The organism is Bacillus cereus group sp. TH152-1LC (assembly GCF_027710505.1).
GTDB classification, from domain to species: Bacteria; Bacillota; Bacilli; order Bacillales; family Bacillaceae_G; genus Bacillus_A; species Bacillus_A mobilis.
Genome location: NZ_JAQFNK010000012.1, coordinates 1 through 115,343 on the forward strand (window position 1 = coordinate 1; position 115,343 = coordinate 115,343).

Consider the following 115,343-nt stretch of genomic DNA (forward strand, 5'->3'; position numbering starts at 1 on the left):
GAAGTTGAAGAATCGAAAGAGGAAGTAAAAGAACCAACAAAAGAAGTTGAAGAATCGAAAGAGGAAGTAAAAGAACCAACAAAAGAAGTTGAAGAATCGAAAGAGGAAGTAAAAGAACCGACAAAAGAAGTTGAAGAATCGAAAGAGGAAGTAAAAGAACCGACAAAAGAAGTTGAAGAATCGAAAGAAGAAGTAAAAGAACCAACAAAAGAAGTTGAAGAATCGAAAGAGGAAGTAAAAGAACCGACAAAAGAAGTTGAAGAATCGAAAGAAGAAGTAAAAGAACCAGTAAAAGAAGTTGAAGGATCAAAAGAAGAAATAAAAGAACCAGCAAAAGAAGTTGAAGGTCCGAAAGAAGAAGTGAAAGAGCCAACAAAAGAAGTTGAAGGTCCGAAAGAAGAGGTGAAAGAGCCAGGAAAAGAAATTGAAGGTTCAAAAGACGCAGGAAATAAATCGGCTATTAATAAACAAGAAGAAAGTAAGAAATCACTAGGAGCAACAGGTGGACAAGAGAATACACCAACATTACTTTCAGGTGTAGCATTAGTTCTTTCAGCACTGAGTATGTTTGTATTTAGAAAGAGACTATTTAAGAAATAAAAACGTTTTATCTTATTATAACGAAAAATAGTTATATAATTTTTTGAGAAGACATTATTATGGCGATTTCATTTTGAAATATGCTTATGATAATGTCTTTTTTTTTGAAGGATATAAATGGAAAAAGTGTAAATGTATTAGAGAAGGAGGAGAGGTTATGTATGTTAGTACTATTTTAAAGGTTGAAGAGATTGCGTCATTTATTGCAACTGTAAATAAAGACGCTACTCATCATGTTGGTTATTGTGGAGACGAGAAAGAGGAGTTGTTACAGACAATTATCCATGATTTTTCGGATATAGGATGGGAACAATCTTTTGTTGCTACTTATGAGAATAATAATTTAATAGGTGTATTAGGATTTGATGTGGATGAAGTAAAAAAGTGTGCAGAAATTTGGGGACCGTTTATTCTTTCAGCAAATTGGGAAGAAGTTGCTTTACATATGTGGGAAGAGCTTATAGAAAAGATGCCTTTTTATATTGAAAAGTTTTATGGTTTTTATCATGTGGAAAATAATAATTGTGCCCGCTTAATGAAGGATTTACATGCAAAAGAACAAGATCGACATAGTATTTTTAGTTTAAGCCATAATACTGTGGAAGAACGTAGTATATGTAATGTAGAAGAAGCTTTACCAAAAGTATTTGAGAAGTTTATCTCTTTACACAATAATGTTTTTCCTAATACGTATTATGAAGGAAATGAAATTATCGAACGTTTAAGTGATACGAATAAATTATTTGTAAGTATGAAGAATGATAAGTTAGAAGGTTACGTATATGTTGAAGTAAATGCGGAGTTTCAAGAAGCGAATATCGAATTTATTGCAACTGCTGAAAATAGTAGAAGAAAAGGTGTCGGAGAGCGCTTATTACAATCGGCAATTCAGTATATTTTCTCCTTCCAAGGGATGAGAGAGATAGAACTATGTTTGAATACGAATAATGATCGTGCGATGAAATTGTACAAGAAAGTAGGTTTTGAGGAGAAAGCATGTTTACAACACTATATAATAGAGTAAAAACCCATTCGTATGAAGATTATAATTCATACGAATGGGTTTTATTTAATTTACTTTGCCGCCCTCAGTAATAATGGATTCGGGTGCTAATCTTTACATAACTTTTTTTATTTTTTTCGGAACTTCTTTCGTTTGCGAATTAACATCTTCTTTTCGCAGCTCTTTAAAGAGCGAAGTAACCATAAGAACGACTACGATAGAAAATGGTAGTGCTGCGATTATAGCTGCAATTTGTAGTGCATTTAATCCTCCAGCTTGTAATAAAAGAGCTGCAATGATCGCGATTGTTAATCCCCATATAAGTTTTAAACTATTTTTCGGTGATAAGCTTCCGTTACTCGTTTGCATTGAAACAACAAACGTTGCCGAGTCGGCAGAAGTAACGAAAAATGTGGCTACTAAAATTAACCCGATAACCGTTAAAAATGTAGAGAATGGTAGGTGTGAAATAACAGCAAATAATCCAATCTCTGTACCGTTTTTTGCGATTTCATCAGCTATTCCAAGCGATTGGAACATTTCCATATGGATAGCGGTACCGCCAAATACTGCAAACCAAAATGTACAGATAAGAGTTGGGACTAATACAACTCCAATAATAAATTCTTTTATTGTGCGCCCTTTAGAAATACGAGCGATGAATGTACCGACGAATGGAGACCAAGAGATCCACCATCCCCAATAGAAAATAGTCCAGTTTTCAATCCAAGAAGAAGATTTTTCATTAAATGCTCCTAAATTTAATCCCATACTAGGTAAAGATCCGATATAAGAACCGAGTGTAGATGTGAAATATTTCATAATAAATACAGTTGGTCCTAAAAGTAAAAAGGAGATGAGTAATATACCTGCAAGAGAGAAATTCAAGTTACTCAAATATTTAATCCCACGATCTAAGCCCGTTTGTGCGCTTGTTAAATATAAAACAGCGAAGATGGCGATAAGTACGAGCTGTGTAAGTAAAGTGTTATGAATAGAAGGGAATAAATAGCTTAATCCTCCGGCGATTTGTTGAGCACCAATCCCAACAGATGGCACAATACCGAATACTGTGGCTAAAACAGCTAAAATATCGACTGTTTTTCCGATAGGAGAATTTTTCGATCGATTAAATAATGGAGTAACTGTAGCCCCAATTGTGCTACCTTTTTGTTTGCGGAATGTGAAATATGCAATTGTTAAAGCAACCATTGCGTATAGTGACCATGGAAAGAGACCCCAGTGGAAAAATGAATATTGCATAGCGAGCTTGGCGCTTTCCTCTGTACCTGCTTTTCCTGTTAATGGATCTGTAAAATGTGAAATTGGTTCAGCGATTCCATAAAAGAGGAGTCCAATTCCCATTCCTGCTCCAAACAACATAGATAGCCAAGATGGATAACTATACTTTGGTTTTTCTTCATCTTTACCAAGACGAATAGAACCGTACTTAGAAAATGCTAAATAAGTGGCTAAAATAATCATTGCGGTCATAAGTAGAGAGTAAAACCATCCAAATTTATTGAGGATAAATGAATTTAAGGAAGATGTAACACTTTGTAAATCATAGCCTTGTATCCAACTTGCCGGGGTAATTCCCCATATGATGAATAATGTTGTTAGCAAGATGGAGATATAAAATACACTGTTCTCTTTTTTTATCATAGAATCCCACCCTTGTTTAATAAAGTTAACAATTATATTAATCATAACAATTAAAAGTTTAATTGTCAAAATATTCCCTTTTTAATGCATGAAAAAGGACTGTTTAATCGCTATAGATTCATACCTATTGGAGGTTAGATAAAGGAGAGGTTGTTCACGATATGTACAAAATGTAAGAAGAAATAATATGAAATATTGCATTTAATATTTTTATATCTAGATTTTATGTTAAATTCTTGGATGGAATATTTAAATAGGGGGCAAGGATATGAACAAGAAATCAAAAATTAATAAAATAATGCTTAGCATTAGTACAATGGCTCTATCACTGGGGGCAATTCAAACTCATGTATCAGCAGAAGAAAAGGTGCCATATAATGTATTGCATTCGAAACCGGTTGGAATTGAAAAGCCAGTAGATGAGATTGGGCACGTTTCTAAAGCAGAGGAGACATTATCGTTTAAAGAACGGTTACAAGTAGGAGACTTCTCGCAGCGACCAGCATCTATTATGAAGAGCTCAGAAGTAAAGCAAATGAAAGAAAGCTATTCAATGGCTGATTTAAATAAAATGAATGATCAAGAATTAGTTGAAACACTAGGAAGTATTAAGTGGAATCAAATTACAGACTTATTCCAGTTCAATGAAGATGCAAAGGCTTTTTATAAAGATAAAGGAAAAATGCAAGTAGTTATAGATGAATTAGCTCATCGAGGTAGTACATTTACGAAAGATGATTCAAAAGGAATTCAAACGTTTACGGAAGTGTTACGTTCAGCTTTTTATCTTGCATTTTACAATAATGAATTAAGTGATTTAAATGAGAGAAGCTTCCAGGATAAATGTTTACCAGCTTTAAAAGCAATCGCAGCAAATCCAAACTTTAAGCTCGGTACATATGAGCAAGATTCAGTCGTATCGGCATACGGTAAATTAATCAGTAATGCTTCAAGTGATGTAGAAACGGTTCAATACGCAGCTAATATTTTAAAACAATACAATGATAATCTTCGTACGTATGTAGACGATCGTATGAAAGGACAAGCTGTATACGATCTTATGCAAGGTATTGATTATGATATGCAATCTTATTTATTTGAAACTCGTAAAGAGGCAAAAGATACAATGTGGTATGGGAAAGTAGATCGGTTTATTAATGAAATAAATCGTATCGCTCTTTTAAATGAAGTAACACCGGAAAATAAGTGGCTCGTTAATAATGGAATTTATTTCGCTAGTCGTTTAGGGAAGTTTCATAGTAATCCAAATAAAGGATTAGAGGTTGTTACACAAGCAATGCATATGTACCCGCGTTTAAGTGAGCCGTATTTTGTTGCAGTAGAACAAATTACAACAAATTATAACGGGAAAGATTATAGCGGGAATACAGTAGATTTAGAGAAAATACGTAAAGAAGGAAAAGAACAGTACTTACCAAAAACGTACACATTCGACGATGGATCTATTGTGTTTAAAACAGGGGATAAAGTATCAGAAGAAAAAATTAAGAGACTATACTGGGCTGCGAAGGAAGTAAAAGCGCAGTATCATCGTGTAATTGGGAATGACAAAGCATTAGAGCCAGGTAATGCGGACGACGTATTGACGATAGTAATCTATAATACTCCAGACGAATATCAGTTAAACAGACAATTGTATGGGTATGAAACAAACAACGGTGGAATTTATATTGAAGAAACAGGAACATTCTTTACATATGAGCGTACGCCAGAACAAAGTATTTATAGTTTAGAAGAGCTGTTCCGTCATGAGTTTACTCATTATCTTCAAGGGAGATTTGAAGTGCCAGGTTTATTTGGAAGAGGAGATATGTATCAAAATGAGAGATTAACTTGGTTCCAAGAAGGAAATGCAGAATTTTTCGCAGGATCTACTCGTACAAATAATGTAGTACCGAGAAAGAGTATCATTAGTGGATTATCATCTGATCCTGCAAGCCGTTATACAGCAGAGCGCACATTATTTGCTAAATATGGTTCTTGGGATTTCTATAATTACTCGTTTGCATTGCAATCTTATTTATATACACATCAATTTGAAACGTTTGATAAAATTCAAGATTTAATTCGTGCAAATGACGTGAAAAATTATGATGCCTATCGTGAGAATTTAAGTAAAGATTCTAAACTAAATAAAGAGTATCAAGAGTATATGCAGCAGCTAATTGATAATCAAGATAAATATAGTGTGCCGGAAGTAGCAAATGATTATTTAGCTGAACATGCACCGAAATCACTAACAGCAGTAGAGAAAGAAATTAGTGATACGCTGCCTATGAAAGATGAAAAAATGACAAAACATAGCTCACAATTCTTTAATACATTTACTTTAGAAGGTACGTATACAGGTAGTGTAACAAAAGGTGAGTCAGAAGATTGGAATGCAATGAGTAAGAAAGTAAATGAAACGCTAGAACAACTGGCACAAAAAGAATGGAGTGGCTACAAAACGGTTACAGCATACTTTGTCAATTACCGTGTGAATAGCTCAAAGCAATTTGAATATGATGTAGTCTTCCACGGTATCGCAAAAGATGATAGAGAAAATAAAGCTCCAACAGTTAATATAAATGGACCTTATAATGGGCTTGTAAAAGAAGGTATTCAATTTAAAAGTGATGGCTCAAATGATGAAGATGGAAAAATCGTTTCTTATTTATGGGAATTTGGAGATGGAAGCACAAGTGCAGAAGTTAATCCAGTACATGCGTATGAAAGAGAAGGAACTTATAAGGTAGCGTTAAGAGTAAAAGATGATAAAGGTAAAGAGAGCAGAAGCGAAACAACTGTTACGATTAAAGATGGAAGTTTAACAGAATCAGAACCAAATAATCGTCCAGAGGAAGCAAATCGTATTGGGCTAAACACTACTATAAAAGGTAGCCTTATCGGCGGAGATCACACTGATGTTTATACATTTAATGTAGCATCAGCGAAAGATATCGATATTTCCGTTTTAAATAAGTATGGAATTGGGATGACATGGGTACTTCACCATGAATCAGATATGCAAAATTATGCAGCTTACGGTCAAGCGAACGGAAATCATATAGAAGCAAAATTTGGTGCAAAACCAGGTAAGTATTATTTGTATGTATATAAATATGATAATGGCGATGGAACGTACGAATTATCAGTAAAATAAGTACTTTTCCAATGTATGTTTAACTTTACTTTTTGTGGAAAATAGTATATTATATAGATATATAATATATCGGTTATTTTCTAGGAGGAGCCTGTCACAATAGGTTTCTCCTGTTCTTTTTTAGAGGCCTGTCTTACAGGCTATTCTTTAAAAAGTAAATAACTGAAAATTAAGAACAATAATCTTTGAAAGAGGTGGGGCATACACATAACAAAAAAGGATTGTTTAAGAGAGGGGGATAAGAAATGGATTTGTTTGGTTATCCACTTGAAACAATTTATTTATACGGATTTATTATTGCTACTATACTCACTGTTATTTATATCTTTTTTGGAGATATATTTGAATCCATATTTAGTTTTGGAGGCGGATCTGTATCCGTTGTTACTTTATTACTTAGTTTTTTCGCCATGTTATGTGGACTTAGTTATATAGGAGAATATTTATTTTCCTTTAATAGTATTCTTATTTTCGGGGCTGCATTTGCTATATCCTTTATTGGTGTTTTCATAATGAAAATATTAATTTTAAAGCCGATTGCAGAAGCAGAACAAAACACTGTGCAGCGTATGGATGAATTCATTGGCTGTAAGGGAGAGGTCATTACGACTATTCCTACAGAAGGGTTTGGTGAAGTATTAATTTCCTCCCAATTTGGAAACAATGCAATCCTAGCTAAAACAGTTGGGAAGAAAGATATTTCACAAGGAACTGAAGTTATTATCGAGGGAGTCCAAGATGGTGTTTTGCTTGTACAGAACATCGCTTATTCTTTAAAGAAACCAAAATTATAAGGGGGAATTTACATGACGATTCCATTAATTATCGGTGGAGTATTACTCGCAATTTTAATTCTACTCATTTTAGTATTCATTACAAAATATCGAACAGTTGGACCAGATGAAGCATTAATTGTTACTGGAAACTGGCTTGGTGGCGGGAAAAATGTAGTTACCACTGATGATGGAAAGAAGATTAAGATTATTCGTGGAGGCGGTACTTTCGTAGTTCCGATTATGCAAAGAGCAGAGCCTTTAAGTCTATTAAACTACAAATTAGAAGTGGGAACACGTGATACGTATACGAAACAAGGTGTACCGATTACAGTAAACGGTGTTTCTATTATTAAAGTAGGATCTACCATTGAAGAGGTTTCTACAGCTGCTGAACAATATTTAGGAAAAGAAACAGAAGAGTTAAAAATAGAAGCAAAAGAGGTTTTAGAAGGGCATCTACGTGCTATCTTATCTTCTATGACAGTAGAAGATGCGTATAGTAATAGAGAGCAATTTGCTCAAAAGGTACATGAAGTAGCTTCTACAGATTTAAAGAAGATGGGACTTCGCATCGTTTCCTTTACAATTAAAGAAATCATGGATAAGAACGGTTACTTAGATGCACTTGGTCAGCCACAAATTGCAATGGTTAAGCGTGATGCAACAGTTGCAAATGCAGAGCGTGAAAAAGAGGCGCGAATTGAAAAAGCTCGTGCTGAGAAAGAAGCGAAAGAAGCTGAGTATCAACGTGATGCACAAATCGCTGAAGCTGAAAAACATAAAGAGTTAAAAGTACAATCTTATAAGAGAGACCAAGAACAAGCTCGCGCAGATGCAGATCTTTCCTATGAATTACAACAAGCAAAAGCGCAACAAGGTGTTACAGAAGAGCAAATGCGAGTTAAAATTATTGAGCGTGAAAAGCAAATTGAATTAGAAGAAAAAGAGATTGCGCGTCGTGAAAAGCAATATGATGCAGAAGTAAAGAAAAAGGCAGATGCGGATCGCTATGCTGTTGAACAATCAGCAGAAGCGGAAAAAGTAAAACAAATGAAAAAAGCAGATGCGGATCAATATAAGATTGAAGCTGAAGCGAGAGCTCGTGCAGAAGAAGTACGTGTAGAAGGTTTAGCGAAAGCGGAAATCGAAAAAGCGCAAGGTCAAGCAAAAGCAGAAGTACAAAAAGCACAAGGTACAGCGGAAGCAGATGTTATTAGGTTAAAAGGTTTAGCAGAAGCAGAAGCGAAACAAAAAATTGCAGAGGCATTTGAGTTATATGGCCAAGCGGCAATTATGGATATGGTTCTTAACATGCTTCCAAGTTATGCGAAGGAAGTTGCAAGCCCACTTAGCAACATTGATAAAATTACAGTTGTCGATACAGGCGGCGGTGGTAAAAATAGCGGCGCCGGAAAAGTTGCAGGTTATGCGACTGATTTAATGGCAACGATGCAAGAAACATTAAAAGCTTCTTCTGGCATTGACTTAAAAGAGTTATTAGAAGGATTTGCTGGAAAAGGAGCAGTACAACAATTATCAAACGATAAACCTGTTGTATCTGTAGTAGAAGATGAGAAAAAAGAAGTAGCAAAAGATAAAGAATAGCAAAGTGAGGAACCTCTAGTAAGTGAGATACTAGAGGTTCTTCTGTGAATTATAATATTTAAAACAATATACATTTTTATATATTGTTTTAATTATATAAATTATATAGAATGAAAAAGGTATGTATCAACTCTTCAATAGAGAAAGATATAGAGAGTCACATTGATACATTTTAATTGTAAGATTTATATAAAGAAATTAAATGTAAGGCAATTACATTTAAAACGATATGGAGGGGTAGAAACATGTTTCAAGGAAAATTAAGGAGTAGTAGCTTAAAAGCAAAGTTACTTGTATCATTTGTTATCATTTTAATTCTTCCAAGTATTGTAATTGGTTGGACGTCTTATCAACAAGCGAAGACAAATTTTAATGAAACGATTTCACAATCGGCGAAAGACAATATAAAAATTTTGGATAATGTAATTAATAAAGAATTGGATAGTAAAAAAGTAGATGCAGTTTATTTTACGAAGTTATTTACACAATCGAGTTACCAAGCGGATCAAATACAAAATATCCAAAATAAACTAGAAGAATATAATAAGTTACATCCAGAACTGGAAGCCATCTATACTGGAACCAGCAATGGGCAGTTTATTCAATCACCGTCTATTCAAATGCCAGAAGGATATAATCCTACAGAAAGAGATTGGTATAAAGAGGCAGCGAAAAAAAGTGGAGAAGTAATTATTACAGCTCCATATAAATCAAAAACGACAGGAAATATTGTTATTACAATAGCAAAACAAAATGATGATAAGAGCGGTGTTCTCGGTATTGATTTAATTATTAATGATATCGTAAACACTTCGAAGATGGTTAATATCGGTAAAAGTGGATATGTAGCAATTTTTGATCAAGATAAAAATGTAGTAGCGCATCCAACGATGAAGCCAGGGGATAAGGTAGAAGAGAAGCTTGAAAAAAAGTTGTATAAACAAGAAATAGGTGATTTTAATTTCACATTAGATGGTGAAGAGCGCCATATCACTTTTAAAACAAATAAAATAACTGGATGGAAAATAGCAGGAATTATGCCTTCAAAAGAAATTATTGAAGCAGCTGAACCTATTTTCTATAAAACGATAACTGTTATTGGCATTTCATTAATAATTGGTGGGATTTTAATTTACTTCATCATTGCTTCTATTATTAATCCGTTAAAACAACTTGTTATATCATCGAAAAAAATTAGTGAAGGCGATTTAACAGAATCCATTACAGTTCATTCTAGGGATGAAATTGGACAGCTAGGAGAAAGTTTTAACGAGATGGCAGCATCATTACAGAAGGTTATTTCCAACATAAATACTTCAGCAAGTCATGTAGCGGCATCTTCAGAAGAATTAACAGCTAGTATGAAGCAGACGAGTGAAGCGACGGAACAAATTACACAAGCGATAGAGCAAGTGTCGAGTGGAGCGGAAATACAAACGAAAGAAGTTGAAGAAGGCGCAACGTTATTAGAAGAAGTTACAGAAGGAATTCAGCGTGTTGCAGATAGTTCTTCATTAGTATCCACAGCATCTATGTATACGAAGAAAAAGGCTGAAGATGGTGGGAAGTTAGTTGCACAAACTGTGAATCAAATGCAATTAATCCATGAGTCTGTTTCACAATCAGATAAAGTTATTGTGTTGTTAGATGATAAATCGAAACAAATTGGAGCGATTCTTGAGGTGATTCAACATATTGCAGAGCAGACAAATTTACTAGCATTAAATGCTGCAATTGAGGCTGCGAGAGCTGGAGAGCAAGGAAGAGGATTTGCAATTGTAGCAGATGAAGTGCGAAAGTTAGCAGAACAATCAGGACAGTCTTCTACGGAAATTGGAAAACTAGTAAAAGAGATACAATTTGACATAAAAGAGACAGTAAGCTCTATGAAGCAAGTTGGAACAGAAGTACAATCAGGACTTGTAGTTGCAAATGAAACGAAGCAAAGCTTTGCTGAAATATTGAAGTCTACAGATGATACAGTTGTACAAATTGATAGTATGGTAGAAGTAGCGAAACAAATGACAGTAGATGCAAAACAAGTTAGTGCATCTATTAATGAAATTGCAGCTACGATTGAAGAAAATGCAGCAAGCGTTCAAAATATTGCTGGTTCTTCAGAAGAACAATTAGCTTCAGTAGATGAAATCAATGCAGCAGCAGTTCATTTATCGCAAATGGCAGAAGAATTACAAGAGATGATTGGAAAATTTAAAGTGTAATAAAAAATGTTAAGAAACGAGGTATTAATTGTACTTCGTTTCTTTTTTTATGAAGATAAAAATAAAGAAATATAGAGTAATCGTGTTATGATTAGGTGTAATTATAAAAGACTGTAAATTCTTTAAATTCCATCTTTAATTATGTTAGGGGAATGGTTTTGAAATTTAAAAAGTTAAAACTACAACCGAGAATTACATTAACAATTAGTACACTTATTCTAGTCGTACTTCTACTAACAAGTTATTTATTTTATTACATATTGTCTGAAACGGTGGAAGAGCAAATTGGTAAACGGGCTTTGCATGTTGCGAAAACAGTTGCTGCTATACCTGAAATAACGGAAGCCTTTCAAAAAGAAAATCCAGCTTCTATTATTCAGCCAATTGCAGAAAAAATTCGAATTGATACAGATGCTGATTTTATTGTAGTTGGAAACAAAGAGGGGATTCGATATGCACATCCTAAGCGAGATAAAATAGGAGAAGAAATGGTTGGTGGAGATAACGAAGGGGTTCTATTAGAAGGGAAATCGTATGTTTCGAGAGCAACTGGATCATTAGGCCCTTCATTACGTGGAAAAGTTCCAATCCGTAATCAGGAAAATGAAATTATTGGCGTGGTGTCTGTTGGATTTTCAATGGATGATATTCATGGAGCCGTAGAAGTGTATGGAAAGCGCGTATTTTGGATTACAATAATTGGTCTTTTAATTGGAATAATTGGCTCTATATATTTAGCGGGAAGTATAAAAAGAATGATGTTTGGGATGGAGCCAGAAGAAATTTCATCTTTATACGAAGAGCATAGTACAGTGATTCAATCTGTACGTGAAGGGATTATTGTTATTGATCAAAATGGCATGATTAGTTTAGTCAATCAAGCGGCTTATGATATTCTTTCGCTAGATAAACAACGAAATATTATTGGAGAATTTATTTTAAATGTAATTCCTAATTCAACAATACTAGATGTATTTCAAACTGGTGAAGAACAGTTTGATCGTCAATTAAATATAAAAGGGCAGGCTGTGATTGCGAACCGTCTACCTATTAAAGTAAAGAATAAAGTAACTGGCGTTGTATCGAGCTTACGTTTGAAATCTGAAATGGATCAATTAACAGCAGAATTATCTCAGACGAAGCAATATACAGAGGCATTACGAGCGCAAACACATGAATATAACAATTTATTGTATACGCTTTCAGGTCTTATTCAGTTGGAATCATATGAGGATGCTTTAGAGCTTATTCATAAGGAAACAGCGGTATATCAAGATTTTGTTCAATTTATTATGAAGCGAATTCAAAATCCGTGGTTAGGTGGGATTTTAATTGGATTCTATAATAGAGCGCGAGAGTTAAAGATTGATTTCATGCTAGATCGAGAAAGTAGCTTAGATAAATTAAGTCCGCACATTGAGAGTAATTATGTCGTTTCTATTTTAGGAAATTTAATTACGAATGCATTTGAAGCAATTGAAAGAAATGAAGAGAATGATAAGAAGGTAAGAATGTTTGTAACTGATATTGGAGAAGAAATAGTAATTGAAGTGGAAGATTCAGGACAAGGGATTCATGATGAAGTCATTACTAGTATATTCTATAAAGGCTTCTCGACGAAAGAAGGCGGGAAGCGAGGTTATGGATTAGCAAAAGTGAAAGAGCTAGTAGAAGATTTAAATGGAAGTATTGCAATCGAAAAAGGGGATTTAGGTGGTGCATTATTTATTATCGCATTACCAAAAGAGAGAGGCGAATTGTAATGGGTGAGGAGATTGAAGTATTGATTGTAGAAGATGATATTCGAATTGCGGACATTCATCGTCGTTTTACTGAAAAGGTTGGGGGCTTTAAAGTAATTGGAACAGCAACGACTGGAGAACAAGCGAAAGAATGGCTAGATCTTGTGAAGCCGCAGCTCGTTTTATTAGATGTGTATTTACCTGATATGCAAGGAACGGAACTTGTCACATATATTAGGCATAATTTACATGATACAGATATTATTATGATTACAGCTGCATCGGAAACAGATGTAGTGAGGCACGCTTTACGAGGCGGAGTAACAGATTATATCGTAAAGCCACTTATGTTTGATCGATTTAAGGCGAGTTTGGAAAGTTATCAAAAAAAGATTGTGCAGTTGAAGAAAAATAATCAATTATCTACAGAACAAATAGAACATTTATGGTCTCAAAGAGGCGTAAAAGGAACTGAAATAGAATATGCGCCGAAAGGGATCGATCCTTTAACTTTAGCAAAAATAAAAAAGCATATGTTAATAGTGAATGAAGAAGGAATTACAGCAGAAGTGTTAAGTACAATGGTAGGAGTAAGCAGGTCAACAGCGAGGCGTTATTTAGAGTATTTAATATCTGGAAAGAGAGTTTATGCGGAGCTTACATATGGGAGTGTAGGGAGACCGGAGAGACGGTATTTTCTTGTTTCTTCATAATAGAAAAAGAGTAGAGGATATATGTCCTCTACTCTTTTTTATCTTATATTGGAATAATCCCAATTACAATTCCAGTAATCAACATCACCATTGTTGTTCCAACTGCCCATAATAAAGTGAAGCGTTGATGTTCACCAAAATCAACTTTGGCCATTCCGACTAATAAATAAGTGGATGCGACAAGAGGGCTTAATAAGTGAACAGGTTGACCAAGTAAAGAAGCACGTCCCATTTCGGCTGCACTAATTCCGTAAGCAGCGGCAGCTTTCGTTAAAATAGGTAATACGCCGAAGTAAAATGCATCATTAGACATGAAAAATGTGAACGGCATACTAAGAAGAGCTGTAATAATTGGTAGTTGTGGTCCAAGAGCGTCTGGTATAAGAGTGACTACACTTTGAGCCATTGCATCTACCATTTTTGTTCCTGATAAAATACCAGTGAAAATTCCAGCGGCAAATACGAGAGAAACAACCGCTAATACGTTTCCTGCGTGAGAAGCAATACGTTCTTTCTGTTGTTCTAAGTTCGGATAGTTAAGCATAACAGCAATCGCGAAAGCAATTGTAAATAAAACAGGTAACGGCATAACTTCTAGTATAAGGAAAACAAGTAAGGTAACAGTTAATAAAAAGTTAATCCATAGAAGCTTAGGGCGTTTATGAACGGCAGCTTCTACTGTGGCAGCTTGCTCATCCATCGTTTGCATTTGTTTTAAATATTGTACATCCATAATGCCTAAACGTTTTCTTTCTTTTTTGCCAAGATAGTAAGCAACGAAAACGACCCAAATTGCACCAGCGATCATTCCTGGTATAAGTGGTGTAAAGAGTTCTGATGCGTCTAGTCCAAGAGCACTCATAACCCGAGCTGTCGGTCCGCCCCACGGTGTAAGATTTGTTACTCCTGCCCCTAACATAACAACCCCAGCTAATATAAGTGGATTCATTCCAAGGCGTTTATATAGTGGGTACATTGCAGAAACAGTAATCATATACGTTGTTGTTCCATCCCCATCTAATGAAACGATAATAGTAAGAATTGCTGTACCAACAACAATTTTTAAAGGATCTCCTTTTACAAATTTTAAAATCCTACTAATGACAGGATCGAATAAACCACTATCAATCATAATTCCAAAATACAAAATAGCAAACATAAGCATAATACCAGTAGGCGCTAGTTTTTGAATCCCTTCTAACATCATAGGTCCCATATTTGCATAAAAACCGCCAATTAATGCGAAAGTAATTGGAATTAATATTAATGCTACTAGTGCCGACATACGTTTCGTCATAATTAAAAACATAAAGACAAATACCATCGCAAATCCAAGTAGTGCTAACATGTAATCTCCCCCTCCAAAATGATTGCGCTTTCAAAATGTAATGAAAATTCAGAAAAAACGTTTTTTGTTTATCATAAAATCAATCATTCAAATGGTAAATAATTTGAAAAATAACATCATTAGAAGCATAATTTTTATTTTGGTCATTTTGTTCACGGGAGTTAATTTGAATTTTTAAAAAGTAAGCTGCTCTCCGTAAGAATGGTAGAATAAGATGAAAATATTGAAGTGTGAAATAGGGAGTAGATTTTATATGAAAACGAGAATGGAAGAGATTTATAGTTCTTATGAAGGAAAAGTAGAAGAGATTTTTGTTAAAGAATCTTCTTACGTATATGAGTGGGAAAAATTAATGATGATCCGAAAAAATAACGGTGAACTTGAAAAAGTTGCGATCGGTATCAGTGGAAATATAAGGTTAGTAAATGTAGTTGTTGGACAGCAAATTAATACAGATACATTATTAGTTAAGTTAGAAGATGATTTATTAATTACAGGTTGTGAATGATGAGAGATGTGTAGATATGACTACACATCTTTTTTGTTCCATATATTACAAAAAGAACATTGTTTTTTCACAAATCTCACACAAGTTTTTGATATTCTCCTAGTGGAAGATACGGTTAGGGAGGAAATGAAATGAGAACAAAGTATGTGATGTTTGTTATATGCTTATTTTTTGTCTTTACAATAGTAGGATGTGGTAAGAAACAAGTAGAGGCTGTGGCAATTGATGAGAAACATGATAAATGTGATATTTGCCAAATTGGGGTAATGGATAATCAATTTGCAACAGAAGTTATTTTAGAAAATGGAAAAGCGTTAAAGTTTGATGATATCGGTTGTATGTATAAATGGATGGAGATTAATCCAGGTGAAAAGACGAAAGAAAAATTTGTTCGCGATTATGATTTGAAAGAATGGATTCCATTAGAAGATGCGACTTACGTATATGATAAAACAATAACGACACCGATGGCTTATAATGTCATTTCATTTGAAAATAAAAAGGATGCAGAGAATTTTGTGTCTAACTATAAAGGGAAAGTTCTTTCATATAAAGAGCTAGCAGAGCATAAATGGGAAATGAATAAAGAGATGATGGGGAAACCGAAAACGGGAAATCACGGTGGGCATCATTAATACTAAAAAAAGACAACTATATAGTTGTCTTTTTTTAGTATTACTCAAGTGCAAATATAGAAAAGGTGTAAAATTTTTAGAAGAACGGTTACAATGGAATATAGTAACCTAAAGCAATCATGTATGTACTTTGTAGAAATGTATACAAATGCGGTAAAATCGTGCTAAACTAATTGCTGCGCTAATATAGGTTGAGAAACTTAGGTATAAGTTTGGATAATCCGATTAAAGAAGGAATATAAAGGGCTTATGGATAAATGTACTCAAGAAGAGTTATTGTATGTGATGGAGGAATGGTTAAGAAAACATTATCTTTCATAGGAGCTGTAGTTGTGAGAAAACAAAAAATTTTATTATGTATGTTATTAGGACTTTTAATGACGGTAGTGGCTTGCGATAAGCAAGAGGAGCCAGAATCGAAACCGGTTCATGTGAAAAACGAAAAGAAAAAAGAAAAGCATAAAGAACAGGAAGAACCTAAAGAAGAAAAAAGTATAAATTTAATGGACAAACAGTTGCTACTTTCTGCGACGCTTGGAGACACAGAAACAGCTATGAAGCTGATTCAAGATGGAGCCAATATAAACGTAGAAGGTGACAACGGAGAAACGCCTATCCTTGCAGCAACGTATCAAAATCATGTAGAGACAGTTAAAGCATTAATTGGTGCGGGGGCTAATATTGAAAGTAAAGATGAGAAACAAAGTAATCCATTTCTTTATGCCAGTAGAGAAGGTTATACAGACATTGTAAAGCTATTAATTAATGCAGGGGTTAATACGAAAGAAATTACTAAATCGGGTGGAACAGCACTCATTTCTGCATCTGAACGTGGCCACGTAGAGGTCGTAAAAGAGTTATTAGAGCATACGGATATTGATGTGAATTATAGAAATGATCGTGGTGGAACAGCTTTAGTAGAAGCAATCGTATTAGGAAATGGTAGTGAAAGCCATAAGAAAGTAATTCAAATGCTTATTGACCACGGGGCAGATGTAAATATGGCCAATAAGGAAAATATTACGCCACTGCAATATGCTGAAAAAAGAGGTTTTAAAGATATTGCAAATATGTTGAGGGTAGCTGGAGCGAATGAAGTCGTACAGCCACAACCACAACCGGTGGAATAATAAGTATGAAATAATCCCATTTAGATAGACAGGATGAAGAAGTCATTTCGTATGATGGATTCAGTAATGTGTATTTGAATGGGATTTTTATTTTGGGCATGAAAAATAGATTATGAATGGTATATGGAGTAACTAAGGAGGATATAAATGAGGCTCTCAGAACTTGATTTAATAGCAACTCAGGTAGAGGTTTTATTTGTTCATAATCAAGTAGGAAAAATGAAATATGTAAATGAACAAGGAAATCCAAAAGCACCACGCTTTTTTCTTGGCGGAACTCGTGAAGGTAGTATAACGAGATATCATTGTGATCTGGATGATGAAACGGTAGGGCAGATTGAGAAATTAATTCGAGAACCTTCAAATCATATAGAATTAGCTAAGATCATTGATGTATTAAATGAAGAAAGAACAGTAAAAAATATTTGGATGGGCCCTGCTTTCATGTTCTCTAATAATTTACATAAGCCAACTAGAACAATACAGATAACAGAGAAGAATAAAGAGCTTTTGCGAGAAAATTTTCCTAATCTAATAGAACAGATGGAGTGGAGGCAACCTTACTTTGCAATTGTAAAAAATGAAACGGTAGTTTCTATATGTTGCAGTGCTAGGAGTACGCCTGTAGCTGCTGAGGCGAGTGTGGAAACTTTAGCGGAGTTTCAAGGGAATGGATATGGTGCTGATGTTGTTACAGCCTGGGCGATATCAATACAAGAAGAAAAACGCATTCCACTTTATAGTACTTCTTGGGATAATTATGCTTCACAAGCAGTTGCGAGAAAACTAAAACTGATTAACTATGGAATGAATTTGCATATCACTTAAATTTTAAAAATAGTTGTTTGCTGCTGGGATTCATTCGTATATTTAGATTATTGTTAAAAAAATATGGTGAATATTAACATTCGATTAACACCTAATTAACAATCTATCAAAACTGACTTAATAAATGCGTAATATAGTAAAGGTAACAGAATAACTAGGGTAGAGAACATTTGAGAACACCCGCTTACATATAACGTGCCACTTTCTTAGGTGTGCTCTATTTCCTAGAGTTCAAATAAGGAGAAAGGTGTTCTATGTAAGTAGGTGTTTTTAGTTTGGATAAAAATAGAAAAGCTAGGTGGAACGAATGTTTAAAGAGCCTTATATTGCAATGATAAAAGATTGGAAAGGGTACAAAACATACAAAAAATTACCGAAAACAGTTTTTCTTATGACTGGTTCAATGCTGGAGTTACCAGAGCGTGTATATGAATTACAGAAGCATGGACATGATGTATTTCTTCATTGTGATTTTATACAAGGTTTAAATACAAATACAGAGGAAGCTCTTTTGTATATTCAAGATGTTATCGGGGCGCAAGGTATTATTTCGACAAAAGGTTCGACAATTCGGAATGCTAATAAAGTTGGATTAAAAACGATTCAACGCATCTTTATTGTTGATACTTTATCTCTTACAAAATCAATTGAGAATTGTAAAACGACTAAACCGAATGCGGTAGAGATTATGCCTGGTATTATGCCTTCCATTATTAAGCAGTTAGCAGAGGAAATAGAATTTCCTATTATTGCAGGCGGACTGATTCAAACACGAGAAGATGCGGAAATTGCTATTCGTGCAGGAGCAAGTGCGATTTCAACGAGTCATTATGAAGTATGGATACAAGAAGAAAAAAGGAGTGCAACCTTGTGATTGAATTGAACAATGTTTCAAAGGTGTATAAAAATGCGGAAGAGACAGCGGTTAAAGGTGTATCGGTTCACATTAAAAAGGGCGAGTTTTTTGTTTTAGTTGGACCTTCAGGATGTGGGAAAAGTACACTATTACGAATGATTGCTGGTTTAGAAGAGATTTCTTCGGGAGATTTAATTATTAATGAACATGTTGCAAATGATTTAGAGCCGAAAGACCGTAATCTATCAATGGTATTTCAAAATTATGCACTATATCCACACTTATCTGTAGAAGAAAACATTGTATTCGGACTTAAGGTAAGAAAAGTACAAAAAGAAGAGCGACAAAAGCGATTAATGGAAGCAATTGAAATGGTAGGACTGAAAGAGTATGTGAAAATGAAGCCAGGACAGTTATCAGGGGGACAAAGACAGCGTGTTGCACTTGCTAGGGCGATCGTTAGTCAAGCGCCGATCTGTTTAATGGATGAACCACTTTCAAATTTAGATGCGAAATTACGTGCGCAAATGAGGATTGAAATTAGAGAAATTCAGCAACGTCTAGGAATTACAATGATTTATGTTACTCACGATCAAATAGAAGCGATGACTATGGGAGATCGTATCATGGTCTTAAATAAAGGAAGCATACAGCAAGTTGGAACACCGCTTGATATATATAATGAACCAGCGAATGAATTTGTTGCAAGCTTTATAGGGTCTCCTTCGATGAATATAAATGATGGAGAAGTGGACAAAGAAAAAGGCGTATTACATATAGGACATTTGCAAATTCCATTATCTAATGGACGATTAAAGCAACTACCAGAAGGAACAATTCGAATAGGTATGCGACCTGAACATATTGAACTGTCTGAGGGAGGGCAAGAAGTTACGCTACAATCTGTAGAAGTATTAGGGAATGAATCTATATTAAATTTCGTGGTAAATGGAACAACTTGGAGTGCGAAAGTCATTGGACAGCTACTCCTGAACAAAGGTGACAAAGTAAAATTATTATTCTCGCAAGAAAAGTTATGCTTCTTTCATCAAAATACGAATGAACGGTTAAAAGTGGTAGCTGAAGAAGAGTTGAAAGTGGTGGCGAAATAATGATTGAAGTAGGCAAGTTACCAGCCCAAGTAAAAGTGGCAAAAAAGAAGAATTTATGGAGTAGAACGAAAGATTTAAGAATAGGATTATTGTTTTTGGCACCATCTATTTTACTGTTTTCGATTTTTCTGTTTTATCCATTATTTAGGACGATTTACTATAGCTTTTATTTAACGGATATACATGGAGAAGCTAATCTTTTTGTTGGCTTAGAAAATTATCAATACTTATTTTCTGATCCTGCTTTCTACAAAAGCATAAAGTCAACTTTATTATTTGTTGTATATACAGTGCCTACGAGTATTATACTCGCTTTACTTCTTGCATTGATTGCAAATGGAAAAGTAAGAGGTATTGGGTTATTCCGTGTATTATTTTCTTCCACTATGGGAATATCAGTAGCTGCTAGTGCAGTGATTTGGCTATTTTTGTTTCATCCAAGTGTCGGGTTATTTAATAATATATTAGCCTCTATGAATCTACCTGCAATCGCATGGTTAACGAGTCCAGATTGGGCATTGTTCTCTGTATCGGTTACAACGGTTTGGGTGAATACAGGATTTGCATTTTTAGTTATATTAGGTGGTTTACAAAATATTGATACGTCTTTATATGAGAGTGCATCTATAGATGGTGCTAGCTATTTACATAAGCTTCGCCGTGTTACATTACCGATGTTATCACCTACTTTATTCTTTATCGTAACAGTAACGCTAATTAGTGCGTTCCAAAGCTTTGGACAAATTGATATTTTAACGCACGGCGGGCCAAATGATGCAACGAATTTAATTGTATATTCGATTTATAAAGAGGCATTTGTGAATCATCAATTTGGAACAGCAAGTGCACAAGCGATGGTATTATTTATTTTCATTTTCATTGCTACATTACTTCAATTCAAGTTTGCTGAGAGAAAGGTGCATTATAAATGATCGCTAAACAGTGGAAACAAAATTTTCTATTATACATGCTGCTCATTATTAGTGCAGTAATGGTGTTTTTTCCTGTACTCTATGCATTTTTAATAAGCTTTATGACACCAGATGATATTCAAATGAGAAGGTTATTTCCGACTCAATTTACTTTTGATAATTTTATTAATATTTTTCAAAAAGTACCGCTTTTTACATACCTATATAACAGTTTAATCGTATCAACAGTCGTTATGATTGGACAACTTATTGTATCAAGTTTAGCGGCTTATGCTTTCGTCTTTCTTCAGTTTAAAGGAAGAAATCTTATTTTCTTCCTGTTTATTTCAACGATGCTTATTCCGTGGGAAGCGACGATGGTACCTAACTTTTTAACGATTCAAAACTTTGGTTGGATCAATAGTTTTGCGGGGATGACAGTGCCGTTTTTTGCAACAGCTTTCGGTATTTTCTTACTACGTCAACATTTTATGACGCTTCCGAATGAACTGAAAGAAGCTGCTTTTATTGAAGGAATTGGAAATGTAAAGTTTTTATTTAGCGTCGTAATTCCATATTGTAAAACGAGTTTTATTACGCTTGGAGTATATAGCTTTTTAACCACATGGAATATGTACTTATGGCCACTCTTAGTGACCACCGATGAAAAAGTGAGAACAGTCCAAATTGGTATAAAGCAGCTTCAGTCTCAAGAAGTTGCAACTGATTGGGGAAGTGTAATGGCCGGTGTTACGGTTATTGTAATTCCAACATTGATTTTACTATTTGTAGGGCAAAAGCAATTACAACAAGGGTTAACAAAAGGTGCAATTAAATAACGAAGAGAAGGTGAATGTAAAATGAATTTAGTTAAAAAAGGTGCTGTTCTATTAATGGCAGCAACAATGGCATTATCTAGTGCCGCTTGTTCAAATAGTAAAACGGAGGGGAAAGCTGAAGCACAGGCAAAGGTAGCACCAGTTGAAAAAAATGGTGATAAAACTGTAATTCGTTTCTGGCACGCGATGGGTGGAAAAACACAAGGTGTATTAGAGGGGCTTGTTGCAGACTATAATAAGTCACAAAATAAATACGAGATAAAGCCAGAGTTCCAAGGGACATATGAAGAGTCTTTAACGAAATTTAGAACGATGTCTGCTACTAAAGAAGCGCCAGCTCTTGTTCAGTCGAGTGAAATTACAACAAAATATATGATTGATAGCAAAAAGGTTACACCAATTGATAGTTGGATAAAAAAAGATAAGTATGATACTTCAAAATTGGAAAAAGCAATTACAAATTATTATTCAGTTGATGGAAAAATGTATTCTATGCCATTTAATTCATCTACACCAGTATTAATTTATAATAAAGATGCTTTTGCAAAGGCGGGCTTAGATCCAGAGAAGGCTCCGAAAACGTATGCGGAATTACAAGAAGCAGCGAAAAAGTTAACGATTAAAGAGGGCGGAAATGTAAAACAATATGGATTCTCAATGCTGAATTATGGTTGGTTTTTTGAAGAATTGTTAGCGACACAAGGCGCTTTATATGTAGATAATGAAAATGGTCGTAAAGATGCTGCAAAGAAAGCGGTATTTAACGGTAAAGAAGGACAAAAAGTATTTGGAATGTTAGATGAATTGAATAAAGCTGGTGCACTTGGAAAGTATGGAGCAAGTTGGGATGATATTCGTGCCGCGTTCCAGTCCGGACAAGTTGCTATGTATTTAGATTCTTCAGCTGGTGTTCGCGACTTAATTGATGCATCTAAGTTTAATGTAGGCGTGTCGTATATTCCGTATCCAGAGGATTCGAAACAAAATGGTGTTGTTATTGGTGGAGCATCATTATGGATGACGAATATGGTTTCAGAAGAAACACAACAAGGTGCTTGGGACTTCATGAAATATTTAACGAAGCCAGATGTACAAGCAAAATGGCATACTGCAACAGGCTATTTCTCTATTAATCCAGATGCATACAATGAACCGTTAGTAAAAGAGCAATATGAAAAATATCCACAGTTAAAAGTAACGGTGGAACAATTACAAGCGACTAAGCAATCTCCAGCAACTCAAGGAGCATTAATTAGTGTATTCCCAGAATCACGAGATGCAGTTGTAAAAGCACTAGAAGCAATGTATGACGGAAAGAATAGTAAAGAAGCGTTAGATGAAGCTGCAAAAGCAACAGATAGAGCAATTAGTATTTCAACTCGTACGAGTCAAAAATAAGAAAAAGCCGTATCCGAAAAAGGATACGGCTTTTTTCAAGGAGATAAGGGATCAAAAAAATGAAGAAGTCTTATCTCTTTTATATGAGTAAAGGGTCTAGAGTGAATTTTGTCCTTTTCATTATTTGTTTAACTCCATTGCAACTTGTTTGCCATTTACGAAAACCTCTGCCACTGCTACTACAACTTCTATCACTTTTTTCATTTCTCATCTCTCCTTGTTCTTTGTTTCATTTCTTACTTTTAGTATAAGGAAATATTACACTTGCAACTATCGAATTGGATGACAAGAGACTTACATTGTTGTAAGGATAAGCGTTTTATTTGTAATGAAGTTGAGTTCAGAAATCTTTGTTGTTTTGAACTATAATTAGAAAGAGAGTGCCTTAGAAAGAAGGGGATAATATGAAAAGAATTCTTGTTATTAGTGATATTCATGGAGAAATAGAAAAGTTTGAACAGTTATTAGAAGAAGCTCAATACGATGCAAGACAGGATCAATTAATTTTATTAGGTGATTATGTAGATCGTGGTCAAAATGCGCGTGCTGTAATTGAAAAGGTAAAAGATTTAAAAGAAGAAGGTGCCTTTGTTTTAAAAGGAAATCATGAAGATATGATGATTAAGGCGTTAACGACTGATGAGGAACGTTCATGGAATCATTGGGTAAAAAGGAATGGTGGAGATAAGACTTTATATAGCTATGGCTTTGTAGAAGAAGATATTATGGTTAATGAGGGAGATTTTCAAAAACCGATTTTACAATCTCGTGTATTAGATGAACATGTAAAGTTTATTCAAGAATTAGATCATTACATTGAAACAGAAGAATATATATTTGTACATGCTGGTGTTGAGCCAATGAAACGAGTTTCTGAATCTGAACCATACACGTTAATGTGGATCCGTAATGAATTTCATAATGGATATAGCGGGGAAAAGGTTGTTGTATTTGGTCATACGGAAACAAAAACGCTTCATGGTAGTGAGGATTGCGGAGTATATTTTGGTAGTAATCGTATTATTGGAATTGATGGTGGAGCTGTGTATGGTGGTCAGCTAAATTGTTTGGAGTTGCCGAGTAAAAAGGTATATGTAATAAAAAATTGAAAGAGATAAGAGGAATCTTATTTCTTTCAATTTTTTATTAAGCTAAATTTAAGACAAAGCTTTTATAATAAAACTTTATATAAAGCAAAACTTCAGAAGGAAATAGTTAAAAATGAAATTACATAATGTGACTACATTCTTTTGTTATGAAGTAAATAGAATTGAACCCTATGGTGGAAGGTGAGAATATGCGCTTACTCGTAGTAGAAGATAATGCTTCGTTATTAGAGTCTATTGTCCAAATATTACGCGATGAATTTGAAGTAGATACAGCATTGAATGGAGAAGAGGGATTATTTCTAGCGTTACAAAATATATATGATGCCATTTTGCTTGATGTGATGATGCCAGAAATGGATGGTTTTGAAGTAATTCAAAAAATACGTGATGAAAAGATTGAAACACCTGTCTTATTTTTGACAGCGAGAGATTCTTTAGAGGATCGAGTGAAAGGGTTAGATTTTGGTGGGGATGACTATATCGTTAAGCCGTTTCAGGCCCCAGAATTAAAGGCGAGAATTCGCGCTTTGTTACGACGAAGCGGTAGTCTAACAACAAAGCAGACCATTCGATATAAAGGGATTGAACTGTTCGGAAAAGATAAAGATGTTCAAGTAGATGGGCAAGGTATTAAGCTAACATTAAAACAATATGAGCTTCTCGAGTACCTTGTTCAAAATAGCGGTAAAATTTTAATGCGTGAACAAATTTTTGATCGTGTTTGGGGATTTGATTCAGATACGACAGTAGCAATTGTAGAAGTATATGTCCATCATTTACGTAAAAAATTAGAGCCATTCGGTTATCAGAAAGATATTCAAACCGTTCGAGGTATTGGGTATATATTAAAAGAACAATGAAAAAGGGAAGTATGTTTCAGAAGACGCGCATTCGATTGACTATATTGAATTCATTAGTATTTATCATTTTGATAGGTGTATTAGGTAGTATTATTTATTCGTACACATATAAGCGTATTTATAATGAAATGGATCAATCTATAAAAATGATGGCTCAGTTTGGAAAAAAATTAGATGCTAAAATATTACCAAGAAAACGTATGGAGAACATTAAAATTGGAGATCCACGGGTAACTAAAATAACTTGGAATGGGAAAGTAGTAGAGATAGAGGGAGATAACCATAAATTTCGTTCTAGCTTTGAAGGGAATTTAGATCAGTTTTTTCCAAAGAAGTTAGGGGATTTGCAAGATATTGAAGTGCAAGGACGATATTTTAGAACCTTTGCGTTTAAAGAAGATGGGAAAATAGTTCAAATTGTACGTGATACAACAGCGGAAGAAGAGATGCTAAATACTTTATTTTTAATTCTTGTTATAGGTTGTAGTGTAGGAAGCTTATTTGCAATAGGAATCGGCTTTTTCTTAGCTGGTAGGGCACTCGTACCTATTCAAAATTCGTGGGAAAAACAGCAGCAATTCGTTTCGGACGCATCGCATGAATTAAGGACACCGCTTGCGGTTATTCAATCCAAAACAGATATATTATTTCAGTCACCATCTGCGACAATAGAAGAAAAAGCGATGGATATTTCTACGATTTCAAAGGAGTGTAGACGGTTATCTAAGCTTGTAGCTAATTTATTATTGTTAGCACGTTCGGATTCTAATCAAATTGAGATGGATAAGAAAACATTTGAAATGGATACATTGTTAGAAGAAATAGTAGATCCATATAAGGAGATTGCTTCTTATCAAGAAAAAGAGATGATATTAAAAGTAGAGCATGGTATATCATTTATGGGTGATAGAGAGAGAATTCATCAAATGATGGTCATATTGTTAGACAATGCGATGAAGTATACGAATGAAGGTGGTCATATTCAAATCGATTGTACGCAAACGAACAGTTCGATTCGTATACGAGTGAAAGATGATGGGATAGGAGTGAAAGATGAGGATATCCCCAAACTCTTTAATCGTTTTTATCAAGGGGATAAAGCGAGAAGTGCGTCAGAAGGAGCTGGATTAGGCCTTTCAATCGCGAATTGGATTGTAGACAAGCATTATGGGAAAATATTAGTAGAGAGCAAATGGGAAGAGGGTACTTGTTTTGAAGTGATTCTTCCTAAAAATCAAAGAATATAAGTGAGAAGACGATCTTGTTTTTACAAGGTCGTCTTTTTTTAAGGGAAAGTTAAGAAACTATTTATAACATGTATGATATACAGAAAGTTCGCCGTATGAATAAGCAATTATAAAAAGGTATTTGAGCAGATTATATCAATCATAACGTTATTTCGATTATGTATAGGGAATGATGTAAAAGAAAGTGTAAGAGGGAGGAATTAATTTTGAAAAAGAAAATGATGACGGTATTCACTATTGGAGTAATGAGTTTAAGTATATTAGGCGGTGCCTCTCCTTCTGAAACATCAAAAGGAAAGACAGACTACAAGCAGCGCAGCAAAGAACAATTAAATAATGGAAAGATACATGCGGTACATACAGAAGAAAAGGCAGAGAATTTAGGGATTGAAACGGAAGGGAAAGAACAAATCACGCTAGAAAAAGAAATCCATGAGACGGAAGTAGGAAGGGAAGCAGAACAGTTAGGAATTTCGATTGAAGGAAAAGACGTTGGAACTCTTTCTGAAGAAATCTATGAAACAAAAATAAAGCAAGAAGCGTTAAAGCTAGGCATATCTATAGAGAATAAAACGATTGTAAATTTAATTAATCAAATTAATACGATTAAAATTAACAATGAAGCGGATAAATTAGGCATTTCGGCAAATGGAAAAGAAATAGAGGACATTGAGGAAGAAATCTATGGAACGAAAGTAAGAGAGGAAGCAGGGAAGTTAGGTATTTCCCAAAAAGGAAAAGAGATAGAAACGTTAGCACAAGAAGTGTATGAACAAAAAGTACAGGAAGAAGCAAAAAAATATCATATTGATTTGTATGGTAAAGATATATATCAAGTATTAAAAGAAATTAATGAGCAAAAAGTATTACAAATGGCAGATGAGCTTAATATGGATAAAACGAATATGAACGTTCAAGAATTAGCCGAAAAAATAAAAAAAGATCAGCCTGAAAAAGGAAAAGAACTAAATTTTGTACCGGTGATTCGCACGGATGCTGACGCGTTTTATTCTTATTTAACGAACTAAAAAGGGCGTGAGAGTGATACGGAGATGGAAGTGGTATTTATGTATGGCCTTACTCGGTATAGCAGTATGGAACGTATATACAAATGGAATTACAAAGTATGTGGAGAAGTTAACATTCTTCCATATACGAAGCGGAAAAGAAGCAGAGTTTAGTAATAATGGTGAAAAGGTCATCTTATCAAATGTACCTTTAATTCAGCAATTACCAGAGCTAGATAGAGGCTGTGAAGTAACAAGTTTAGCGATGCTATTACAATACGCAGGTGTTTCAGTAGATAAGATGCAATTGGCAAGTGAAATCAAAAAGGTTAATTTTTTAGATGACGGTGTAAGAGGGAATCCGAATGAAGGATTTGTAGGAAATATTTATACTTTTTCTGAATCTGGATATGGTGTATATCATGAACCACTTTTTCAATTAGCAAAAAAGTATTTACCTAATAAAGCTGTAGACTTAACAGGGAAGAGTATAGAAGAAATGTATAAGAGTGTAAAATCAGGACAACCGGTAGTTATGATTACGAATGCAACATTTGCACCATTAGATGAGGATGAATTTACTACATGGGAAACAAATAGCGGAGATGTTTCTATTACGTATAATGAGCATTGTGTTGTGCTTGTTGGATATGATAAGGAATTTGTATATATTCGAGATCCTCTCAGTGAAAGTTTGGATGTAAAAGTACCGAGAGATCGTTTTGAAGAGGCATGGATGCAAATGGGGAGTCAGGCGATTAGTTATGTGAAAAGCAATTAGTAAGGAAAGGGATGTAAGGAATTATAAGAGGAGTTTTTGTGGGTGTATTTTGTTAAGAAATAAGAGAACTTCAGCTTATTATATAAGCTGAAGTTCTCTTATTTTTTATGATTAAATCTTTAGAAGTAGTGAATATGTAAAAATGCATAATTGACGAAAAAATTACATGTTATCATTATATATTGTTTTATACATGTTTATTGTATAAAATTACACAAGTATTCGCATTACATAAAGGAGGCTTATTATGCAAAAAATATTTAACTGGGTTAAATGTATGAGTATCAAGAAAAAATTAATCATTTCATTCTTTCTTATTTTAACTATACCAGGACTTATTATCGGTGGTGTTTCATATCAAACTGCCAAAACAAATTTTGAACAACAAATCACAGGTAAAGCAAAGGAAAACATTTCGATTTTAAATACTGTTATTTCTCAAAATATAGAAGAGAAATTTGTTGATGCAGCATACTTTGCAGACATCTTAACAGAGGATACATATCCAAACGGGCAAGAAGAAATAGTAAGAACGAAGTTAGCACAATATATAAAACTTCATCCAGAGGTAGAAGGCATTTATATTGGAACGCAGACGGGAAAGTTTATAAGAGAACCATTTATCCAAATGGCTGATGGGTATAATCCAACAGATAGATCTTGGTATAAAGAAGCGCATGGAAATAAAGGGAAAGTCATTGTTACTGCACCATATCAATCAGCATCTACCAAAAATATGGTAGTGACAATTGCTAAAGAAGTAAAAGATGGTAAAGGTGTTATAGGAATTAACTTAAATTTAGATAACATCTTAAAAATTTCCAAAATGATTAATATTGGTGAAAAAGGTTATGCAGTTATTTTAGATCAAAATAAGCAAATTGTTAGTCATCCATCTAGAAAACCAGGTGCAAAAGTTACTGATCCTTGGATTAAACCAATTTATGAAGAAAAACAAGGAAATGTTTCTTATACAGAACAAGATGATAAAAAGAATTTAATCTTTGCAACAAATGAGCAAACGGGCTGGAAAGTAGTTGGAGTTATGTTCGATGAAGAAATTACCCAAGCTGCCAGTCCAATGTTTTATAAGACTTTTATTGTCATAGCTATCGCTATTGTATTTGGTAGTGTATTAATTTATTTCATTACAAAGTCTATTACAAGACCATTAAGAAGAATAGCTGACTCGGCACATAAAATTAGTAAGGGAGATTTGACAGAGAAAATTACAATCCATTCCAAGGATGACATAGGGAAATTAGGGGATTCCTTCAATGAAATGTCTGCCTCTTTACAAGATGTGATTACTCAAATTAGTTTTTCAGCAGAACATGTCGCTGCATCGGCTGAAGAGTTAACAGCGAGCGTACAGCAAGCGAATGATGCGACAGATCAAATTACAATTGCAATGGAACAAGTATCAGGTGGGGCTGAATCACAAAGTCAAGGTGTTGAAGAAGGTGCGGCTACATTACAACAAGTAAATACAGCAATTCAAGATGTAAATGGAAGCGCGGAATCAATTTCTATCTCCTCATTACATGCGAGAGAAAGAGCTGAAGAAGGGGAAGAATTGGTTGAACAAACAGCAAAACAAATGCAGTCTATTTCTAAATCGGTATCCGAGTCAGATGCTATTATTAAACTTCTTGATGAGAAATCAAAACAGGTAGGAGCTATTTCTGAAGCAATTCAAAACATTGCTACCCAAACGAACTTATTAGCTTTAAATGCGGCTATTGAAGCAGCAAGAGCAGGTGAACAGGGCCGAGGGTTTGCTATTGTAGCAGATGAGGTTAGAAAATTAGCGGAGCAATCAGGAGAATCATCTGGAGAGATTGCAAATTTAATTGCAGAAATTAAGTCTGATATTGAACATACTGTTAAGGCGATGGATAATGTGAATGGAGAAGTTCAACAAGGCCTTGATGTTGTAACAAAAACGAAAGTAAGTTTTACGGAAATTTTAAGTTCTACTACACATATTGTTTCTCAAGTAAATCAAATGGTAGAAACAACGAAGAGAATTGCTGGAGATGCAAATGAAGCGACAAATGCTATTGATGAAATTGCAGCGGCTGCAGAAGAAAATACAGCTAGTATGCAAAGTGTTGCTGCTTCAACAGAGGAACAAATGAATTCAATGGAAGAAATTAGTTCAGCTTCGCAAAATTTAGCTGAGATGGCCGAAGAACTACAAGCGATGACTAGTAAATTTAAAGTATAATAACAGCAGATAAGTAAGGTGAAAATAATATCACCTTACTTATTTTTCTATTTAGCAATTAGGGGAGTCATTAACGGGATGAAAAAAAGAAAAAGACTATGGAATTTATGGAAAACGATTACATTGCTAGTTTGTACAGTTGTAATTTTTTCTTTACTTGTGACAGATATATTAATTAGTCATAATGTAGAACGGATGACGGAGGATAGCCAAGCAGAGAAAGCAAGAACAATTGCACACATTGTGGCGAATGATTCGATTGTAATCGATGGTTTGACTGGGAAAGCAGATACTTCTGCAATCCAAACGTATACAAATAGAATATTAAAAAACACAGGTGTTCAATTTATTGTAGTTATGGACATGAATGGAATAAGAAAATCACATCCAAATCCTCAAAAAATAGGTCATCATTTTATTGGGGGAGATGAAGGGCCTGCATTGAAAGGAAAGGAACATGTATCGCTGGCAGAAGGAACGTTAGGTATTTCAATGCGAGTGTTTGTACCTGTATTTTCTGAAACAGGTGAACAACTTGGAGCGGTGGCCGTTGGTATTTCAGCAGATAATGTAAAAGAGAGAGTTAAGGAAAGTAGACATATCATTTATATTGGAGTTGGAGTACTAGTCGGAATTATAGGAGCAATATTACTAGCTAGACATATAAAGAAAAGTTTATTTGGTCTTGAACCTCACAGGATAGCAAAAATTCTTGAAGAAAGAAATACGATGCTACAATCTGTAAAGGAAGGTATTATTGCTGTAGATAAAGAGGCCAATGTAACTTTAATAAATAATGAGGCAAAACGATTGTTTAAGAAAAGTGGTCTTGAAGAAGATTTTATTGGTAAAGATGTTGAGTTGTATATGCCTAATTCACGTATAAAAGAAGTATTACAAACGGGAGAGGTACAATTAAACGAAGAACAAAATATTTATGGAATTACGATTGTGACGAATCGTGTTCCTTTATATGTAAAAGGAGAAATAGTTGGTGCGATTGCAACATTTCGTGATAAAACAGAGATTAGAAAATTAGCAGAAGAATTAACTGGTATTAGACTATATGCGGAAGCATTACGGGCACAATCGCATGAATTTATGAATAAAATGCATGTTGTATTAGGGCTTACACACATGAAGCAGTATGAAGAATTACAGAAGTATATAAGCGGTATGGTATCAGAGCATCAATATGAAATTGGTGGGGTTATGGAAAGAATAAAAAGTCCAGTATTTGCTGGTTTTTTACTTGGGAAACTTAGCTATGCTAGAGAGAAAAATATAAAATTAATCATAAGTGAAGATTCTTACATGCCGGAAATAGATGATGAAAGTATTATTCATGAACTAATTACGATTGTCGGAAATTTAATTGATAATGCATTAGAGGCAGTGACGAATTGTGAAAAGAAGCAAGTTGAACTTGAGATACAATATGGGGATACATTAACTATTACAGTACAAGATACAGGAAAAGGTATACCAGAAGAAGAAATAGGGGCATTATTTACGAAAGGTTATTCCACAAAGGGAGATAACCGTGGTTATGGCTTGTATCTTGTAAAAGAAAGTATACAGAGAATAAATGGGGAAATTCATATGCATTCATTAGTAGGAAAGGGCACAACGATAACAATTGAAATACCTAAAGGTAGGGATGAGAGGCAAATATGATTAAAGTTTTAATTGTAGAAGATGACCCGATGGTAGCAATGTTAAATACGCATTATTTAGAGCAAGTAGGAGGGTTTGAACTTGTTCAAGCAGTTAACTCCGTTAAAGAAGCGATAGAAGTATTAAAGGAATCACGAGTAGATTTAGTATTACTTGATATTTTTATGCCTGAAGAAACTGGATTTGAGCTTTTAATGTATATTCGGAACCAAGAAAAAGAAATCGATATTATGATGATTTCAGCTGTACATGATATGGGAAGTATTAAAAAAGCATTACAATATGGTGTAGTAGATTATTTAATTAAACCATTTACATTTGAACGATTTAAAAAGGCATTAACTATATATCGAGAAAAACTTACTTTCATGAAAGAACAACAAAAAATTAGTCAATCGGAATTAGATTCGTTAATTTTGCAAAAAGAAAAAAGAGAGCCTACTGTCACTCAAGAGCTTCCAAAAGGATTAACGAAGCAAACGATGCGATTAATTTGGCAGAAGATCGAGTCGTTGAATGGACGAGCATTTACAACAGACGAAATGGCACAATTAGTAGGAGTTTCAAGAGTTTCTATTCGAAAGTATGTAATGTTTTTGACTGAAATTGGAGTATTAGAAAACGAAATGGTGTATCAACATGTGGGAAGACCAGTGAGTAAATTAAGATGTATTGACTAAAATAAAATAGAGTTTTACGTATAAGCGACTTATTATAAGTCGCTTATACTTTTTTTAATTACAAAATCAATTACAAAACTTACAAAAACTATTTTTACTATTGAAAGCGTTTTAATATTGTTATTAAGAAAACAAGGGGGTGCCATATGGGAATTCAAAAGAATGTGGAAGCGGTATCATTTCCTGAAGGAAATGAAGCACAAAGAGAATCGTTCGCTTCTAAAATTATGAATGTAAAAATCGGTGTTATACCTTTACCGTTATATGTAGTATTGGCTGCTATTATTTATGGGGCATCTGTATATAATAAATTGCCAGCAGATATGATTGGTGGATTTGCAGTTATTATGATTATGGGTATTTTCTTAGGCGACATTGGGATGAGAATTCCAATTTTGAAAAATATCGGTGGTCCAGCAATACTTTCGTTATTTATTCCATCATTACTTGTATTCTTTAACTGGATGAATCCAGCTTCAATGGAAGCTGCAACTATGTTAATGAAAAAATCGAACTTTTTATATTTATATATTTCTTGTTTAGTAGTCGGAAGTATTTTAGGAATGAACCGTAAAGTGTTAGTACAAGGTTTCGTTCGTATGTTTATTCCCTTAGTAGTAGGGACGTTAGCTTCTGTAGCAGTAGGATTATTGGTCGGTTCACTATTTGGATTTGAAATGAAGCAAACATTCTTCTTTATCATCGTACCAATTGTGAGTGGTGGTATCGGGGAAGGGATTTTACCATTGTCATTAGCTTATAGTGATATTTTAAATGAATCATCAGCAACGTTTGTATCGCAGCTTATTCCAGCGGCTATTATTGGAAATATGTTCGCAATCGTGAGTGCAGGGTATATGAAGCGTTTAGGTGAGAAGAAGCCGGAACTTAGTGGTAACGGTGTATTAGTGAAAACAGATAATCAAGCAGAGTTATTAAAAGAACAAAATACAGAGAAGCCAATTGACTTCTCATTAATGGGAGCAGGTTTATTAATTGCGTGTACGTTCTTCATCTTTGGAGGATTTGCTTCTAAGTTCATCGGTATTCCTGGAGCAATCATTATGATTTTTTCAGCAGCACTTGTGAAATATTTTAAATTAATGCCAGCAAAAATGGAGCAAGGAGCATTCCATTTATATAAATTTATTTCGAAGAATTTAACTTGGCCGTTAATGGTCGGATTAGGGTTGCTATATATTCCGCTAAAAGACGTAGCAGCAGTTCTTTCAGTAGGATATGTTGTTGTGTGCGCATCAGTTGTCCTTACAATGGTAGCATCAGGTTTTCTTGTAGGGAAAGTGATGAAAATGTATCCAGTTGAATCAGCAATTGTAACGGGATGTCATAGTGGTTTAGGTGGAACTGGAGATGTTGCTATTTTATCAGCTTCAAATCGTATGGAATTAATGCCGTTTGCGCAAATTTCAACACGTTTAGGCGGGGCAGCAATGGTTGTAACAGCGACAATTTTATTAAAAATATTTTCATGATCAAACAAGCTAGCTATATTCATATAGCTAGCTTGTCAAATTAAGGGGAGATTATAAGTATGTTAGAGAATCAAATTAATGAAAGATCATTGTTATTGCATAAAGAATTAGTAGGGAAAATTGAAATTACAAGTAAAGTAGAAGTAAATTCAGCGGATGATTTAAGCCTGACATATACACCAGGTGTAGCGGAGTCTTGCAAAGCAATTGCGGCGGATGAAGAAACAGTGTATGACTATACAGCACGCGGTAATATGGTGGCAGTTGTTTCAGATGGAACAGCGGTACTTGGTTTAGGGAATATTGGACCGAAAGCAGCTATGCCTGTTATGGAAGGGAAGAGTATTTTATTTAAGAAATTTGCGAATGTAGATGCTTTCCCGTTATGTTTAGGTACGACTGATGTGGATGAAATCGTTACCCTTGTGAAAAATTTAGAGCCTACGTTTGCAGGAATTAACTTAGAAGATATTGCGGCACCACGTTGTTTTGAAATTGAAAAGCGATTAAAAGCAGAAACAAATATTCCTGTGTTCCATGATGATCAACATGGAACCGCTATTGTCGTCTTGGCAGCTGTTATTAATGCATTAAAAGTTGTTAGCAAACAAATGGATAATGTGAAAATTGTTATTAACGGTGCGGGTTCGGCAGGAATTGCAATTGGAAAATTATTATTAAAGGCTGGTGCAAAGCGCATTACGTTAGTTAGCTTAGAAGGTATTGTTTGTGAAGGTGAATCATGGATGAACGAAGCACAAATTGAAGTTTCTAAAAAGACAAATCGAGAATATGTGCGTGGAACGTTAAAAGAAGCGATTCATCAAGCTGATATTTTTATTGGCGTATCTGCTCCTAACGTATTAACGAAAGAACTTGTACAAACGATGAATGAGAAAGCAATTGTGTTTGCTATGGCGAATCCAATTCCAGAAATCTTCCCAGAGGATGCATTAGAGGCTGGGGCAGCTGTAGTAGGAACCGGGCGCTCGGATTATGCGAATCAAGTAAATAATGTATTGGCGTTCCCAGGGATATTCCGTGGTGCGTTAGATGTGCGCGCGACGGATATTACAGAAGAGATGAAATTAGCGGCAGCATATGGGATCGCTAACATCATTACGGACGAAGAACGTAATACGAATTATGTAATCCCGAATCCGTTAGATAAAAGAGTTGTTCCAAGTGTTGCGGAAGCGGTAGCGAAGGCAGCTATTGATTCAGGCGTGGCGCAAATTACGACAATACCAAGTTATTAATAGCAAAAAGCAGTGCCTAAAAAGGCACTGCTTTTTTGAGATAAGAAATCAAAATAATGAAGAAGTGTAGAATTATTTATGTTTCTTCACTATTTATTTAATTCCATTGCAACTTGTTTACCATTTACTAAAACCTCAGTTACTGCTACGATCACTTCTATCACTTTTTTCATCTCTCATCTCTCCTCATTTCATTTCTTACTTTAAGTATAAGAGAAGAGAGATACTTCAACTATCGAAGTACATGACGTAGAAATTACATTGTTGTAAGAAAGTGGTTTATTTTTGTCACTTTACTTAGCGGTGATTACAAATTGCTCATAATATTTTTCATTTACATATATGTTTAATACCCATAATCCAGATGAAGGTAGTGACATAGTGAGTGGGAGTTCGGTTGTAGTAGAATCAATTGTATTTGAAGTAGTCCAAGTTGGTTTAGAATTTTCTTGTTGAAAGAGTACGGGTGTTGGGGTTACTGATCCTTGTTTTAGTGCAACAATAGATAGTTTTCCAGTTGGCATTTCAGGATCTAAAAAGTACCACATCATTTCATTGTGTTCATTTGCGATAATAGGTTTATCAGCCATTGCGACTTTTTCTTCGATGCCTTTTAAAGGTATTTTTTCTTGTATGAAGGAGGGTGTTTCTTCCCAATTTACATCTTTTAAAACGCTAAGATGAAAGAAGGAAGGTGCATTAACTTGAGTGGATGACGTTGCGATAGCTTCTTTTTTAGGTGCTTCTGAATCAGGCTGCGCTTGTGTGCATCCAGCGATGAGAAAGGAGAGAAGTAGCATAGTTCCAATTTTTTTCATGGTGTCACACTCCTAATTTTTATTGTTAGTGTAATTGTATTTGCTAGAAAGCGGGACAATTCCTTTAAAACGTCAAAAGAGGTCGTAAGTTTTGTACGACCTCTTTTGACATTTTCTATATTTGCTCAGTTGTAAAGGTTGGTTCTCGTTCTTTTTGCGGCATCGTTAAGAAAATAACAGAAAGAACGATACATACGCCGCCTAGTAATTGATAGGCTCCAAAGGATTCATTTAGCCAAGCGATTGAAACAATGGCAGCTACAAGTGGTTCAATGCTAGATAAAATGCTTGTTTCTGTTGCTGCTAAATATTTCAGACTACCGATATAGAGAAGGAAAGAAAGGGTGCCACTTATGATGATAAGAATAAGCATAGAAAAAGGTTTTGGTGTAAAAGTTTGTGAAAGCTGATTCCATTCAAACGAGCGATTACAAATAAGCAGGGCAATGCCACCGATTAACATCCCCCAGCCAATTACTACAGTTGTTCCGCATTCTTTAATAAGAGAAGCTGGATGAAGGGTATAAAATGCAAAGCCAATTGCTGTTAATAGACCAAAAATAATGGCTTCTTTTGATAAAACAATATTTTCAATTGAACCGTTTGTAATAATAAAGTACGTCCCTGTTAGTGCTGTTATAATTGCGAGTAGTTGCAGAGAAGCAGGGAATTTTCGTTGTTCAAATGCGACATAAATGGTAATAAGAACAGGACCTAGAAATTGAAATAATGTCGCTGTGACAGCATTACTAATATGAACTGTTTCGATAAAGGCATATTGGGCACCGAGCATGCCGAGAATAGAGAAAATAATAAGTTGTATAGAATGTCTAGGATGTTTCCAAATTTGAAATATTTTTTGTTTCTTTATAAGCAAGAAAGATAAAATAAATATTCCCGCAAGCAACAAGCGAATTGTTAAAAAATCAATTGAGGATACATTAGTATGCTGAAATAGCCACTGAATCATTGGACCAGATAATCCCCATAATGTAGCCCCTGTAATAATCATAATGAGTCCGATACGTCTACCATTGTTCATTATCATGTTTCTCCTCTCCGGTATTTGATTTTTTATGTGTGACATGATAAAAGGAATTATATATAACTTCTGGTACTGTAAAAAGTATCAGATATTAGTTTTATTAAGGGGTCAGATATTGTGTTAGAATTAACGCCTAATTTAAATACGAAAAGTAAAATAGCATTGTACGTGCAATTGTATGAGTATATAAAAAAAGAGATTAAAGATGGAACGATTCCGGCTTTAACAAAATTACCTGCGAAAAGAAAGCTGGCGAGCTATTTACAAGTGAGTAAGAATACAGTAGAAGCGGCTTACGAGCAATTACTTGCAGAAGGTTATATCGAATCGGTATCGAGAAAAGGTTATTTTGTATGTGAAATTGAACAAATGATTTATGTAGAAGGAAGCGAAGTGAAAGTAGAAGAAGTGCCGTTTCGGGAGGAGAACTATACATTTGATTTCACCCAAACAGGGGTTGATACGAATACGTTTCCGTTCACTATGTACCGTAAGCTTATAAATGATGTATGGCAGCCACATAATAATGAGTTGCTTTTTCTTGGACACCCTCAAGGAGAATTGAGCTTAAGGGAGGAAATTGCGAGCTATTTGTATGAATCTAGAGGTGTACGTTGTTCAGCTAGTCAAATTGTATTAGGAGCGGGAACGCAAATATTAGTGAAGCTACTTTTTCAATTGTTGAAGGGAAGTAATTATGCAGTTGAAAACCCAGGTTATCATAGGAAAATGGTCGTTTTTGAACAGGGAGAAAAGAAGGTTCAAATGTTGTCTTTAGATAGGGATGGAATTTGTATGGCGGATTTAGAGAATAGCGATGCAAATGTTGTATTTGTAACGCCTTCTCATCAATTCCCATATGGAATGATTATGCCTATTACGAGAAGGACGCAGCTTTTACAATGGGCAAAGAAAGAAGAAGATAGATATATTATTGAAGATGATTACGATAGTGAATTTCGCTATTCAGGGAAGCCAATTCCAGCACTACAAGGGTTAGATACAGATGGGAAAGTTATTTATATGGGGACGCTATCAAAAGCTTTATTGCCCTCATTACGAATGAGTTATATAGTATTACCGAAGAATTTAATTAACAAGTATCAAAAGGAATATTTGTTTTATACGCAAAGTGTTTCAAGAATGGACCAAGAAGTGATTAGAAAGTTTTTAAATGAAGGTTATTGGGAAAAACATATTCATAAAATGCGTGTCGTCTACCGGAAAAAGAGAGATCGACTTGTTTTTGAAATAGAAAAGTATTTCTCTAATCGTGTTGAAGTAATAGGAGAAGATTCTGGATTACACATTTTATTACAAGTGCATAATGGAATGCGAGAAGAAGAACTCATTAAAGAAGCTGCGAAATATAGTATTAAACTATATCCTGTTTCTACGTATTATAAAGAAGGTACTGCACCTGAAAATGTAGTTTTACTTGGATTTGCGATTTTATTAGAAGAAGAAATTGCGAAAGCGATTCAATTATTACATAAGGCATGGTATACAACAAAGTAAAAAAACATCCTCCAAGAATGAGGATGTTTTTTATTATTTATTTTCATCTAAGAATAAGACCATATGCTCTTCGTCCCAATATTGTCCGTTATATTTTAACGAACGTTCTTGCACACCAAATGTTTTAAATCCTAATGATTCATAAAGTTTTTTTGCTCCATCGTTGCCAACAACAACATCAAGCATAACTTGTTCTACTTCTAAAGATTTAGCAAGTTCAAGACATTCTTTAATAAGTGCTTTTCCTGCTCCAAGTCCGCGTGCTTTTGGAGACACATATACAGAACCGATTTTAGCTTTATGTTCTTGTTTTACATATGGTTTCGTTTCCAGTGTTGCAACCCCGATTAATTGTCCATCTTTAAATGCACCTAGCGTATAGTTTTCATCTTGTGCTAATTTTTGTGCTTTATATTCAATCGCACACTCTTTATTAATAATATCTTCATAAGAAGAGCTGAAAGCTTCAGGGTTTTGCTTTAATCCTTCTACACGAAGTTCTAAGTAAATTTCCGCTTCGTCTTTTGTTAATACATGGATATCCAATTATATCACCCTCCAAATCTTTGCAAATGTACCTTTATTTTATATTGAAATAAGAATAATTTCAAAAGCTTAGCTTATATGAGCTGATTTTATGAACAAAATAACACCAGTAGTGTTTACTACTACTGGTGTTTTCACACGCATCTTATTCAAAAGGTAGCTCAATTATAAAGTTTGTTCCTACTCCTAATTGGCTTGTTACTAGAATGGAACCGTTATGCAATTCTACAATTTCTTTTGCAACAGCTAGCCCAATACCTTTGCCGCCAGTAGCCCTCGTTCTGGATTTATCAACACGATAAAAACGATCAAAAATATGCGGGATATCTTCTTCAGGAATACCTTCTCCTTCATCGTCTACACTTATTGTAAAAGAATTTGTTTCCGTGAGTACACGTATTGTAATAGAGGTGTTTTCTGGCGAATGTTGATAAGCATTGTGTAATAAATTTAACATAACTTGTTCCATACGTCTTTCGTCTATGCAAACTTCTAAATTATCTTTGCAATATACATGGAGTTGCATTTGTTTATTTGTTAATGTTGTTTTTGTTTTTTCAACCATTCGTTCTAAAAATGGCCTAAGAATCACTTTTTGTTTTTTGATAACAAACTGGTGTTGTTCTAATTGCACCAGCATAAATAAATCTTGGACGAGATCAGTCACACTATCTGTTTCATCCTCAATGATTTGTAAGTATTCTTCACGCTCTTCTTTCGTTAAAGAGTCCCTTTTTGCTACCTTCGCATAACCTTTCATATAGGTCAATGGCGTTAATAGTTCATGGGCGACACTAGCAAGAAATTCATTGCGTTCTTTTTTCATATAAGTCAGTTCACTGGATAAATCTTCAATCGTCTTTGCTAAGCTTCCAAGTTCATCATTCCGTTTAATACCTAATTGAATTGGCTTATTTAATTTTGACATTTTTTCTGTTGCCCTCTTCATTTTTATAAGCGGTTCTGTAATAACACGAGAAAAAACAAAGACAGAAATAGTCGTTAAAATAATTGTCACAACACTAATGATAAGAAATTGGTTCATAAGTTTAAGTAACATATTTTCTAAGAAAGATGTTTTTAACAACATATATAACTTTCCTTGAAATTCTTCTGTGTTAAGTGGACTTACCGTTGTGATGAATTTTGATTTTTTCCAGTTCTTTTCGACGATCAATCCGCCTTTTGGAATAGGTTCTGTTTTACAAGTAAGTTGTTTTTGCATTGCCTTTGTTACGGGTTCTGAAGTGGAAATGATTTTGCCATTATTGTCAGTTATAATGATAGCTATATCAGAGTTAGCGATTGATTCTGATTCTACTAAGTGTTCAGCTTCATCCGCGATATCAAACTCTGGATACATAGGACGTTTAGGATTTTTATTGTATTCAGCGCGTTCGACGTGTTTCTTTTCTTTAGCAATTGCACTCCACTTTGTGCGATTTGTATTTTTGCTACTATAGCGATTGCCTTTTTCTAAAAGAGCAAGTGTTTCTTCCTCAATCCGCATTGTTGAAATACTTTTGTAAAAAGATACGAAAGCAATTGTTTCAATACATAAAGCTAATATTAAAAAGTATGTCCCAATTTTAAGTGAAAGTTTACTCATTTTCTCACCATACCTTATTTCATATAAAGGGTCAGTGATATACTATTGTCCACTGACCGAAGTAATTATTCACTTTTCCATTTATATCCGACTTTATAGACAGTTTCTAAGTAATTTTCAACTGGAAATCCTTTTTTGCGTAATTTATCACGGATATTGCGGATATGTGAATCGATTGTTCTATATTCAATGTCTGTTTCATAACCCCAAATTTTTTCGATTAAATCATCTCGGCTATAAGCACGGTTTGTATTTTGTAAAAATAGTCCAAGTAACGAAAACTCGATAGGCGTTAGTGAGATTTTTTCATCATATACTGTGACAGTATGTTTCGTTTTATCCCACTCGATACCATTGAAGCTAACGAATCCATCTTTCTTTGTACGGCGTAATATAGCCTCAATTCGTGCAACCAATACATGCTCATCAAATGGTTTTGTAATATAGTCATCCGCGCCCATAGTGAGGCCTTTCACCATATCGTAATTTTGATTACGAGCTGTTAGCATAATAATTGGAACGTTGGAAATTTGACGGATTTGATAGCAAGTATCCCATCCATCCATATTCGGCATCATAACATCTAACAAAATAATATCGAAGTCTTTTTGTTCTATTAACTTTAGTGCTTCAAGGCCAGAGGTAGCTTTCATACAAAAATAGCCACGAGGACTTAAGAACAGATCTAATAATCGTAACATGCGTTCTTCATCGTCTACTAATAAAATTTTTACCATAATCTTGTGCACCCCAAACTGTTCATTCTACTTGTATAGTTTACATGAAAATAATAAAAAACTCTTTTTATGTGATTGAGTGGAAGAGTTATTTGTCGCTCAGAGTAATTGACATAAAAAATGCACTAGTTTTGCACAACTATTTTTTATAATAGAAAACGTAGCGACACAAAATACCCTATGTTGCGACATAACGTCATGTCATTTTATTTATAAAATGACAATTCCATTCTATTGTGTATGTGAGATAGAGAGGGTTTTCGTATTCACCTCGCATCGGATAAGAAAAATTTCCTATCTCACACTTTTTTTAAAAGGAGATCATACACATGAATCCAAAAGAAGAAATTTCAAAAAAAGAAAAGCAAGATCGTAATACGGTTGTCATGTGCATTGCCGTATCTATGGTTATTATTATAAGTTGTGTAAATAAAATTTTGGGGATTTTATAATATAAAAAAGCTTATTGCTTCTTAAGAAGCAATAAGCTTTTTTCGTTGTTAGGGGGAGTGTTCATATAATAAACCAAGGTAAAATTGCTAACCCAGAAGTTACAATTGCTGTAGTAAATATTAAAAGCATAGCTCGTTTGTTTTGTTTCATGTCACATTCTCCTTCATATATCAATTGAATGCTATACGTTCATTTTATGATTGATGCCTCACTTTATACTTTTAGTATAATGAATGGAAAGGTTTGGTACGATCGATAAAGGTGACATGAAGATTACATTGTTGTAATGAAAAAAGCACCTTCCTTAATAAGAAGATGCTTTGAAAAAACTATATTGAAGTATTAATCATTTAAGAACAGAACCATATGTTCCTCGTCCCAGTATTGACCGTTATGCTTTAATGAACGCTCTTGTACGCCGTAAGTTTGGAAACCTAATGATTCATATAATTTTTTGGCACCAGCGTTACCAACTACAACATCGAGCATAAGTTGTTCTACATGTAATTTATCCGCGTTTTCAATAATTGCTTTAATTAGAGCTCGTCCTGCCCCAAGGCCACGCGCTTTAGGGGAAACAAAAACGGAACCGATTTTTGCTTTATGTTCTTGTTTAATGAAAGGCTTTGTTTCTAAAGTAGCAATGCCGATTAAATCGTTATCTTTGAAGACGCCTAGAGTATACTTATCCGGATTGCTTAATCGTTTTGCCATAGCAGCTACAGGATCCTCATGTTTCAGAACATCTTCATAAGAAGAGCTAAAAGCTTCCGGGTTTTTCGTTAAACCTTCCATACAAACTTTTAAATATATTTCTGCGTCCTCTGTCGTTAATAAGCGAATTTCCATAGTTGTAACCTCCTTGATCGATTTCAAATAAAATAAATCCATTACTTTTATAAGATTGTGTATGCGTATTGGTAGCAGTCTCTTTTAATTTGTAAAAGAATGAAAAGATATATGCTACAATGTTTTGTTTTTAATATGTAATGAAATTATATATTAACTTTATTAACTATTCAAGTCTTTAATATGTTACATTTTCATAACTAAAATAACTCCTCGGTTGAGGAGCTATTTTAGTTATGCGATTGATAGCCATCAATTCGATGTGGGTGTGTGTAAATATTGCAAGAGTCATTTCTAATAAATCCTACGATTGTAATGCCTAAATCATGAGCGAGTTGCAATGCTAGTTTTGTTGGAGCGGATTTAGATAGAACAATTTCACATCCGATTTTTGAAACTTTGAGTAAAATTTCGGATGAAATGCGCCCGCTAAATGCAATGATTTTTCCTTTAACGGATATATCGTTGCGCAAACAATGACCGTATATTTTATCTAATGCATTATGTCTTCCGATATCCATTCTTGATAGGAGGATCTTGTTTCGATCACATAGAGCGGTATTATGAACACCACCGGTTTGGCGAAATGTAGTGGAAGATCGTTGTAACGTATTCATTAAGTAAAAACATTCTTCAGGAGTAACTTTCACGTGTATATCATGTAAATCTTTTGCTTTTGCTGCATCGTTAACGAAAATAAAACCTTGTCTACCTTTTCCGCAGCAAGAAGTGATGTATCGCTTATTATATAAAGTTTGATAGAGCGGATTTACTTTTGATGATTTTACATGGACAATTCCGTTATCTTTTTGCATCCATAATTCTTCAACGTCTTTATAAGAAGAAATAATTCCCTCAGAAATTAAAAAACCAATTACCATATCTTCAATATAGGTTGGTGTGCATACGACTGTTACATATTCTTCACCATTCAATTTAATAGTAATAGGAGATTCTGTAACAATCTCATCAAGTTGTTTTGAAAATGTACCAGATTGATAGCGTACAATTGTATAAGTTTCTTGCGTAGGCTCCATATTAAATTCCCCTTTTATATGTATTTCTCTCCCATGTTTATCATAAAACAATGGAAAAAATAAAAATACCTATTAGGAAGAAGATCACAGATTATTTTGGTTATTATTGTATATGTACGATATAATAGAACTGTAGAATAGTGATATTTTCAAGCTTTCGTAGTTATACCTTATAACATCTAGAATCGACTTCATAAGAAAAGTATTCGGGCAGAGCGTTTCAAAAATATGTACAGTAATGCAGTTTTGAAAACGGATTCACAATTGTGTTGTACAGTTGGTTGTAAGGAGAGGGGAAACTATGGCAGAACAGACAGTCCGTGTAACCGTGGATGGTAAAGAATTTTCCACATCGGGTGAAAAGACGATACTACAATTATTTAACGAGAGTAATTTGGAACATCCTCAAATTTGTCATGTACCAGAAGTAGATCCAATTCAAACTTGTGATACGTGTATTGTAGAAGTAAATGGGAAGTTATTGCGTGCTTGTTCAACGAAGCTCGAGAACGGTATGCATATCGAAAGACAGTCCCAGCGTGCAAAAGAGGCACAGACTGAGGCAATGGATCGAATATTAGAGAACCATTTATTGTATTGTACCGTTTGTGATAACAATAATGGTAACTGTAAAGTCCATAACACAGTACATATGATGGGAATTGAAGAACAGAAATATCCGTATGAGCCGAAAGTAAGTGCTTGTGAAGTGGATATGTCACATCCGTTTTATCGGTATGATCCAAATCAATGTATTGCTTGTGGACAGTGTGTAGAAGTATGTCAAAACTTACAGGTTAATGAAACTATATCGATAGACTGGAACTTAGATCGTCCACGTGTTATATGGGATCATGGTGTAAGTATAAATGACTCATCTTGTGTAAGTTGTGGGCAATGTGTAACAGTATGTCCGTGTAATGCGTTAATGGAAAAATCAATGTTAGGTGAAGCCGGGTTCATGACAGGATTAAAACCAGATGTGTTAGATCCGATGATTGATTTTGTAAAGGATGTAGAGCCGGGATATAGTAGTATTTTAGCGGTTTCAGAAGTAGAGGCTGCGATGCGTAAGACGAAAGTTAATAAAACAAAAACAGTTTGTACATTTTGTGGTGTTGGTTGTTCCTTCGAAGTATGGACGAAAGATCGCCATATATTAAAAGTGCAACCTGTTTCAGATGCACCGGTTAATGGTATTTCCACATGTGTAAAAGGGAAATTTGGATGGGACTTTGTAAATAGTGAAGATCGCATTACGAAGCCATTAATTCGCCAAGGCGATATGTTTGTTGAAGCTACTTGGGAAGAAGCGTTAGAAGTTGTTGCTTCTAACATGCAGCATATTAAATCTGAATACGGCAGCGATGCATTTGGATTCATTTCTTCTTCGAAAGTAACAAATGAAGAGAATTACCTTATGCAAAAACTAGCTCGTCAAATATATGGAACGAATAATGTGGACAACTGCTCCCGTTATTGCCAATCTCCAGCGACAGACGGTTTATTTAAAACTGTCGGTATGGGCGGGGATGCTGGAACAGTGAAAGATATAGCGGAAGCAGGCCTTGTTATTATCGTTGGTGCGAATCCAACAGAAGGACATCCTGTACTTGCGACGAGAGTAAAACGTGCTCATAAATTACACGAGCAAAAACTAATTGTAGCAGACCTTCGTAAGCATGAAATGGCAGAGCGTGCGGATTTATTTATTCATCCGCGCCAAGGTACGGATTACGTATGGCTTGCTGGTATTACGAAATATATTATTGATCAAGATTGGCATGATAAAAAGTTTTTAGCTGAAAATGTGAAGAACTTTGATGAATATAGCAAAATGTTAGAAAAGTATACGCTTGATTATACAGAAGAAATTACGGGGATTTCGAAAGGAAATCTGAAAGACATGGCTCGTATGGTATATGAAGCAGATGGTACTTGTATACTTTGGGGAATGGGTGTAACGCAAAATACAGGAGGAAGTACGACATCAGCAGCAATTTCAAATTTACTACTTGTTACGGGTAACTATCGTCGTCCTGGTGCAGGTGCATACCCATTACGAGGACATAATAACGTACAAGGTGCTTGTGATATGGCAACATTACCAAACTGGCTTCCTGGTTATCAAGCAGTATCAGATGATACGCTTCGTGCGAAATTTGAAAAAGCATACGGTACAACTATTCCGAAAGCACCAGGATTAAATAATATTGCAATGTTACTTGCAGCGGAAGAAGGAAAACTACGCGGTATGTATGTGATGGGTGAAGAAATGGCTTTAGTCGATTCAAATGCGAACCATGTGCAACATATTTTATCGAATTTAGACTTCCTCGTTGTTCAAGATATGTTCTTATCAAAAACAGCTCGTTTCGCCGATGTTATTTTACCAGCGGCACCAAGCTTAGAAAAAGAAGGAACGTTTACGAATACAGAGCGCCGTATTCAAAGGTTATATGAAGTATTGAAACCGCTTGGTGATTCAAAACCAGACTGGTGGATTTTGCAAAAAGTTGCTCGTGCACTAGGCGGGGATTGGAATTACGAAAGTCCAAGTGAAATTATGGATGAAATCGCATCACTTGCACCGTTATACTCTCAAGCGACGTACGACCGTCTAGAAGGATGGAATAGTTTATGTTGGGGTAGTCATGATGGTAGCGATACACCGCTATTATATGTAGATGGATTTAACTTCCCAGATAAACTTGCTCGTTTATCATTAGATGAATGGGTGCCACCGGTTGTAGCGCCAGATGAGTATGATTTACTTTTAAATAATGGTCGTATGCTAGAACATTTCCATGAAGGGAACATGACGAATAAGTCGGCTGGTATTTTATCTAAAGTATCTGAAGTATTCGTTGAAATCTCACCTGAACTCGCTATAGAGCGCAATGTGAAAGATGGTGGTCTTGTGGAATTAGCATCACCATTTGGAAAAATTAAAGTACAGGCGCTTGTTACAGATCGTGTAACGGGGAAAGAGCTATATTTACCGATGCATGCAACGATAAATGAAGAAGCAATTAATATTTTAACTGGGACGGCAACAGACCTTTATACATGTACACCAGCATATAAACAAACTATGGTGAAAATGCGTGTATTACGTGAAAAAGGAAATCGTCCGTTACCATCTTCAAACCCGCGAGATAAAAAGCGTAATCCGCAAAATGGTGTTGAAATCGAGCAAAAGTGGCAAAGAAAACAATACGTATCACTTGTGGACTAGGGGGCGGAGATAGTGGCGAAAGAAATTACGTTAATTAAAAAGAAAGTTGTAACAGAGGAAGAACAGAAACAGCAAGTAGCAGATGAACTTTTAAATGAGCTATCTAATAATCGTGAAGCAGTAGAGGAAACGATGCAGCTGTTAGCACAGTTACAGAAGGCTGGGATATTAGATGCGGCGATTAGTTTACTTGCTGCGAAGGAAGATGTTTCAAAAATCGCTGTGGAGCAATTAAATCGTGAACCAGTTAAAAATGCACTCAACAATATGATGGGAGCGGGGGAAGCGCTATCCGCAGTTGACCCAGAAGTAACGAAGCAAATCACATCGAGTTTAGTTACTGGATTGCAATTTGCAACAGATGAATTAAATAATGGTAAAAAAACAAAAGTGATGGATTTCTTTAAAGTGTTAAAAGATCCAGATATCAATAGAGCCATTACATTCGGTTTTAGCTTCTTGAAAGCATTTGGGCAAGGGCTAGAGAAAAAATAGAGTAAATGAAAAAAGTGATGGGAAGTAGCCATCACTTTTTTCATTGTATGTATAAGAGTGTTCATGTTAGGCGGAATATATTATTATTAAAAAGATGGATTAGAAATGGAAATATGGAATCCATCTCAAATATCGTTTTAGAATGTGGAGGAATATATGCAACACCGTAAAAGACTATCTATACCAGGAGTAATGAGACATTCCTTTCAAACTGTTAGATTTGCTTTTTGGAATGTGTTAACATTCCAACTTGCTTATAAATTGTTAGCAGCGATTGTGTTTATCCCACTTTTCGGTATTATTTTCAATAAGTTGTTGTACTTTGGTGGGTATGCAAATGCAACAAATGATGAGTTATTAGCATTTTTGAAAACACCATACGGGATTTTGGCGATTGTAATTTTATCTATATTGGCATTGTTTCTTATCTTTACAGAGTTTGCAGTACTTATTATCATTTCGTACTTCGCTCATAAAAGGCAAAAGGTGAGATTACGTCCAATTTTGTATAAAACAGTAACGTATTTACCTTCCCTGTTTACATATTGCTTACCTGGATTTGTTTTGTATGCAGTTGTACTATTACCGCTATTAAGTATGGGGTATAAATCTGCATTGATTCCTGAAATTCAAATTCCTAATTTTATTACAGGTGAACTATTTAAGACAACAATGGGGCAAGTTGGGTATTATACTTTCTTCGCTGTAGTTGCCTATTTAAATCTTCGTTGGATTTTTGTTTTACCTATTATTGTTTTAGAGGAAAAGCCATTCCGCACGGCAGCACGCAAAAGCGCAAACTTAGTAAAAGAAAGCTTCTTTAAAGTATTGTTCTTTTTAGTAGGTTTTTTCATATCTGTAGGAATCGTCTTTCTTTTTTGTGTAGGAATTTATTTACTTTGTCTGTGGGGAGTATATGAATTTACAAACCCAGAAGGGACATTTGCGTTGCTAGCAGAGTCAACTATCTCAGTCTTCTTAACAAGTACATTGTATCTATTTAGCTTTATTATGACGCCGTTTTACATTATGGCGTTAACGAGATTGTATTTACAAAAGGTTCCGGTTGAAGATGTTTTATTAGAAGAAGGATTAGATTATTCAAAAACGAAAGCGGATAAATGTTTCTTCCAAAAACATCGTTGGAAATTTATTGGTGTATATATTGTAGGAATTATTACTGCAGGGATGGTAGTTGCCTTCATTGTGACCTTTATTACAAACACATATAAAGAACCAATTATTATGGCTCATCGTGGTTATATTTCAAAAGGTGTAGAGAATACGAAAGAAGCTGTACAGGGGGCTATTGATGCGAAAGCAGATTATGCTGAAATTGATGTACTGCAAACAAAAGACGGTGAACTAGCAGTTATACATGATTTGAAGCTGAAACGTCTTACTAATGCTAATGTTCATGTGTCAGATTTAACGATGGACGAGTTAAGACAGCTTACCCTTAGTCAAGATGGTTTTTCAGGACAAATCAGTACACTTGATGAAATCATTAAGCTGGCAAAGGGGAAAATCAAGCTTAATATTGAAGTGAAGCTTCATGGTGGCGAAAAAGATTTCGTAAACAAAGTATTAAAAGCGATTAAAGATAATGAATTTGAGAAGCAATGTGTCATTCAAACGTTACATTACCCGCTTATTAAAGAATTTAAGCGTGCAAATCCAGATATAAAAGTCGGATATATACTGTATGCAAGTAGAGCCAACTTAAAGAATGTGAAAGCTGATTTTTATGTAGCGGAAGAATATATGTTAAATAAGAAGTTAGTAAAAGAAGCAAGGAAGTTAAACAAGCCAATTTACGTATGGACAGTAAATGATATGGAAAGTTTAAAGGGATACTATAAGTTAAACGTAGATGGTATCATTACCGATTATCCTGAAGATGCACGTGAGACAATTAAGATGTTAAAAGAACAAGAAGCGGAAGAAAGTGATCTGTTCGATAAAATTAGTGAAACAACAGATGATTTATTTTCTAAGTTATTTATAAGTTACCCAGCTGCTGGCTAAATGCCCGCAGCTGTTTTTTTATGAAAAGAATATATCCCTAAAGTAATGTGCAAATTAATAACTGTATATGTATACGGCATCAATGGGGTTTCTTACATTGTTACATTATTGTCGAATAATAAATGATTGCTACTTATTTTTAAGGAGTATAATAAAAATAGAGTGATAGATAATGAGATGTAACGAAGAGCCTAATAGAATCAATGTTCCATATATTTACACTATTCTAAATATATAAACTTTAAAAAAATGATATGTTAGCGTTTTCATAATTTTTAAGTTATGCTAGAATAAGGACATAAGTTATTAATTATTACAAAAAGAAAAAAGACTTTCTTTTTTCTGTTAATTATAAGGGGGCATTTCATTATGCGTATTGGGGTACCAGCAGAAATTAAAAACAACGAAAACCGTGTGGCAATGACACCAGCAGGTGTTGTACATTTAATTCGTAACAATCACGAAGTATTCATTCAAAAGGGTGCAGGTTTAGGATCTGGTTTCACAGATGCTCAGTATGTTGAAGCGGGAGCGAAAATCGTTGATACAGCTGAAGAAGCTTGGAACATGGAAATGGTTATGAAAGTTAAGGAACCAGTTGAAAGCGAATACAAACACTTCAGCGAAGGTTTAATCTTATTCACATACTTACACTTAGCTCCAGAGCCAGAATTAACAAAAGCGTTAATCGAGAAGAAAGTTGTTGCAATTGCATACGAAACAGTACAATTAGAAAATCGTTCTCTACCATTACTTGCACCTATGAGTGAAGTAGCTGGTCGTATGGCTGCACAAATTGGTGCACAATTCCTTGAGAAAAACAAAGGCGGTAAAGGTATCTTACTTGCAGGTGTTCCAGGGGTTAAACGTGGTAAAGTAACAATTATCGGTGGTGGGCAAGCTGGTACAAATGCTGCTAAAATTGCAGTTGGACTAGGTGCGGATGTAACAATCATCGACTTAAGTGCAGAACGTCTTCGTCAATTAGATGACATTTTCGGAAACCAAGTAAAAACTTTAATGTCTAATCCTTACAATATTGCAGAAGCTGTAAAAGAGTCTGATCTTGTAATCGGTGCAGTATTAATCCCAGGTGCAAAAGCGCCAAAACTTGTAACAGAAGAAATGATTAAATCAATGGAACCAGGTTCTGTTGTTGTAGATATCGCGATTGACCAAGGTGGTATTTTCGAAACAACTGACCGTATTACAACTCATGATAACCCAACTTACGAAAAACACGGCGTTGTTCATTATGCAGTTGCAAACATGCCAGGTGCGGTTCCACGTACATCAACTCTTGCATTAACAAACGTAACAGTACCATATGCAGTACAAATTGCGAACAAAGGCTACAAAGAAGCTTGCCTAGGCAACTCTGCATTACTAAAAGGTATTAACACATTAGATGGTTATGTAACATTCGAAGCAGTTGCAGAAGCTCACGGTGTAGAATACAAAGGTGCTAAAGAATTATTAGAAGCAGAAACAGTATCTTGCTAATAGAAGCATTATACAAAACAAAATCGAACAATATATAAAACAACATGATAAGAGCTAAGAGTGAATATCTCTTAGCTCTTCTTGGCAAAAGGGGGCATACATCGTGGCCAACCTATTTAAAAAGAAATCCGTTACGCAATTGTTAGGGGAAAGTAAAAGTAAAACTTTAACGAAAACGCTAGGGGCATTCGACCTAACAATGCTAGGGATTGGTGCGATAATCGGTACAGGAGTTCTAGTATTAACAGGATTAGTAGCAGCAAGAGATGCTGGTCCAGCAGTTATTTTTTCATTCATGATTGCAGCGATTGTTTGTGGATTTGCAGCGTTATGTTATGCAGAAGTTGCATCTACACTGCCGGTTTCAGGTAGTGTCTACACATACTCATATGCGACAATTGGTGAGTTTATTGCCCACTTAATGGGATGGACATTACTATCCGTATATGTCGTAACAACTGCCGCAGTAGCTGGTGGATGGACAGGTTATTTTAATAACTTAGTGAGTGGATTTGGATTACACATTCCAACAGAGCTGTTAAAGATTCCATCACAAGGTGGTATCGTGAATTTACCAGCAATTATCATTACATTAGTTTTAACTTGGTTACTATCAAGAGGTACGAAAGAAAGTAAGCGCGTGAATAACATAATGGTATTAATTAAAATTGGTATTGTTGTTTTATTCATTGCGGTTGGTGCGTTTTACGTACAACCAGAAAACTGGACACCATTTATGCCGTACGGTGTTAGTGGAGTCTTTGCCGGAGGGGCAGCAGTATTCTTTGCTTTCTTAGGATTTGATGCATTAGCAACTTCTGCTGAAGAAGTGAAAAATCCGCAACGTGATTTACCGATTGGTATTATTGCTTCGTTAATTATTTGTACAATCATTTATGTTGTAGTTTGTCTTGTTATGACAGGTATGGTTTCTTATAAAGAATTAGATGTACCAGAAGCTATGGCATATGTGTTAGAAGTTGTAGGTCAAGATAAAGTAGCGGGTGTAATCGCAGTTGGAGCTGTAATTGGTATTATGGCTGTAATTTTTGCTTACATTTATGCAACGACACGTGTATTCTTCGCGATGAGCCGTGATGGTTTATTACCAAAATCATTTGCGAAAATTAATAAGAAAACAGAAGCGCCAGTATTCTCAACTTGGTTAACAGGTATTGGTAGTGCTTTAATTGCTGGATTTGTCGATTTAAAAGAATTGTCGAATTTAGCGAATATTGGAGCATTGTTAACGTTTGCGATGGTTGGTGTGACGGTTATTATTCTTCGTAAAACACATCCGAATTTACAACGTGGATTTGTGGTACCACTTGTACCAACGCTACCTATTATTTCAATCGCATGTTGTCTATTCTTAATGTTTAACTTACCATTAACAACATGGATCTACTTCGGTGTTTGGTTAGCAATTGGAGTAGTTGTATACTTTGTTTATTCGAAAAAACATAGTCATTTAAAAGACGATGGAAGTTCGCAAGATAATTTAGAACAAGCTAATTAAAAGCTGAATTAAAAGGGATATAAGTATAGTAAGCCTTGTGCGTCTAGGGAACGCGCAAGGCTTTTTTCTTTTGTGTAAAATGTACATCTTTTTTGTATGAGAATGTAATGGATGCGGAAAAGATGGGTAGATCTTTTGTAAATGTGAACGAAACGTTCAAAAAAAATGTATGAGATTTCATTGACACATATGAATAGGCGCTCATATAATAAGAGTATAAGATATATGAATGATTGTTCATATGTTCAAATGAAGAGGTGAGCTATAATGGCTGGAAATAAAGTAGAAACACCACAAGAGACATGTTCTCAAACAGTAATTCATGAAGAAGTTGTTGATCAAGTAAAACAAACAATTCCAACTGATGAAAGTTTAAGTAAAGTAGCAGAACTATTTAAAGTATTAGGTGATCGTACACGTACGAGAATATTACATGCATTATTTGAAGCTGAAATGTGTGTTTGTGATTTAGCGTATTTATTAGGAATGACACAATCATCTATTTCACATCAGCTTCGTGTGTTAAAGCAAGCGAAACTTGTAAAGAATCGTAAAGAAGGCAAGGTCGTTTATTATTCGTTAGCTGACCAGCACGTAATTCATATCTTCGAGCAAGCGTTTGAACACGTAAACGAGGAAGAATAAAAAAGAACGCGAGGAGGGAGAACGATGGCTGAAGCATTAGTGAAAAAGAAACTGATGTTAGAAGGTTTAGATTGTGCGAACTGTGCAATGAAAATTGAAAAAGGTGTTGGGAATATAGAAGGAGTAAATTCTTGCTCTGTAAATTTTGCGACAAAAACAATGATTTTAGAAACAGCACAAAATAAAGAAAGCGAAGTTGTTACAGAAGCGAAACAACTCGTTACAAAATTAGAACCGCACATTAAAGTGGAAGAAGAAAAAAATACAAAAGTAGCAAAAGAAGTGTTCATATTAGAAGGTTTAGATTGCGCAAACTGTGCGATGAAGATTGAAAATAAAGTGAAAGAAATGCCGGCCGTTTCAGCAGCAACTGTTGATTTCGTATCAAAGAAATTACGAGTTGAAGTAGCGAATAAAAGAGAATTAGAAGCGACTGTAGCAAATATAACAAATGTCGTTCAAAAGTTAGAACCAGATGTGAAAGTGGTTCGTGAAGAAAACGGTGGCCATGACCACGGGCATAGTCACGACCATGGTGAAGCAAATGTGAAAAAGATGGTAGGACGATTAGTGGTCGGCGGAATTTTGACAGCAATTGCTGCATTAGCTGGTTTACCACAAATGATCACAATTCCGTTATTCGTCGTTGTGTATTTATTAATAGGTGGAGATATCGTTTGGAGAGCGGTAAGAAACATAACTCGTGGCCAAGTGTTCGATGAGAACTTCTTAATGGCAATTGCAACACTAGGAGCTTTTGCGATTCAACAATATTCAGAAGCTGTTGCGGTAATGCTATTCTATCAAGTGGGGGAACTATTCCAAAGTATTGCGGTCAATCGCTCCCGAAAATCAATTACTTCATTAATGGATATCCGTCCTGATTATGCGAATGTGAAGGTTGGAAATGAAACGAAACAAGTATCACCAGAAGATGTACAAATCGGCGATTATATTATCGTGAAGCCTGGTGAGAAAGTACCATTAGACGGAAAAGTGGTTGAAGGAACATCAATGGTAGATACTTCAGCGTTGACTGGTGAATCTGTGCCACGTGAAGTCGAAGTTGGAAATGATGTATTAAGTGGTTTTGTGAACCAAAATGGTGTATTAACAATTGAAGTTACAAAAGAATTTGGTGAATCAACTGTATCAAAAATTTTAGATTTAGTTCAAAATGCAAGCAGTAAAAAAGCGCCAACAGAAAACTTTATTACGAAGTTCGCGCGTTACTATACTCCAGTTGTAGTTATTACAGCAGCGATTATGGCGTTTATTCCACCACTTATTTTAGAAGGAGCTACATTCTCAGAATGGATTTATAGAGCTTTAGTGTTCTTAGTAATCTCTTGTCCATGTGCGTTAGTTGTATCTATTCCTCTTGGATTCTTTGGAGGAATTGGTGGTGCATCTAAAAGTGGTGTGTTAATAAAAGGAAGTAACTATTTAGAAGCTTTAAATGATGTGAAATATATTGTTTTTGATAAAACGGGAACATTAACAAAAGGTGTCTTCAAAGTTACAAAAATGGAACCAAGCGAAGGCATTAAAAATGAAGAATTATTAGAGTATGCAGCATTTGCTGAAGTGTATTCTAATCATCCAATTGCACAATCGATTCGAAAGGCATATGGAAAATCAATTGATGAAAAAATAATCGATGATTATAACGAAATTTCTGGTCACGGTACAGTCGTAAAAGTACAAGGAAAAGAAATTTTTGCAGGTAATGCTAAGTTAATGAGAAAAGAAAATATTACATTTAAGCAACCAGAAACTGTAGGTACATTAGTTCACGTTGCTGTAGATGGGGAATATGCAGGTTATATCGTTATCTCTGATGAGGTAAAAGAAGATTCAAAACAAGCAATTCAAAAATTAAAAGAACTAGGTATTAAGAAGACAGTCATGTTAACTGGTGATGCAAAAGCAGTTGGTGAAGCTGTCGGTAAGGAATTAGGTTTAGATGAAGTTCATGCAGAACTATTACCGCAACAAAAAGTAGAAGAAATCGAAAAAATTGATGCGGCGAAGAACGGAAAAGAAAAGGTTGCTTTCGTTGGTGATGGTATTAATGACACACCGGTATTAGCAAGAGCAGATGTTGGTATTGCGATGGGTGGTTTAGGATCAGATGCAGCGATTGAGGCAGCAGACATCGTTATTATGACTGATGAGCCTTCAAAAATTGCAACAGCCTTAAACATCGCAAAACGTACACGACGCATTGTATGGCAGAATATCATCTTTGCATTAGGGGTAAAAGGATTAGTTTTATTACTTGGTGCTTTTGGTATTGCAACAATGTGGGAAGCTGTCTTCTCAGATGTTGGTGTGACACTACTTGCAGTGCTAAATGCAATGCGTGTACTACGAGTGAAAGATTTATAAAAAAGAGGACGCAACCTGCGTCCTCTTTTTTAGGTTATTTGGTTGAAATTGACTCAATAAAATAATAGTAAATATTATTTTGTAAATAAATAACGTAATATTAAAATTTAAAAATAAAAAATATTTGTCTTATTATTTTAATATGTTTTCCGCAAAGGTATATATCGTATTGAAAAAACAGAGAAGGAGAAGCTTCTCTGTTTTATCCCGCTTTAATGGGCAGTAAGACCCCTATCTCAAAATTTAGCGAAAGCAAAGAATTTAGGTGGGGGGCGGGCTGCCCATTAAAGTCCGATTGGTGAGGGCTAATAATCAGTGGGGGATGAAGAAAAACCCCACTGATTAAAGTTTCACTTTATTTTTGTATATTTTTTCCAACTTGTTCTCGAACAGTTTGAATGTAATTCATTTTATGATCCCAACATTCTTGACTTAAATCAACAGGGTACTCTTCGGGATTTAAAGTTCGCATATACTCTTCCCAAAATAGTGCGAGACTCTGTTCATTATATTTTTGAATATCTAATATACCTGGTAGTTCATATGTTCTTTCGCCGTTAACGAAAATGTCTTTATGCAGTTCGCGAGCTTCAAAGTTTGTTACAAATTTACTTATATACGTGTGAACAGGGTGAAACATTTTTAAGCGTTCTTCTTTTCCAGGTTCTTCAGAATCTAATGCAATATAATCGCCTTCTGCATGATCATTAACTCGATTGATAATACGATAAATTCGTTTCAGTCCTGGAGTCGTAATTTTTTCAGGGTTAGATGAAATTTTAATTGTATCATTTAACTTTCCATCCGTATCTTCAATCGCTACTAGTTTATAAACAGCTCCTAATGCCGGTTGCTCAAAGGATGTAATTAATTTTGTTCCAACACCCCATACATCAATTTTTGCTCCTTGAGATTTCAAATGCATAATTGTGTATTCGTCTAAATCGCTAGAAGCAATAATTTTTGTATGTGTAAACCCAGCTTCATCTAGTAGTTTTCTTGCTTTTTTAGATAAATAAGCCATATCACCACTATCAAGGCGAATGCCATAAAAATCGATACGATCTCCAAACTCTTTCGCGACGCGAATCGCATTTGGAACACCTGATTTTAAAGTGTCGTATGTATCAACGAGAAAGACGCATTTTTTATGAGTTTCAGCGTATTTCTTAAACGCGACATATTCATCGCGATACGCTTGAACGAAAGAGTGAGCGTGTGTGCCGGCTACAGGTATCCCGAAGCGTTTTCCAGCACGAACGTTACTCGTAGACGAAAACCCACCAATAAAGGCAGCACGTGTGCCCCAAAGAGCAGCGTCAAACTCGTGAGCACGTCTTGTACCAAACTCTAAAAGTTCATCATTATTTGCAGCGTGCTTCATACGAGCAGCTTTTGTTGCAATTAATGTTTGGTAATTCACAATGTTTAACAGGGCAGTTTCAATAATTTGTGCTTCGCCGAGCGGTGCATCCACACGTAATAAAGGCTCGTTATTAAATACAACTTCACCTTCTTGCATACTTCGAATGGTCCCAGTGAATTTCATATTTTGTAAATACTGAAGGAATTCTTCTTCAAATTGTAATTCTGATAAATAAGCGATATCGCTTTCGGTAAAGCTGAAGTTTTCTATGTACTCTACAATCTTTTCAAGGCCAGCAAAAACAGCATAACCGTTCTCGAATGGAAGCTTTCGAAAGTATAAATCAAACACCGAGCGGCGATTATGAATACCATCTTTCCAATATGTATAAGCCATATTAATTTGATATAAATCTGTATGTAAGGCATAGCTATCGTCTTTATAATAAGTCATCGCGAAAACACCTCCATAATTTGGTTATAGTATACCAATTTTTCATCGCTCGTAGCAAAGAATGGATATGAAAGTATAGTCAAGAAAGAAAAAAATGAAATATTGCATATTTTTTAGAAAATTAACATTTATCAATTTATATTTCTCAAGATTTTATGTATTATTAGAGTAATGGGGGTAATGAGAATGGAGGAGGACAATGCAACAAACATTAGAAAAAATAGGCAAACAAGTCTTTTATAAACGGCTACAGCAAAAAATGACACAAGAAGAATTATGTCAGGGCATTTGTTCTGTCTCATACTTAAGTAAAATCGAAAATGGAAAGATCGAAGCATCAGAAGAAATTCTACAATTGCTCTGCACAAGGTTAGAAATTGCCGTGACGGATTTGAGAGATGTAGAAGAAGATGTGAAGGGGAAGCTCGATGAATGGTTAAATGCATTAATCCGTTTGGAAAAGGCACAAGTTGAGCGCATCTATAATGAATTGCAAGAAGATATGCAACACGTTTTAGATTTTGAAATTATAAATTATTATAAACTACTTAATATACGTTATTTACTGATGAAAAGAGACTTGCCGGTAATCGCAGAAGAATTAGAGCAGCTTAAGAAGGCATATAAGAAATTCTCGCCTTTTCAGAAGTTGTTGTATACGTATAGTAAAGGATTATTATGCTGTTTACAATATAAGTGGAAACAGGGATTAAGTCATTTATTAGAGACAGAAATTATGGCAAAAGAGCTAGGGTATCATGAGACAGGAATTTATTATAATATCGCTCTTACTTATAGTCATTTGGAAATCCAGCATCTTACGTTGCACTTTGCGAATATTGCACTAGAGGCATTTAGAAATGAGTATAAATTTCGGAACGTGATAAACTGTCAAATTCTTATTGCATTAAGTTATGCGGAACAAGGGCAATATGAAGAAGCTTTAGAAATGTATAAGAGCATACTGAGGGAATCAGAGGCTTTTGCGGATAAAGATGTTTTAATGGCTATTACTTTAAGTAATATTGGGAATATATATTATAAAAAGAAAAAATATAATCAAGCGAAAGATTATTATTTAGAGAGTTTACAACTTCAAAAACAAATAGATTTAAATTATATAGACACATTATATGAAATGGCATTAGCTTGTATTAAATTAGAACAGTTTGAAGAAGCGAGAGAATGGATTGATAAAGGTATTGTCGCTGCCAAACGTGAAGAGAGATTTAATACAAAATTATATTTACTGCTTATGCTTCGAAATAAGTATTTTGAAGAGGCACGAGAGTATAAACAATTTTTGGAATTAGAAGCTATTCCGTTTTATAAATCAGCAGGTAATAAAATAGAACTGAAGAAAGTATATGTGGAGCTTGCGGAATACTTTTCTAAATCACTGAACTTTGAACAAAGTAATCACTATTATAAGCTAGTTATTGAAATGTTAGAAAGTCATAAGGAGGATGAAAAATGAAAAAAGCATTAGCTGGAGTTTTAGCAGTTGCAGTAGTACTTACAATTGTCGGTGGAGTACAGTATACGAGTAAACCAGATACTTATGGATTAGATTTGAGTGTATCACAAACTGTAAATGTATAATGTTGAGAAACCCCTTTCCAATCGGAAAGGGGTTTTTTCAATATTTGTTCCTCAAAATTCTACAACACTTGAGAAAATAATTAATTGAATTTTTAGTATATTAATAGTGGAAACATAGTGCTACGATAAAACTACTCTTTTTCAAAAAATAATTTATTAGGGGGAAGGTTCATGAAAAAGAAAAGTTTAGCATTAGTGTTAGCGACAGGAATGGCAGTTACAACGTTTGGAGGGACAGGCTCTGCATTTGCGGATTCTAAAAATGTGCTCTCTACGAAGAAGTACAATGAGACGGTGCAGTCACCTGAGTTTATTTCTGGTGATTTAACTGGAGCGACTGGCAAGAAAGCAGAATCTGTTGTGTTTGATTACTTAAACGCAGCAAAAGGTGATTACAAGCTAGGGGAAAAGAGTGCGCAAGATTCTTTCAAAGTGAAACAAGTGAAGAAAGATGCTGTAACTGATTCAACAGTAGTACGTTTGCAACAAGTTTACGAAGGAGTACCTGTATGGGGGTCTACTCAAGTAGCTCACGTAAGTAAAGATGGCTCTTTAAAAGTATTGTCTGGAACAGTTGCGCCTGATTTAGACAAAAAGGACAAGTTGAAAAATAAAAATAAGATCGAAGGCGCAAAAGCAATTGAAATCGCGCAAAAAGATTTAGGGGTTACACCTAAATATGAGGTAGAACCAAAAGCGGACTTATATGTATATCAAAACGGTGAAGAAACAACATATGCATACGTTGTAAACTTGAACTTCTTAGATCCAAGTCCAGGAAATTACTACTATTTCATTGAAGCAGACAGCGGTAAAGTGTTAAATAAATATAATACAATTGATCATGTGACGAATGATGATAAGTCTCCGGTTAAACAAGATGCTCCTAAGCAGGATGCAAAAGCGGTTATAAAGCCTGTAACAGGAACAAATAAAGTAGGAACTGGTAAAGGTGTATTAGGAGACACGAAGTCGCTTAATACAACATTATCTGGATCATCTTACTACTTACAAGACAATACTCGCGGAGCGACGATTTTCACATATAATGCGAAAAACCGTTCAACATTACCAGGGACATTATGGGCAGATGCAGATAATGTTTTCAATGCAGCGTATGATGCAGCGGCAGTAGATGCTCATTACTATGCAGGTAGAACATATGATTATTATAAAGCTACATTTAATAGAAACTCTATTAATGATGCAGGAGCACCGTTAAAATCAACTGTGCATTATGGAAGTAAGTATAATAATGCATTCTGGAACGGCTCACAAATGGTATACGGAGATGGTGATGGTGTAACATTCACTTCATTATCGGGTGGTATTGATGTAATTGGTCACGAATTAACGCATGCGGTTACGGAAAATAGCTCGAATTTAATTTATCAAAATGAATCGGGAGCGCTAAATGAAGCAATTTCTGATATCTTTGGTACTTTAGTAGAATTCTATGATAATCGTAATCCAGATTGGGAGATTGGTGAAGATATTTACACTCCTGGAAAAGCAGGAGATGCGCTTCGCTCTATGAGTGATCCAGCGAAATATGGTGACCCAGACCATTACTCTAAGCGTTACACTGGTTCAAGTGATAACGGTGGAGTTCATACGAACAGTGGTATCATTAACAAACAAGCTTATTTATTAGCGAATGGCGGTACGCATTCTGGTGTAACTGTAACTGGTATCGGTAAAGACAAGCTAGGTGCAATTTATTACCGTGCAAACACGCAATATTTCACTCAATCTACTACATTTAGCCAAGCTCGTGCTGGTGCAGTACAAGCTGCAGCTGATTTATATGGTGCGACTTCTGCGGAAGTAGCAGCAGTTAAGCAATCATTTAGTGCTGTTGGTATAAACTAAGGTTTTAAGAGATAGCTATTAATAAAATACCTCAAAAATAAAGAAGGAGCATAGGCTCCTTCTTTATTTTTTTCTCCATTTTTTCCACAAATAATACAATCCAATACAACCTGCGATTGTTACAATCCACTTTGCTTCGTTTGTACCGTTTATAACATGGTATGCAGAATATACTTCAATTAATAAGGACGGTATTTTACCTATTGTACTGGCAATACTGAAGGATAGTAATGACATTTTGCCTAGAGCGGCAAATAAAGTAACGATACTTGATGGAATGAAAGGTATGAATCGAAACGATAGAACGAGTAGAAAGGCCTCTCTACCTTCTACGTAAAGAAGACGTTCTACCTTAGGATACTTATTTACTTTATCGTGAGTGAACTTTTGAAGGCCTATACGATAAATATAAAACGAAATAATAGCCCCTAAGGCCTCACCTATGATCGAAATGATTGTGCCGTTTACTACGCCAAAGAGCTGTATGTTAATGGCGGTCAAAAAAATACTAGGGATGAAACCTAAAAGACTGATGATGATGTTGATTAAGATACTAAGTGGAATTGCGATTGAATAATAGTCTGTTAAGAAGTTTTGAATTGTTTCAGCCATTGTTTAAAATCCTTTATCTTTTTTTGCATTACACCATATTTCTATTGTGTAGGCAAGTGCAAATTTACATAATGTAGGAAAATGTTGATAAAACACCATCAATATACCTTATATGGGTATTAGGTGTATTGGAAAAGGGGTATATTTATTTTTTGGAAAATAACCAAAAAAAACTTTTTTAAAAGGGGTTATTTGGTTGTATTAGGGTTGAATTAACTCGGGAAATAATTAGAAAAACATTGGGGTATATTTACAGAAGGGTCGAAAATAGTGTTTTTATGAAAATCCGGTGGTAATATGGCAAAATTGATGAGGAATTTAAAAAATGTATATGTTTTTTCGTTGTGAAATTGACTTTTAGTGAAGTTACGATAATAATCATGGAAGAGGTGATATGATGAAACGAATAAGTAGTCTTTTCTTGAGTGGTTTATTGGCATTCATGCTGATCTTAAGTGGATGTGCAGGAAAAGAACAAAAAACAGAGAAACAAACAGGGAATCAATCGACATCAGTAGAAAAAATTAGTGATAATATTTTAGATGAAATGGAAGGACCACCTAAAAATGGTCATACGATTGAAAGACATGTTGGAAAATCAGAAGAGGATTTGAAGAATCGCTTGAAGACAGATAAAGTATCAGCGGCAAGTACATACTATGATAAGGAAACAGCGACGAAAGCTGTAAAAGATAGTTTGAAACAGCATGATAAGGAAATTCAAGATTGGTTAAAAAATTCTAAAGAGGCTCGTCTTGTATTAAATACAACTCATTCATTCCCGGTTGGAAAAACGGTCATAAAGAAAAATATGAATGTAAAAGACAAGCTAGTAAAAACTGTTACTGTTTTGGCGAGAGATAAGTCAGGAGATTTAGGATATAAGATCATTACTTCTTATCCATCTGACAAATAAGAAGGGGGAGTACATATGTATACGACATTACAATACTTTCTTAAATCGTACTGTACGTTAAGTGTTCATGAAGAGGAAATAGTAGGCGTGATGGAAGAGTTTATAGAGCAAGAGGATGAAGAACTTGTTTTGAAATTACGCGATGAATTATTATATATGAAGAAAAAGAATACTTGGGAAGAGGCGTGCGTATTAGCTGCGAAGCAAGGAAATCGCATGTGGTCTTTAGAAGAAACGAAAGACCATCTCGAAGCTTTTTTACTATTATTGCAAAAGAAAAAGGCGTGACTAAATCACGCCTTTTTCTTTTTGGAAATTTACCTGTTTATTAGCACCTCATTGTTTTGGAGCGCTTTTATATACGCTTTTTGAAATTTGTCCATTTGAGATTACTTCACCGTTTTGTGTTACTTTTTTGTACGTTACCGCTGTTATTTTGTCATTAGCTCTACTAATTACTTGAGAAGAAACTTCAACATTTTTACCAGTATTTGTGCCGAAAATACGAGTAGTAATACTACCTCCATTTGAAAATGCTTGAATATAAATATGATTGCCTGTATTGTTTTTAAATTTTAAATCCGGACCATAATCTGCCACTGCTGCATCTTGCCCAAGTGGTAAATAATTTACGGGCATGGAATGATTGCTTCGAGAAACAATTCCTAAATCTGCCCTTAAAGCGGCGCTATATAAAGTACTACTAACTTGGCAAACGCCTCCACCTGCACTTTGTATAACTTTACCTTCTGAAAATACTGCTGCGGATTTATAACCATGTGCAGCATCCGTTACGCCAACACGGCCATTAAAACTAAACGTTTCATCAGGTGCGACAATAACTCCACTTAAAGTATTAGCTGACTTATTTACGTTATAGGATTGGTTTCCATTACGACCAGCCATTGGAGTTGAATATTCAGCAATTACTTCTTTAATCCCCATTTTCTGTATATCTTCTGTAGAACGCTCAGGTTTTAAGAGTGTAACTGGTAACGTAACGTCTGATGTGCCAGAAGTAATGGCCTGTTTCGTTAAATCAGTTAACTTTCCTTTATCAATTTTTTCTCCATTTTGACTTTGGCTAATATTTACTGTAGAGCCTTCAACATTTAATTCGGCATTAACAGGAGTTTTTAATGTGTCATTATATTTATCCTTCATAAAGCTTTCATAAGCAGTTGTATTTAATTGAGCTGTTAATTTATAATCACGTTTTAATTCACCGTTTTCAGCCTGCTTCCGCATTTTGTAACGATTCATTGCATTTCCTTCTTGTTCTTTAAAGATTTTGTCGATAATATCTTTTTCTTTATAATTTATCCCTAAATCTTTCCATGTGTACGTTTGTTTATCATTTTGGAATATGTAGGTAAGAGATTTTTGGTCTAATTCAGTTACCTTTTGATTAATAATTGCTTGAATATCTTTTTTATTTTTTCCATCGAGAGAAATACCTTCAAATGTAGTATTTGGTAATGCAGTAGTATCTAATTGATTATTTAGTTTGGATACATATTGATATCCACCAACACCGCCGATACAAAGTAATATGCCTCCAGTAATTGCAGAACCGATCAGTATTTTACTTAGCTTCATTTATTTCCCCCCAGAAATTTTTGTATAAGTATATGTATTACATTTTTTGTATAAAAATGATGAAAATAACAGTATATACGTACTAGTATACTATTATTTCCACTATGTGTGTAATGATTTTATAAAAAATGTTACACTGTTGTAATAATTGTCTCTTTTTGTCACAATATGAACGAGAAATATGTTGAAAATTATAATAAAAAGGCTGTCTAGAAAGATCTAGCAGCCTTTTTATTATAATTTTTTATGTTCATTTTTATTCGTAACACCGAGATGTTCTTGTAGTGTTGTCGAAATAGTATTGACGCTTTTTTCATTTGGAACGTAATAATAAATACCACCTATATATTTATCAGTACCTTCTATTTGCATTTTGTCCATTTTTAAATTGGAATCCATTGAATTTTTTGCAATGGTCATCATATCGTCAAAGGTTAAATTTGTCTTTAAGTCTTTATCGACAGCGTCGAGTAGACCACCAATTTTATTAATAGAATTAAGAGATAGTGCTTTTTCAGCGATAGCTTCTAAAACAAGCTGTTGTCGTTGACCACGCATATAATCACTATCGATATGACGTGTTCTAGCTAGTGCTAATGCCTCTTCTCCATTTAAATGTTGACGTCCTTTTTTCAAATGAATAGCATCTGGTTCGTCTTTACTATTTTGTTCTGTGAATTCAACTGGAACATCGACAGTAATACCACCAAGGGAATCGACAATTTTAATAAATGATTTAAAGTTGAATTTTACATAGTAATCAACTGGAACATCTAAAAAGTTCTCTACGGTATCAATCGTGCTGTCTACACCACCGAATACGTGTGCGTGTGTAATTTTATCGTATTTGTCACGTGATTTAATGAAGACACGTGAGTCACGTGGAATACTGACAAGTTTAACAGATTTGTCGTTTTTATTAATTGTTGCAAGTAATAGCGCATCCGTGCGAGTTGCTTTTCCGTAATTCTTGTCCCTAATTTCACTTTCATCAACACCCATAATAAGTACGGAAATGTTGTCAGTCATAGGTTTCACGGCTTTTTCACGTTTGCTGGATTTATCCCCGCGGCCCAGTTCAGAATAGGCATTACTTAATACAGACTTTGCTTTACTGTATATATGGAAGGAATATCCTCCTGCTCCAAGTGCTATAATCAGTAATGGAATAAGAAGGAACCAAAGTAGTCGTTTTTTCTTTGAGAGTCCTTTTTTGGCTCGAGTATCTTTGTTCATATCGGATTTCATCATTTTTTCTCCTTTAAAGCTATCAAAGTGTATACATCTAGAAGCGCATTCAAACACATAAAAAATATTGTACGCTAAATAAAAGCGATTGTACATGTATAAAAAATAGATGTCTTGATTATTTATAAAGACATCTATTCGTTATTGTATACAAAAGATAGGGATAAGAAAATGATAAAATTTTACCTGATTACAACATAATGCTTACGATAATTGCAGATAAAATACTGACGAGAGTAGCTCCGTATAGTAATTTAAGGCCAAATCTGGCAACAACGTTTCCTTGTTCTTCGTTTAATCCTTTTACCGCACCTGAAATAATACCGATAGAAGAAAAGTTGGCAAAAGAAACGAGGAAAACAGAAATGATACCCACTGTACGAGGAGAAAGGCTATTAGAAATTTTACTAAGGTCCATCATTGCTACAAATTCATTTGTTACAAGCTTTGTTGCCATAATGCTACCAGCTGTGACAATTTCGGAACTTGGTACACCGATAAGGAATGCAACAGGTGCAAATACGTAGCCGATTAATTGCTGGAAAGTAATGCCGAATATAATGAGGAATAGGTCATTAATGCAGCTCATTAATGCGACGAATCCGATGAGCATAGCGCCGACAACAATAGCTACGCGAAAGCCATCTAGAATGTATTCTCCAAGCATTTCAAAAAAGCTTTGCTTTTCGCCTTTAATCTCTAAAATATCTTCGTCATCTTTAACGTCGTAAGGATTAATGATGAGCACGATAATAAAACCACTAAATAAATTGAGGACGAGTGCGGTTACTACATATTTAGGTTCGATCATTGTCATATAGGCACCTACGATAGACATAGATACGGTTGACATGGCAGAAGCACAAAGTGTATAAAGACGGTGTTTTGGAATTTGAGCTAATTGTTTTTTTACCGTAATAAAAACTTCTGATTGGCCGACAATGGCAGAGGCGATAGCATTGTAAGATTCTAATTTCCCAAGACCATTTATTTTACTAAGGAAGTAACCGATCCAATGAATAAAAAATGGTAGTATTTTGAAATGTTGTAGTATACCAATTAAGACAGAAATGAAGACAATTGGTAATAGTACAGTAAGGAAAAATGACATTTCACCTTTATTGGCAAGACCGCCAAATACGAAGTTTATACCATCAGCAGCATACTCGAGTAGCTTTGTAAACAGACTGGAAATGACCCGAATAAGTATGAGGCCGATTTCTGTATTTAATAATAAATAGGTTAAGATCAACTGTATAATAAGCATGATGAAAATTGGTTTAAATTTAATATGTTTCTTATTGTTGCTAGCAATATAAGCAAGGAAGAAAACAACGATAAGTCCCACGAAAAAAGTAATAAATTTCATAGTAAGCCCCCTAAAAGAGATATTCTGCTATATATGTTTTTCATTTCAAGGGAGAATATGCATCTTTGGTAAAGAAAGGAATAGAGAGAGCATGAATATATGTAGAGTGCACCACGTTGCAATTATTTGTTCAAATTATGAAGTGTCAAAGGATTTTTATACTCGGATATTAGGTTTTAAAGCGATAAATGAAGTATATAGAAAGGAACGAGATTCTTATAAGTTAGATTTATGTGTAGGGGAAGAGTATCAAATCGAATTATTTTCATTTCCAAGTCCGCCTGAGCGCCCAAGTTTCCCGGAAGCGGCTGGACTTAGACATTTAGCATTTGCTGTTACAAATATAGGAGAAGCTGTGAAACATTTAAATGAATGTGGTGTAGAGACTGAATCGATACGTATGGATGAAATAACCGGAAAAAAATTCGTCTTTTTCCAAGATCCTGATGGGCTACCTTTAGAATTGTATGAGGTTTGAAATTGGTGAATTTTATATAGGGTTGCTTTTGCGTAAATGAAGAAACTAAAGTGAAACTTCTTTTTTAAAGGAGGTGTAACTTTAGCTAAGAAAGCTAAAGGGCATATGTGGATATTTTAAAATTATTGATGGTAGTCATTCTTATTGCATTAACAGGTTTTTTTGTAGCTGTTGAGTTTGCAATTATTAAGGTGCGTAGCAGTCGTATTGATCAACTCGTTAGTGAAAAACGACGAGGAGCATTGGCAGCTAAAAAAGTAACTTCAAATTTAGATGAGTATTTATCAGCATGTCAGTTAGGTATTACAATTACTGCTTTAGGACTTGGGTGGTTAGGCGAGCCGACTATAAAACATTTACTCGAGCCGTTGTTTTTAAAACTACACTTATCTCCTGCAATTGCAAGTACAGTTTCGTTTATTATTGCCTTTGCAGTGATTACGTTTTTACACGTTGTCATTGGTGAACTTGCTCCGAAGACGCTCGCTATACAAAGGGCAGAGCAAGTTAGCTTATTATTATCGAAGCCAATTATTTACTTTTACCGAGTAATGTATCCGTTTATTTGGGCTTTAAATGGTTCAGCAAGGGTTGTGACAGGGTTATTCGGGTTACATCCGGCTTCTGAACATGAAGTTGCTCATTCGGAGGAAGAATTACGATTAATCTTATCTGAGAGTTATGAGAGCGGAGAGATTAATCAAAGGGAATTTAAATATGTAAATAATATTTTTGAATTTGATAATAGAGTTGCAAAGGAAATTATGGTACCTCGTACGGAAGTTGTAGGTTTATATGAGGATGAACCATTTGAAACACATATTAAAATAATCGCACAAGAAAAATATACGAGGTATCCCGTATTTGGTGAAGATAAAGATGAAATTATTGGGATGGTTAATGTAAAGGATTTATTTATTCGTTATATGGATGGTAATCGAGATGAGGAGTGCTCGATTACACCGTATACAAGGCCAGTTATTGAAGTACTAGAAAATATTCCTATACATGATTTACTATTACAAATGCAAAGAAAACGAATCCCATTAGCTGTATTATATGATGAATATGGTGGTACAGCGGGGATTGTTACATTAGAAGATATTTTAGAAGAAATTGTTGGAGAAATCCGAGATGAATACGATGAAGACGAGCACCCGCCTGTAGAGCATGTAAGTGAAGGGTGTAAAATCGTAGAGGGAAAAGTGCTTATTAGTGAAGTAAATGATTTATTTGGCATACACTTAATTGCTGAGGATGTAGATACAATTGGTGGCTGGATTATGGTACAAAAGCAAATTGTTGCTGAAGGAGATGTTATTGAAAAACACGGCTTTTCTTTTAAAGTTCTCGAAAAGGATATGCATCAAATTAAACGAGTGGAAATAAAGAAGGTAGAAGAATGATTTTCTATAAATTGTTATCCCGCTATATTTGTGGGCAGTAAGACCCCACCTCAAAATTCGGCGAAAGCGAAGAAGTTAGGTGGGGGATGAACAAAATCCCCACTGATTAAGGTGTCACTTTATAAAAGGTATATATAGAAAAATAAATGTTTGCGCTTTCAAAAGAGGTGCTATATAGTGAAGGTGGATACTGAAAAATTCTTCTGAATGATACTCGTATTTTTAGATGGCGAATTTTTTAGATAAGGATTTAGAATGAAAAGCATAGGTGATGAAAATGATAGCAACGAAGGATATACGTATAGAAAAAGATTTTTTAGGTGAAAAGGAAGTACCGAGTGTAGCTTATTATGGTGTACAAACATTACGTGCTGTTGAAAACTTCCCGATTACAGGATATCGCATTCATCCGTCACTCATTACGGCAATGGCAATTGTGAAAAAAGCGGCGGCACTTGCAAATATGGATACTGGTTACTTAGCTAAAGACATTGGACATGAAATTGCAGAAGCGGCGCAAGAAATTGTTGATGGAAAATTTCATGATCAATTTATCGTGGATCCAATCCAAGGCGGTGCTGGAACTTCTATTAATATGAATACAAATGAAGTAATCGCTAATCGAGCGTTAGAACGTATGGGATATGAAAAAGGTGAGTATGCGAAAATTAGTCCAAACACGCATGTGAACATGGCTCAATCGACGAATGATGCGTTTCCAACAGGAATTCATATTGCAACTCTTATGATGTTAGAAGAACTTCTTATTACAATGGAAGAACTTCATGCTGCTTTCCGTGCAAAAGCAAAAGAGTTTGATCACGTCATTAAAATGGGACGTACACATTTACAAGATGCTGTTCCGATTCGTCTTGGACAAGAATTTGAAGCGTATAGCCGCGTGCTTGAGCGTGATATAAAAAGAATTAAACAGTCTCGCCAACATTTATATGAAGTGAACATGGGGGCGACAGCTGTTGGTACGGGATTAAATGCAAACCCTACGTACATTGAACAAGTGGTTAAACACTTGCGAACATTTAGTGGATTCCCACTTGTTGGTGCAGAGCATTTAGTTGATGCAACGCAAAACACAGATGCATACACAGAAGTATCTGCAGCATTAAAAGTATGTATGATGAACATGTCTAAAATTGCGAATGACCTTCGTATTATGGCATCTGGTCCACGTGTTGGATTGGCGGAAATTCAATTACCAGCTCGTCAGCCAGGTTCATCTATTATGCCAGGTAAAGTAAATCCTGTTATGGCAGAAGTAATTAATCAAGTTGCTTTCCAAGTAATTGGTAATGATCATACAATTTGCTTAGCATCAGAAGCAGGACAATTAGAGTTAAACGTAATGGAGCCTGTACTCGTGTTTAATTTAATTCAATCTATTAGTATTATGAATAACGGATTCCGCGTATTCCGTGAATATTGTATTAAAGGAATTACAGCAAATGAAGAATTGCTCAAGCAATATGTGGAGAAGAGTGTTGGAATTATTACGGCAGTTAACCCTCATATTGGTTACGAAGCAGCATCTCGTATTGCACGTGAGGCAATTGAAACAGGAAAATCTGTTAGGGAGTTATGCTTAGAACATGGTGTACTGACAGAAGAAGAATTGGATATTATTTTGGATCCATTCGAAATGACGCATCCTGAAATTGCTGGTGCTTCTTTACTAAAGAATAAGAAGATGTAATGTAATGTGAAAAAACACCGATCCGTTTGGATCGGTGTTTTATTTTTAAAAGATGTTAAATACAGAATTTAATTGAAGTAAGCTAATGATAGCTAAGAAGATTAAACTGTATTTCATTGCTGTTTTAAATAGGACAGATTCTTTACCAACTAGTCCAACTGCTGCACAAGCAACTGCTACAGATTGTGGTGAAACCATTTTTGCCATTGTACCACCTACTACGTTTAATGCAACAAGAGTAGAAGGAACGATGTTTAATTGATCTGCAGTTACTGCTTGAAGCGGTGCAAATAATGAACCACTTGATACTACTGATCCTGTAATGAATACGCCAATCCATCCTAAGATCGGAGAAAGAACAGGGAATGCATTACCTGTAGAAGAGAATGCAAGTCCAAGTGTAGATGACATACCAGAGTAGTTCTCTACGTAAGCTAAAGCGATAACGCTACAAATTGTATATACTGGAGCTTTTAGTTCTTTCATTGTTTCAACCATTAATTCTTTAACCATTTTACCTTTTACGCGGTATACGATAAGTGAAACGATAATTGCTAATACGATTGCAGTAGTTGTAGATGAGAATACATCAAACTTGAAAACAGCTGCGAAAGGTGTATCAGCTTTTGTAATAGGTGTAGTTTTCATAACAGCATTATGAAGACCAGGGAATTGAATGTTAAATACTAAGTTTGCTAGTGCGCCATCCGGAGCAAATAAAGCTTTAATTGGTTTTAAATTAAAGATTGTTACGAATGCAGTTAAGAATACGAATGGAGACCAGGCATATAAAATTTGATTGAATGTATGAGATACTTTTTCTTCTTGTTTTTCTTCTTTAGTAGAAGATTTTGGCTGCCAAACACGTAAGAATAATGCAAGAGAGATCATGCTTACAACGGCTGCGAAAATATTAGTAAGTTCTGCACCTAAGAAGTAAGTTACAACGAACTGAGTAACCGCGAAAGAAACACCACTTACAAGAATACCTTGCCAAGTTTCTTTAATACCTTTAATTCCATCAACCATTGATACAAGTAAGAAAGGTAAAACAATACTAATGAAAGGTAAAATAAGAACAGTTTGACGACCGATAGTTAATGCATCTAGTTCAGTTAATTGTGCTGGTACTGTAACTGGGATACCCATAGCACCCATAGCACCACCAGCGATGTTTGCTACTAAACAAATACCTGCTGCTTTTAATGGGTTAAAGCCCATACCTACAAGTAATGCAGCTGTAATAGCAACTGGAACCCCTAGCCCAGCTGCGCCTTCTAAGAAAGCACCGAAAGAATAAGCGATTAATAATACTTGTAAACGTTGGTCATTTGTAATGCTTGAGATACTATCACGAATGACATTGAATTGCTCTGTTTTAACAGTTAATTTGTAAAGGAAAATTGCTGCGATAACGATAGTACAAATTGGATAAAATCCAGATAAAACACCGAATCCGGCAGATGCTACAGCTACAGTTGCTGGCATTTTATAAACGAATATAGCAAGAATAATAGCGACAATCACACTGTAAAGGCCAGCCATATAACTTTTCATTTTCAGTCCCATTAAACAAATGATGAAGCAGAAAATTGGAAGTGCTGCGATTAGTGCAGATAACCAAATATTGTTTAATGGGTCATAAATTTGTGTCCAAGTACTCATAATAATGACAACTCCTATCTATTTTATGTGAAGAAATTCACATTATTTGTGAAAATATTCACAATCAACTTACATGCTTAGTATATTCTCCTTCAACACTATTGTCAACGTAAAAAAGTATAATTATTCCATAATAGTGTTAAAAGAAATGCTTTGTTCATAAAGTAGACAAAAAGCCCACTCAAATAGGTTTGAGTGGGCTAGATGAATTATTTGCATATTATTTTCTTTTAGTTATTTATACATTATTGGTCCTAAAGCTCTATATTAGAGACCGTCATTATATTGAATGGTGTAGCTTGTCCCATTTGATCAAGTCAGAAAGGGGACAGTGAAATGCACTTAATAGGAAGTATTCCGTCACAGTTCAAGCTATTAAATACGAATTAAAAAGCAATAAGTTAATTTTTAATGTTACAGTATCTCTTTTTACTGAAAATTCCTTTTAGTGTAACAAATAGGTTAAGTATACTCCAACTACTTTACGAAAAGTTATCAATTATAGATGGTATTTTACGATATTATTACTGCACGTTGCAATGAGGTGAAAATATAACAAAAAGCTTGATAAAACAACGTTTACAAGCAAAGTATTTGCAGCCCGTTGTTTTGCTTTTTCGTTATATCATATAGTATAATATTCAAAATCAGCAAGGATTATTTCCTGAGTTCTTTGCTGGTTAAGATGGAAAAAAATTTCGGCTTTATAAGTTGATAAAGTTATGTCGTAACAGGAAATATAAGAACAGATATATAAATAAATAAAAAGAAAATAAAAACGAAAATGAGGGGAACTTTATGAGCCAAAATCAATTCGAATGTCGTATTTCAGAAGAAGATGTACAAATGTTAAGAGCGTTAGCGCATCCTTTACGTTTACGCCTAGTAATGGAACTAATGCAACGTGGAACTTGTAATGTAACACAATTACAGGAAGTATTAGAAATTCCACAATCAACGGTTTCGCAACATTTAACGAAATTAAAACAAAATAAAGTAGTGCGCTTTGAAAGACGAGGATTAGAAGTGTATTATCAAATTCATAATGATAAAGTAAGTGAAGTTGTAAAAACATTATTTTCTTAAAATTTGAATATTATGGAAAAAGACGTGTGAGATATACGTCTTTTTTTATTTGTCATAAAGGTAATAGGAAAGAAAATGTTAGCATGTAAGGAAGAAAAGGATATCAATTAACATGTTGCTATATGGAATATATTCTAAAGGGAAAAGAAAAGATAGAAAGGAGTGTAGCAAGTAAAAAGGAGGAATAGTAGTATGGATGTAAAACGTGTGAAACAAATTTTATCTTCTTCAAGTAGAATTGATGTTACATATGAGGGCGTACCAGTATGGATTGAGAGCTGTGACGAGCAGAGTGGGGTTGCGCAGGTGTATGATGTATCTAATCCTGGAGAAAGCGTTCACGTGAATGTGACGGCTTTAGAGGAGAAGTAATAGAAAAGACGCTTCTAAATGTTTAGAAGCGTCTTTTATTTCTTATTCCATCATATGTGCAATTTTCTTAGAGAACATAAGAAGTACTAATCCTAGCACGATTACGATAACACCGATGCTTGCGAATACTTCTAAATATCCTAAAGATTGAGTGAAAGCAGCTAATTGTCCTGCTAATAAGTTTGCGAAGCCAGTACCAGCTAACCATACACCCATTAATAATGATGCTAATTTAACAGGAGCGATTGCACTTACCATAGATAATCCGATTGGTGATAAGAATAATTCACCAATTGGATTATCTATGGTAAGTGAATACAATGAATAGTAAGTTTGCTTTCATTGTAATGTTACCTTCGTCGCTACCAGTTTTTAATACAGCTAAAGTTAGAACTAAATATCCAATCCCTAGTAAAATCATACCTAAAGCCATTTTTGTTGGGATTTTTAAATCACCATTTTTTGTTTTTGAAAGTTTAATCCATAATGCAGAAACCGGTAATGCTAGTAAGATAATGAATAGTGGGTTTACAGATTGGAACCAAGGTGTTGGAATTGTAAATCCACCAATTGTACGATCTACGAACTTATCTGTGTAAAGTGTTAAAGAACTACCAGCTTGTTCAAATCCTGCCCAGAAGAATACAACGAAACAAGTTAAAATTAAAATTGCAGTAGTACGTTTTTTCTCTTGTGTTGTTAAAGGCTTTTTCTCAATTGCTTTTGCATTTTTTTCTTTAGACTTTTTACCGACAACAGTTGTTCCAATAGACCCTAAGTAACGAGGTGCTAAGAAATTAAAGGCAAGCTGTCCAATAATCATACCGATACAAGCTGTTAAGAAACCGTATCTATAATCTGCGAAGTAACCGCAAATGAATGGAGCAATAAGAGCCCCTAAGTTAATTCCCATGTAGAAGATAGTGAAGGCACTATCACGACGAGAATCGTTTTCGCTATATAATTGACCTAATAAAGTCGAAATATTTGGTTTGAAGAATCCGTTACCAATAACTAATAATCCTAATCCTAAAAATAGTCCAGTTTTAGTGTTCATTGAAAATAGTACAAAGTTACCAATTGCCATAATGATACCACCAATAGTAATGGCATGGCGCTTCGTAATGAAATGGTCAGTTAACCAACCACCGATAATTGGTGTGAAGTATACTAACATTGTGAAAATACCGTAAATTTGAACTGCAACTGCTTTATCAAATCCTAAACCGCCGCTTACTAAACTCGTTGTTAAATAAAGAACTAATAAGCCACGCATTCCGTAATAACTAAATCTTTCCCATGCCTCTGTAAAGAACAACAAATATAATCCTGGTGGATGTTTTTTGGTGATTGTTGCTCTCCAGCTTTGTCTAATTTTAAAGCTGCATCCATGTTTGTTTCCCCCTAATCCTGTATAACGGATATTTATGTAATCATTTTAATTTACAAAATATTTAGAAGTCAATAGAATTATATGGAAATAGAAAGAAAATTCCTGAAAAAATTCTATTTTTCTTCAACCGTTACTGTATTTTGCCCTGAAAACGAGATGATAAGCGTTTTCAAATGTAATAATTGAATTCTAAAAGAAAATAAAATAGTGATTAATCAGAAAATTTAGATTAAAATATTTATTCTGATATAGAGAAAATATATTCTATTTACTTTTATAATATAACATATTGGGAATAAAAATACAAAATGAAATAATGTGACATTTAAGTGAATTGAAAAATAACCAGCTCCATAGAAGGGGAGCTGGTTAAGGAAATATTATTTAGCAAAGCGTTTTTCGATATCATCTAATAGTAGGTTAGCGGCCATTACACCACCAGCTGTATTCCAAATAACATCGTCAACTTTGTATGCTTTATTATTTTTCACTGCATTTAAGTTTTTAAATAGAGGATCATTAATATATTCTTTTTCTAATTCGGAACCTTTTTTCTCGTTTCCTTTATCGAATGTGAAGTAGAATAATACATCGCCATCCATTGCAGAAATACGTTCTTTAGATACGTTACGCTCCGCGAAGTCATCTTTATTTTGATCACCAGGACGTTTAAATCCAAGTTCTTTTAAAATTACACCAGAGAATGTATCACCGTGATAAATACGAACATCACCAGGCATGAAGCGAACCATAGAGATTTCTTGATTTACTTTATCGCCAAGTTTGGCTTTTAAATCTTTCATACTTTTATCGTAATCAGCTAAAACCTTTTGACCTTCTTTTTCTTTATTTAATGCTTTTGCATAAAATTTGAAGTTATCTTTCCATTCACCACGTAGCGTCTCAGAGAACACAGTAGGTGCAATTGCTGTTAGTTGCTCGTACACTTTTTCATGACGCATTTTGTTACCGATAATTAAGTCTGGTTTTAAAGAAGCGATTGTTTCCACGTTCACTTGTCCTTCATCACCAACAACTTTTACATCTTTCATTTTATCTTTAATATGTGGATACCATGGATCACCAGTCCAAGATTTTACAGCCCCAACTGGTTTCACACCTAATTCAAGTAAAGCTTCAGTTCCCTCATTTGTTAAAATAACTACACGTTTTGGAGTAGCAGGAACTTCTGTTTTACCCATTGCATGTTCAACCGTAATCATTTCTTTTTTCGTGTCTTCTTTTGTTTCCTCTTTCGTATTTGATTTTCCACAAGCACTTAAAAGTAATGAAAAGGCTAGTAAAAATACAAATACTGTAAACGACTTCTTTCGTGTTAAATTCATTATGTACCCCCTACATACTGAGAAGTTTTTTCAATAGCAAGCATGATAATAATACTTCATGGTCCAATTGTCAATGAAAATAATTCTCAATATCGTTGACAATGAGAATTAAGTTGAAATACACTTACAACGTATCATTATACATTGAAGGGGAAACGCTGCATGTTATTAAAAACAAATCAAGCAAAATGGATTGGATTATTTGTTGGAATCATTGCAGTCGTTATTTGTATTTGGGGAAGTATTATTTTCGGATATACAAATACGAGCTGGAAATTAGCGTTAGATGCTTTTTTTCATTTTAATGGTTCCAATGAACATATTATTATTCAAAATGTGCGTCTACCAAGGGCATTAATTGCAGCTAGTGTTGGTGCTAGTTTAGCCATTGCAGGTTGTCTTATGCAAACTTTAACGAAGAATCCACTTGCCTCTCCAGATTTTATTGGATTAAATTCAGGTGCTGCGTTTTTCATAGTTGTAGCAATTGTTATTTTTTCCGTGACATCATTATCGGCTTTCACGTGGATTGCCTTTTTAGGGGCAGCAGTTGCAGCTGTACTTGTATTTGCTTCTAGTTCTTTAGGAAAAGAAGGGACAACGCCTCTTAAGTTAACGTTAGCGGGGGTCGCAATTAGTGCGTTATTTTCATCATTAACACAAGGATTACTTGTGTTAAATGAAAAGGCGCTTGAAGAGGTATTATTTTGGCTTGCCGGATCTGTACAAGGAAGAAAGTTAGAAATTTTACAATCTGTATTCCCATATTTATTAGTAGGCTGGATTGCATCTCTTATGATGGCAGGAAAAGTAAATACATTAATGATGGGGGAAGACGTTGCAAAAGGACTTGGACAACGAACGATTTTAATGAAATCATTCGTACTATTTATTATTGTCCTGCTGTCTGGTGGTTCAGTTGCGGTCGCTGGTCCAATTGGATTTATTGGTATTGTTACTCCGCATTTTGCCAGATTTCTTGTTGGAGTAGATCACAGGTGGAGAGTACCGTATAGCGGGTTGTTAGGTGCAATACTATTAATCTTAGCTGATATAGCAGCAAGGTATGTCATTATGCCACAAGAAGTACCAGTAGGGGTTATGACAGCATTTATCGGAGCACCATTCTTTATTTATATTGCACGTAAGAGAGGGCTTAGCAAATGAAGAAGTATATTCCGTTTCGTATAGGAAAAGGCGGGCTCTCGTTTTTAATGTATAAACGAGCTTGTCTCGTCTTAGTCAGTTTACTAGTTGTTTTAATAGGATTATTTTTTGCGAGTGCAGGTATGGGAGACATGAAAATTGCTCCATATGATGTATGGCAAGCGATTACTGGAAATGGCGATGCGATGTCCAATATGGTTGTAAATAAGTTTCGTATGCCGCGTATTTTGATTGCCATCCTTGTAGGAATCGCACTTGCTGTAGCCGGATGTATTTTACAAGGTCTCGTTCGAAATCCACTGGCTTCTCCTGATATCATCGGGATTACAGGTGGTGCAAGTGTTGCAGTTGTATTATTTTTAGCCCTATTTAGTGATAAAAATAATGCGTTAACTGTAAGCATTCATTATATGCCGTTAGCAGCCTTTGCTGGGGCAACGATTGTAGCGCTTTTTGTATATTTATTTGCATGGAGAAATGACGGGTTATCACCAATTAGTCTTGTTTTAATTGGTGTTGGGTTTTGGGCATTAACGAAAGCGGCAACGACTTTGTTTATGTTGTTAGCGCCAATCTATCAAGCGAGTCAAGCGAATGTATGGATTACAGGTACTGTTTACGGTTCTTCATGGCAAAACGTTATGGTACTTGCGCCATGGGTTCTCATTTTAACGGTAATATCATTTATAGCTGCTAGACATTTAAATGCGCAAGAGCTAGGGGATGATATTGCGGTAGGACTTGGTGTGCCTTTAACGAAGTCACGCGTATTCATGTTATTACTTAGTACAGCTTTAATTGGTGGAGCAGTTGCCTTTGCCGGAGGAATTGGATTTGTCGGTTTAATGGCACCTCATATTTCACGAAGACTAGTTGGTTCTTTATATGGTGCATTACTCCCAGTTGCGGCGATTGTTGGTGCAATTTTAGTGCTCGCTGCAGATTTAATTGGGCGTACAGTTTTCACACCACTTGAAATTCCAGCAGGGGTATTTACATCAGCAATTGGTGCACCTTATTTTATTTACTTACTTTATAAAAGTCGGAATTCATAAAGGGAGATGAGTATGCAAAAAGCATTGGAGACGAAAAGTTTGACGTTGTCTTATGGTGAAGCAATTATTATTGATGAGCTGAATTTAGAAATTCCCAAAGGCGAAATTACAATCTTTATCGGTTCTAACGGTTGCGGGAAATCAACTTTATTACGTTCACTAGCTAGATTATTAAAGCCAACAACTGGTGATATTTTGTTAGATAATCAAGCGATTCAAAGTATGCAAACGAAGCAAATCGCTCGTCAAATGGCAATTTTACCGCAAGGACCGCAAGCACCAGAAGGGCTTACTGTATTACAACTTGTAAAGCAAGGACGTTATCCATATCAAACGTGGCTGAAGCAATGGTCAGAAAAAGATGAGGAAATGGTACAAAAAGCACTTGCAGCAACAGGTATGACAGAGTTTGCTGAGCGTGATGTGCATGCTCTTTCGGGTGGACAACGTCAACGTGCTTGGATTGCAATGACGCTTGCACAAGATACCGATATTATTTTACTGGATGAGCCTACTACATATTTAGATATGACTCACCAAATTGAAGTGCTAGATTTATTATTCGAATTAAATGAAACAGAACAAAGAACAATTGTTATGGTATTACACGATTTAAATTTAGCATGCCGCTATGCAGACAATATTGTAGCCATTCAAGATAAACAAATATATGCACAAGGTAAGCCGGAAGAAGTAGTAGATGAGAAGCTAGTACGTGATGTATTCCGGATGGAGTGTCAAATCAGTACGGATCCATTATTTGGGACGCCACTTTGTATCCCACATGGAAAAGGAAGACGTATACGTAAAGAGGTTGCTCAAATAATGAGATAATGAAAAAGACGATGAGGATTCATCGTCTTTTTCATTTTTCGCAAGAGAATAAGAGAAAGAGGGGAATTCGTAAACGTCGTTCATATTCTTCTTCGCTCTGAAAATAAGTTTGATTTGGTGTAGCCTCTTTTAAAGATGTAATGGTAAATCCGGCTTGTTGTAACAATGTAAAATATTCTTCTGTTGTACGATGATATTTAATAACTTCTTGGTCAATCCAAGGTTCAACGCGTTTTCCCATTTTAAAATAATCATCGACGAGCCAGCTCGTTCTTTTTCCGCTCGTTTGCAAGCTTTCAAATGAAGAAGTAATAATAGGGTGTTGAACGCTAAAAGTAAGGGTTCCATTTGTTTTTAAAGTTTTGTACACATTTTGAAAAATGATAGGAAGATGGTCAATATAATGTAAGGCGAGTCTAGATGTTACTAAATCAAAAGTAGCAGGAGGGTATGGGTAGTCTTTGAGGTTTAAAAAATGGACGGTCCCATTTTTATTTTCTAGTTGTTTTTTAGCTTTTTCATACATAAGTTCGGAGCCTTCAATACCAGTGTAAGAGTGGCAGCCTTTTTCTAATAACTCCTCACCGAATTTAGCGTCCCCACAGCCTAAATCAAGGATTTGCTTTCCTTTCACATCACCAATGAGTTGAAAGAAGGCTGGTTTTTCAAGTGATTCATTTGGGCTATTTTCTCGGTATCTTCGTTTCATATATTGTTTAAAAAATGCTTCGTTATTATATACATCAGATTCAGTAAATGCCATGATTGAAGCCCCCTTAAATATTTTTTTATTCTACCAAATATGAAAAGTAAATGATAGATTTCTTGTAATGAATCATATATAATCTAGAATTGTAAGCGGTTACTTTGAACTATTTTTCTATAATAAATTATGAAAACGTGTTAAGCTAGTAGAGGGATTATTGGAACTATTAAGACAATAATTCGCTTACATGAACGATGGGAGGCTTCACAATGTCTAGTAAAACACTTGCGAAATTTTTAGAAGAAAATTTAGAGGATTTAAAATCAAAGGGGCTTTATAACGTAATTGATCCGCTTGAGAGTCCAAATGGACCGATCATTACAATTGGCGGAAAAGAATATATTAACTTATCTTCAAACAACTATCTTGGATTAGCAACAGATAGCCGTTTGCAAGAAGCAGCAATTGGTGCTATTCATAAGTACGGCGTTGGAGCAGGAGCTGTTCGTACAATTAACGGTACTTTAGATTTGCATATTAAATTAGAAGAAACAATTGCAAAGTTTAAACATACAGAAGCAGCGATTGCTTACCAATCAGGATTTAACTGTAATATGGCAGCGATTTCAGCCGTTATGGATAAAAATGATGCGATTCTTTCAGATGAATTAAACCATGCTTCTATCATTGATGGTAGTCGTCTATCAAGAGCGAAAATCATCGTTTATAAGCATTCTGATATGGAAGATTTGCGCCAAAAAGCAATCGCGGCGAAAGAATCAGGTCTTTACAATAAATTAATGGTAATTACAGACGGTGTCTTCTCAATGGATGGAGATGTTGCAAAACTACCAGAAATTGTTGAGATTGCAGAAGAATTAGATTTAATGACATACGTAGATGATGCACACGGTTCAGGTGTACTTGGTAAAGGTGCAGGAACTGTAAAACACTTCGGTCTGTCTGATAAAGTTGATTTCCAAATTGGTACATTATCAAAAGCAATTGGGGTAATTGGTGGATATGTAGCAGGGAAACAAAACTTAATTGACTGGTTAAAAGTTCGTTCACGTCCATTCTTATTCTCTACAGCATTAACACCAGCTGATGCAGCAGCTTGCATGAGATCAATTGAAATCTTAATGGAAAGCACAGAGTTGCACGATCGTTTATGGGAAAATGGTCGCTATTTAAAACAAGGGTTAAAAGAACTTGGCTTTAATATCGGGGAAAGTGAAACGCCAATTACACCTTGTATTATTGGTGACGAAGTATTAACACAAGAATTTAGTAAACGTCTAAATGAAGAAGGCGTTTACGCAAAATCTATCGTGTTCCCAACTGTAGCAAAAGGAACAGGACGCGTTCGTAATATGCCTACAGCAGCTCATACGAAAGAAATGTTAGATGAAGCAATTCGTAAGTATGAAAAAGTAGGGAAAGAAATGGGCATCATTTAAGTAACGACATCTTTTGAATAGCTTGCAAATGAGGAGTGGGGAAAATGAAAAAAATTCTAGTAACCGGTTCTTTAGGGCAAATTGGTTCTGAACTAGTAATGAAACTTCGTGATGTATACGGTGCATCAAATGTTATTGCAACAGATATTCGTGAAACAGATAGTGAGGTAGTAACGTCTGGTCCATTTGAAACGTTAGATGTAACAGATGGACAAAAACTACATGATATTGCAAAGCGTAATGAAGTAGATACAATTATTCATTTAGCAGCTTTACTTTCAGCAACAGCAGAAAAAAATCCGCTATTTGCTTGGAATTTAAATATGGGTGGACTTGTAAATGCATTAGAAGCAGCTCGTGAATTAAACTGTAAGTTTTTCACGCCAAGTTCTATCGGTGCATTCGGTCCGTCAACGCCGAAAGATAATACGCCACAAGATACAATTCAGCGTCCTACTACGATGTATGGGGTAAACAAAGTAGCAGGAGAATTACTATGTGATTATTATCATCAAAAGTTTGGTGTTGATACGCGCGGTGTACGTTTCCCAGGTTTAATTTCTTACGTAGCTCCTCCAGGAGGCGGAACAACTGACTATGCAGTTGAAATTTATTATGAGGCGATTAAAAAAGGCACATACACCTCATACATTGCAGAAGGAACATACATGGATATGATGTATATGCCAGATGCTTTACAAGCGATCATTTCATTAATGGAAGCTGATCCAAGTAAACTTGTGCATAGAAACGCGTTCAATATTACAGCAATGAGCTTTGAGCCAGAGCAGATCGCAGCATCAATTCGTAAACACATCCCGACGTTTACAATGGATTACGCTGTAGATCCTGCTCGTCAAACAATCGCTGATAGCTGGCCAAACTCTATTGATGCAACAGCAGCAATGAAAGAGTGGGGCTTTAAAGCAGAGTACGATTTAGACAAAATGACAACGGACATGTTGGCTAAGTTAAAAAAAAAGCTCACAGCTGAGTTAGTGATGAATTAATAGGAAGGGTCGATTCTTAGGAATCGACCCTTTTATTTGTATTTTAGGAATATACAAACAATTATAAGCGTGATAGAATGAGTTAATTTGTGCATAAAGGGGAGAGATACAATGGAGAAATGGGAGTTAGCAAAGGAAATTTACAATACGTCACGTTTAACGGGAACATTTAAACTTCGATCAGGACAAGTATCAAATCAATATTTGGATAAGTACTTATTTGAATCTAATCCAGTACTGTTATTAGAAATTGCTAAACAATTGAAAGAGCTCATTCCTCCTGAGACAGAAGTACTCGCGGGTTTAGAAATGGGAGGAATTCCAGTAGCAACAGCATTATCTTTACAAACAGGTATACCAGTTGTATTTGTAAGAAAAGAAGCGAAGAAGTACGGTACATGTAAGTTAGCAGAAGGCGTTGATATTACTGGGAAAAATGTTTGTGTTGTTGAAGATGTTATTACGACAGGCGGTCAAATATTATTAAGCACGAAAGACTTAAGGGAACTGGGTGCGAAAGTCCACCATGTTCTAGGCGTGATTGAGCGAACGAAAGAGGGAAGAGAAAACTTATTAGAAGATGGCTTACAGCTACATTCGTTATTTACAATGGCTGAGTTAATTGAAGGAGAAAAGCAACGTGCAAAGAGTTGACGTCGTATATGCACTAATACATGATGAAGAAACAGATACAATATTAATGGTACATAATATAGAACAAAACGTTTGGTCACTGCCGGGTGGGGCTGTTGAAAAAGGTGAAATATTAGAGGAAGCACTAATAAGAGAAGTGAAAGAAGAGACAGGTTTAACTGCCGTGGCAGGTGGACTTGTTGCAATCAATGAAAAATTCTTTGAAGCATCAGGGAATCATGCAATACTTTTTATATTCCGAGCAAATGTAGTAAAAGGTGAACTGATTGTGGAAGATGAAGAAGAAATTTCTGCAATAGAGTGGGTGGATCGAACAATCGCAAATGAGCGATTCCCATTCTACGATGGAGGATTCGAGGCATTATTAGAAGTAGCCATTCCATACAAGTTTCAACCAGAAACAAAGTGATTGAAATAAAAAAACTGGAGCGCAAGGCTCCTGTTTTTTTATTCAATCGTCTTCAGTAATAACTTTTTCAAGAGTGGTTTAATCTTCAGACGTAAATCTTCAGCGTGATTTGCAACTAAGAAGTGATGGTTATAAATGTTCTTCATTAATTGATAAGTTGCTTCTTTCGCTTCGCCTTCTTCGATGAAGATTCCGATTACTTCCATACCACTTTTACGAGCAAGTTTGACAGCTTCATGCGTATCTAAAATACCGTCTTGTTGATAGTCTAGCGCAGAAGGTTCACCGTCTGTAAAGACAAGTAAGAATTTATGCTTTTCTGGTCTTTTCGCAAGCTTTTCAGAAACGATACGAATAATATATCCGTCGCGGTTATCTTCTTCTTCGCGAAGCTGCATAATTTCAGGACCAACGCCTGGTAACGTTGAGTTTTTATACGTTACAACTTCATGGATAACGTTTGGCTTATCTTCAGGTTTAGCACTAGAAGCATCTTCCCAAAATCCGCTAATAGCATGCGGGATTTTTAAAGATTTCAATGCTTCATGGAATAGGACCACACTCTTTTTCGTTTCTTCCATTTTGTTATACATAGAACCAGAGCAGTCCACTAGTAATTGGAATGCAACGTCGAGCTCTTGTGATTCTTGTCCTTTTTTATAAAACATACGCGGTTGCTTTTCAGTATAAATACGAAGGAATTTCTTACGAAGTCTTCCGTAATATTTATCACTATTTGCATTCGTTTTATTTTCAATCGTTTTTTCGATAATTTTCTTTAATTCTTTTACATCTTTATTAACGACTGATTTGATGGCTTGGTAATTTTTTTTCTCATCGGTATTTGCTTTGCGGGCTTCTTTAAATGTATGAGAAGCACCAACGTTATACTTACCGTATGCACCGTCGTTTTGGCCAGAAGCGTGTGAAGCTCTTGCTTCTTCTGTATCAGCACCATCAAAGTTAGATTGTGTACTCTTTTGAGAAGTACCTTGTACAGAGCCAAGTGCTTGGTCACCATCTTCTGATTCACGAGCAGTGTCACCCATCATATTTGTTTTTGTTCCGCTTTCTAATTCAAAGCGTAAAAAGTTCTCGTTTTCGTTATTTTTATTTTCACGATGCCATGTCGAGAAACTTTCATCCATTTTGTTTTTATTTTCATCGTCATCTATGAGCTGCGTATCATCATTTGCTAAATCTTCGACGCGACAGTTCTTTTCGTCTGCAATGACAGATAAATAAAGCGGAGCATGTCCGAAATAGTTGTTCAGCATATCACTTTCAAGGAGCTCTTCTAATCGATAACGAATTTTCTCAACGATATACATAATATCTTCCGTATTACGAGCTTGGAATGTTTCATGCAAAATGGCTTCAATTTGCTCGAAGTATTCATTATTAAACATCTCATATTTATCGCTCGTTAATGAAAGATAGCAGAGACAAAATAGACGATCACCGTGATAGTTACGAACACGATTGATTTCATTTTGTGAGCCGAAGTAATTGCGATACATTTCTTTTCTTCTTTTAAAAACATGCTTTGTGCCAGGGCGTAAGTTTTTTACGATTTCCTCAACACGTAAATCTTCTAATAGAACAAATAATTGCGTTAAAAACTTTTTCAAGGGTGATTCTTGTAATTCAATCGCATAAGAACGAATTAAAGTCATGTCCGAGTAATGTTTATTACCAAGTGCTTTTAAAAACACTTCGCTTTTTAATCCGATTACTGTATCCTCTTCTTTTCGATCATCCCAAAAGTGACTAATGACAACCTTTTTTTCAATTTCGTCGTAGTATGCTTTATAGCCATACTCAAGGTAGGCATCGTCTTCTTTTAGAAGAGCATACATTAAGTTTTCCATTTGTAGAAACAGCGACGCATCAATTTTTTTGTCACTAAAAATTTGTCTCATGAATTATCCCTCAAAGAAATAACTTTCTGCTAATTCACGGACAGTCATTTGTTCTGTTTCATCGTTTAATTTTGCGATAATACTACGTTCAATTGCACGCATAACAGGAATATATACACCTAAATCACATGCGTCGATAATGCCACGAATACTTGCTGCCTCTTCACTTACACGTCCATCACGAGCTAAAGGCATAAGGTCGCTTGCAAATGCAACGAACTTTTCAATTGTTGCAACATCATTTAATTTTGATTCAGCTAATAATAGTTCTTTTAATGTATCACCTTGAATGTAAGGAACTTCAATAATAACGAAACGGTTTTTTAATGCTTCGTTTAGTTCACTTGTACCAACGTAACCTTCATTAATTGCTGCGATTACGCGATATTCTTCATCACCGTATACACCTTCTTGTGTAAACGGGTTAGTAATCATTTTACGGTAATCTAATGCACCGTGAAGAAGTGGTAACGTTTCAGGTTTTGCCATATTGATTTCATCAATATATAGGAAATGACCGCTCTTCATTGCTTTCATAAGAGGACCGTTAACAAATGTAACTTCAGATGCACCATCTTTCGTTTGTAGTGTGTTGTATCCTAAAATACCTTCTACATCTAGATCAACGGAACAGTTAATGCTATGCATTGGTTTTTGGAATAAAGAAGAAAGAGTTTCAGCTAGTACTGTTTTACCACTACCAGTCGGCCCTTTTAATAGAATGTTTTTGCCAAGAAGAAGTGCTGTAATAGCATCTTCAATAATGCTGTTATCAGATGCTTTATATATTTTCTTACCAATTAAATGTGCATTTTCACCAGCTTCTTGCTTATTCTTTTCGTGAATGTTTGAGAGCTGTTGTTTTAAATCAGCATGTATATGAAATTGTTCTAACATGTATTTCCCACCTAACATTATTTTCATAAAGTAATACATCTTATGATAACTTGTTTTAATATGGTATGCAAAGAAAAGGGGAGAGGAGAAATACAAAAGAAAAAGCAATCAATATTACATTGACTGCTTACAGTAAAGGAGAAATGAGCCTCATAAAAGACTCTAATATTCGTTTTTTGATACTTCTTTTTTGGAATGCGTTCCATTTAATTTCAGTAGAATGCTTAAAGTCATCTTCAAAATCACGTTTAATATCATGAACGGTTTCTGATTCATATAGTACGCTAATAAGTTCGTAATTTAATTCAAAGCTACGTACGTCCATATTTGCCGTTCCAATTGTCGCGATTTTATCATCAACGAGTACAATTTTTGCATGCATAAAACCATCTTTATAACTATAAATGGAGGCACCGGCTTTTAAAAGTGGAGTGAAGTAGGATTGTGATGCTTGATCACTAATAATACTATCACTTTTACCAGGATATAAAATGCGTACATCTATGCCAGATATTGCACTTAAACGTAATAATGTTAAAGTTTCTTGATCTGGAATAAAGTATGGTGTAGCGATCCAAATCGATTTTTTTGCAGATCCCATAACGGCTAATAATGTATTGCGAATGCTTTTATCATCTGAGCTTGGTCCGCTTGCTACAATTTGCACAGCACCTTCTGCATTTGAAATTTCTTTACCTGGGAAGTATTGTCTATTCATAAATTGATCCCACGAATAAGTATTCAACCCACTAGATGCATAGAGCCAGTCCTCTAGAAAGATTGCTTGTAATTTATATAACGCTTTTCCTTCTATTTTTAAATGACTATCACGCCAAATGGGGAATTTTTTTGAACGGCCAAGATATTCATCACCGACGTTGAGTCCTCCGGTAAACCCGATTTCTCCATCTACAATGACGATTTTACGGTGGTTACGATAATTAACTGTTTCAAGTAACCAAGCTGAAAAAATAGGGTCAAATTCAACAATTTCAATCCCAGCTTCTTTCATAGGTTTTAAAAAGCGTCTTCTTAACGTATTACTTCCTAATCCATCATAAAGGAAGCGTACAATAACACCAGATTTTGCTTTTTTTATTAACGCATCCCGAACTTTTGTACCAATCTCATCAGATTTATAAATATAGTATTGAATATGTATGTGGTGTTTTGCTTGCTCGATAGCTTGCAAAATTTCTGAGAATGTTTGATCTCCGTTTGTTAAAAGTTTTGTAGTTGTTCTATCTGCGGCAGGTCCGCCTCCAAATTTTTGTATAACTTTTGTTAAATGTGTAGAACGCTCATGTAAGGGGACTGTGAGTGATAATTCTACTCGTCTTCCTTCTAATATTTCACGGAATAATTTTCTTTGTTCTTCTGAACGATGGAGATGTTTTTTTCTTCTCCAACGGCTACGCCCGAAAATAGAGTATAAAAGCACACCTACAACGGGAAGAAGTGCTAATACTAAAAACCATGCTAAGGTGCTTTGTGGAGATCTATTTTCGATAAAAATAACGAAAGATATTCCTATGATTGTAAGAGACCATAATACACCGAAAAAGGTATATAGTGAGAGGATAGGCGTATCTAAAAGTAAGAGTACGATAGATACAATTATAAATACCAATAATAATTGAACGATAGGTTTCTTCATTGCTATAAAATTCCTCTAATCTTTCTTAAATATAGAATTCTTATATAAAAAGGTACAATCCGACATTCTTATTATAAAGTGTTTTGTTTTTTTTACAAAATATAGACATTTTCCTCATGCTTTCCGCATTTGTCCTACATACAGTATATTGTTACGTTATTAGCCCGCTATTTGCTGGTTAATAAACAGTGTAGGAGGGACAAAATCCTTGCCCCTTATATAGGAAAGGGGATAACCATATTACGTGGATTCTTCCTATTATATAGGTTACCAACAAGGTCCGTACTATTCATACAATATCTATTAAGATGAGAAAATGGAAAAGGAGAGAGGGAACATGAATTATATAGAAAATAACGGATTGTATTATCGTCATACTCATGGCGGGCACCATCATAATGGAGGGCATAATCATCATGGTGGACACAATCATTATGATCATCATCATCATCACGGTGGTGGATGGGGCTGGGGTGGCGGCTCATGGGGCGGTGGATTTTTCCCTGGAAGTTTTGCTGGAGGCATGTTAGGCGGACTTACAGCTGGTGCATTAACGGGTGCAGCAGGTGGAGGCTACTATCCAGCACCGTACCCAGTAGCTTATCCAGCGCCATACCCAGCACCATATCCAACGCCATATCCGGGTTATCAGCAAATGCCATATCCGTATTAAACGAAGAAAAGAGGCTACCCTCTTTTTTTCGTTTAATAAAGTATTTATTTATAAAATACTTCCAAAATAAAGGTGGAAATATGTTAATATTTTGTTATTGTAATTCAAAAACATATATACGAATTTTAATTTCTATATTATTATTCGTGAATAGTTGTATAGTGTGATCATACTTCTATTTCGCTAGTAAAGTAAAGAGGTTAAATGTGAGCGGAATTAGTAGGGAACAGTGGTTGTATGGAGCTAGTTATAAAGGAATGTAAGAGAATGAATAAGGTATAATAAAGTAAGCTAATTATAACGGTCAGAAACTACTATTTATAATTGAAGCGGTATTATATTGCTTTTTATTACAAATAATATTATGTTATTTTAATCGGCATATTTCAAAATGTGATTTATGTAAAGGACGATTATTAGGAAATGAAATATCTCTATTTCTATGAAAAGAAACAAGTTGTGTCTTAGTCAGATAGGAAGCAAGGAGAGATGCGCATGCTAGAACAAAGAGGTCATGCATTATATGACTCTTCATTGCGAGATTTAAAGTTAGCATTAGATGAGTCTTCAATTGTTGCGATTACAGACCGAAATGGTCTTATTACATATGTAAATGATAAATTTTGTGAAATCTCCAAATATACACGAGAAGAGTTAATAGGGAAAGATCATCGTATTTTAAATTCAGGATATCACCCAAAATCATTTTTTCAAATTCTTTGGAAGCGCATTTTGAGCGGAAAAGTATGGAGAGGTGAGATTCGAAATCAAGCAAAAGATGGGACATATTATTGGGTTAAAACAACAATTGTTCCATTTTTAAATGAAAAAGGAGAGCCATATCAATTTATAGCAATCCGAAATGATATTAGTAGTAGGAAAGAAGCAGAACAGAGGCTACGGTTAAGTGAAAGTCGTTATAGGGAACTTGCGTATCATGATGCTTTAACGAGTTTACCGAACCGATTGCAGTTAATAACGACTGTAAACGAGATGATTGCAGGCAAAAAAGAATTTGGTATGATTTACTTTGATTTGGATCGTTTTAAATTAGTAAACGATACGCTAGGTCATATGATAGGGGATTTACTTTTGAGCGAAGTTGCTTCACGGTTGCATTATGTGCTAGGAGAGAAAGACGTCCTGGCTAGACTGGGTGGCGACGAATTTGTGTTGTTAACAAAAAAACATACGCAAGATGAAATGAGGCAGTTAGCGACATCAGTGTTGTCGTGTTTTCAGGCACCATTTATGCTTGAAGGTCATGAAGTATACATTTCAGCTAGTCTAGGGCTGTGCTCATATCCGCAAGATGGACAAGATGTAGAAACTTTATTGAAGAATTCGGATTTAGCTATGTATAGCGCGAAAGAACAGGGCAGAAATGCCGCGTGTTTCTTTACAGATGAGTTACGTGCGAAAATAAATCGTAGAATGAAAATTGAATTCGCTTTGCAAAAGGCAATTCGTGATGAAGAGTTAGATGTGGCACTGCAGCCTATTATTGATTTGAAAACGAAGAAATATACTGGTATTGAGGCTTTAGCACGTTGTTCGACAGAAGAAGGCCCTATTTCGCCAGACGAATTTATTCCAGTAGCTGAAGAATCTGGACTTATTATAAAATTAGGAGACTAGGTATTAGAAAAGTCATGTCGCTTGTTTAAAACATTGCCAGATTACGAAGAAGGACTAAAGTTATCTGTGAATTTATCCATACAACAATTAATGCAAAAGCGTTTTATTTTATCTGTACGTAGCATTTTAAGGAGAACTGGCTTTCCACCGAATCGTTTAATTTTAGAAATAACAGAAAGCATTGCTGTTCGTCATTTTGATTATATTATTGCTACATTACAAGAATTAAGAAATATGGGTATTTTAATTGCTTTAGATGACTTCGGAACGGGCTATTCTTCTTTATATTACCTAAAACAACTACCACTGGATATAGTAAAAATTGATCGTAACTTTATTCGTGAATTTCATTATGATCATGCACAGCCAGAGCGAACGATTGTAAAATCTGTTATTGAAATTGCTCATAGTTTAAATTTAGCAGTAGTTGCTGAAGGGGTAGAAACAGTAGAGCAAGAAAGTTTATTACAATCTATGGGCTGTGATTACGTACAAGGATTTTATTATGCGAAGCCTTTATCTGTAGGAGAGTTAAAAGAAAAGTTAATTACAGATTTTTAATAAAAAAAGAGAAGCTGGTAGCTTCTCTTTTTTTAATTCGTTTTTTGTGAGTTTTTCATTAGTACTGGATAAAGAATAAGACCTAATACGAACAATCCAATTCCTAAGAAGAACGTTTTTAAATCAGCAGTTCCGGTTTTGATAACCCAAATAGAGTATACAAATGCTAATGCAGTAATGATCCCATCCTTTATTCGAGAGCCTGGCATTACATCATACGTTTCTCCTGTAATAACCAATTTGAATTGGTACAGCGTAGAAACAAGGTATGGAATTAAATAAGCTAATGTTGCTACAACGATAGCGAAATTATAAGCTTCTGACACAGTGCCGGAAATCGTTGAGAATAAGAAAATTTGCGTCATCACATTTGTAATAAATAATGATTTTGAAGGACTACCTTTTTTATTTGTTTTCGCAAAAAACTTAGGGAAAAGTCCATTCTTTGCTGCCTGATAAGGTACTTCTGAACTAACAACGATCCATCCAACTGTAGATCCAAATAAAGATACAAGTGCAAGTAAAGCCATGATATATGCGCCTTTAGTACCAATTGCTAAATTTAACGCGTCTACTAATGGTTTTTGCGATTCTTTTAAAGCATCTTGCGAGAGTGCTCCCATTGTAAGTAGAGTAATTGACATGTAAATAAGAAGAGCGATAATTAATCCGAAAATGGTAGCCTTTTTTACATCGCGCTGAGATTTTGCACGATTAGAAAGCATTACAGCAGATTCAATACCGATAAATGCCCAAAGTGTTGCGATAGCAGCTGAGTTGATTTGTCCACCTAACGAAATGGATTGTCCCGCTTCATTCATAAATGTTTGACCGTCTCCGAAATTAGAGGCATTGAAAATGAATAATGTGATTACAATAAACATTGTAAATCCGATAATCTTTGCAATGGTAGCAAGAAGATTCATATTCCCAGCTCGGTCAATATTTTGAGAAAGAATATATTGAATTCCCCATAACATAAGGCTACATACGAGGAAAGTTAATCCTTTTCCGAGTTCTAGTGAAAATCCGTTCGTTGAAAAGAGAATTTGCTTACTTTGTAAAACTGGAAAGAATGTTGATAAATATCCAGCAAAGGAAATAATAACAGATGCGGTTGCAGCCCAGTTTGCAGCCCAATATCCCCATGCCATACTGTATCCTGCAACTTTACCCGCTTTTTTTGAAGGGAACATTGCTTGAGCATAACTTTGTGGTCCAGCTTTTAATTCTGGCTTTCGGATTGCTAAATTTCCAAATACGAGTGCAATCATAAATACGCCAAGTCCTGTAATACTCCACGCAAGTGTAGAACCCATTGGACCCGATACGTGTGCTAAATTTGCTGGGAGCATAAATACGCCACCGCCAACCATATTTCCGATCACAAAAGCTGTTAAAATCCATAATCCCCATTTTTTCGTTTCCATTTTTGTTAACTCCTTTGTAGTAAGTTTTGCGTAAACATCATTTTTTACTAGCTTTTTGGCAATAAAAAAAGAGCCATGTAGATAAAAAATACCTACATGGCTCTTCGCCTAACGTAGGTACAACGGGAATAACCCTTGTACCTACGCGTAATTTTCCCGCTAGGTTTCAAGGGTTACGTATGATGATGATGTTTTTGTGCAAATGTAACTACAATTGTTGTATAAGTAAGCATAGTTCTTTGCTCCCTTTCTCCTCTGATTTTGAAGTTAGTATACTACATGTTTTTTTGAATGAAAAGAAAAATATAAAAATTTTTATAAAAATACGTTTTAGAGATTAAATATTTACCTGTATTTTTCCTATACTGGAAAATAAGTGAGAGATTGGCAGAAGAGTGTAGCGTGGTATAATACATATAGAATTAGAAGGTGACAAGGGGCTATTGTAGATGATGAGCAAGTATGAACAAATTTATACAGAAATCAGCAAGTCAATTGATAATAAACAATTAAAAGAGGGATGCAAAATCCCATCAGAAACTGAATTAATGAAGCAGTATGAAGCAAGCCGAGGTACGGTAAGAAAAGCTGTAGATTTATTACAAGAGCGTGGATATGTTCAAAAAATACATGGAAAAGGTGTTTTTGTTTTAAAGCGAAAAAACATTGAATTCAACTTTGGTGGTATTGTAAGTTTCCAAGAAGAAAATGAACGTTTAGGACGTCATTGTATTACAGAAGTCGTGGAAATGGAGAGAGTAAAAGCGACAAAAGAGGTTGCAAAGCTATTAAATGTGAAAGAGAAAACAGAAATAGATCACATTAAACGCGTACGAAATATTGATGGAGAAAAAGTAATTTTGGATATCAATCATTTTGTATCGGAATATATTCCTGGATTAACGAGTGAAATTGCAGCGAAGTCTATTTATAAATACATTGAGAAAGAACTAGATCTTCATATTAGTTACTCACAGAGGGTAATTGAAGTGCAGCCATGTACAGAGGACGATAGAAAGTATTTAGATTTAAATGGAACAGACTATGTTGTCGTTGTGAAAAACTTTACGCATTTTTATGATGGAAGTCAGTTCGAATATACAGAATCACGCCATCGTTTAGATATTTTTCATTTTTCGGATGTGGCGCGGAGGAAGTAAAGAGATGGAACAAACTATTGTTTCATCTCTTTTTTTATAAAAAAATAAAAAACTCGTATATACGAGTGTTGACTAACTTATATATACGAGTTAATATGTAATTGTAAACGGTATCAAAAAAAGAAAAGAGGGACGGGAATATGGGGAAAGACTATCGTAAAACAGCAGAGGAAGTGTTGCAGTATATTGGTGGGAAAGACAATATTGAACAAGCTGCACACTGTGTAACGAGGCTCCGTATCGCTTTAAAAGATGAAAGTAAAATAGATAATGATAAATTGCAGTCTATTTCATTAGTGAAGGGAGCGTTTCATAACGCTGGGGTATTTCAAATTGTAATTGGTCCAGGAGATGTGGATCGAGTATATGCGGAATTGATAACGCTTGCAGGTATGAAGGAAGCGACAGTAGCTGACGTGAAAGACTCTGGAAACCAAAAGTTAAATCCAGCTCAAAAGTTTGTAAAAGTATTTTCAGATGTATTTATGCCGATATTACCAGCAATCGTAACAGCTGGTTTACTAATGGGAATTAACAATCTATTAGGGGCGAAGGACTTATTTTTTGAAGGTAAAAATTTATTAGATGTGTATCCAAACTTAAGTGGTCTTTGGGATTTAATTAATATGATGGCGAATACAGCATTCGTATTCTTACCAGCACTTGTCGGTTGGTCAGCAACGAAGCGTTTTGGTGGTAGTCCGATATTAGGGATTGTTATGGGATTAATGCTTGTGCATCCAGCCTTATTAAATGCGTGGGATTATGGTAAAGCAGCGACTGGTTTAGATGGACAAAAGATTGAGTACTTCGATATTTTAGGATTATTTCAAATTGAAAAGGTAGGGTATCAAGGTCAAATCTTACCGGTTTTAGTAGCAGCATTCGTATTAAGTAAAGTGGAAATTTTCTTGAAGAAACATGTACCAAATGCAATTCAATTATTAGTTGTACCCATTACAACGATTGTTGTAACAGGTGTGTTAGCATTAGGAATTATTGGTCCAGTTACACGTCATATTGGAGATTTATTAACAGCTGGATTAGTAGGTGTAGATGAAACAGTACCAGTAGTTGGAGCAGTATTGTTTGGAGCATTATATGCACCGCTTGTCATTACAGGTATGCATCATATGTTTATTGCTATCGACTTACAATTAATTGCACAGCACGGTGGTACATTCATTTGGCCAATGATTGCTCTTTCTAACATTGCGCAAGGTAGTGCGGCACTTGCGATGTTCTGGATTTCTAAAAATCAAAATGATAAAAGTATGGCATCTACATCAGCAATCTCAGCATATTTCGGTATTACCGAGCCAGCTATGTTTGGTGTAAACTTACGAAATAAATTCCCGTTCTATGCAGCGATTATAGGATCAGCTACTGCAGCTATATTTATTACGCTAAATGGTGTATTAGCACCTGCCATCGGAATTGGCGGATTACCAGCATTTATTTCTATCATTCCGAAATCGATTCCAATATTTATTGTCGGAATGATTATCGCGGTTGTAATCCCATTTACGTTAACGTGGTTATTTGCAAAACGAGCAAAACAGAAGTAGGAGGAAGTTAAACATGAAGGATTGGCATAAAAGTGTAGTTTATCAAATTTATCCGAAGAGCTTTAATAGCTATTACAATAAAGAAACCGGTGATATAAAAGGGGTTACAGAGAAACTAGATTATTTAAAAGAACTCGGAGTAGATTATATTTGGTTAACACCGATATACCAATCACCACAAAATGATAATGGATACGATGTAAGTGATTACTACAGCATTGATCCATCTTACGGAACGATGGAAGAGTTTGAAGAGCTTTTAGAAGAAGCAAAGGCACGTAATATTGAAATTATGCTTGATATCGTTGTAAATCATAGTTCGACGGAGCATAAGTGGTTTAAGGAAGCGAAGGAAGATAAAAATAGTCCATATCGTAATTATTACATTTGGCGTGATGAAAAAAATAATTGGCAATCTAAGTTTGGTGGGTCAGCTTGGAAATATGATGAGAAGACAGAGCAATATTTTTTACATCTATTTGATGAGACGCAAGCGGATTTAAATTGGGAAAATGAAAAACTTCGTGAAGAAGTATATGATATGATGCGTTTTTGGCTGGATAAAGGGGTAACTGGATTCCGATTAGATGTTATTAATTTAATTTCAAAAGATCAACAGTTTTTAAATGATGACGGAAGTAAGGCGACAAGCGATGGCCGTAAATATTATACAGATGGTCCGCGGGTTCATGAATATTTACAAGAGATGAACCGAAATGTTTTTGAAGGGAAAGATGTAATTACAGTTGGAGAAATGTCATCTACGACAATTGATAATTGTATTAAATATTCAAACCCTGAGCGCAGTGAATTAAGTATGACATTTAGTTTTCATCATTTAAAAGTAGATTATCCGAATGGAGACAAGTGGACGAAAGCAGATTTTGATTTTATTAAATTAAAAGAGATTATGTCTAATTGGCAAATTGAAATGCAAAAGGGCGGAGGATGGAATGCATTATTCTGGTGTAATCATGACCAGCCTCGTATTGTGTCACGCTTCGGTGATGATAGAAAGTACCGAAATGAATCTGCGAAAATGTTAGCAACAGCTATGCATATGTTGCAGGGCACACCTTACATTTATCAAGGCGAAGAAATCGGTATGACGAATCCTAAATTTGAATCCATTGAGCAATATCGCGATGTAGAATCATTAAACATATACGATATAAAGCGAGAAAAAGGATTATCAAAAGAAGAGATTATCGAGATTTTAAAACAAAAATCTCGTGATAACTCCCGTACTCCGATGCAGTGGAATGAAAAGGTAAACAGTGGTTTTACAACAAGTACACCTTGGATTTCAGTGGCAGAAAACTTTACAGAAATAAACGTAGAGAGGGCATTAGAAGATAAGGAATCTGTATTTTATCATTATAAAAAGTTAATAGAACTTAGAAAAACGTATGATGTTATTACAGAAGGAGAATATGCTATTTTAGATGGAAATCATCCTAAGATTTGGGCATACACACGTACTGTAAATGATGAAATATTACTTGTTATCAATAACTTCTATGGAGAAGAAATAACGTACGCTGTACCAGCACATGTTCAATTAGATGGAATGAAACAAGAAATACTACTGTCGAATTATAAAGATTCCAGCAAGAATATTACAAACCTTAACTTAAGACCATATGAATCCATTGTATATCGTTATACGAAATAGAAAGGTTGTATGCCCGCGTGGCATACAACCTTTTATTTTAAGACACCGCTATACAAAATGCTTACTTCTACCTCAGGCTTAAATTTTACTTTTGCATAATCTTTATTCCAATTTTTTTTCTTCCATAAGTCAGGATGATAAGCAATGAGATGTCTACCAATTCCGAAAGCATCACAATTTGCTTTTTGTAGTTTGTTTGTTATTTTTTTCGCTTCTTTCGTAAGTTGCTTTGATAATTCCTTATTTAGTTTTTTTCTTGCTTCCATTTTATAAATATTATCTCTTGGGGCTTCAAGTGCTATTACTTTTAGTTGGAGCTTAATGTGAGCATAAACATTTCCTTTTTTATCTGTTGTTATTTTTAAGTCTCGTTTTAACTTTCGATTGCTAATTTCCATTGTTAAATAATCAGATGTTTTCTCTGATTCATCGCTAGTAAGTTTTTGGGTTATACGGGCGCTTGTTCCCATTTTTCCGGTTAATAATACGAATAAAACAGATTGTTTCAAAGATAAATGCCCAGTTAATTTATCATTGTTAAATAAAGCTAACCCGTTTGTAATTACTTCTTTTCCTTTTATTTTTATAGAAGGGAGGGTAAAGTCTTTACCGGGATCTAACATTTTTGTAGCAGCTGTTTCTAAAGTTTCTTTTGGAAATACACTCATATCTTCTAAGCTTTTCACTTTTTTCTTTAGAAAATCTCCAATTAGTAAATTTCCTACTTTCTTTTTTTCCAGTATTTCGGACGTTTCACCATCTACTGCAATAAGTTTTACTAAAGCCGTTGGGTTTGTTGGGTCCCGAAAGCTGACATCTAAATAGGGTAGTATACCTTTTTTTAGAATTTTGGTTCCTAGTAATTGAACACCATATTTGAAATAGCGAATATTACCAGTCACATTTTTTTTTAAGGCATCGCTTGTATCCCTTACGTTATGCCCGTTTGCTGAAGTTTATTCTCTTCCGTAATATCATATCCAATACTATAAGCTAATCTCGCTTCTCTTAATGGTTCTTGATCCCAACAGCCAGAAAGGAGGGAACTAGTACATAATATAAAAAGTAATTTAACTCTTTTTTTGAACATACTGTTCTCCTTTCTTCTTTCTTATTACTGAATAAAGTAGAAATAAAAAAGGGAGGACAACGATGAAAATATAGGTGAACTTATCAGTGAAAGTTGAAATTACTTTTAATTCTTCAGGTGTATCTATAAATAAGGCTACACTAAAAGCAATAATACCAACGATTGGAACAGCCTTTTTATGATTAGCAAGATTGAAGATATGCCCGATTCCTATAGAGGCTGCACAGTAATAACTAGCAATAGAAGCTACAACAGTTATCATCCAAATTGGTATGAATAGTAAATCAGTTCGGTCTATAATCCCGATATGCAAGGAGCGTAATAAGTAAGCAACTGGTTCTGGAATAAGCTCAACTTGTTTTGGGCTAAATACGATAAAGCAAATCCAAACGGTAAAAGCATAAAAGAGAGTTACAAATCCATTAGCGATAGAAATTGCTTTTAGTTTTGCAACAGCAGTCCCATTTACTTTAGGAAATGCGATGAGAAAGATTTCAAAACCATACATAGCCGTAATTGTTTCTTTCGATGCTTGAATAATATTCCACCATCCAGCCTCTGTAATGGGAAAAATATAAGAAAAATCAGCCCGTGAGAGCCCAAGTCCAATTAAAAGCGCCATAGGTAAAATAAGAATAGAGGCCATGACATAAAATCGTACGATGACTTTAAACGTATTATAAGCTACATAACAACAAGCTATTGTAAATAGCATGAGAATGGCAGACCAAGGAGTGGCCTGTAATATCCAAACTTTAATGACATTACAAGCGCTTAACATAACTGTCATACCAATAAGAGTGAAATAAAAAACATAAAGAAAACCTAATAGTTTTCCAAATTTATTACCAAATAACATACAAACACTTTCGTACATATCAGCATCAGGAAATCGTTTTAAGAAAAGCCACATAAGTAAAATAATAAGCTGAATTGCAAGTCCAGCGATGAGAGCAGAAATCCACCCACCACCTTTCGCTATTGAGTGAAGACGGTTTGGGAGAGAAAGTATACCGACTCCGATTTGGCATTGAATAACGAAAAGGGTAAATTGAACTAGAGAAATTTTACTTTGCGTGTTTGTCACCGTCCTCATCCTCTCTCGTTACATGTTGGCGCTGCATTTTTTTCGGTTTTGGATCATGTGGTCTTTCCCAAAATGACCAAATTGGTAGCCTTACGAAAGAATCTTTCATATCCTTTATCCGCATTGGTGCAAGGGGAGAAAGATATGGTGTATGAAAAGAATGAAGCTGACATAAGTGAACGAAAGTTATAATTAGACCGAATGATATTCCTACATAACCGAATATGGCAGCAAGGAGCATTAATGGAAAACGGAGAATTCGAACAGCTGAACTCATATCGTTTGATGGAACGAGAAAAGATGAGATTGCAGTTAAAGCTACAACGATAATCATTGTGTAAGAAACGAGTCCCGCTTTTACAATTGCATCACCAATTACTAAACCACCTACAATACCGATTGTTTGTCCAACGCGGCTCGGTAGACGAATACCAGCTTCCCGTAATAACTCGAAAATTAACTCCATTAAGAGCGCTTCAAAAATAGGTGGGAGTGGTACTTTCTCTAATGAAGCTTTAATTGTGTACACAAGTTCGAGCGGCAACACATCAGGATGAAAAGCGACAGTTGCAATATATAAAGCTGGTAAGAGAAAAGCAATTAAAAAACTTACTAAACGAATCATTCGGACGAAAGAACCGACAATCCAGCGGTTATTATAATCATCTGGTGATTGATAGAAAGCGAATAACGTAACAGGTACGATGAGCGCTGTTGGATCTCCATCAGATAAAATAGCGACGCGCCCTTCCATTAAATTTGCTGCGACTCTATCTGGACGCTCTGTATTTAATTGCTGCGGGAAGGGTGAGAAAGACGTATCCTCTATAAATTCTTGTATGTATCCTGGAGGCATAAGTGCGTCCGTTTTAATCGTTTCTAACCGTCTTTTTACTTCTGTAACGAGATCGTCATTCGCTATGTTTTGCATGTAAGCAATTGCCACTTTCGTGTGCATTTCTTCACCAAGTGTGAAATATTTAACGACGACATTTGGACTTTTTATGAGTTTACGAATAGAAGCTAAATTGGTTGCTAAATCTTCTACGAAACCAGTATGCGGTCCACGTACAATACCTTCATTATCAGGTTCTGTTATATCTCTCTTTAAAGATAAAGCCGTTTTGAAAATACAAAAACTGTCGACATGTTCATGAAAATATAAGGATTTTCCTTGTAATAAAAGCTGTACCCCATAATTCAAATTCGTTTCTTTTTTCATATTTAACGTGGAAAAAGCTTTCTCTAAAGATAAATCAGACCGCGTTAATAATGGCTCAAGAGCTAATTGATGAATTAAATTTGGATCTGATAAGGATTCGATATATAAGATCGTTCCTTTTCCGTTTTGAAAAGGGAGATCTAGTTTTTTTATATCATCAGAATGGAAAAGTTTATTTTCAATGTAATTAATGTTCTCCGGAAGTGATGGAAACATATGCTTTTTGTTATTATCTTGTTGTGAACTTTTCTGTTCAGTCATACTTTCCATCTCCTTTCCTTTGAAATCATTTCTGTTAATTTTTGCTTTTTGTGAGAAAATTATGCTTGGGTTGTTTGAAAAAATAGGCTTGAAGGTTATGTTCTATTATCTTCTACGCACTATTCAATTTCATAGCAGTACTGCTCACGTTTGTGTCGAATTAAGAAGATATATAGGAGGGATACATATGGAAATATCTGTAGAACGAGTTTTTACAAAAGAGATTTTAAGAAGAGCAGCAAAGGCATTTCATGTAATAGTGGAAGAGAAACCACTTGGAGATTTTGAAAATTATATTTTTAAGGCGAAGGGCAATCGTGGTGAAGATTACGTATTACGTTTAACCCACTCTTCTCACCGTTCAAAAAAAGAAGTCGAAGCGGAACTAGATTTTTTACGATATGTTGCAGAGCATGGGGCAAAGGTAGCAGGGCCTCTTTATTCAACGTCTCAAAATCTTGTAGAAGAAATCGGAGCAGAGGATGAAAGTTTCTTTTTCGCTTCTTTATTTACATATGCAGAAGGTGAGCAAGTAAAAGGAGAAGAGTCGCCTTATTGGGGAGATGCTTATTTTGAAGCATGGGGCAAAGCAATTGGACAACTGCATCGCCTAACAATGAACTATCCTAAAACAGACTATCGTGATACGTGGGAAGAAGATGAAAGTGGCATTGTTAATGAATTAGAAGATGATCAAGTAAAAAAGATTGCAGCGGTATTAATGGATGAAATAAAGGCTCTTCCAATTGAAAGAGAAACATTCGGCCTTATGCACGGTGACATTCATCCAGGTAATTTTCATTATGATGGTAAAGAGCTAACAATCTTTGACTTTGATGATGCGGCTTATAATTACTTTATACATGATTTAGCGATGGTTCTCTATTACTCTGTTCTATTTACACCGTGGACAGCGGAAGAGAAGACAGGTTTTGCTCGTAAACAATTACAAGTGTTACGAAAAGGATATGAGTATGAGCACAGACTGGCGGATAGTTGGTATGAATCGTTACCGCTATTTTTACGCTTACGCGATATAGGTTTATATGGCACGCTTCAAAAGAAGTTTAAAGGGAAAGATATGCCAGATAACTTCAGGAAATTATCAGAAGAGCTGTACGAAAGAATTATAAAAAGAGAAGCAATTGTGAATATATAATACATTTTGTTCAAAACAAAGTATATAAAATAAATGTATACTTTGTTTTTTTATACAAAAATATGTTTACTTTATTAAAATAATATTGTCCTAGATTCGTTATACACTTATAATTTTATATATTCTGAATATTCTTTATAAAGAAGGAGGGGGAATGTTGGAAGCTTTCGTAAACTGGTTAAATAATATTGTTTGGAGTCCAGCACTTGTTTATTTATGTTTAGGAGTAGGTTTATATTTTTCCATTCGAACGAGGTTTTTACAAGTAAGGCATGTAGGAGAAATGGTGAAGCTGACATTTCAAGGTGAAAAATCAGAGGCTGGTGTTTCTTCATTCCAAGCGTTAGCACTTTCATTATCAGGGCGCGTTGGGACAGGGAATATAGCTGGGGTAGCAACGGCGGTTGCCTTCGGTGGACCAGGAGCTGTATTTTGGATGTGGGCAGTAGCCTTTTTGGGAGCAGGATCAGCTTATGTGGAATCAACACTCGCGCAAATATATAAAACGAAACATCAAGGACAGTTTCGTGGTGGACCGGCTTATTACATTGAAAAAGGTTTAGGTGTGAAATGGTATGCATTAGTATTCGTTGCAGCTACAATTCTTGCAACGGGGCTTTTACTGCCAGGTGTGCAAGCAAATAGTATTGCAGTAAGCTTAGAAACAGCTTTTGGAATTAACACTACCGTATCAGGGGCTTTATTAGTTGTTGTATTAGCTCTTATCATCTTCGGTGGCGTAAAGCGAATCGTTAACGTTGCACAAGTTGTTGTACCGTTTATGGCAGTTGGTTATATTTTAGTAGCTTGTGTTATTGTTGCTATGAATATTGAAAAATTGCCAGAAGCATTTATGTTAATTATAAGAAGTGCTTTTGCTTTAGAAGCGGCTTTCGGTGGTATTATCGGTTTAGCCATTTCTTGGGGAGTAAAACGTGGTATTTATTCCAATGAAGCAGGACAAGGAACTGGACCACATGCAGCAGCAGCAGCTGAAGTATCACATCCAGCTAAACAAGGTTTAGTGCAAGCATTTTCCGTTTACATTGATACATTATTTGTTTGCTCAGCAACAGCATTTATGATGATTATTACAGGCATGTATAACGTATTTGATGCAAGCGGAAAAAACTTTATCGTAAATAAATTAAATGGTGCTCAGCCAGGACCAGGATATACACAGGCAGCGGTAGAATCTGTTTTCCCTGGATTTGGAAACGGTTTCGTTGCAATTTCGTTACTATTCTTTGCCTTTACAACAATTATGGCGTATTACTACATTGCAGAAACGAATATCGCGTACTTAAATCGTGATGAAGACCGCCCTTGGCTTTCCCTGGTACTAAAATTTGTATTTTTAGGAGCTGTATTCTACGGCTGTATAAAAACAGCAGCAATAGCTTGGGCTTTAGGCGACATCGGTGTAGGAATTATGGCATGGGTAAATATCATTGCGATTTTACTATTACAAAAACCTGCATTAGTTGCATTAAAGGATTATGAAAAGCAGAAAAAAGAAGGAAAAGATCCAGTATTCGATCCAGGGCCATTAGGAATTAAAAATGCTGATTTCTGGGAGCATGAATACGGAAAAGATAAGAAAGAAGAAGTATCTTAATAGAATAGAAATGAAAAAGCAAAGGGAAAATCCCTTTGCTTTTTTTATGGGCAAAATGAGGCTGGAAGTTATTTTTTTGCCTATTTTTGAATATAAAAAGAATGTACATGCTTTGTTAGGGGAAGGGGGGGAGTATGTTGATAGAGTTTCGTAATGTAAATAAATATTATGGTACTTTTCAAGTTTTAAAAGATATTAATGTACAAGTGAAAAAAGGTGAAGTGGTAGTAGTTGTTGGGCCGTCCGGATCAGGAAAAAGTACGTTGCTACGGTGTATAAATCAGTTAGAGACAATTACAGATGGAGCGTTAATTGTACAAGGTACGGAGGTACACAATGCAAAAACAGATATGAATGAATTACGCCGAAATATTGGAATGGTCTTTCAACATTTTTATTTATATCCACATAAAACGGTTCTTCAAAATATTACACTAGCACCGATTAAAGTAAATAAAGTTTCAAAAGAAGAAGCTGAGAAAACAGCGATGTTTTATTTAGAGAAGGTAGGAATCCCAGAGAAGGCTAGTGTATACCCGCATCAACTATCTGGAGGACAACAGCAAAGGGTAGCAATTGCTAGGGGGCTCGCAATGCAGCCAGAAATTATGCTATTTGATGAGCCTACGTCTGCCCTTGATCCAGAGATGATCGGAGAAGTACTTGATGTTATGAAAACGCTAGCTAAAGAAGGGATGACGATGGTCGTTGTCACGCATGAAATGGGATTTGCGCGAGAAGTGGCAGATCGGATTTTATTTATGGATGATGGCAAGATCATTGAGGATACAACACCGGCGCAATTTTTTGCAAGTCCTGAACAAGAAAGGGCGCGTCTATTTTTAAGAAGAGTGTTAAATCATTAAAGGAGGAATTTCATGCTTAAAATGAAAAAGTTATTTACGTTAATCGTATTCTCATGTTTATTCGTACTTGTCGTTGCTGGATGTGGAAGTAAAAAAGATGAGGCGAAAGAAACGAATACGAAGCAAGGCGGGGCTGTGGAGCAAATTAAAAAGCGCGGGAAGCTAGTAGTTGGGGTGAAGAATGATACGAACTTATTCGGATTGAAAAATCCTTCAACAGGGCAAGTAGAAGGGTTTGATGTTGATATCGCAAAGGCGCTTGCGAAAAAAATCCTTGGAGATGAAAAGAAACTAGAATTAAAAGAAGTAACGTCTAAAACGCGTATTCCACTACTGAAAAACGGTGATATTGATGCAATTATCGCAACAATGACAATTACGGAAGAACGTAAAAAGGAAGTAGATTTTTCAGATGTATATTTTAAAGCAGGGCAATCGTTACTTGTTAAAAAAGGAAGCGATATTAAAAATATTGATGATGTGAAAAAAGGTGTGAAAGTGTTAGCGGTAAAAGGCTCAACGTCTACAAATAATATACGCCAAAAATCTCCAGAGTCGACTGTATTAGAATTTGAAAATTACAGTGAGGCATTTACGGCGTTAAAAGCAGGGAAAGGCGATGTATTAACGACAGATAATGCAATTCTTTACGGCATGGCAAAACAAGATTCGAATTATGAAGTTGTAGGGAAAATTTTCACGGATGAGCCGTACGGAATTGCGGTACAAAAAGGTGCAGATGATTTAACAAAAGAGATTAATAGCTTACTAAAAGATATGAAGGCGAACGGGGAGTACGACAAATTGTATGAGAAATGGATTGGGCAAAAACAAGAGTAGTAAAGTGATAGTTTCATGAATGGAGCTGTATTCCCATTGATAAATAGCAAGAGGATGAGGGGATACTCATCCTCTTCTTGTAAAGAAAGAGGGGAGAATATGTGCCTGATTTTTCTATATTAACGAATAACATTGATATGTATTTAGAAGGCTTTAAATATACAGTGATGTCTAGTGTAATTGCGTTAATAGGCAGCTTTATTTTGGGAGTAATTTTGGCTGTAATGCGTATTGCACCTATTCGTATTTTAAATTGGATAGGATCAGCTTTTGTAGAGTTTGTAAGAAATATTCCACTCGTATTAATTGCATTTATATTTTATTTCGCTTTACCTGTAATAGGAATTACTTTAAATGGTTTTGTAGCAGGGACAGTAACGCTTACCGTATACACGGCAGCATTTATTGCAGAAGTCATTCGCGCTGGTATTTTATCAGTTGCAAAAGGTCAAATGGAAGCGGCGCGGTCTTCAGGATTAACGTATGTACAGGGAATGTATTATGTTGTTTTACCCCAGGCGATGAAAATCGTAATCCCTCCTTTAGGAAATCAATTTCTCAATTTAGTAAAAAACTCTTCCATACTTGGAATTATCGCTGGTACGGATTTAATGTATCAAGGAGACTTAATTTCAACGAAGACATTTGTTACGTTCGACGTCTATATATTTGTCGGGGTATTTTATTTAATATTAACAATTCCGCTCAGTATGCTAGTGCGTTATTTAGAAAAACGCTTGGCAAAGGAGGCGGTGTAAATGGATTTTAAGGGAGCAATAACAGGGGATCATATTCTGTTTTTATTAAAAGGATTACTTATAACGTTAGAGGTAGCGCTCGTTGCAATTGTACTTAGCTTTATTATTGGTAGTGTAATAGGGATATTGCGCTATATGAAAATCCCCGTAGTCTCACAAGTATTAGGAATTATCGTTGAAGTGATTCGAAACTTACCACTACTTTTAATTATATTTTTCACGTATTTTGCACTTCCAGAAGTAGGATTGAAATTAGAAATTATAACAGCTGTAATTGTTGCTTTAACAGTATTTGAAGCAGCAATGATATCTGAAATTGTTCGAAGTGGTCTATTATCTATTGAAAAAGGACAGATTGAGGCCGCAAGGTCTTCAGGATTAACGTATGTTCAAGCACTTTGGCATATTATTTTGCCACAAGCATTAAGGAGAATGGTCCCGCCACTTGTCAGTCAGTTTATTTCATTGCTGAAAGATACATCATTAGCAGTTGGTATATCACTGCCAGAGCTTATGCATAATGCTCAAATTATTAGCGGACAGAATGTAAATTATATGATTCCAACGTTTATAGTAGTAGCTTGTATGTACTTTATCGTAAATTATAGTTTATCAATTTTATCGAGAAGATTAGAACTCCGTTAACCTTTACAATATATGTAAAGGTTTTTCCTTGTTTATCCTTATTTTCCTCTAATTAGAATCTGATTCTCACGATAATTCGATTTTTTGTATTGTTTTATCAGAAAAGTTTTAATTTTATATAGAAATTGTAATCGCTTTCGTGTATATTTTTATTATCAGAAAATTTTAACAAGATATAGGGGTATCGGTAGGGGGAGGATTTAGATGCAGCAACCAACGAATGAGAAATTACATCGTACGATGAAGAGTAGACATTTATTTATGATCGCACTAGGTGGTGTAATCGGGACTGGTTTTTTCTTAGGTTCAGGTTACACCATTAATCAGGCTGGACCAGGGGGAGCCATCCTTTCATATTTAGTAGGCGGATTTATTATGTATTTAACAATGCTTTGTCTTGGAGAGTTAACGGTAGCAATGCCAGTTTCAGGCTCTTTTCAAAAGTATGCGACGAAGTTTATTGGACCAGGAACGGGCTTTATGATCGGCTGGCTATATTGGCTTGGCTGGGCAGTAACAGTAGGACTAGAATTAACGTCAATCGGTTTAATGATGAAAAGATGGTTTCCGAATGTTGATGTTTGGGTATGGTGTCTCGTATTCGGCGTTATTTTATATGCTTCAAACGCTATCTCAGCGAAGAGTTATGCTGAATTAGAGTTTTGGTTCTCTAGTATTAAAGTAGTTACAATTCTTGCATTTGTTGTTCTTGGTGGTAGTGCATTACTAGGGTTTATATCATATGACGGAAAAGAAGCAGCACCTCTTTTCTCTAACTTTGTAAGCGATGGCGGATTATTCCCGAATGGACTAGCTGCCGTATTACTTACGATGATTACGGTTAACTTCTCATTCCAAGGAACAGAGTTAATCGGGATTGCAGCAGGAGAAAGTAAAGATCCAGAAAAAACAATTCCACGTGCGATTCGTAATACAGTATGGCGCATTATGTTATTCTTCATTTTAACAATGACGATTTTAGTAGGATTAATTTCTTGGAAAGAAGCTGGCGTAATTGAAAGCCCATTCGTAGTCGTATTTGATAAAATCGGTATTCCATACGCAGCTGATATTATGAACTTCGTTATTATTACAGCGTTACTATCTGTAGCGAATTCAGGATTATACGCGGCAACTCGTATATTATGGTCACTTGCAAATGAAGGAATGGCACCAACTTCTTTCAAGAAAGTAAATAAACGAGGTATTCCAATTACAGCGCTAGTCGTAACGATTGCAGTAGCAGGGTTATCTTTATTCACAAGCTTCCTTGCAGAAGATACAGTATACATGTATTTATTATCTATAGCTGGTTTATCAGCTGTATCAAGTTGGATTATTATTGCTCTATCGCAACTTCGCTTTAGAAGTCAGTATATAAAAGGCGGAGGAAAGTTAGAGGACTTAAAATATAAAACACCGTTATATCCGATTGTTCCTATTTTAGCTTTAATTACAAATAGTATCGTTGTTATTAGTTTAGCGTTTATTCCAGAACAACGAATGGCGTTATACTGTGGTATTCCATTTATCATTTTCTGCTATATATATTATTATATGAGTAAGAAACGGAAGAAACCGATGAAAGTGGAGATGGAAGCGAAGTATGAAAATAAAAATTAAGCATGATGATATACAGGCAGATTTATCGTATGGTCCATTAGCAATTGGAAAAGAAGATGGGTATTCACCGTTACAATTACTCGTTTCTTCTATCGCAGGATGCAGTGCAATTGTCTTTCGAACAATTTTAGAAAAGAAACGTATTACATACGATACGTTTACAATTGAGACTGAAATTGGTAGAAGTGAAGCTTTATCAAAACCAGTTGAAAGTGTTCATTTGCACTATAAAATTAAAGCACAAAACATTACAGAAGAGCAATTGGACCAGGCGCTACAACTTGCAGTGAAAAATTGCACGATTGTTCAATCTGTAAAAGATAGTATAAAGGTTACGGAAACAATTGAACTAATAAAGTGAAACATAAAAACGTGAGAGCCGTATTCTCACGTTTTTATGTTTTTGAAAGAGGGGAAAGTGTAATGGACTGTTTAGGCTGTAAATTAGCAAACGAAGAGGAAAAAATATATAAAGTATATGAAGATGATTATGTAACTTGCTTTTTAGATCATGAACCTTTCTATCCAGGACATACTTTAATTGTGCCGAAGCAGCATGTTGTAGAAGTGGACGAATTAGATGATGTTATAGCGAAATCCATTATGGATGCTGCTAAGCTGATTGCAAAAGCGATTAAATCATTATATAAACCAGATGGAATTACAGTTTGTCAAAATGGTGGAATCTTTAATGAGTTAACACATTATCATATGCATGTCGTACCGAGATATAAAGAGCGTTCGTTTGCTGAGTTTTATGCGGTGCAGTCAGGAGAACAGCAGAATCATAACTTTGAAGAGACAAAGAATTTATTAAAAGATGCAATAGAACAAATAATGTATATGGAAAAGGCGTAAGAGGGATTTTCTTACGCCTTTTTAGTCTTCATACATATGTAAAAATTCTTTCGCACGCATACGTAAACCATCTATTAATTCTTTCGGCTCTAAAACTCGTGCACCTTTTCCAAGTCTATAAAATAAAGGGGTAATAAAGTTAATTTCACCTTTATCAATTGTTGAATGTATATACCCTGTCCCGTCTTCGTTTACTACCACGAATTCTTCAAGGTAAGGAACGCTTTTACATTGGCGCACGCCTTCTGCTGTTAATGAGACATGTAACTGGGTAGGAATGTGTACTACGTTAGGGCTCGAGTCGAACCATTCTTCTAAATTCATGAACGTATCTTCATTTTCTTCTGTTGATAATATAGAAAGAATACGATCAACGCGATACAGTAATACTTTTTTTCTACTGAAGTCATAGGATGGTAAGTACCATAGCCCATCATGAGCATATACCCCGATAGGATGAACATGTTTTGTTTTTATCCCCGATTTAGATTCGTATTGAAAGTGTAAATCTTTATTTTCAATAGCCGCGGTTAACACTTCGTTTAAAAGAGGGGTATCAATTGCTCTCTTCGGATTCCAAAAAGCAATATAAGAACGTATTTTATCAACTTTCGCTTTCGCATCATGTTGTAGAGAGCTATACAGTTTATGCGTAACGGAATTGATTTCTGTGTTAAATGGTAAGTCTCTGTAGTAGCTTAAAGACTGAAAAGCAAAAAAGATGGATACTGCTTCTTCTTCGGTGAATAAAATAGGCGGAATGACTTTATTCGTTAATACTTTATATCCTCCATTACGACCTTGTTCTGCGTAAAGGGGTAATCCCATATCACTTAAATCTAAAATATATCTATGAACAGTACGAACGGAAATATTAAATTCATCAGCTATTTCCTGAGCTGTAAATGTTCTTTTCGCAGACGCGAATATAAGAATGTCTAGTAAACGTTTTGCTTTTGACAACTATCTCACTCGTTTCTTTTTTAACATGACATGAATTGTCATGTTTTAAGGTTAGTATAGTGTGTATAAGGTAATTTTATCAATATACGTTGTAAGGAGGAAAAGAGATGTCACGTGAAGTTGTTTTATTTATAGCCGCTAGTTTGGATGGATATATTGCGAAAGAGAATGATGATTTAGAGTGGTTAATGGAAACCGAAGGAGAGGGAGATAACGGTTATACAGAAATGTATGAAACGATTGATACAATCATTATGGGAAAACGAACGTACGATTATGTAGTAGAGCATACAGAAACATTTCCGTACCTAGATAAAGCATGCTATGTTTTTTCTCGTTCAGAAAAAGGTTCAGACGGAAACGTGGAGTTTGTAAATGAAGATGTAGTGGAGTTTACTAAAAGGTTAAAAGCACAAGAAGGATCTAAAATATGGATGGTCGGTGGAGGAGAGCTACTGAGAGAATTCTTTAAGAATAATCTAATTGATGAATATATTGTTACGATTACACCGCATATATTAGGCTCTGGTGTTCCGTTATTTAAAGAAAAGAATCCAGAAATTAATTTAACTTTAACGGATACGAAACGTTTTGGGCAATTTGTCAATTTATATTATAAAGTGAAACTTTAATCAGTGGGTTTTTTGTTCATCTCCCACTGATTATTAGCCTTCACCAATCGGGCTTTTACGGGCAGTTGATACCCCACCTAACTTCTTTGCTTCCGCTGAATTTTGAGGTAGGGGTTTTACTGCCCGGCAAATAGCGGGATAAAGAAACACGACTACCATCAGTAGTCGTGTTTTTGTATAGATGGTAATGAAATGATAAAGCAAGACCCGTGATCGACTTCGCTTGTTACAGTAACATCTCCGCCGTGTAGTTCTACAATTTCTTTAACGATAGATAGTCCTAAACCAGTTCCACCTGTAGCGCGTGATCTTGCTTTATCAACTCGATAAAAGCGGTCGAAAATGTGAGGGAGGTCTTCAGGAGGAATACCTTCGCCTTCATCTTCAATTGTAATGGAGATACTTTTATGTTCTTCTGTAACAGAAATGTTTATATGAGAATGTTCTTTTGAATGTCTATAAGCGTTATTTAACATGTTTATTATAACTTGTTCAAATCGCTGTTCATCTAAGTTTACTACCAGTGTAGGAGGACAAGAGAAAGAAACTGTAATGTATCTTTCTTTATACATGGCATTTACTTTTTCGGCTATGCGAGTAAGGAAGGTGTGTAAATGTACTTCCTTTACTTGAATAGAAAAGTTATGTTGCTCCATTTGTGCAAGTGAAAATAAATCTTGAACTAAGTTCGTAATATAATCAGACTCATCTTTTATAATAGATAAATATCGCAAACGTTGCTCAGGAGATGTGGTTTCTTTTAAAGCAATGTCAGCATAACCTCTTACGTATGTTAACGGTGTTCGTAATTCATGAGCAACACTTGCTAGAAATTCACTTCGCTCTGTTTTCATATAATGTAAATCATTAGCAAGTGTTTGAATAGACGATGCTAGTTCACCAATTTCGTCATTGCGAGTAGTCGTTAACGAAACGGATAAATCGCCTTTACTCATTTTTTCAGTGGCATGTTTCATGTGTAACAATGGTTTTGTTAACAACCGTGATAAGAGAAAGATGGTGATGACTGTCAATAGGAACGTAATGACTCCAGCAATAATGAATTGTCTTGTTAGCCCGTTAACCATTTCCTCGATTGATTCTGTTCCGAGAAACATATATACATAGCCTTCCGTTTTTCCAGCCACTACAATGGGGCTAACTGTACATATATAATTAGATGTTTTCCAATGATTCTCTATAATTGCTCCGTCATGATCTGTCCGTGTTTGCATCTTTTCAATATGCTTTTTTATAGTAGTATTTATTTCGTTGGATTTAGCTAGTACATCCTTATTTGCATTTGTAATAACGACAGTGGTTTCGGCTTCGGATTCCATTAGTGCAACATGGGAAATTGTTTGCTTATCAAAATATTTTTCAAGGACATCTCGGTGACTATTTCCGCGCTTTAATAAAGCTGTCATTTCTTCATTTACTCTATTGTTGACAAGGCTATAATAAAGCAAGACAAATAGAACACTTTCGATTAACAGTGTAACAATTAAAAAATAAAATCCGAGTTGAATAGAAATGCGCTTCATCGTTTAGCTCCTTACTCTAGAGTATCAACCCATCGATATCCGACTCCGTAAACAGTTTTTAAATGGTGATCAATAGGGAAATTTACTTTTCGTAATTTATCACGCAAATTACGAATATGTGAATCGACTGTTCTATCTTCTGTATTTGTATTTAATCCCCAAATTCGTTCAATGAGCTGATCACGGCTTAATACGTAGTTCACATGACGTAAAAATAATCCGAGTAAAGAGAATTCGATTGGAGTGAGAAGAAGTTCTTCATTATAGACAGAAACGAAGTGTTTTGCCTCATCCCATAAAATGCCGTGATATTGTATTTGCGCGTGTTGATTCGTTCGCCTTAAAACAGCTTCAATTCTTGCGAAAAGCTCTTCTTCATGGAAAGGTTTCGTTACGTAATCATCGGCTCCAAGTTTTAACCCTTGAATGACATCTATCGTTTGATCACGAGCCGTTACCATAATGATAGGAACGTTACTAAAGGATCGAATTCTTTTGCACGTTTCCCAACCATCCATCTTTGGCATCATAATATCGAGTAAAACAAATTTGAAGTTTCGATTTTCTATATGTGAAATAGCTTCTTCCCCGGATATTGCACATACGCAGTTGTATCCGATCGGAGTAAGATAAAGTGTTAATAATTCAAGCATTCTCGGCTCATCATCTACGAGTAGTATATCGACCATAGAGTACCTCCACATTTGTAGTTATTATTTAAATTGTAAGTCAAAATCATGAAGAAATGGTGCAGATTATCATGCATCTGCATAATTTCTTCAGAATTGCTTGTTATTGTAAAGGTGAAATTTCATTTTAGGTAATCATATTGGCTCGAAAACGATTCATACGGAGGCGGTATAGTGAAAAAGATGACCCGAATTTTTGGGATAACAATAATTACAGCAGTTGGTCTTGCAGCGTGTGGACAAACGAATACAGATCATAAAAATCATGAATCTACAAAAGAGAAGAAAACAGAGCAAAAGGAAATGAAAATGAATCAGGAGGTAACTGCGCCGAAAGAAATGAACGAAGGTGCATCGAATGATTTATTAACGACAAGCTTAAAAAATGTAACGAGATTAAACACAAACGATCCGTTGCAAATGGCAGTATTAACTTCGCAAACGATATGGCCAGCAACGCATAAAGAGAATCAGCCAGGCGCTATTATTTTAGTACCAGTAACCGAATGGCAATTAGGTATTGCGAGTGCGGACCTTATTCACCATCCGAATAACGGGCCGATTTTATTTATAGAAAAAGAAAAGATACCCGAAATGACGTTAAAAGAAATACAACGATTAAATCCGCTCGGAACGAAAGATGGAACACAAATTATGGTGATGGGGGATGTAGGTGCATCTATCCTAGAGCAATTAAAAGCATATAAAGTAAAGCAAATAAAAGAAACAAATCCAGCTATATTTGCTAAAGATGTGGATAAAGAATATGCCGATATAACAGGAAGCTATCCAAATAGTGTTATTATCGGTTCGTCTGAAGAAGAAGGGCGTTTATATACAACACCAGCTGTAAATTGGATCTCTCATATGCCAGAACCGCTTTTATATACAGAGAAAGATAAGGTGCCAGAAGCAACGATAGAGGCATTAAAGATGAGAAAAGATAAAGCGAATATATATGTATTAGGACCAGAAAAAATCATTTCAAAAGCAGTAGAAAAAGAGTTAAGTAAATACGGGAAAGTAACGCGTATTAGTGGTGAAACCCCAACAGAAAATTCCGTTGCGTTTGCGAAATTTAAAGATACAAAAACGAAATTTGGGTGGGGGTTCACAAAACCAGGTCACGGTTTATCATTTGTTTCAAGTAAAACACCAGACTTAGCAGTTGCGGGAGCACCTTTTTCACATATGGGTAAACATGCCCCTATTGTATTGTTAGAAGAAGGAAAAGCTTCACAACCAGTGTATGACTTCCTTGCTAGTATTCAGCCGAAGTTTAAAGATGACCCAACACTTGGACCGTATAACCACGGCTTCCTATTAGGAAGTACGAGTGATATTTCATTTGAAACACAAGGTATATTGGATGAGAGGTTAGAGATTGTACAAGAAAGTGGTCAAGGGCACGGTGGACATTAATATAATGAACAAGGGCGCTACTAAGGTAGTGCCTTTTTCTTTAGGAAACTTTTACATAGCAAAAATCTCTCTACTCGTTATATAATAGCCTTCGTGCAGTCGGCCAGGTTTTCTTATGGAGAAAATCAAATGAGAAAAGAGTAGAGGAGTGGTATTTTGTTTCAAACGATAAAAAATGATTGGCTCTCCAATGTGAGAGGGGATGTACTATCGGGAATTGTCGTTGCTTTAGCATTAATTCTTGAAGCGATTGCTTTCTCTGTTATTGCAGGCGTGGATCCGACCGTTGGGTTATACGCAGCCTTTTGTATTGCAGTTACCATTTCATTTGTTGGTGGACGAACTGGGATGATTTCAGCTGCAACAGGTGCAATGGCATTATTAATGGTGACGCTCGTTAAAGATCACGGTTTGCAATACTTATTTGCTACAACAATATTAACGGGTATTGTCCAAATTATTTTTGGCGTGTTCAAACTGAGCTCATTTATGAAGTTTGTTCCTAAATCTGTTATGAGTGGTTTTTTAAATTCACTTGGAATTTTAGTTTTTACAGCGCAATTGCCGCATTTTAAAAATGCAACTTGGCAAATGTATGCACTTGTCGTATTAGGACTTGCAATTATATATATATTTCCACGTATTACGACTGCTGTACCGTCTACACTGATTTCCATTATTATTGTGACAAGTATTGCACTTATGAGCGGATTACAGTTGAAAACAGTAGGAGATATGGGAAGCTTGCCGAAAGAATTACCATTCTTTAGTATGCCTGACGTGCCTTTTACACTTGAGACATTAGGGATTATTTTACCGTACGCAGTTATGCTTGCAATTATCGGTTTACTAGAGTCATTATTAACAGCTTCAGTTTTAGATGATATGACGCATACGGAAAGTAATAAACATAAGGAAGCACGTGGGCAAGGTATTGCAAATATTGTGGCTGGTTTCTTCGGAGGAATGGCAGGATGTGCAATGATTGGACAATCTGTTATTAATATTAAATCAGGTGGACGAGGTCGTTTATCAACATTTGTAGCGGGTGGATTTTTAATCGTTTTACTATTTGTTTTAGGTGACTATGTCGTTCATATTCCGATGGCAGCATTAGTTGCAGTTATGATTATGGTTTCAATCGGAACGTTTGATTGGAACTCTGTAACAACGATTCATAAAGTACCAAAAGGAAATGCATTAGTTATGATCGTAACAGTTGTGATTGTCTTAATTACACATAATTTAGCATTAGGTGTAATTAT

95 protein-coding genes and 5 pseudogenes (1 of these 100 running past the window's edge) are annotated in these 115,343 nt (G+C 35.2%); 72 read left to right on the forward strand and 28 right to left on the reverse strand.

Going from position 1 to position 115,343, the window contains the following annotated elements:
• Together PDL00_RS22445 and PDL00_RS22450 are read left to right on the forward strand one after the other, a co-directional pair.
• A partial coding sequence (locus PDL00_RS22445) for an LPXTG cell wall anchor domain-containing protein (RefSeq protein ID WP_270731225.1) occupies positions 1-600 on the forward strand: 600 nt, incomplete at its 5' end.
• A gap of 157 nt (positions 601-757) precedes the next feature.
• Positions 758-1,624: a GNAT family N-acetyltransferase gene (locus PDL00_RS22450; protein ID WP_242257448.1), complete on the forward strand. Its 867-nt coding sequence runs from the start codon at positions 758-760 to the stop codon at positions 1,622-1,624.
• A 93-nt stretch (positions 1,625-1,717) separates the two neighbouring features.
• On the opposite strand, the gene opuD is transcribed toward PDL00_RS22450, so the two are convergent.
• Complete coding sequence (gene opuD, locus PDL00_RS22455; protein ID WP_270731226.1) at positions 1,718-3,268, reverse strand: glycine betaine transporter OpuD; 1,551 nt, start codon at positions 3,266-3,268, stop codon at positions 1,718-1,720.
• A 268-nt stretch (positions 3,269-3,536) separates the two neighbouring features.
• Between opuD and colA the strand changes: the two genes are divergently transcribed.
• From colA to PDL00_RS22485, 7 genes and pseudogenes are all read left to right on the forward strand, one after another.
• Complete coding sequence (gene colA, locus PDL00_RS22460) at positions 3,537-6,434, forward strand: collagenase ColA (RefSeq protein WP_270731227.1); 2,898 nt, start codon at positions 3,537-3,539, stop codon at positions 6,432-6,434.
• Positions 6,435-6,679: 245 nt separating this feature from the next.
• Positions 6,680-7,228: an NfeD family protein gene (locus tag PDL00_RS22465; RefSeq protein ID WP_270731228.1), complete on the forward strand. Its 549-nt coding sequence runs from the start codon at positions 6,680-6,682 to the stop codon at positions 7,226-7,228.
• Between the two features lie 12 nt (positions 7,229-7,240).
• Positions 7,241-8,815 carry a flotillin family protein gene (locus PDL00_RS22470; protein WP_098237772.1) on the forward strand — a complete coding sequence of 525 codons (1,575 nt, stop codon included), beginning with the start codon at positions 7,241-7,243 and terminating at the stop codon, positions 8,813-8,815.
• Between the two features lie 245 nt (positions 8,816-9,060).
• Positions 9,061-10,095 (forward strand): annotated as a pseudogene (locus tag PDL00_RS34900) (HAMP domain-containing protein); the annotation flags it as partial.
• Between the two features lie 81 nt (positions 10,096-10,176).
• A complete protein-coding gene (locus tag PDL00_RS34905) occupies positions 10,177-11,037 on the forward strand; it encodes a methyl-accepting chemotaxis protein (RefSeq protein WP_396022501.1) in 861 nt (286 codons plus the stop codon).
• Positions 11,038-11,189: 152 nt separating this feature from the next.
• Positions 11,190-12,800, forward strand: coding sequence for an ATP-binding protein (locus PDL00_RS22480; RefSeq protein WP_081110163.1), 1,611 nt, complete (start codon positions 11,190-11,192; stop codon positions 12,798-12,800).
• The gene (locus tag PDL00_RS22485) at positions 12,800-13,492 is read left to right on the forward strand and encodes a response regulator (protein ID WP_061677005.1); all 693 of its coding nucleotides are present in this window, start codon (positions 12,800-12,802) and stop codon (positions 13,490-13,492) included. The genes PDL00_RS22480 and PDL00_RS22485 overlap by 1 nt, the downstream gene beginning before the upstream one ends.
• A 43-nt stretch (positions 13,493-13,535) precedes the next feature.
• Here the strand turns inward: PDL00_RS22485 and PDL00_RS22490 are convergent, their stop codons facing one another.
• Entirely contained in the window at positions 13,536-14,840 is a 1,305-nt protein-coding gene (locus PDL00_RS22490) for a CitMHS family transporter (RefSeq protein WP_061677004.1), read from the reverse strand.
• A 253-nt stretch (positions 14,841-15,093) separates the two neighbouring features.
• Here PDL00_RS22490 and PDL00_RS22495 point away from each other — a divergent pair, with 253 nt between their 5' ends.
• The 20 genes and pseudogenes from PDL00_RS22495 to PDL00_RS22585 all read left to right on the forward strand — a co-directional run bounded on the left by PDL00_RS22495 (position 15,094) and on the right by PDL00_RS22585 (position 35,400).
• A complete protein-coding gene (locus tag PDL00_RS22495) occupies positions 15,094-15,348 on the forward strand; it encodes a hypothetical protein (protein ID WP_000857649.1) in 255 nt (84 codons plus the stop codon).
• Positions 15,349-15,479: 131 nt separating this feature from the next.
• Complete coding sequence (locus PDL00_RS22500; RefSeq protein ID WP_270731229.1) at positions 15,480-15,983, forward strand: nitrous oxide reductase accessory protein NosL; 504 nt, start codon at positions 15,480-15,482, stop codon at positions 15,981-15,983.
• A gap of 257 nt (positions 15,984-16,240) precedes the next feature.
• Positions 16,241-17,113, forward strand: coding sequence for an ankyrin repeat domain-containing protein (locus tag PDL00_RS22505; RefSeq protein ID WP_242257102.1), 873 nt, complete (start codon positions 16,241-16,243; stop codon positions 17,111-17,113).
• A 147-nt stretch (positions 17,114-17,260) separates the two neighbouring features.
• On the forward strand, positions 17,261-17,941 hold the full coding sequence (locus tag PDL00_RS22510) for a GNAT family N-acetyltransferase (RefSeq protein ID WP_242257103.1): 681 nt from the start codon (positions 17,261-17,263) through the stop codon (positions 17,939-17,941).
• A 307-nt stretch (positions 17,942-18,248) separates the two neighbouring features.
• Entirely contained in the window at positions 18,249-18,815 is a 567-nt protein-coding gene (locus PDL00_RS22515) for a glycerol-3-phosphate responsive antiterminator (protein ID WP_242257104.1), read from the forward strand.
• Entirely contained in the window at positions 18,812-19,909 is a 1,098-nt protein-coding gene (locus PDL00_RS22520) for an ABC transporter ATP-binding protein (RefSeq protein WP_270731230.1), read from the forward strand. Before PDL00_RS22515 ends, PDL00_RS22520 begins: the two co-directional genes overlap by 4 nt.
• On the forward strand, positions 19,909-20,841 hold the full coding sequence (locus PDL00_RS22525; RefSeq protein WP_242257106.1) for a carbohydrate ABC transporter permease: 933 nt from the start codon (positions 19,909-19,911) through the stop codon (positions 20,839-20,841). The genes PDL00_RS22520 and PDL00_RS22525 overlap by 1 nt, the downstream gene beginning before the upstream one ends.
• Positions 20,838-21,659 (forward strand): carbohydrate ABC transporter permease, encoded by an 822-nt coding sequence (locus PDL00_RS22530; RefSeq protein WP_242257107.1) that lies wholly within the window; start codon positions 20,838-20,840, stop codon positions 21,657-21,659. Before PDL00_RS22525 ends, PDL00_RS22530 begins: the two co-directional genes overlap by 4 nt.
• A gap of 21 nt (positions 21,660-21,680) precedes the next feature.
• Positions 21,681-23,057, forward strand: a complete 1,377-nt coding sequence (locus PDL00_RS22535; RefSeq protein ID WP_242257108.1) for an ABC transporter substrate-binding protein — start codon at positions 21,681-21,683, stop codon at positions 23,055-23,057.
• Positions 23,058-23,461: 404 nt separating this feature from the next.
• Positions 23,462-24,166, forward strand: coding sequence for a metallophosphoesterase family protein (locus PDL00_RS22540; RefSeq protein WP_242257109.1), 705 nt, complete (start codon positions 23,462-23,464; stop codon positions 24,164-24,166).
• A gap of 188 nt (positions 24,167-24,354) precedes the next feature.
• Positions 24,355-25,026, forward strand: coding sequence for a response regulator transcription factor (locus PDL00_RS22545; RefSeq protein WP_242257110.1), 672 nt, complete (start codon positions 24,355-24,357; stop codon positions 25,024-25,026).
• Positions 25,023-26,273: a sensor histidine kinase gene (locus PDL00_RS22550; RefSeq protein ID WP_316251376.1), complete on the forward strand. Its 1,251-nt coding sequence runs from the start codon at positions 25,023-25,025 to the stop codon at positions 26,271-26,273. Before PDL00_RS22545 ends, PDL00_RS22550 begins: the two co-directional genes overlap by 4 nt.
• Before the next feature lie 206 nt (positions 26,274-26,479).
• Entirely contained in the window at positions 26,480-27,301 is an 822-nt protein-coding gene (locus PDL00_RS22555) for a transporter (protein ID WP_270731231.1), read from the forward strand.
• Positions 27,302-27,314: 13 nt separating this feature from the next.
• On the forward strand, positions 27,315-28,061 hold the full coding sequence (locus PDL00_RS22560; protein WP_242256252.1) for a C39 family peptidase: 747 nt from the start codon (positions 27,315-27,317) through the stop codon (positions 28,059-28,061).
• Between the two features lie 277 nt (positions 28,062-28,338).
• Positions 28,339-29,352, forward strand: a pseudogene (locus PDL00_RS34910) (cache domain-containing protein); the annotation flags it as partial.
• 120 nt (positions 29,353-29,472) lie between these two features.
• On the forward strand, positions 29,473-30,291 hold the full coding sequence (locus PDL00_RS34915) for a methyl-accepting chemotaxis protein (RefSeq protein WP_442868346.1): 819 nt from the start codon (positions 29,473-29,475) through the stop codon (positions 30,289-30,291).
• Positions 30,292-30,369: 78 nt separating this feature from the next.
• Positions 30,370-31,968, forward strand: a complete 1,599-nt coding sequence (locus PDL00_RS22570) for a sensor histidine kinase (protein ID WP_270731233.1) — start codon at positions 30,370-30,372, stop codon at positions 31,966-31,968.
• Positions 31,965-32,648 carry a response regulator gene (locus tag PDL00_RS22575; RefSeq protein ID WP_270731234.1) on the forward strand — a complete coding sequence of 228 codons (684 nt, stop codon included), beginning with the start codon at positions 31,965-31,967 and terminating at the stop codon, positions 32,646-32,648. The genes PDL00_RS22570 and PDL00_RS22575 overlap by 4 nt, the downstream gene beginning before the upstream one ends.
• Positions 32,649-32,794: 146 nt before the next feature.
• Positions 32,795-34,141, forward strand: coding sequence for a 2-hydroxycarboxylate transporter family protein (locus PDL00_RS22580; protein ID WP_270731235.1), 1,347 nt, complete (start codon positions 32,795-32,797; stop codon positions 34,139-34,141).
• A 59-nt stretch (positions 34,142-34,200) separates the two neighbouring features.
• A complete protein-coding gene (locus PDL00_RS22585; RefSeq protein WP_097818144.1) occupies positions 34,201-35,400 on the forward strand; it encodes an NAD(P)-dependent malic enzyme in 1,200 nt (399 codons plus the stop codon).
• Between the two features lie 293 nt (positions 35,401-35,693).
• Here the strand turns inward: PDL00_RS22585 and PDL00_RS22590 are convergent, their stop codons facing one another.
• Together PDL00_RS22590 and PDL00_RS22595 are read right to left on the reverse strand one after the other, a co-directional pair.
• On the reverse strand, positions 35,694-36,218 hold the full coding sequence (locus PDL00_RS22590; protein ID WP_270731236.1) for a DUF4871 domain-containing protein: 525 nt from the start codon (positions 36,216-36,218) through the stop codon (positions 35,694-35,696).
• Positions 36,219-36,333: 115 nt separating this feature from the next.
• On the reverse strand, positions 36,334-37,260 hold the full coding sequence (locus PDL00_RS22595; protein ID WP_270731237.1) for a DMT family transporter: 927 nt from the start codon (positions 37,258-37,260) through the stop codon (positions 36,334-36,336).
• Between the two features lie 120 nt (positions 37,261-37,380).
• On the opposite strand from PDL00_RS22595, the gene pdxR reads away from it, so the two are divergent.
• Positions 37,381-38,781, forward strand: coding sequence for a MocR-like pyridoxine biosynthesis transcription factor PdxR (pdxR, locus tag PDL00_RS22600; RefSeq protein WP_097818147.1), 1,401 nt, complete (start codon positions 37,381-37,383; stop codon positions 38,779-38,781).
• A gap of 33 nt (positions 38,782-38,814) precedes the next feature.
• Here the strand turns inward: pdxR and PDL00_RS22605 are convergent, their stop codons facing one another.
• The 3 genes from PDL00_RS22605 to PDL00_RS22615 form a co-directional block, all read right to left on the reverse strand.
• Positions 38,815-39,327: a GNAT family N-acetyltransferase gene (locus PDL00_RS22605; RefSeq protein WP_000351216.1), complete on the reverse strand. Its 513-nt coding sequence runs from the start codon at positions 39,325-39,327 to the stop codon at positions 38,815-38,817.
• A gap of 145 nt (positions 39,328-39,472) precedes the next feature.
• Positions 39,473-40,936: a HAMP domain-containing sensor histidine kinase gene (locus PDL00_RS22610; RefSeq protein ID WP_270731238.1), complete on the reverse strand. Its 1,464-nt coding sequence runs from the start codon at positions 40,934-40,936 to the stop codon at positions 39,473-39,475.
• Between the two features lie 65 nt (positions 40,937-41,001).
• Positions 41,002-41,673 (reverse strand): response regulator transcription factor, encoded by a 672-nt coding sequence (locus PDL00_RS22615; RefSeq protein ID WP_000238949.1) that lies wholly within the window; start codon positions 41,671-41,673, stop codon positions 41,002-41,004.
• Between the two features lie 329 nt (positions 41,674-42,002).
• Between PDL00_RS22615 and PDL00_RS22620 the strand changes: the two genes are divergently transcribed.
• Complete coding sequence (locus PDL00_RS22620) at positions 42,003-42,125, forward strand: hypothetical protein (RefSeq protein ID WP_001068388.1); 123 nt, start codon at positions 42,003-42,005, stop codon at positions 42,123-42,125.
• A 343-nt stretch (positions 42,126-42,468) separates the two neighbouring features.
• Here PDL00_RS22620 and PDL00_RS22625 read toward each other — a convergent pair whose 3' ends face one another.
• Both PDL00_RS22625 and fdhD read right to left on the reverse strand, forming a co-directional pair.
• On the reverse strand, positions 42,469-42,975 hold the full coding sequence (locus PDL00_RS22625; protein ID WP_000405874.1) for a GNAT family N-acetyltransferase: 507 nt from the start codon (positions 42,973-42,975) through the stop codon (positions 42,469-42,471).
• 230 nt (positions 42,976-43,205) lie between these two features.
• Positions 43,206-44,012: a formate dehydrogenase accessory sulfurtransferase FdhD gene (fdhD, locus tag PDL00_RS22630; RefSeq protein ID WP_270731239.1), complete on the reverse strand. Its 807-nt coding sequence runs from the start codon at positions 44,010-44,012 to the stop codon at positions 43,206-43,208.
• 301 nt (positions 44,013-44,313) lie between these two features.
• Here fdhD and fdhF point away from each other — a divergent pair, with 301 nt between their 5' ends.
• From fdhF to PDL00_RS22665, 7 genes are all read left to right on the forward strand, one after another.
• Positions 44,314-47,250: a formate dehydrogenase subunit alpha gene (gene fdhF, locus PDL00_RS22635; protein ID WP_242256272.1), complete on the forward strand. Its 2,937-nt coding sequence runs from the start codon at positions 44,314-44,316 to the stop codon at positions 47,248-47,250.
• Positions 47,251-47,262: 12 nt separating this feature from the next.
• Positions 47,263-47,745 (forward strand): DUF1641 domain-containing protein, encoded by a 483-nt coding sequence (locus tag PDL00_RS22640; protein ID WP_071720958.1) that lies wholly within the window; start codon positions 47,263-47,265, stop codon positions 47,743-47,745.
• Positions 47,746-47,901: 156 nt separating this feature from the next.
• Positions 47,902-49,773 carry a glycerophosphodiester phosphodiesterase gene (locus tag PDL00_RS22645; protein WP_270731240.1) on the forward strand — a complete coding sequence of 624 codons (1,872 nt, stop codon included), beginning with the start codon at positions 47,902-47,904 and terminating at the stop codon, positions 49,771-49,773.
• Between the two features lie 369 nt (positions 49,774-50,142).
• On the forward strand, positions 50,143-51,276 hold the full coding sequence (gene ald, locus PDL00_RS22650) for an alanine dehydrogenase (RefSeq protein WP_048562854.1): 1,134 nt from the start codon (positions 50,143-50,145) through the stop codon (positions 51,274-51,276).
• Positions 51,277-51,379: 103 nt separating this feature from the next.
• On the forward strand, positions 51,380-52,795 hold the full coding sequence (locus PDL00_RS22655; RefSeq protein ID WP_242256276.1) for an amino acid permease: 1,416 nt from the start codon (positions 51,380-51,382) through the stop codon (positions 52,793-52,795).
• 267 nt (positions 52,796-53,062) lie between these two features.
• Positions 53,063-53,440 carry an ArsR/SmtB family transcription factor gene (locus PDL00_RS22660; RefSeq protein WP_061676976.1) on the forward strand — a complete coding sequence of 126 codons (378 nt, stop codon included), beginning with the start codon at positions 53,063-53,065 and terminating at the stop codon, positions 53,438-53,440.
• A gap of 24 nt (positions 53,441-53,464) precedes the next feature.
• Entirely contained in the window at positions 53,465-55,831 is a 2,367-nt protein-coding gene (locus PDL00_RS22665) for a heavy metal translocating P-type ATPase (RefSeq protein WP_270731241.1), read from the forward strand.
• 355 nt (positions 55,832-56,186) lie between these two features.
• Here PDL00_RS22665 and PDL00_RS22670 read toward each other — a convergent pair whose 3' ends face one another.
• Entirely contained in the window at positions 56,187-57,650 is a 1,464-nt protein-coding gene (locus PDL00_RS22670; RefSeq protein WP_270731242.1) for a nicotinate phosphoribosyltransferase, read from the reverse strand.
• Positions 57,651-57,849: 199 nt separating this feature from the next.
• Here PDL00_RS22670 and PDL00_RS22675 point away from each other — a divergent pair, with 199 nt between their 5' ends.
• The 3 genes from PDL00_RS22675 to PDL00_RS22685 all read left to right on the forward strand — a co-directional run bounded on the left by PDL00_RS22675 (position 57,850) and on the right by PDL00_RS22685 (position 61,124).
• Complete coding sequence (locus PDL00_RS22675) at positions 57,850-59,127, forward strand: tetratricopeptide repeat protein (RefSeq protein WP_242256283.1); 1,278 nt, start codon at positions 57,850-57,852, stop codon at positions 59,125-59,127.
• Entirely contained in the window at positions 59,124-59,252 is a 129-nt protein-coding gene (locus PDL00_RS22680; RefSeq protein WP_242256288.1) for an NprX family peptide pheromone, read from the forward strand. The genes PDL00_RS22675 and PDL00_RS22680 overlap by 4 nt, the downstream gene beginning before the upstream one ends.
• Before the next feature lie 171 nt (positions 59,253-59,423).
• Positions 59,424-61,124, forward strand: a complete 1,701-nt coding sequence (locus PDL00_RS22685) for a M4 family metallopeptidase (RefSeq protein ID WP_270731243.1) — start codon at positions 59,424-59,426, stop codon at positions 61,122-61,124.
• A gap of 63 nt (positions 61,125-61,187) precedes the next feature.
• Here the strand turns inward: PDL00_RS22685 and PDL00_RS22690 are convergent, their stop codons facing one another.
• A complete protein-coding gene (locus PDL00_RS22690) occupies positions 61,188-61,736 on the reverse strand; it encodes a TVP38/TMEM64 family protein (RefSeq protein WP_242256571.1) in 549 nt (182 codons plus the stop codon).
• A gap of 397 nt (positions 61,737-62,133) precedes the next feature.
• Between PDL00_RS22690 and PDL00_RS22695 the strand changes: the two genes are divergently transcribed.
• Both PDL00_RS22695 and PDL00_RS22700 read left to right on the forward strand, forming a co-directional pair.
• Positions 62,134-62,652 (forward strand): RNase A-like domain-containing lipoprotein, encoded by a 519-nt coding sequence (locus tag PDL00_RS22695; RefSeq protein ID WP_242256573.1) that lies wholly within the window; start codon positions 62,134-62,136, stop codon positions 62,650-62,652.
• 15 nt (positions 62,653-62,667) lie between these two features.
• Complete coding sequence (locus tag PDL00_RS22700; RefSeq protein WP_242256575.1) at positions 62,668-62,940, forward strand: hypothetical protein; 273 nt, start codon at positions 62,668-62,670, stop codon at positions 62,938-62,940.
• A gap of 48 nt (positions 62,941-62,988) precedes the next feature.
• Here the strand turns inward: PDL00_RS22700 and PDL00_RS22705 are convergent, their stop codons facing one another.
• From PDL00_RS22705 to PDL00_RS22715, 3 genes are all read right to left on the reverse strand, one after another.
• The gene (locus tag PDL00_RS22705) at positions 62,989-64,251 is read right to left on the reverse strand and encodes a VanW family protein (RefSeq protein WP_242256577.1); all 1,263 of its coding nucleotides are present in this window, start codon (positions 64,249-64,251) and stop codon (positions 62,989-62,991) included.
• A gap of 234 nt (positions 64,252-64,485) precedes the next feature.
• The gene (locus PDL00_RS22710; protein ID WP_313895082.1) at positions 64,486-65,502 is read right to left on the reverse strand and encodes an LCP family protein; all 1,017 of its coding nucleotides are present in this window, start codon (positions 65,500-65,502) and stop codon (positions 64,486-64,488) included.
• A gap of 187 nt (positions 65,503-65,689) precedes the next feature.
• Positions 65,690-66,868 carry a NupC/NupG family nucleoside CNT transporter gene (locus tag PDL00_RS22715; protein ID WP_000668858.1) on the reverse strand — a complete coding sequence of 393 codons (1,179 nt, stop codon included), beginning with the start codon at positions 66,866-66,868 and terminating at the stop codon, positions 65,690-65,692.
• Positions 66,869-66,959: 91 nt separating this feature from the next.
• Between PDL00_RS22715 and gloA2 the strand changes: the two genes are divergently transcribed.
• The 3 genes from gloA2 (at position 66,960) to aspA (ending at position 70,463) form a co-directional block, all read left to right on the forward strand.
• Complete coding sequence (gloA2, locus tag PDL00_RS22720) at positions 66,960-67,346, forward strand: SMU1112c/YaeR family gloxylase I-like metalloprotein (protein WP_061676966.1); 387 nt, start codon at positions 66,960-66,962, stop codon at positions 67,344-67,346.
• Between the two features lie 107 nt (positions 67,347-67,453).
• A complete protein-coding gene (locus PDL00_RS22725) occupies positions 67,454-68,752 on the forward strand; it encodes a hemolysin family protein (RefSeq protein WP_242256583.1) in 1,299 nt (432 codons plus the stop codon).
• Between the two features lie 277 nt (positions 68,753-69,029).
• Entirely contained in the window at positions 69,030-70,463 is a 1,434-nt protein-coding gene (aspA, locus tag PDL00_RS22730; protein ID WP_000562161.1) for an aspartate ammonia-lyase, read from the forward strand.
• Between the two features lie 45 nt (positions 70,464-70,508).
• Here aspA and PDL00_RS22735 read toward each other — a convergent pair whose 3' ends face one another.
• Positions 70,509-72,128, reverse strand: a complete 1,620-nt coding sequence (locus PDL00_RS22735) for an L-lactate permease (RefSeq protein ID WP_242256584.1) — start codon at positions 72,126-72,128, stop codon at positions 70,509-70,511.
• A 798-nt stretch (positions 72,129-72,926) separates the two neighbouring features.
• On the opposite strand from PDL00_RS22735, the gene PDL00_RS22740 reads away from it, so the two are divergent.
• Positions 72,927-73,214, forward strand: coding sequence for an ArsR/SmtB family transcription factor (locus PDL00_RS22740; RefSeq protein WP_000081429.1), 288 nt, complete (start codon positions 72,927-72,929; stop codon positions 73,212-73,214).
• Positions 73,215-73,406: 192 nt separating this feature from the next.
• The gene (locus tag PDL00_RS22745) at positions 73,407-73,586 is read left to right on the forward strand and encodes an acid-soluble spore protein H (protein WP_000382683.1); all 180 of its coding nucleotides are present in this window, start codon (positions 73,407-73,409) and stop codon (positions 73,584-73,586) included.
• A gap of 42 nt (positions 73,587-73,628) precedes the next feature.
• Here the strand turns inward: PDL00_RS22745 and PDL00_RS22750 are convergent.
• Positions 73,629-74,978: pseudogene (locus PDL00_RS22750) on the reverse strand (peptide MFS transporter).
• A gap of 381 nt (positions 74,979-75,359) precedes the next feature.
• Positions 75,360-76,325: an ABC transporter substrate-binding protein gene (locus tag PDL00_RS22755; RefSeq protein WP_242256588.1), complete on the reverse strand. Its 966-nt coding sequence runs from the start codon at positions 76,323-76,325 to the stop codon at positions 75,360-75,362.
• A gap of 162 nt (positions 76,326-76,487) precedes the next feature.
• Between PDL00_RS22755 and PDL00_RS22760 the strand changes: the two genes are divergently transcribed.
• Genes PDL00_RS22760 through PDL00_RS22770 form a run of 3 tightly spaced genes read left to right on the forward strand, consistent with a single transcriptional unit; the run spans position 76,488 to position 79,381 of the window.
• A complete protein-coding gene (locus tag PDL00_RS22760) occupies positions 76,488-77,492 on the forward strand; it encodes a FecCD family ABC transporter permease (protein ID WP_242256590.1) in 1,005 nt (334 codons plus the stop codon).
• A complete protein-coding gene (locus tag PDL00_RS22765; protein WP_270731244.1) occupies positions 77,489-78,547 on the forward strand; it encodes a FecCD family ABC transporter permease in 1,059 nt (352 codons plus the stop codon). Before PDL00_RS22760 ends, PDL00_RS22765 begins: the two co-directional genes overlap by 4 nt.
• A 12-nt stretch (positions 78,548-78,559) precedes the next feature.
• The gene (locus tag PDL00_RS22770; protein ID WP_242256593.1) at positions 78,560-79,381 is read left to right on the forward strand and encodes an ABC transporter ATP-binding protein; all 822 of its coding nucleotides are present in this window, start codon (positions 78,560-78,562) and stop codon (positions 79,379-79,381) included.
• Positions 79,382-79,412: 31 nt separating this feature from the next.
• On the opposite strand, the gene PDL00_RS22775 is transcribed toward PDL00_RS22770, so the two are convergent.
• The gene (locus PDL00_RS22775; protein ID WP_270731245.1) at positions 79,413-80,144 is read right to left on the reverse strand and encodes a class I SAM-dependent methyltransferase; all 732 of its coding nucleotides are present in this window, start codon (positions 80,142-80,144) and stop codon (positions 79,413-79,415) included.
• Positions 80,145-80,356: 212 nt separating this feature from the next.
• On the opposite strand from PDL00_RS22775, the gene PDL00_RS22780 reads away from it, so the two are divergent.
• The 4 genes from PDL00_RS22780 (at position 80,357) to PDL00_RS22795 (ending at position 83,620) form a co-directional block, all read left to right on the forward strand.
• Positions 80,357-81,547, forward strand: coding sequence for a glycine C-acetyltransferase (locus tag PDL00_RS22780; protein ID WP_270731246.1), 1,191 nt, complete (start codon positions 80,357-80,359; stop codon positions 81,545-81,547).
• Positions 81,548-81,591: 44 nt separating this feature from the next.
• Complete coding sequence (locus PDL00_RS22785) at positions 81,592-82,557, forward strand: L-threonine 3-dehydrogenase (RefSeq protein WP_000723139.1); 966 nt, start codon at positions 81,592-81,594, stop codon at positions 82,555-82,557.
• Positions 82,558-82,668: 111 nt separating this feature from the next.
• A complete protein-coding gene (gene pyrE, locus PDL00_RS22790; RefSeq protein ID WP_242256597.1) occupies positions 82,669-83,211 on the forward strand; it encodes an orotate phosphoribosyltransferase in 543 nt (180 codons plus the stop codon).
• On the forward strand, positions 83,198-83,620 hold the full coding sequence (locus PDL00_RS22795) for an NUDIX hydrolase (RefSeq protein WP_270731247.1): 423 nt from the start codon (positions 83,198-83,200) through the stop codon (positions 83,618-83,620). Before pyrE ends, PDL00_RS22795 begins: the two co-directional genes overlap by 14 nt.
• 38 nt (positions 83,621-83,658) lie before the next feature.
• Here PDL00_RS22795 and PDL00_RS22800 read toward each other — a convergent pair whose 3' ends face one another.
• From PDL00_RS22800 to PDL00_RS22810, 3 genes are all read right to left on the reverse strand, one after another.
• Positions 83,659-85,542 carry a vWA domain-containing protein gene (locus tag PDL00_RS22800; protein WP_270731248.1) on the reverse strand — a complete coding sequence of 628 codons (1,884 nt, stop codon included), beginning with the start codon at positions 85,540-85,542 and terminating at the stop codon, positions 83,659-83,661.
• A 3-nt stretch (positions 85,543-85,545) separates the two neighbouring features.
• The gene (locus PDL00_RS22805; RefSeq protein ID WP_270731249.1) at positions 85,546-86,439 is read right to left on the reverse strand and encodes an ATP-binding protein; all 894 of its coding nucleotides are present in this window, start codon (positions 86,437-86,439) and stop codon (positions 85,546-85,548) included.
• Between the two features lie 127 nt (positions 86,440-86,566).
• On the reverse strand, positions 86,567-88,096 hold the full coding sequence (locus PDL00_RS22810) for a cardiolipin synthase (RefSeq protein WP_242256605.1): 1,530 nt from the start codon (positions 88,094-88,096) through the stop codon (positions 86,567-86,569).
• Positions 88,097-88,433: 337 nt separating this feature from the next.
• Between PDL00_RS22810 and PDL00_RS22815 the strand changes: the two genes are divergently transcribed.
• Both PDL00_RS22815 and PDL00_RS22820 read left to right on the forward strand, forming a co-directional pair.
• Positions 88,434-88,769 carry a cobalt transporter gene (locus PDL00_RS22815; protein WP_270731250.1) on the forward strand — a complete coding sequence of 112 codons (336 nt, stop codon included), beginning with the start codon at positions 88,434-88,436 and terminating at the stop codon, positions 88,767-88,769.
• A gap of 495 nt (positions 88,770-89,264) precedes the next feature.
• Positions 89,265-90,968 (forward strand): annotated as a pseudogene (locus PDL00_RS22820) (putative bifunctional diguanylate cyclase/phosphodiesterase).
• 32 nt (positions 90,969-91,000) lie between these two features.
• Here PDL00_RS22820 and PDL00_RS22825 read toward each other — a convergent pair.
• Positions 91,001-92,398, reverse strand: coding sequence for an amino acid permease (locus PDL00_RS22825; RefSeq protein ID WP_242255403.1), 1,398 nt, complete (start codon positions 92,396-92,398; stop codon positions 91,001-91,003).
• Positions 92,399-92,847: 449 nt separating this feature from the next.
• Here PDL00_RS22825 and treR point away from each other — a divergent pair, with 449 nt between their 5' ends.
• From treR to treC, 3 genes are all read left to right on the forward strand, one after another.
• Positions 92,848-93,558: a trehalose operon repressor gene (gene treR, locus PDL00_RS22830; RefSeq protein ID WP_098597525.1), complete on the forward strand. Its 711-nt coding sequence runs from the start codon at positions 92,848-92,850 to the stop codon at positions 93,556-93,558.
• 140 nt (positions 93,559-93,698) lie between these two features.
• A complete protein-coding gene (gene treP / locus PDL00_RS22835) occupies positions 93,699-95,126 on the forward strand; it encodes a PTS system trehalose-specific EIIBC component (RefSeq protein ID WP_270731251.1) in 1,428 nt (475 codons plus the stop codon).
• A 13-nt stretch (positions 95,127-95,139) separates the two neighbouring features.
• Entirely contained in the window at positions 95,140-96,801 is a 1,662-nt protein-coding gene (treC, locus tag PDL00_RS22840; protein ID WP_098597524.1) for an alpha,alpha-phosphotrehalase, read from the forward strand.
• A gap of 32 nt (positions 96,802-96,833) precedes the next feature.
• On the opposite strand, the pseudogene PDL00_RS22845 reads toward treC, so the two are convergent.
• The 3 genes and pseudogenes from PDL00_RS22845 to gerKA form a co-directional block, all read right to left on the reverse strand.
• Positions 96,834-97,891, reverse strand: a pseudogene (locus PDL00_RS22845) (Ger(x)C family spore germination protein).
• Positions 97,872-98,978, reverse strand: coding sequence for a GerAB/ArcD/ProY family transporter (locus tag PDL00_RS22850; RefSeq protein ID WP_270731252.1), 1,107 nt, complete (start codon positions 98,976-98,978; stop codon positions 97,872-97,874). Before PDL00_RS22850 ends, PDL00_RS22845 begins: the two are co-directional and overlap by 20 nt.
• Positions 98,959-100,461: a spore germination protein GerKA gene (gene gerKA / locus PDL00_RS22855; RefSeq protein WP_270731253.1), complete on the reverse strand. Its 1,503-nt coding sequence runs from the start codon at positions 100,459-100,461 to the stop codon at positions 98,959-98,961. Before gerKA ends, PDL00_RS22850 begins: the two co-directional genes overlap by 20 nt.
• A gap of 187 nt (positions 100,462-100,648) precedes the next feature.
• On the opposite strand from gerKA, the gene PDL00_RS22860 reads away from it, so the two are divergent.
• From PDL00_RS22860 to PDL00_RS22900, 9 genes are all read left to right on the forward strand, one after another.
• On the forward strand, positions 100,649-101,620 hold the full coding sequence (locus PDL00_RS22860; RefSeq protein ID WP_270731254.1) for a phosphotransferase enzyme family protein: 972 nt from the start codon (positions 100,649-100,651) through the stop codon (positions 101,618-101,620).
• Positions 101,621-101,777: 157 nt separating this feature from the next.
• Positions 101,778-103,238, forward strand: coding sequence for an alanine/glycine:cation symporter family protein (locus PDL00_RS22865; protein WP_270731255.1), 1,461 nt, complete (start codon positions 101,778-101,780; stop codon positions 103,236-103,238).
• A gap of 137 nt (positions 103,239-103,375) precedes the next feature.
• On the forward strand, positions 103,376-104,104 hold the full coding sequence (locus PDL00_RS22870) for an amino acid ABC transporter ATP-binding protein (protein ID WP_242242660.1): 729 nt from the start codon (positions 103,376-103,378) through the stop codon (positions 104,102-104,104).
• Between the two features lie 12 nt (positions 104,105-104,116).
• A complete protein-coding gene (gene glnH, locus PDL00_RS22875; RefSeq protein WP_270731256.1) occupies positions 104,117-104,944 on the forward strand; it encodes a glutamine ABC transporter substrate-binding protein GlnH in 828 nt (275 codons plus the stop codon).
• Positions 104,945-105,045: 101 nt separating this feature from the next.
• Positions 105,046-105,702, forward strand: coding sequence for an amino acid ABC transporter permease (locus PDL00_RS22880; protein ID WP_061676362.1), 657 nt, complete (start codon positions 105,046-105,048; stop codon positions 105,700-105,702).
• Positions 105,703-106,347 (forward strand): amino acid ABC transporter permease, encoded by a 645-nt coding sequence (locus PDL00_RS22885; RefSeq protein WP_242255419.1) that lies wholly within the window; start codon positions 105,703-105,705, stop codon positions 106,345-106,347.
• 204 nt (positions 106,348-106,551) lie between these two features.
• A complete protein-coding gene (locus PDL00_RS22890) occupies positions 106,552-107,970 on the forward strand; it encodes an amino acid permease (protein ID WP_098885065.1) in 1,419 nt (472 codons plus the stop codon).
• Complete coding sequence (locus PDL00_RS22895; protein WP_242255421.1) at positions 107,954-108,331, forward strand: OsmC family protein; 378 nt, start codon at positions 107,954-107,956, stop codon at positions 108,329-108,331. Before PDL00_RS22890 ends, PDL00_RS22895 begins: the two co-directional genes overlap by 17 nt.
• Positions 108,332-108,342: 11 nt before the next feature.
• The gene (locus tag PDL00_RS22900; RefSeq protein WP_270731257.1) at positions 108,343-108,828 is read left to right on the forward strand and encodes an HIT family protein; all 486 of its coding nucleotides are present in this window, start codon (positions 108,343-108,345) and stop codon (positions 108,826-108,828) included.
• A gap of 21 nt (positions 108,829-108,849) precedes the next feature.
• On the opposite strand, the gene PDL00_RS22905 is transcribed toward PDL00_RS22900, so the two are convergent.
• Entirely contained in the window at positions 108,850-109,791 is a 942-nt protein-coding gene (locus PDL00_RS22905) for a helix-turn-helix transcriptional regulator (protein ID WP_270731258.1), read from the reverse strand.
• Positions 109,792-109,898: 107 nt separating this feature from the next.
• Between PDL00_RS22905 and PDL00_RS22910 the strand changes: the two genes are divergently transcribed.
• Entirely contained in the window at positions 109,899-110,423 is a 525-nt protein-coding gene (locus tag PDL00_RS22910; RefSeq protein WP_242255432.1) for a dihydrofolate reductase family protein, read from the forward strand.
• Positions 110,424-110,581: 158 nt separating this feature from the next.
• On the opposite strand, the gene PDL00_RS22915 is transcribed toward PDL00_RS22910, so the two are convergent.
• Both PDL00_RS22915 and PDL00_RS22920 read right to left on the reverse strand, forming a co-directional pair.
• Positions 110,582-111,967 carry a sensor histidine kinase gene (locus PDL00_RS22915; RefSeq protein ID WP_270731259.1) on the reverse strand — a complete coding sequence of 462 codons (1,386 nt, stop codon included), beginning with the start codon at positions 111,965-111,967 and terminating at the stop codon, positions 110,582-110,584.
• A gap of 11 nt (positions 111,968-111,978) precedes the next feature.
• Positions 111,979-112,656 carry a response regulator transcription factor gene (locus PDL00_RS22920; protein ID WP_242255436.1) on the reverse strand — a complete coding sequence of 226 codons (678 nt, stop codon included), beginning with the start codon at positions 112,654-112,656 and terminating at the stop codon, positions 111,979-111,981.
• A gap of 174 nt (positions 112,657-112,830) precedes the next feature.
• Between PDL00_RS22920 and PDL00_RS22925 the strand changes: the two genes are divergently transcribed.
• On the forward strand, positions 112,831-114,078 hold the full coding sequence (locus tag PDL00_RS22925) for a cell wall-binding repeat-containing protein (protein ID WP_242255438.1): 1,248 nt from the start codon (positions 112,831-112,833) through the stop codon (positions 114,076-114,078).
• Positions 114,079-114,234: 156 nt separating this feature from the next.
• A protein-coding gene (locus PDL00_RS22930) for a SulP family inorganic anion transporter (protein ID WP_270731260.1) crosses the window boundary here: on the forward strand, positions 114,235-115,343 show its 5' portion. Its footprint extends 343 nt past the window's final position; only the first 1,109 of its 1,452 coding nucleotides appear in the window; its start codon is at positions 114,235-114,237; its stop codon lies beyond the right edge, outside the window.

What these genes read in the sequence shown, in the direction of transcription:
- PDL00_RS22450 (WP_242257448.1), top strand. Translation starts at nt 758, where the DNA reads ATGTATGTTAGTACTATTTTAAAGGTTGAAGAGATTGCGTCATTTATT.
- opuD (WP_270731226.1), bottom strand. Translation starts at nt 3,268, where the DNA reads ATGATAAAAAAAGAGAACAGTGTATTTTATATCTCCATCTTGCTAACA.
- colA (WP_270731227.1), top strand. Translation starts at nt 3,537, where the DNA reads ATGAACAAGAAATCAAAAATTAATAAAATAATGCTTAGCATTAGTACA.
- PDL00_RS22465 (WP_270731228.1), top strand. Translation starts at nt 6,680, where the DNA reads ATGGATTTGTTTGGTTATCCACTTGAAACAATTTATTTATACGGATTT.
- PDL00_RS22470 (WP_098237772.1), top strand. Translation starts at nt 7,241, where the DNA reads ATGACGATTCCATTAATTATCGGTGGAGTATTACTCGCAATTTTAATT.
- PDL00_RS34905 (WP_396022501.1), top strand. Translation starts at nt 10,177, where the DNA reads ATGAAGCAGACGAGTGAAGCGACGGAACAAATTACACAAGCGATAGAG.
- PDL00_RS22480 (WP_081110163.1), top strand. Translation starts at nt 11,190, where the DNA reads ATGGTTTTGAAATTTAAAAAGTTAAAACTACAACCGAGAATTACATTA.
- PDL00_RS22485 (WP_061677005.1), top strand. Translation starts at nt 12,800, where the DNA reads ATGGGTGAGGAGATTGAAGTATTGATTGTAGAAGATGATATTCGAATT.
- PDL00_RS22490 (WP_061677004.1), bottom strand. Translation starts at nt 14,840, where the DNA reads ATGTTAGCACTACTTGGATTTGCGATGGTATTTGTCTTTATGTTTTTA.
- PDL00_RS22495 (WP_000857649.1), top strand. Translation starts at nt 15,094, where the DNA reads ATGAAAACGAGAATGGAAGAGATTTATAGTTCTTATGAAGGAAAAGTA.
- PDL00_RS22500 (WP_270731229.1), top strand. Translation starts at nt 15,480, where the DNA reads ATGAGAACAAAGTATGTGATGTTTGTTATATGCTTATTTTTTGTCTTT.
- PDL00_RS22505 (WP_242257102.1), top strand. Translation starts at nt 16,241, where the DNA reads ATGTACTCAAGAAGAGTTATTGTATGTGATGGAGGAATGGTTAAGAAA.
- PDL00_RS22510 (WP_242257103.1), top strand. Translation starts at nt 17,261, where the DNA reads ATGAGGCTCTCAGAACTTGATTTAATAGCAACTCAGGTAGAGGTTTTA.
- PDL00_RS22515 (WP_242257104.1), top strand. Translation starts at nt 18,249, where the DNA reads ATGTTTAAAGAGCCTTATATTGCAATGATAAAAGATTGGAAAGGGTAC.
- PDL00_RS22525 (WP_242257106.1), top strand. Translation starts at nt 19,909, where the DNA reads ATGATTGAAGTAGGCAAGTTACCAGCCCAAGTAAAAGTGGCAAAAAAG.
- PDL00_RS22530 (WP_242257107.1), top strand. Translation starts at nt 20,838, where the DNA reads ATGATCGCTAAACAGTGGAAACAAAATTTTCTATTATACATGCTGCTC.
- PDL00_RS22535 (WP_242257108.1), top strand. Translation starts at nt 21,681, where the DNA reads ATGAATTTAGTTAAAAAAGGTGCTGTTCTATTAATGGCAGCAACAATG.
- PDL00_RS22540 (WP_242257109.1), top strand. Translation starts at nt 23,462, where the DNA reads ATGAAAAGAATTCTTGTTATTAGTGATATTCATGGAGAAATAGAAAAG.
- PDL00_RS22545 (WP_242257110.1), top strand. Translation starts at nt 24,355, where the DNA reads ATGCGCTTACTCGTAGTAGAAGATAATGCTTCGTTATTAGAGTCTATT.
- PDL00_RS22550 (WP_316251376.1), top strand. Translation starts at nt 25,023, where the DNA reads ATGAAAAAGGGAAGTATGTTTCAGAAGACGCGCATTCGATTGACTATA.
- PDL00_RS34915 (WP_442868346.1), top strand. Translation starts at nt 29,473, where the DNA reads ATGGAACAAGTATCAGGTGGGGCTGAATCACAAAGTCAAGGTGTTGAA.
- PDL00_RS22570 (WP_270731233.1), top strand. Translation starts at nt 30,370, where the DNA reads ATGAAAAAAAGAAAAAGACTATGGAATTTATGGAAAACGATTACATTG.
- PDL00_RS22575 (WP_270731234.1), top strand. Translation starts at nt 31,965, where the DNA reads ATGATTAAAGTTTTAATTGTAGAAGATGACCCGATGGTAGCAATGTTA.
- PDL00_RS22580 (WP_270731235.1), top strand. Translation starts at nt 32,795, where the DNA reads ATGGGAATTCAAAAGAATGTGGAAGCGGTATCATTTCCTGAAGGAAAT.
- PDL00_RS22585 (WP_097818144.1), top strand. Translation starts at nt 34,201, where the DNA reads ATGTTAGAGAATCAAATTAATGAAAGATCATTGTTATTGCATAAAGAA.
- PDL00_RS22590 (WP_270731236.1), bottom strand. Translation starts at nt 36,218, where the DNA reads ATGAAAAAAATTGGAACTATGCTACTTCTCTCCTTTCTCATCGCTGGA.
- PDL00_RS22595 (WP_270731237.1), bottom strand. Translation starts at nt 37,260, where the DNA reads ATGAACAATGGTAGACGTATCGGACTCATTATGATTATTACAGGGGCT.
- PDL00_RS22610 (WP_270731238.1), bottom strand. Translation starts at nt 40,936, where the DNA reads ATGAGTAAACTTTCACTTAAAATTGGGACATACTTTTTAATATTAGCT.
- PDL00_RS22615 (WP_000238949.1), bottom strand. Translation starts at nt 41,673, where the DNA reads ATGGTAAAAATTTTATTAGTAGACGATGAAGAACGCATGTTACGATTA.
- PDL00_RS22620 (WP_001068388.1), top strand. Translation starts at nt 42,003, where the DNA reads ATGAATCCAAAAGAAGAAATTTCAAAAAAAGAAAAGCAAGATCGTAAT.
- PDL00_RS22625 (WP_000405874.1), bottom strand. Translation starts at nt 42,975, where the DNA reads ATGGAAATTCGCTTATTAACGACAGAGGACGCAGAAATATATTTAAAA.
- fdhD (WP_270731239.1), bottom strand. Translation starts at nt 44,012, where the DNA reads ATGGAGCCTACGCAAGAAACTTATACAATTGTACGCTATCAATCTGGT.
- fdhF (WP_242256272.1), top strand. Translation starts at nt 44,314, where the DNA reads ATGGCAGAACAGACAGTCCGTGTAACCGTGGATGGTAAAGAATTTTCC.
- PDL00_RS22645 (WP_270731240.1), top strand. Translation starts at nt 47,902, where the DNA reads ATGCAACACCGTAAAAGACTATCTATACCAGGAGTAATGAGACATTCC.
- ald (WP_048562854.1), top strand. Translation starts at nt 50,143, where the DNA reads ATGCGTATTGGGGTACCAGCAGAAATTAAAAACAACGAAAACCGTGTG.
- PDL00_RS22660 (WP_061676976.1), top strand. Translation starts at nt 53,063, where the DNA reads ATGGCTGGAAATAAAGTAGAAACACCACAAGAGACATGTTCTCAAACA.
- PDL00_RS22665 (WP_270731241.1), top strand. Translation starts at nt 53,465, where the DNA reads ATGGCTGAAGCATTAGTGAAAAAGAAACTGATGTTAGAAGGTTTAGAT.
- PDL00_RS22670 (WP_270731242.1), bottom strand. Translation starts at nt 57,650, where the DNA reads ATGACTTATTATAAAGACGATAGCTATGCCTTACATACAGATTTATAT.
- PDL00_RS22675 (WP_242256283.1), top strand. Translation starts at nt 57,850, where the DNA reads ATGCAACAAACATTAGAAAAAATAGGCAAACAAGTCTTTTATAAACGG.
- PDL00_RS22680 (WP_242256288.1), top strand. Translation starts at nt 59,124, where the DNA reads ATGAAAAAAGCATTAGCTGGAGTTTTAGCAGTTGCAGTAGTACTTACA.
- PDL00_RS22685 (WP_270731243.1), top strand. Translation starts at nt 59,424, where the DNA reads ATGAAAAAGAAAAGTTTAGCATTAGTGTTAGCGACAGGAATGGCAGTT.
- PDL00_RS22690 (WP_242256571.1), bottom strand. Translation starts at nt 61,736, where the DNA reads ATGGCTGAAACAATTCAAAACTTCTTAACAGACTATTATTCAATCGCA.
- PDL00_RS22695 (WP_242256573.1), top strand. Translation starts at nt 62,134, where the DNA reads ATGAAACGAATAAGTAGTCTTTTCTTGAGTGGTTTATTGGCATTCATG.
- PDL00_RS22700 (WP_242256575.1), top strand. Translation starts at nt 62,668, where the DNA reads ATGTATACGACATTACAATACTTTCTTAAATCGTACTGTACGTTAAGT.
- PDL00_RS22705 (WP_242256577.1), bottom strand. Translation starts at nt 64,251, where the DNA reads ATGAAGCTAAGTAAAATACTGATCGGTTCTGCAATTACTGGAGGCATA.
- PDL00_RS22710 (WP_313895082.1), bottom strand. Translation starts at nt 65,502, where the DNA reads ATGATGAAATCCGATATGAACAAAGATACTCGAGCCAAAAAAGGACTC.
- PDL00_RS22715 (WP_000668858.1), bottom strand. Translation starts at nt 66,868, where the DNA reads ATGAAATTTATTACTTTTTTCGTGGGACTTATCGTTGTTTTCTTCCTT.
- gloA2 (WP_061676966.1), top strand. Translation starts at nt 66,960, where the DNA reads ATGAATATATGTAGAGTGCACCACGTTGCAATTATTTGTTCAAATTAT.
- aspA (WP_000562161.1), top strand. Translation starts at nt 69,030, where the DNA reads ATGATAGCAACGAAGGATATACGTATAGAAAAAGATTTTTTAGGTGAA.
- PDL00_RS22735 (WP_242256584.1), bottom strand. Translation starts at nt 72,128, where the DNA reads ATGAGTACTTGGACACAAATTTATGACCCATTAAACAATATTTGGTTA.
- PDL00_RS22740 (WP_000081429.1), top strand. Translation starts at nt 72,927, where the DNA reads ATGAGCCAAAATCAATTCGAATGTCGTATTTCAGAAGAAGATGTACAA.
- PDL00_RS22745 (WP_000382683.1), top strand. Translation starts at nt 73,407, where the DNA reads ATGGATGTAAAACGTGTGAAACAAATTTTATCTTCTTCAAGTAGAATT.
- PDL00_RS22755 (WP_242256588.1), bottom strand. Translation starts at nt 76,325, where the DNA reads ATGAATTTAACACGAAAGAAGTCGTTTACAGTATTTGTATTTTTACTA.
- PDL00_RS22760 (WP_242256590.1), top strand. Translation starts at nt 76,488, where the DNA reads ATGTTATTAAAAACAAATCAAGCAAAATGGATTGGATTATTTGTTGGA.
- PDL00_RS22765 (WP_270731244.1), top strand. Translation starts at nt 77,489, where the DNA reads ATGAAGAAGTATATTCCGTTTCGTATAGGAAAAGGCGGGCTCTCGTTT.
- PDL00_RS22770 (WP_242256593.1), top strand. Translation starts at nt 78,560, where the DNA reads ATGCAAAAAGCATTGGAGACGAAAAGTTTGACGTTGTCTTATGGTGAA.
- PDL00_RS22775 (WP_270731245.1), bottom strand. Translation starts at nt 80,144, where the DNA reads ATGGCATTTACTGAATCTGATGTATATAATAACGAAGCATTTTTTAAA.
- PDL00_RS22780 (WP_270731246.1), top strand. Translation starts at nt 80,357, where the DNA reads ATGTCTAGTAAAACACTTGCGAAATTTTTAGAAGAAAATTTAGAGGAT.
- PDL00_RS22785 (WP_000723139.1), top strand. Translation starts at nt 81,592, where the DNA reads ATGAAAAAAATTCTAGTAACCGGTTCTTTAGGGCAAATTGGTTCTGAA.
- pyrE (WP_242256597.1), top strand. Translation starts at nt 82,669, where the DNA reads ATGGAGAAATGGGAGTTAGCAAAGGAAATTTACAATACGTCACGTTTA.
- PDL00_RS22800 (WP_270731248.1), bottom strand. Translation starts at nt 85,542, where the DNA reads ATGAGACAAATTTTTAGTGACAAAAAAATTGATGCGTCGCTGTTTCTA.
- PDL00_RS22805 (WP_270731249.1), bottom strand. Translation starts at nt 86,439, where the DNA reads ATGTTAGAACAATTTCATATACATGCTGATTTAAAACAACAGCTCTCA.
- PDL00_RS22810 (WP_242256605.1), bottom strand. Translation starts at nt 88,096, where the DNA reads ATGAAGAAACCTATCGTTCAATTATTATTGGTATTTATAATTGTATCT.
- PDL00_RS22815 (WP_270731250.1), top strand. Translation starts at nt 88,434, where the DNA reads ATGAATTATATAGAAAATAACGGATTGTATTATCGTCATACTCATGGC.
- PDL00_RS22825 (WP_242255403.1), bottom strand. Translation starts at nt 92,398, where the DNA reads ATGGAAACGAAAAAATGGGGATTATGGATTTTAACAGCTTTTGTGATC.
- treR (WP_098597525.1), top strand. Translation starts at nt 92,848, where the DNA reads ATGATGAGCAAGTATGAACAAATTTATACAGAAATCAGCAAGTCAATT.
- treP (WP_270731251.1), top strand. Translation starts at nt 93,699, where the DNA reads ATGGGGAAAGACTATCGTAAAACAGCAGAGGAAGTGTTGCAGTATATT.
- treC (WP_098597524.1), top strand. Translation starts at nt 95,140, where the DNA reads ATGAAGGATTGGCATAAAAGTGTAGTTTATCAAATTTATCCGAAGAGC.
- gerKA (WP_270731253.1), bottom strand. Translation starts at nt 100,461, where the DNA reads ATGACTGAACAGAAAAGTTCACAACAAGATAATAACAAAAAGCATATG.
- PDL00_RS22860 (WP_270731254.1), top strand. Translation starts at nt 100,649, where the DNA reads ATGGAAATATCTGTAGAACGAGTTTTTACAAAAGAGATTTTAAGAAGA.
- glnH (WP_270731256.1), top strand. Translation starts at nt 104,117, where the DNA reads ATGCTTAAAATGAAAAAGTTATTTACGTTAATCGTATTCTCATGTTTA.
- PDL00_RS22885 (WP_242255419.1), top strand. Translation starts at nt 105,703, where the DNA reads ATGGATTTTAAGGGAGCAATAACAGGGGATCATATTCTGTTTTTATTA.
- PDL00_RS22890 (WP_098885065.1), top strand. Translation starts at nt 106,552, where the DNA reads ATGCAGCAACCAACGAATGAGAAATTACATCGTACGATGAAGAGTAGA.
- PDL00_RS22895 (WP_242255421.1), top strand. Translation starts at nt 107,954, where the DNA reads ATGAAAATAAAAATTAAGCATGATGATATACAGGCAGATTTATCGTAT.
- PDL00_RS22910 (WP_242255432.1), top strand. Translation starts at nt 109,899, where the DNA reads ATGTCACGTGAAGTTGTTTTATTTATAGCCGCTAGTTTGGATGGATAT.
- PDL00_RS22915 (WP_270731259.1), bottom strand. Translation starts at nt 111,967, where the DNA reads ATGAAGCGCATTTCTATTCAACTCGGATTTTATTTTTTAATTGTTACA.
- PDL00_RS22920 (WP_242255436.1), bottom strand. Translation starts at nt 112,656, where the DNA reads ATGGTCGATATACTACTCGTAGATGATGAGCCGAGAATGCTTGAATTA.